This window comes from Tsuneonella sediminis (genome assembly GCF_051912845.1).
Classification (GTDB): Bacteria; Pseudomonadota; Alphaproteobacteria; order Sphingomonadales; family Sphingomonadaceae; genus Tsuneonella; species Tsuneonella sediminis.
The window spans coordinates 1,841,308-1,956,650 of the sequence record NZ_JBNCBU010000001.1 but is presented as its reverse complement, the minus strand read 5'-3'; the positions used below and the strand labels follow the sequence as shown (position 1 = coordinate 1,956,650).

At 66.2% G+C, this 115,343-nt stretch carries 96 protein-coding genes, 3 tRNA genes and 1 pseudogene (2 of these 100 only partly in view); 55 read left to right on the top strand and 45 right to left on the bottom strand.

The features are described 5' to 3' along the window. Positions 1–623, top strand: partial view of a lysophospholipid acyltransferase family protein gene (locus ACPV3N_RS09885; RefSeq protein ID WP_440117110.1) — the 3' portion only. It extends 58 nt beyond the left edge of the window; 623 of the gene's 681 nt are visible here — the last part of the coding sequence; its start codon lies off the left edge, out of view; its stop codon occupies positions 621–623. On the opposite strand, the gene ACPV3N_RS09880 is transcribed toward ACPV3N_RS09885, so the two are convergent. Further along, complete coding sequence (locus ACPV3N_RS09880; RefSeq protein ID WP_440117108.1) at positions 620–1,531, bottom strand: prephenate/arogenate dehydrogenase family protein; 912 nt, start codon at positions 1,529–1,531, stop codon at positions 620–622. The genes ACPV3N_RS09885 and ACPV3N_RS09880 overlap by 4 nt on opposite strands. Next, positions 1,528–2,628, bottom strand: coding sequence for a histidinol-phosphate transaminase (gene hisC / locus ACPV3N_RS09875; protein ID WP_440117106.1), 1,101 nt, complete (start codon positions 2,626–2,628; stop codon positions 1,528–1,530). Before hisC ends, ACPV3N_RS09880 begins: the two co-directional genes overlap by 4 nt. A 110-nt stretch (positions 2,629–2,738) precedes the next feature. Between hisC and metX the strand changes: the two genes are divergently transcribed. Genes metX through gltX form a run of 3 tightly spaced genes read left to right on the top strand, consistent with a single transcriptional unit; the run spans position 2,739 to position 5,787 of the window. Continuing rightward, positions 2,739–3,836 carry a homoserine O-acetyltransferase MetX gene (metX, locus tag ACPV3N_RS09870; RefSeq protein ID WP_440117522.1) on the top strand — a complete coding sequence of 366 codons (1,098 nt, stop codon included), beginning with the start codon at positions 2,739–2,741 and terminating at the stop codon, positions 3,834–3,836. Continuing rightward, a complete protein-coding gene (metW, locus tag ACPV3N_RS09865) occupies positions 3,833–4,435 on the top strand; it encodes a methionine biosynthesis protein MetW (RefSeq protein ID WP_440117104.1) in 603 nt (200 codons plus the stop codon). The genes metX and metW overlap by 4 nt, the downstream gene beginning before the upstream one ends. Further along, entirely contained in the window at positions 4,432–5,787 is a 1,356-nt protein-coding gene (gene gltX / locus ACPV3N_RS09860) for a glutamate--tRNA ligase (protein WP_440117102.1), read from the top strand. Before metW ends, gltX begins: the two co-directional genes overlap by 4 nt. Before the next feature lie 3 nt (positions 5,788–5,790). On the opposite strand, the gene ACPV3N_RS09855 is transcribed toward gltX, so the two are convergent. Further along, complete coding sequence (locus tag ACPV3N_RS09855; protein ID WP_440117100.1) at positions 5,791–6,402, bottom strand: LON peptidase substrate-binding domain-containing protein; 612 nt, start codon at positions 6,400–6,402, stop codon at positions 5,791–5,793. Positions 6,403–6,404: 2 nt separating this feature from the next. Next, complete coding sequence (locus ACPV3N_RS09850) at positions 6,405–7,310, bottom strand: tetratricopeptide repeat protein (protein ID WP_440117521.1); 906 nt, start codon at positions 7,308–7,310, stop codon at positions 6,405–6,407. A 196-nt stretch (positions 7,311–7,506) separates the two neighbouring features. Between ACPV3N_RS09850 and ACPV3N_RS09845 the strand changes: the two genes are divergently transcribed. After that, positions 7,507–7,581: transfer RNA gene (locus tag ACPV3N_RS09845), tRNA-Gly, on the top strand. Between the two features lie 106 nt (positions 7,582–7,687). Beyond that, a complete protein-coding gene (locus tag ACPV3N_RS09840) occupies positions 7,688–9,826 on the top strand; it encodes a TonB-dependent receptor (RefSeq protein ID WP_440117519.1) in 2,139 nt (712 codons plus the stop codon). On the opposite strand, the gene ACPV3N_RS09835 is transcribed toward ACPV3N_RS09840, so the two are convergent. From ACPV3N_RS09835 to ACPV3N_RS09820, 4 genes are all read right to left on the bottom strand, one after another. Beyond that, positions 9,823–10,329, bottom strand: a complete 507-nt coding sequence (locus tag ACPV3N_RS09835) for a DoxX family protein (protein WP_440117098.1) — start codon at positions 10,327–10,329, stop codon at positions 9,823–9,825. The genes ACPV3N_RS09840 and ACPV3N_RS09835 overlap by 4 nt on opposite strands. Before the next feature lie 65 nt (positions 10,330–10,394). Next, on the bottom strand, positions 10,395–11,570 hold the full coding sequence (locus ACPV3N_RS09830) for a saccharopine dehydrogenase family protein (protein ID WP_440117096.1): 1,176 nt from the start codon (positions 11,568–11,570) through the stop codon (positions 10,395–10,397). A gap of 73 nt (positions 11,571–11,643) precedes the next feature. Then, positions 11,644–12,198, bottom strand: a complete 555-nt coding sequence (gene dcd, locus ACPV3N_RS09825) for a dCTP deaminase (protein ID WP_440117094.1) — start codon at positions 12,196–12,198, stop codon at positions 11,644–11,646. An 81-nt stretch (positions 12,199–12,279) separates the two neighbouring features. Beyond that, positions 12,280–14,634, bottom strand: coding sequence for a TonB-dependent receptor (locus ACPV3N_RS09820; protein WP_440117092.1), 2,355 nt, complete (start codon positions 14,632–14,634; stop codon positions 12,280–12,282). A gap of 122 nt (positions 14,635–14,756) precedes the next feature. Between ACPV3N_RS09820 and ACPV3N_RS09815 the strand changes: the two genes are divergently transcribed. Further along, positions 14,757–15,383 (top strand): TetR/AcrR family transcriptional regulator, encoded by a 627-nt coding sequence (locus ACPV3N_RS09815; RefSeq protein ID WP_440117090.1) that lies wholly within the window; start codon positions 14,757–14,759, stop codon positions 15,381–15,383. Between the two features lie 11 nt (positions 15,384–15,394). Here ACPV3N_RS09815 and putA read toward each other — a convergent pair whose 3' ends face one another. From putA to ACPV3N_RS09800, 3 genes are read right to left on the bottom strand one after another with little or no spacing between them, the layout of a single operon-like run. Next, positions 15,395–18,517 carry a bifunctional proline dehydrogenase/L-glutamate gamma-semialdehyde dehydrogenase PutA gene (putA, locus tag ACPV3N_RS09810; RefSeq protein ID WP_440117088.1) on the bottom strand — a complete coding sequence of 1,041 codons (3,123 nt, stop codon included), beginning with the start codon at positions 18,515–18,517 and terminating at the stop codon, positions 15,395–15,397. Positions 18,518–18,572: 55 nt separating this feature from the next. Beyond that, the gene (locus ACPV3N_RS09805) at positions 18,573–20,189 is read right to left on the bottom strand and encodes a long-chain-fatty-acid--CoA ligase (protein WP_440117086.1); all 1,617 of its coding nucleotides are present in this window, start codon (positions 20,187–20,189) and stop codon (positions 18,573–18,575) included. A gap of 6 nt (positions 20,190–20,195) precedes the next feature. After that, entirely contained in the window at positions 20,196–21,404 is a 1,209-nt protein-coding gene (locus ACPV3N_RS09800; protein ID WP_440117084.1) for a M20 metallopeptidase family protein, read from the bottom strand. 89 nt (positions 21,405–21,493) lie between these two features. On the opposite strand from ACPV3N_RS09800, the gene ACPV3N_RS09795 reads away from it, so the two are divergent. Both ACPV3N_RS09795 and ACPV3N_RS09790 read left to right on the top strand, forming a co-directional pair. Then, positions 21,494–22,462 carry a diacylglycerol/lipid kinase family protein gene (locus ACPV3N_RS09795; RefSeq protein ID WP_440117082.1) on the top strand — a complete coding sequence of 323 codons (969 nt, stop codon included), beginning with the start codon at positions 21,494–21,496 and terminating at the stop codon, positions 22,460–22,462. Further along, positions 22,459–23,358, top strand: coding sequence for a hypothetical protein (locus tag ACPV3N_RS09790; protein ID WP_440117080.1), 900 nt, complete (start codon positions 22,459–22,461; stop codon positions 23,356–23,358). The genes ACPV3N_RS09795 and ACPV3N_RS09790 overlap by 4 nt, the downstream gene beginning before the upstream one ends. On the opposite strand, the gene ACPV3N_RS09785 is transcribed toward ACPV3N_RS09790, so the two are convergent. Further along, on the bottom strand, positions 23,349–23,849 hold the full coding sequence (locus ACPV3N_RS09785) for a DUF2141 domain-containing protein (RefSeq protein WP_440117078.1): 501 nt from the start codon (positions 23,847–23,849) through the stop codon (positions 23,349–23,351). The two genes, ACPV3N_RS09790 and ACPV3N_RS09785, sit on opposite strands and share 10 nt — an antisense overlap. Positions 23,850–24,090: 241 nt before the next feature. On the opposite strand from ACPV3N_RS09785, the gene rpe reads away from it, so the two are divergent. The 3 genes from rpe to purH all read left to right on the top strand — a co-directional run bounded on the left by rpe (position 24,091) and on the right by purH (position 28,296). After that, entirely contained in the window at positions 24,091–24,753 is a 663-nt protein-coding gene (rpe, locus tag ACPV3N_RS09780) for a ribulose-phosphate 3-epimerase (protein WP_440117076.1), read from the top strand. Continuing rightward, positions 24,753–26,600, top strand: coding sequence for a heparinase II/III family protein (locus ACPV3N_RS09775; protein ID WP_440117074.1), 1,848 nt, complete (start codon positions 24,753–24,755; stop codon positions 26,598–26,600). The genes rpe and ACPV3N_RS09775 overlap by 1 nt, the downstream gene beginning before the upstream one ends. A gap of 106 nt (positions 26,601–26,706) precedes the next feature. After that, positions 26,707–28,296, top strand: coding sequence for a bifunctional phosphoribosylaminoimidazolecarboxamide formyltransferase/IMP cyclohydrolase (gene purH / locus ACPV3N_RS09770; RefSeq protein ID WP_440117517.1), 1,590 nt, complete (start codon positions 26,707–26,709; stop codon positions 28,294–28,296). A gap of 19 nt (positions 28,297–28,315) precedes the next feature. On the opposite strand, the gene ACPV3N_RS09765 is transcribed toward purH, so the two are convergent. Then, complete coding sequence (locus ACPV3N_RS09765; protein ID WP_440117073.1) at positions 28,316–29,890, bottom strand: phytoene desaturase family protein; 1,575 nt, start codon at positions 29,888–29,890, stop codon at positions 28,316–28,318. Between the two features lie 102 nt (positions 29,891–29,992). Between ACPV3N_RS09765 and ACPV3N_RS09760 the strand changes: the two genes are divergently transcribed. Genes ACPV3N_RS09760 through ACPV3N_RS09750 form a run of 3 tightly spaced genes read left to right on the top strand, consistent with a single transcriptional unit; the run spans position 29,993 to position 31,320 of the window. Further along, complete coding sequence (locus tag ACPV3N_RS09760) at positions 29,993–30,142, top strand: hypothetical protein (RefSeq protein WP_440117071.1); 150 nt, start codon at positions 29,993–29,995, stop codon at positions 30,140–30,142. Further along, positions 30,139–30,816: a peptide-methionine (S)-S-oxide reductase MsrA gene (gene msrA / locus ACPV3N_RS09755; RefSeq protein ID WP_440117069.1), complete on the top strand. Its 678-nt coding sequence runs from the start codon at positions 30,139–30,141 to the stop codon at positions 30,814–30,816. Before ACPV3N_RS09760 ends, msrA begins: the two co-directional genes overlap by 4 nt. A 42-nt stretch (positions 30,817–30,858) precedes the next feature. Further along, positions 30,859–31,320, top strand: coding sequence for a Fur family transcriptional regulator (locus ACPV3N_RS09750; protein ID WP_440117067.1), 462 nt, complete (start codon positions 30,859–30,861; stop codon positions 31,318–31,320). Position 31,321: 1 nt separating this feature from the next. On the opposite strand, the gene ACPV3N_RS09745 is transcribed toward ACPV3N_RS09750, so the two are convergent. Next, positions 31,322–31,861 carry a GNAT family N-acetyltransferase gene (locus tag ACPV3N_RS09745; protein WP_440117065.1) on the bottom strand — a complete coding sequence of 180 codons (540 nt, stop codon included), beginning with the start codon at positions 31,859–31,861 and terminating at the stop codon, positions 31,322–31,324. Positions 31,862–31,997: 136 nt separating this feature from the next. Between ACPV3N_RS09745 and dxs the strand changes: the two genes are divergently transcribed. After that, positions 31,998–33,947, top strand: a complete 1,950-nt coding sequence (dxs, locus tag ACPV3N_RS09740; protein ID WP_440117063.1) for a 1-deoxy-D-xylulose-5-phosphate synthase — start codon at positions 31,998–32,000, stop codon at positions 33,945–33,947. Positions 33,948–33,974: 27 nt separating this feature from the next. Here dxs and ACPV3N_RS09735 read toward each other — a convergent pair whose 3' ends face one another. The 5 genes from ACPV3N_RS09735 to ACPV3N_RS09715 all read right to left on the bottom strand — a co-directional run bounded on the left by ACPV3N_RS09735 (position 33,975) and on the right by ACPV3N_RS09715 (position 39,612). Continuing rightward, positions 33,975–34,655: an NnrU family protein gene (locus tag ACPV3N_RS09735; RefSeq protein WP_440117061.1), complete on the bottom strand. Its 681-nt coding sequence runs from the start codon at positions 34,653–34,655 to the stop codon at positions 33,975–33,977. A 52-nt stretch (positions 34,656–34,707) separates the two neighbouring features. Next, positions 34,708–35,220, bottom strand: a complete 513-nt coding sequence (locus ACPV3N_RS09730; RefSeq protein WP_440117059.1) for an FKBP-type peptidyl-prolyl cis-trans isomerase — start codon at positions 35,218–35,220, stop codon at positions 34,708–34,710. After that, a complete protein-coding gene (locus tag ACPV3N_RS09725) occupies positions 35,217–36,593 on the bottom strand; it encodes an amidohydrolase family protein (RefSeq protein WP_440117057.1) in 1,377 nt (458 codons plus the stop codon). Before ACPV3N_RS09725 ends, ACPV3N_RS09730 begins: the two co-directional genes overlap by 4 nt. Then, positions 36,590–37,948, bottom strand: a complete 1,359-nt coding sequence (locus tag ACPV3N_RS09720) for an amidohydrolase (protein ID WP_440117055.1) — start codon at positions 37,946–37,948, stop codon at positions 36,590–36,592. The genes ACPV3N_RS09725 and ACPV3N_RS09720 overlap by 4 nt, the downstream gene beginning before the upstream one ends. A gap of 83 nt (positions 37,949–38,031) precedes the next feature. Beyond that, a complete protein-coding gene (locus ACPV3N_RS09715) occupies positions 38,032–39,612 on the bottom strand; it encodes a peptide MFS transporter (protein WP_440117053.1) in 1,581 nt (526 codons plus the stop codon). Positions 39,613–39,834: 222 nt separating this feature from the next. On the opposite strand from ACPV3N_RS09715, the gene ACPV3N_RS09710 reads away from it, so the two are divergent. The 11 genes from ACPV3N_RS09710 (at position 39,835) to ACPV3N_RS09660 (ending at position 52,113) form a co-directional block, all read left to right on the top strand. Next, a complete protein-coding gene (locus ACPV3N_RS09710) occupies positions 39,835–40,176 on the top strand; it encodes a GntR family transcriptional regulator (protein ID WP_440117051.1) in 342 nt (113 codons plus the stop codon). A gap of 115 nt (positions 40,177–40,291) precedes the next feature. Next, on the top strand, positions 40,292–40,573 hold the full coding sequence (locus tag ACPV3N_RS09705) for an integration host factor subunit beta (protein WP_440117049.1): 282 nt from the start codon (positions 40,292–40,294) through the stop codon (positions 40,571–40,573). 62 nt (positions 40,574–40,635) lie between these two features. Next, positions 40,636–40,720: transfer RNA gene (locus ACPV3N_RS09700), tRNA-Leu, on the top strand. Positions 40,721–40,899: 179 nt separating this feature from the next. Then, positions 40,900–41,526, top strand: a complete 627-nt coding sequence (locus ACPV3N_RS09695) for a PilZ domain-containing protein (protein ID WP_440117047.1) — start codon at positions 40,900–40,902, stop codon at positions 41,524–41,526. 73 nt (positions 41,527–41,599) lie between these two features. Beyond that, entirely contained in the window at positions 41,600–43,171 is a 1,572-nt protein-coding gene (locus tag ACPV3N_RS09690; protein WP_440117045.1) for an NAD(P)/FAD-dependent oxidoreductase, read from the top strand. A gap of 118 nt (positions 43,172–43,289) precedes the next feature. Continuing rightward, the gene (locus tag ACPV3N_RS09685) at positions 43,290–43,709 is read left to right on the top strand and encodes a GtrA family protein (protein WP_440117043.1); all 420 of its coding nucleotides are present in this window, start codon (positions 43,290–43,292) and stop codon (positions 43,707–43,709) included. Further along, on the top strand, positions 43,706–45,484 hold the full coding sequence (locus tag ACPV3N_RS09680) for a hypothetical protein (protein WP_440117041.1): 1,779 nt from the start codon (positions 43,706–43,708) through the stop codon (positions 45,482–45,484). The genes ACPV3N_RS09685 and ACPV3N_RS09680 overlap by 4 nt, the downstream gene beginning before the upstream one ends. 154 nt (positions 45,485–45,638) lie before the next feature. After that, positions 45,639–46,814, top strand: coding sequence for an efflux RND transporter periplasmic adaptor subunit (locus ACPV3N_RS09675; protein WP_440117039.1), 1,176 nt, complete (start codon positions 45,639–45,641; stop codon positions 46,812–46,814). A gap of 12 nt (positions 46,815–46,826) precedes the next feature. Continuing rightward, complete coding sequence (locus ACPV3N_RS09670) at positions 46,827–50,291, top strand: efflux RND transporter permease subunit (protein WP_440117037.1); 3,465 nt, start codon at positions 46,827–46,829, stop codon at positions 50,289–50,291. A 23-nt stretch (positions 50,292–50,314) separates the two neighbouring features. Then, on the top strand, positions 50,315–51,580 hold the full coding sequence (locus tag ACPV3N_RS09665; RefSeq protein ID WP_440117035.1) for a DUF445 domain-containing protein: 1,266 nt from the start codon (positions 50,315–50,317) through the stop codon (positions 51,578–51,580). Continuing rightward, complete coding sequence (locus ACPV3N_RS09660) at positions 51,577–52,113, top strand: GNAT family N-acetyltransferase (protein ID WP_440117033.1); 537 nt, start codon at positions 51,577–51,579, stop codon at positions 52,111–52,113. The genes ACPV3N_RS09665 and ACPV3N_RS09660 overlap by 4 nt, the downstream gene beginning before the upstream one ends. On the opposite strand, the gene ACPV3N_RS09655 is transcribed toward ACPV3N_RS09660, so the two are convergent. The 4 genes from ACPV3N_RS09655 to sucC all read right to left on the bottom strand — a co-directional run bounded on the left by ACPV3N_RS09655 (position 52,110) and on the right by sucC (position 56,064). After that, positions 52,110–52,997 (bottom strand): TonB family protein, encoded by an 888-nt coding sequence (locus ACPV3N_RS09655; RefSeq protein WP_440117031.1) that lies wholly within the window; start codon positions 52,995–52,997, stop codon positions 52,110–52,112. The two genes, ACPV3N_RS09660 and ACPV3N_RS09655, sit on opposite strands and share 4 nt — an antisense overlap. A gap of 88 nt (positions 52,998–53,085) precedes the next feature. Continuing rightward, positions 53,086–54,015 carry an electron transfer flavoprotein subunit alpha/FixB family protein gene (locus tag ACPV3N_RS09650; protein ID WP_440117029.1) on the bottom strand — a complete coding sequence of 310 codons (930 nt, stop codon included), beginning with the start codon at positions 54,013–54,015 and terminating at the stop codon, positions 53,086–53,088. 26 nt (positions 54,016–54,041) lie between these two features. Next, the gene (locus tag ACPV3N_RS09645; RefSeq protein ID WP_440117027.1) at positions 54,042–54,794 is read right to left on the bottom strand and encodes an electron transfer flavoprotein subunit beta/FixA family protein; all 753 of its coding nucleotides are present in this window, start codon (positions 54,792–54,794) and stop codon (positions 54,042–54,044) included. A gap of 70 nt (positions 54,795–54,864) precedes the next feature. Then, the gene (sucC, locus tag ACPV3N_RS09640; RefSeq protein WP_440117025.1) at positions 54,865–56,064 is read right to left on the bottom strand and encodes an ADP-forming succinate--CoA ligase subunit beta; all 1,200 of its coding nucleotides are present in this window, start codon (positions 56,062–56,064) and stop codon (positions 54,865–54,867) included. A gap of 116 nt (positions 56,065–56,180) precedes the next feature. Between sucC and ACPV3N_RS09635 the strand changes: the two genes are divergently transcribed. After that, entirely contained in the window at positions 56,181–56,960 is a 780-nt protein-coding gene (locus tag ACPV3N_RS09635) for a 3'(2'),5'-bisphosphate nucleotidase CysQ (protein WP_440117023.1), read from the top strand. Positions 56,961–57,409: 449 nt separating this feature from the next. Here ACPV3N_RS09635 and ACPV3N_RS09630 read toward each other — a convergent pair whose 3' ends face one another. Continuing rightward, complete coding sequence (locus tag ACPV3N_RS09630; RefSeq protein WP_440117021.1) at positions 57,410–58,096, bottom strand: YiaD family glycine zipper/OmpA-like lipoprotein; 687 nt, start codon at positions 58,094–58,096, stop codon at positions 57,410–57,412. Positions 58,097–58,250: 154 nt separating this feature from the next. Between ACPV3N_RS09630 and ACPV3N_RS09625 the strand changes: the two genes are divergently transcribed. The 3 genes from ACPV3N_RS09625 (at position 58,251) to ACPV3N_RS09615 (ending at position 62,275) form a co-directional block, all read left to right on the top strand. Further along, positions 58,251–59,543, top strand: coding sequence for a hemolysin family protein (locus ACPV3N_RS09625; protein ID WP_440117515.1), 1,293 nt, complete (start codon positions 58,251–58,253; stop codon positions 59,541–59,543). Positions 59,544–60,116: 573 nt separating this feature from the next. After that, positions 60,117–61,448: a site-specific DNA-methyltransferase gene (locus tag ACPV3N_RS09620; protein ID WP_440117019.1), complete on the top strand. Its 1,332-nt coding sequence runs from the start codon at positions 60,117–60,119 to the stop codon at positions 61,446–61,448. Then, positions 61,445–62,275, top strand: a complete 831-nt coding sequence (locus tag ACPV3N_RS09615) for a DUF5681 domain-containing protein (protein WP_440117017.1) — start codon at positions 61,445–61,447, stop codon at positions 62,273–62,275. The genes ACPV3N_RS09620 and ACPV3N_RS09615 overlap by 4 nt, the downstream gene beginning before the upstream one ends. A 553-nt stretch (positions 62,276–62,828) precedes the next feature. Here the strand turns inward: ACPV3N_RS09615 and ACPV3N_RS09610 are convergent. Continuing rightward, a complete protein-coding gene (locus ACPV3N_RS09610) occupies positions 62,829–63,485 on the bottom strand; it encodes an NAD(P)H-dependent oxidoreductase (RefSeq protein WP_440117015.1) in 657 nt (218 codons plus the stop codon). A gap of 405 nt (positions 63,486–63,890) precedes the next feature. Here ACPV3N_RS09610 and ACPV3N_RS09605 point away from each other — a divergent pair, with 405 nt between their 5' ends. Further along, positions 63,891–65,474 carry a tetratricopeptide repeat protein gene (locus ACPV3N_RS09605; RefSeq protein WP_440117013.1) on the top strand — a complete coding sequence of 528 codons (1,584 nt, stop codon included), beginning with the start codon at positions 63,891–63,893 and terminating at the stop codon, positions 65,472–65,474. A 33-nt stretch (positions 65,475–65,507) separates the two neighbouring features. On the opposite strand, the gene ACPV3N_RS09600 is transcribed toward ACPV3N_RS09605, so the two are convergent. Further along, positions 65,508–66,185, bottom strand: a complete 678-nt coding sequence (locus ACPV3N_RS09600) for a winged helix-turn-helix transcriptional regulator (protein WP_440117011.1) — start codon at positions 66,183–66,185, stop codon at positions 65,508–65,510. A gap of 144 nt (positions 66,186–66,329) precedes the next feature. On the opposite strand from ACPV3N_RS09600, the gene ACPV3N_RS09595 reads away from it, so the two are divergent. After that, entirely contained in the window at positions 66,330–66,545 is a 216-nt protein-coding gene (locus ACPV3N_RS09595) for a tautomerase family protein (RefSeq protein WP_440117009.1), read from the top strand. Positions 66,546–67,159: 614 nt separating this feature from the next. Beyond that, positions 67,160–67,627 (top strand): VanZ family protein, encoded by a 468-nt coding sequence (locus tag ACPV3N_RS09590; RefSeq protein WP_440117007.1) that lies wholly within the window; start codon positions 67,160–67,162, stop codon positions 67,625–67,627. A gap of 606 nt (positions 67,628–68,233) precedes the next feature. Here the strand turns inward: ACPV3N_RS09590 and ACPV3N_RS09585 are convergent. Further along, positions 68,234–68,746 carry a hypothetical protein gene (locus ACPV3N_RS09585; protein WP_440117005.1) on the bottom strand — a complete coding sequence of 171 codons (513 nt, stop codon included), beginning with the start codon at positions 68,744–68,746 and terminating at the stop codon, positions 68,234–68,236. A gap of 75 nt (positions 68,747–68,821) precedes the next feature. Between ACPV3N_RS09585 and ACPV3N_RS09580 the strand changes: the two genes are divergently transcribed. Both ACPV3N_RS09580 and ACPV3N_RS09575 read left to right on the top strand, forming a co-directional pair. Beyond that, a complete protein-coding gene (locus tag ACPV3N_RS09580; RefSeq protein ID WP_440117003.1) occupies positions 68,822–69,346 on the top strand; it encodes a sigma-70 family RNA polymerase sigma factor in 525 nt (174 codons plus the stop codon). After that, positions 69,343–69,969 carry an NrsF family protein gene (locus ACPV3N_RS09575; RefSeq protein WP_440117001.1) on the top strand — a complete coding sequence of 209 codons (627 nt, stop codon included), beginning with the start codon at positions 69,343–69,345 and terminating at the stop codon, positions 69,967–69,969. The genes ACPV3N_RS09580 and ACPV3N_RS09575 overlap by 4 nt, the downstream gene beginning before the upstream one ends. A 141-nt stretch (positions 69,970–70,110) precedes the next feature. Here ACPV3N_RS09575 and ACPV3N_RS09570 read toward each other — a convergent pair whose 3' ends face one another. Then, positions 70,111–70,995: a LysR family transcriptional regulator gene (locus ACPV3N_RS09570; RefSeq protein WP_440116999.1), complete on the bottom strand. Its 885-nt coding sequence runs from the start codon at positions 70,993–70,995 to the stop codon at positions 70,111–70,113. Positions 70,996–71,116: 121 nt separating this feature from the next. On the opposite strand from ACPV3N_RS09570, the gene ACPV3N_RS09565 reads away from it, so the two are divergent. Further along, complete coding sequence (locus tag ACPV3N_RS09565; protein WP_440116997.1) at positions 71,117–71,380, top strand: DUF4242 domain-containing protein; 264 nt, start codon at positions 71,117–71,119, stop codon at positions 71,378–71,380. Positions 71,381–71,581: 201 nt separating this feature from the next. On the opposite strand, the gene ACPV3N_RS09560 is transcribed toward ACPV3N_RS09565, so the two are convergent. Continuing rightward, on the bottom strand, positions 71,582–72,541 hold the full coding sequence (locus ACPV3N_RS09560; RefSeq protein WP_440116995.1) for a hypothetical protein: 960 nt from the start codon (positions 72,539–72,541) through the stop codon (positions 71,582–71,584). A 529-nt stretch (positions 72,542–73,070) separates the two neighbouring features. On the opposite strand from ACPV3N_RS09560, the gene ACPV3N_RS09555 reads away from it, so the two are divergent. Continuing rightward, positions 73,071–73,625: a hypothetical protein gene (locus tag ACPV3N_RS09555; RefSeq protein WP_440116993.1), complete on the top strand. Its 555-nt coding sequence runs from the start codon at positions 73,071–73,073 to the stop codon at positions 73,623–73,625. Positions 73,626–73,766: 141 nt separating this feature from the next. Here ACPV3N_RS09555 and ACPV3N_RS09550 read toward each other — a convergent pair whose 3' ends face one another. Continuing rightward, positions 73,767–74,846, bottom strand: coding sequence for a S41 family peptidase (locus ACPV3N_RS09550; RefSeq protein ID WP_440116991.1), 1,080 nt, complete (start codon positions 74,844–74,846; stop codon positions 73,767–73,769). A 236-nt stretch (positions 74,847–75,082) separates the two neighbouring features. Next, positions 75,083–75,716, bottom strand: a pseudogene (locus tag ACPV3N_RS09545) (tyrosine-type recombinase/integrase). 437 nt (positions 75,717–76,153) lie between these two features. Between ACPV3N_RS09545 and ACPV3N_RS09540 the strand changes: the two are divergent. The 5 genes from ACPV3N_RS09540 to ACPV3N_RS09520 all read left to right on the top strand — a co-directional run bounded on the left by ACPV3N_RS09540 (position 76,154) and on the right by ACPV3N_RS09520 (position 82,335). Next, positions 76,154–77,377 (top strand): MFS transporter, encoded by a 1,224-nt coding sequence (locus ACPV3N_RS09540; RefSeq protein ID WP_440116989.1) that lies wholly within the window; start codon positions 76,154–76,156, stop codon positions 77,375–77,377. A 64-nt stretch (positions 77,378–77,441) separates the two neighbouring features. After that, positions 77,442–78,455: a LacI family DNA-binding transcriptional regulator gene (locus tag ACPV3N_RS09535; RefSeq protein ID WP_440116987.1), complete on the top strand. Its 1,014-nt coding sequence runs from the start codon at positions 77,442–77,444 to the stop codon at positions 78,453–78,455. Between the two features lie 81 nt (positions 78,456–78,536). Next, the gene (locus ACPV3N_RS09530; protein ID WP_440116985.1) at positions 78,537–79,289 is read left to right on the top strand and encodes a carboxylesterase family protein; all 753 of its coding nucleotides are present in this window, start codon (positions 78,537–78,539) and stop codon (positions 79,287–79,289) included. 104 nt (positions 79,290–79,393) lie between these two features. After that, on the top strand, positions 79,394–80,170 hold the full coding sequence (locus tag ACPV3N_RS09525) for an endonuclease/exonuclease/phosphatase family protein (RefSeq protein ID WP_440116983.1): 777 nt from the start codon (positions 79,394–79,396) through the stop codon (positions 80,168–80,170). Further along, a complete protein-coding gene (locus ACPV3N_RS09520; protein ID WP_440116981.1) occupies positions 80,167–82,335 on the top strand; it encodes a glycoside hydrolase family 2 protein in 2,169 nt (722 codons plus the stop codon). The genes ACPV3N_RS09525 and ACPV3N_RS09520 overlap by 4 nt, the downstream gene beginning before the upstream one ends. 12 nt (positions 82,336–82,347) lie before the next feature. On the opposite strand, the gene ACPV3N_RS09515 is transcribed toward ACPV3N_RS09520, so the two are convergent. The 3 genes from ACPV3N_RS09515 to ACPV3N_RS09505 form a co-directional block, all read right to left on the bottom strand. After that, positions 82,348–83,061 (bottom strand): endonuclease/exonuclease/phosphatase family protein, encoded by a 714-nt coding sequence (locus tag ACPV3N_RS09515; protein WP_440116979.1) that lies wholly within the window; start codon positions 83,059–83,061, stop codon positions 82,348–82,350. Between the two features lie 107 nt (positions 83,062–83,168). After that, entirely contained in the window at positions 83,169–84,650 is a 1,482-nt protein-coding gene (locus tag ACPV3N_RS09510; RefSeq protein WP_440116977.1) for a glucoamylase family protein, read from the bottom strand. A gap of 73 nt (positions 84,651–84,723) precedes the next feature. Then, positions 84,724–87,813, bottom strand: a complete 3,090-nt coding sequence (locus tag ACPV3N_RS09505; RefSeq protein WP_440116975.1) for a TonB-dependent receptor — start codon at positions 87,811–87,813, stop codon at positions 84,724–84,726. A 204-nt stretch (positions 87,814–88,017) separates the two neighbouring features. On the opposite strand from ACPV3N_RS09505, the gene bglX reads away from it, so the two are divergent. Both bglX and ACPV3N_RS09495 read left to right on the top strand, forming a co-directional pair. Then, positions 88,018–90,360, top strand: a complete 2,343-nt coding sequence (gene bglX, locus ACPV3N_RS09500; RefSeq protein WP_440116973.1) for a beta-glucosidase BglX — start codon at positions 88,018–88,020, stop codon at positions 90,358–90,360. Positions 90,361–90,363: 3 nt separating this feature from the next. Continuing rightward, positions 90,364–92,043, top strand: a complete 1,680-nt coding sequence (locus ACPV3N_RS09495; protein WP_440116971.1) for a sulfatase family protein — start codon at positions 90,364–90,366, stop codon at positions 92,041–92,043. On the opposite strand, the gene ACPV3N_RS09490 is transcribed toward ACPV3N_RS09495, so the two are convergent. Next, positions 91,972–93,981, bottom strand: a complete 2,010-nt coding sequence (locus ACPV3N_RS09490; protein ID WP_440116969.1) for a glycoside hydrolase family 97 protein — start codon at positions 93,979–93,981, stop codon at positions 91,972–91,974. The two genes, ACPV3N_RS09495 and ACPV3N_RS09490, sit on opposite strands and share 72 nt — an antisense overlap. 728 nt (positions 93,982–94,709) lie before the next feature. Here ACPV3N_RS09490 and ACPV3N_RS09485 point away from each other — a divergent pair. The 3 genes from ACPV3N_RS09485 to ACPV3N_RS09475 are packed head-to-tail and all read left to right on the top strand — an operon-like array spanning position 94,710 to position 97,104. Further along, complete coding sequence (locus ACPV3N_RS09485; RefSeq protein WP_440116967.1) at positions 94,710–95,039, top strand: DUF3489 domain-containing protein; 330 nt, start codon at positions 94,710–94,712, stop codon at positions 95,037–95,039. Continuing rightward, positions 95,039–95,470, top strand: a complete 432-nt coding sequence (locus tag ACPV3N_RS09480) for a DUF2924 domain-containing protein (RefSeq protein ID WP_440116965.1) — start codon at positions 95,039–95,041, stop codon at positions 95,468–95,470. Before ACPV3N_RS09485 ends, ACPV3N_RS09480 begins: the two co-directional genes overlap by 1 nt. Next, entirely contained in the window at positions 95,467–97,104 is a 1,638-nt protein-coding gene (locus tag ACPV3N_RS09475; protein WP_440116963.1) for a recombinase family protein, read from the top strand. Before ACPV3N_RS09480 ends, ACPV3N_RS09475 begins: the two co-directional genes overlap by 4 nt. Before the next feature lie 202 nt (positions 97,105–97,306). On the opposite strand, the gene ACPV3N_RS09470 is transcribed toward ACPV3N_RS09475, so the two are convergent. From ACPV3N_RS09470 to ACPV3N_RS09460, 3 genes are all read right to left on the bottom strand, one after another. Continuing rightward, positions 97,307–97,393: transfer RNA gene (locus ACPV3N_RS09470), tRNA-Leu, on the bottom strand. An 82-nt stretch (positions 97,394–97,475) separates the two neighbouring features. Further along, the gene (locus ACPV3N_RS09465; RefSeq protein WP_440116961.1) at positions 97,476–97,895 is read right to left on the bottom strand and encodes an acyl-CoA thioesterase; all 420 of its coding nucleotides are present in this window, start codon (positions 97,893–97,895) and stop codon (positions 97,476–97,478) included. After that, complete coding sequence (locus ACPV3N_RS09460) at positions 97,877–99,943, bottom strand: S9 family peptidase (RefSeq protein WP_440116959.1); 2,067 nt, start codon at positions 99,941–99,943, stop codon at positions 97,877–97,879. The genes ACPV3N_RS09465 and ACPV3N_RS09460 overlap by 19 nt, the downstream gene beginning before the upstream one ends. A gap of 37 nt (positions 99,944–99,980) precedes the next feature. Here ACPV3N_RS09460 and ACPV3N_RS09455 point away from each other — a divergent pair, with 37 nt between their 5' ends. From ACPV3N_RS09455 to ACPV3N_RS09430, 6 genes are all read left to right on the top strand, one after another. Further along, entirely contained in the window at positions 99,981–101,789 is a 1,809-nt protein-coding gene (locus ACPV3N_RS09455) for an aminopeptidase P family protein (protein WP_440116957.1), read from the top strand. Positions 101,790–101,848: 59 nt separating this feature from the next. Beyond that, the gene (locus ACPV3N_RS09450) at positions 101,849–102,229 is read left to right on the top strand and encodes a VOC family protein (RefSeq protein WP_440116955.1); all 381 of its coding nucleotides are present in this window, start codon (positions 101,849–101,851) and stop codon (positions 102,227–102,229) included. A 143-nt stretch (positions 102,230–102,372) separates the two neighbouring features. Continuing rightward, positions 102,373–102,621, top strand: coding sequence for a cupin domain-containing protein (locus ACPV3N_RS09445; protein ID WP_440116953.1), 249 nt, complete (start codon positions 102,373–102,375; stop codon positions 102,619–102,621). A gap of 195 nt (positions 102,622–102,816) precedes the next feature. Next, positions 102,817–103,398 (top strand): EF-hand domain-containing protein, encoded by a 582-nt coding sequence (locus tag ACPV3N_RS09440; RefSeq protein ID WP_440116951.1) that lies wholly within the window; start codon positions 102,817–102,819, stop codon positions 103,396–103,398. 70 nt (positions 103,399–103,468) lie between these two features. After that, positions 103,469–104,206 carry a response regulator gene (locus tag ACPV3N_RS09435; protein WP_440116949.1) on the top strand — a complete coding sequence of 246 codons (738 nt, stop codon included), beginning with the start codon at positions 103,469–103,471 and terminating at the stop codon, positions 104,204–104,206. A gap of 7 nt (positions 104,207–104,213) precedes the next feature. Then, the gene (locus ACPV3N_RS09430; protein WP_440116947.1) at positions 104,214–105,614 is read left to right on the top strand and encodes a sensor histidine kinase; all 1,401 of its coding nucleotides are present in this window, start codon (positions 104,214–104,216) and stop codon (positions 105,612–105,614) included. Here the strand turns inward: ACPV3N_RS09430 and ACPV3N_RS09425 are convergent. Continuing rightward, on the bottom strand, positions 105,611–107,146 hold the full coding sequence (locus tag ACPV3N_RS09425; protein ID WP_440116945.1) for a peptide chain release factor 3: 1,536 nt from the start codon (positions 107,144–107,146) through the stop codon (positions 105,611–105,613). The two genes, ACPV3N_RS09430 and ACPV3N_RS09425, sit on opposite strands and share 4 nt — an antisense overlap. A 114-nt stretch (positions 107,147–107,260) precedes the next feature. On the opposite strand from ACPV3N_RS09425, the gene ACPV3N_RS09420 reads away from it, so the two are divergent. After that, positions 107,261–108,856: a carboxylesterase/lipase family protein gene (locus ACPV3N_RS09420; RefSeq protein WP_440116943.1), complete on the top strand. Its 1,596-nt coding sequence runs from the start codon at positions 107,261–107,263 to the stop codon at positions 108,854–108,856. Positions 108,857–108,865: 9 nt separating this feature from the next. Here ACPV3N_RS09420 and ACPV3N_RS09415 read toward each other — a convergent pair whose 3' ends face one another. The 6 genes from ACPV3N_RS09415 to rplT all read right to left on the bottom strand — a co-directional run. After that, positions 108,866–109,612, bottom strand: a complete 747-nt coding sequence (locus ACPV3N_RS09415; protein ID WP_440116941.1) for an SDR family NAD(P)-dependent oxidoreductase — start codon at positions 109,610–109,612, stop codon at positions 108,866–108,868. Next, a complete protein-coding gene (gene pheT, locus ACPV3N_RS09410; RefSeq protein ID WP_440116939.1) occupies positions 109,609–111,999 on the bottom strand; it encodes a phenylalanine--tRNA ligase subunit beta in 2,391 nt (796 codons plus the stop codon). The genes ACPV3N_RS09415 and pheT overlap by 4 nt, the downstream gene beginning before the upstream one ends. Further along, the gene (gene pheS, locus ACPV3N_RS09405) at positions 111,996–113,111 is read right to left on the bottom strand and encodes a phenylalanine--tRNA ligase subunit alpha (RefSeq protein WP_440116937.1); all 1,116 of its coding nucleotides are present in this window, start codon (positions 113,109–113,111) and stop codon (positions 111,996–111,998) included. Before pheS ends, pheT begins: the two co-directional genes overlap by 4 nt. 71 nt (positions 113,112–113,182) lie before the next feature. Continuing rightward, a complete protein-coding gene (locus ACPV3N_RS09400) occupies positions 113,183–114,079 on the bottom strand; it encodes a helix-turn-helix domain-containing protein (RefSeq protein WP_440116935.1) in 897 nt (298 codons plus the stop codon). A 128-nt stretch (positions 114,080–114,207) separates the two neighbouring features. Continuing rightward, positions 114,208–115,092, bottom strand: a complete 885-nt coding sequence (locus ACPV3N_RS09395; RefSeq protein WP_440116933.1) for an AraC family transcriptional regulator — start codon at positions 115,090–115,092, stop codon at positions 114,208–114,210. Positions 115,093–115,247: 155 nt separating this feature from the next. Continuing rightward, a protein-coding gene (rplT, locus tag ACPV3N_RS09390) for a 50S ribosomal protein L20 (RefSeq protein WP_440116931.1) crosses the window boundary here: on the bottom strand, positions 115,248–115,343 show its 3' portion. Its footprint extends 261 nt past the window's final position; the window shows 96 of its 357 coding nt (coding positions 262–357); the start codon falls outside the window, past its right edge; its stop codon occupies positions 115,248–115,250.

Here is a 115,343-nt window from a genome sequence, read left to right as displayed (position 1 = left end):
TCACTTCGTACTCGCTGGCCGTCTTCCGCTTCGACGAGCGACGGTTCCGGCGGACGGTACGCGACTGGGCGCGCTTCCAGCGGTGGTGCCTCGCCCGCATCCTCGGCATACGGATCCGCGAGGAGGGCGAGCGGCCCGGCTATCCGGCGCTCTACGCGATCAAGCACGAAAGTTTCTTCGAAGCGATCGATCTCCCCGCCCTGCTCGACACGCCCGCCGTGTTCGCCAAGGAGGAGCTGTTCGCCATCCCCCTGTGGGGAGCGTCGGCGCGAGCCTACGGCATCGTGCCGGTCGCGCGCGACCAGGGCGCCCGCGCGCTGCGGGCGATGCTCGCGGCAGCGAGGCACCACGCAGGAGCGGGTCGTCCGCTCGCCATCTTTCCCGAAGGAACCCGCGTGCCGCACGGCAGCCGGCCTTCGTTGCAGGCGGGCTTCGCGGGGCTTTACAAGGTGCTCGGCCTTCCGGTCGTCCCCGTCGCGGTCGACAGCGGGCCGCTTTATCACCGCGCAATCAAGCGCCGCGGTACGATTACCTACCGGTTCGGCGAACCGGTTCCGCCCGGTCTGCCCCGCGCGGAGGCCGAAGCGCGCGTCCACGCGGCGATGAACGCGCTCAATCGCTAGGTATCGTGGTCGGCGCGGCCGAAATCGGGCCGCGCATCGTCCTGGCCCTGCTCGACGATCGAGCGGCGAATGTCTCTAGTGCGGGTGAACAGATCGTGGAGCGCCGCGCCGTCGCCGCGCCGGATCGCGCGCTGGAGCGCGGTCAGGTCCTCGGTGAAGCGGCCGAGCATCTCGAGCACGGCATCGCGGTTGGAGAGGAATACGTCCCGCCACATAACGGGATCGCTCGCCGCGATCCGGGTGAAGTCGCGAAAGCCCCCCGCTGAGTACTTGATCACTTCGCTGCGCGTTACCTCCTCGAGGTCCGACGCTGTACCGACGATCGTGTAGGCGATGAGGTGCGGGATGTGGCTGGTAACGGCGAGCACCAGATCGTGGTGCGCCGCGTCCATGATCTCGACGTTCGCGCCAAGCGCTTCCCAGAATGCCGACAGCCTTGCGACCGCCGCCGGATCGGCATCGGCGGGCGGGGTCAGAATGCACCAGCGGTGGCGGAACAGGTGCGCAAATCCCGCGTCGGGACCGCTCCGCTCGGTCCCGGCGACGGGGTGTGCGGGAATCACGCTCGCGCCCGGCAGCGCGGCGCGCAACGCCTCGCTCACCGCCGCCTTCGACGAGCCCACGTCGCTGACGAGCGCGCCGCGGGGCAAGACGTCGGCAATCGCCGCCGCGGCAGCCCCCATCGCGCCGACCGGTACGCAGAACACGACCAGGTCCGCATCGGCAACCGCCTCGGCGGGGGTGTCGCACACCGTGCCGACAAGTCCGCGGATCGCGGCGCGCCGGCGCACGTCGGGATCGGCATCGTAGCCGGTCGTGATGCAATGGGGCAGACACTCCCCGACGGCGAGGCCGACCGACCCGCCGAGCAGGCCCAGCCCGATCACTGCTACGCGCGCGAAGGTCATCCGGCGCGCTCTGCCGCCCGGCGGATTGCCCCCGCGACCGCGTCCACGTCTTCCGAAGTGCCCACGGTGATGCGCAGGGCGTGGCCCAGTCCCTGGCCCGGCAGGTGTCGCACCGCATAGCCTGCATCGGCCAGGACGCCGAGCGCGGCCTCGGCTGTAAGTGCGCCTTCGAACAGCACGAGCACGAAATTGCCCGCGCTGGGCAAGGGACGGATACCGTGATTGCCGAGCGCCGCGAGGGCATCGGTCAGCCGCGCGCGGTTCGCCGCGTTCACGGCCCGGCTGCGTTCGACGAAGGCATCGTCGGCCAGCGCCGCGATCGCGGCGGCCTGCCCGGTGTTGGTGACGTTGAACGGGCCGCGAATGCGGTTGAGCGCCTCGATCAGATGCGGAGCCCCGGTCGCCCAGCCGATCCGCTCTCCGGCAAGGCCGTGGATCTTCGAGAACGTGCGGGTGACGAGCACGTTTTCGTGCGCCCCGGCCAGCGCAAGCCCGCGGTCGTCTTCTCTTGGGGGAAGGTACTCGGCGTAAGCCTGGTCGAGCACGAACAGCACGTCGCTCGGCAATCCGGCGTGCAGCCGCGCGATGTCCTTCGCGGGCAGGTAGCTGCCGGTGGGGTTGTTGGGATTGGCGAGGAAGACCACGCGGGTCCGGTCGGTCACGGCACTCAGGACCGCGTCGACGTCGCAGCCATAGTCGCGGTCCGACGTTTCGATCGGGACGGCCCCGGCGCGCCGCGCGGCGATATCGTAAACCATGAAGCTGTAACGCGGGAACAGCACCTCGTCGCCGGGGCCGGCAAATGCATTGGCGGCGAGTTGCAGCAATTCGTCCGAACCGGTTCCGCAGACGATGCGCGCGGGATCGAGCCCGAACTTCTCGCCTATAGCCTCGCGCAGGTCGGTGCTGGCAGGATCGGGATAATGGCTCGGCTCAGCGGCCGCGGACCGCGCGGCGAGCGCCGCCGGCGAGGTGCCCAGCGGATTCTCGTTCGCCGACAGCTTGACCAGCGGCCGGCCATCGGCCCCCGCGGCCTTGCCGGGAACGTAGACGTGAATGCCCTCGATCCAGGGCTTGAGTTGGGGTCGATCGGCCATCGCGAAGGCGCATAGCGGGCGCTGCTCGCCTTGCGAACAAAATCCTCCTTGGCCGGCGCGGCATGAGACTTGTTGACAGCGTGCGCCGGTTGCCGCCAAGCCGCCCCGCCATGCCTCCCGCCGCCCCCTCCCAACGCCTGACGCTTGCGGAACCGCTGCTGCTCGACGGCGGGCAGTCGCTGCCGGACGTGGAGGTCGCCTATGAGACCTACGGCGATCTGGCACCCGATGGCGGCAACGCGATCCTCGTCTGTCACGCGCTGACCGGCGACCAGTACGTGGCGAGCGAGCACCCGGTCACCGGCAAGCCCGGCTGGTGGGAGCGCATGGTCGGACCCGGCAGGCCGATCGATACCGACCGGTTCCACGTGATCTGCGCAAACGTGATCGGCGGTTGCATGGGATCGACCGGTCCAGCGAGCAATGCCCCGGACGGCAAGCCCTACGCCATGCGGTTTCCGGTCATCACGATCCGCGACATGGTCCGCGCCGAGGTGGCGCTCCTCGATGCGCTGGGCATCGCGCGGCTGCACGCGGTCGTCGGGGGATCGATGGGCGGGATGCAGGCCCTGAGCCTGGCGGCGAATTTCCCCGACCGCGCCGCGCGCGTGCTGGCGATCGCCACGACCGCGCGGCACTCGGCGCAGAACATCGCGTTTCACGAAGTCGGCCGGCAGGCGGTGATGGCGGACCCGGATTGGCAGGAGGGCGCTTACTACGGCTCGGGTCGCGCGCCGGGCAAGGGACTCAGCGTTGCGCGGATGGCGGCGCACATCACCTACCTCAGCGAAAACGGGCTGACCGAAAAGTTCGGTCGCAACCTGCAGGACCGCGACAGCAAGACCTTCGGTTTCGACGCGGATTTCCAGGTCGAGAGCTACCTGCGGTACCAGGGCAGCGGCTTCACCCAGCGGTTCGATGCCAACAGCTATCTCTACATCACCCGCGCGATGGACTACTTCGACCTCGCCGAAGAGCACGGGGGAACGCTGGCGGACGCCTTCGCCGGCACAGCGGCGCGGTTCTGCCTCGTCAGTTTCGATTCGGACTGGCTCTACCCGACCGCAGAGAGCCGCCACGTCGTCCACGCGCTCAACGCGGCGGGCGCGGCGGTGAGCTTCGTCGAGCTTTCAGCTCCACACGGCCACGACAGCTTCCTGCTCGACGTCCCCGCGCTGGACCGGGTGGTAAGGGGCTTCATTGGATGACCCGCCCCGCAATCCCGGCGCTGCGGCCCGACCTTGCGGTGATCGCGGCGAACGTCGCGGCGGGTTCGCGCGTGCTCGACATCGGCTGCGGCGACGGCGCGCTGATGGCGGCCCTGGGCGCACAGGGGTGCGACGCGCGCGGGATGGAGATCGACCCCGAGCTGGTCGAACGCTGCGTCTCGCGCGGGCTGTCGGTGGTGCAGGGCGATGCCGACCGCGATCTTGCCGACTATCCCGACAAGGCGTTCGACTATGCCATCCTCAGCCAGACGCTGCAAACCGCCGCGCGGCCCGACCGGATGCTCGACCAGCTGCTGCGGGTGGGCCGGCAGGCGTTCGTGTCGTTTCCCAACTTCGCCCACTGGCGCATGCGTGCCGCGCTGGCGTTCGGCGGGCGGATGCCGGTGACCCGGCACCTGCCGGTGAGCTGGTACGAGACGCAGAACATCCACCACGTTACCGTGGTCGACTTCCGCGAGCTGGTGCGAAGGATGGACATGCGGATCGAGCGCGAGTGGTTTTTCGCCGGTGATGGCCGCGTGGGCGCCGCGGGCGCGAACTGGCGCGCCGAGCATGCCGTGTTCGAGTTGACCCGATGACAGTCGTAACCCGCTTTGCCCCTTCCCCCACCGGATTGCTCCACGTCGGCAACATCCGCACAGCGCTCCACGCCTGGCTTCTCGCCCGGAAGCATGGCGGCCGCTTCCTGCTGCGGATCGACGATACCGACGCCGAGCGCAGCCGCGAGGAGTACGTCGAGGCCATCCACTGCGATCTCGCCTGGCTCGGCCTCGACCCCGATGGCGAGGAGCGCCAGTCGGCGCGGCTCGCGATCTACGCGGATGCCTTCGAGAAGCTGCGCGAGGCGGGTCGGGTCTATCGCTGCTACGAGACCGCGCAGGAACTCGAGCTCAAGCGCAAGGTGCTGCTGGGGCGCGGTCTGCCGCCGATCTACGACCGCGCTGGCCTCGCGCTGACCGATGCGGACCACGCGCGCCTCGCCGCCGACGGGATCGCGCCGCACTGGCGTTTCCGGCTCGACCACGAGGCGCCGATCGAGTGGGTGGACGGCATCCGCGGTGACCAGCACTTCGATCCCGCGCAGCTGTCCGACCCGGTCGTCCGGCGTGCCGACGGCTCGTGGCTCTACATGCTGCCGAGCGCGATCGACGACGCCGAAATGGGCGTCACTCACGTCCTGCGCGGCGAGGATCACGTGAGCAATACCGCCCTGCAAATACAGATGTTTACCGCGCTTTTTGCTGCAGGTTTCGGCGCAGCGAAAAAACTGCCCTGCTTCGCGCACGAGGCGCTGCTGGTGGGCCGCGAAGGCAAGCTGTCGAAGCGGCTGGGCTCGCTGTCGGCATCCTCTCTGCGCGATAGCGGCGTCGAACCCGAGGCGCTGGTCGCGCTGCTGGCGCGGCTGGGGACTTCGCTCCCGGTCGAGCCGGTCGCAGAGCGTGACGTGCTGGTCGCGACCTTCGACCTGGCCACGTTCGGACGGGCGCCCGCGCGGTTCGACGAGGCCGAGCTTGAACGGCTGAACCATGCCATCGTGCACCAGCTCGAGTACGCCCAGGTGGCGGATCGGCTGCCGGAGGGCATGGACGAAGCCGCGTGGCTGGCGATCCGGCCCAACCTTGAGAAAGTATCGGATGCCTCTGGCTGGTGGCGCGTGGTAAAGGGACCGGTCGAAACGCCTCCGTTCGACGGCGAGACGCGCGCCTATCTCGCTACGGCAGCGGCGATGCTCACGTGGAGCGATGATCCCTGGTCCGTTCTGACCGCCACGCTCAAGGAGACGACAGGCCGAAAGGGCAAGGCGCTGTTCCTTCCGCTCCGCCAGGCGCTGACGGGCCTGGATCACGGACCCGACATGCACGCCTTGCTGCCGTTGATCGGGGAAACCGCAGCGCGCGAACGCCTCGAGACGGCAGCGGCCGGAGCCTGACCCTTACTGGAGCGTGACCCGCTCCTCGTCGGGGTCAGACCGGCCGAAGAACTGCATGAGCTGGATCAGGAGCTCGCAGCGCTGCGACAAGGTGTCCGCCTCGAGCAGCGCCTGTTTGGCCGCCGGGTCGAACGGCGCGATCTGGCTGACGCCGTCGATCAGGGTGCGGTCGTCGAGCCTCGCGACCGAGTCCCAGTCGACGATGTAGCCCTGCGCATCGGCAAAGGCGCGCGCCTCCTGCTCGAAACCGGCACGCTCGACGCTGGCGAGCGCCGCCTCGCCGTCGTCCTGGATCAGGTCGGCCTCGACCTGACGGAACGGCGTGGTCACCTCGAGCTCGCGGCGCACGCGGAAGCGCGATTCGCCAGCGAGCACGATATTGTAACGCCCGTCGTCCAGCGCCTCGACCTCGTCGATCTTTCCGACGCAGCCGACCGCATAGAGCGGCGCCCCTTCCGCCGCCGACTGCGGCTGGATCATCGCGATCCTCCTGTCGCGCGCGAGCGCATTGCCGACGAGCGCCCGGTAACGCGGCTCGAAGATGTGGAGCGGCAGGTGCAGTCCCGGAAACAGGATCGCGCCAGGCAGCGGAAAGATAGACAGGCGGGTCGCCACGGCTATCCGAACAGCACGGTGGACAGCTTGCGGCGGGTGGCGACGGCCCAGGGGTCCTCCAGCCCGACCGCCTCGAACATCTTGACGAGCCGCGCGCGGGCCGCGCCGTCGTTCCATTCGCGGTCGGTGCGGATCATGCCGAGCAGCGTCTCGCCGGCCGCCTCGCGGTCGCCGTTCGCGAACGCGGCCTCGGCATAGGCCATCTGCGCTTCCATGTCGGTAGGCCGTTCCGCCGCGGCGGCGCGCAGCGCCTGCAATTCGCTGTCATCGACCCGCTCGCCGGCCAGTTCGAGCGCCGACAGCGCCGTGCCTACCGCGGGATCGGCGGCCAGTTTCTCGTCCAGCGTTGCAGCGTGCGCCTGCGCTTCGTCGGCGCGACCGGCCGCCACGAGGGCGCGGATGAGCCCGGCGTGCGCCGGAGCGCTCTCGGGCGCCATCTCGACCACCTGCGAGAAGATGCCCGCCGCGCGCTCGGCATCGCCTTCGGCAAGCACGCTCTCGCCCATCTCGACGAACTGCGCGACGTCGGTGCCGGCCTGCCGTTCGGTGTCGCCGCCGACAGGCAGCTGGCCGAGCAGCTGGTCGAGCATCGACTTCAGCTGCGTTTCGGTGCGGGCGTTGGTGAGGTCGGCGACCGGCTGCCCCTGAAACATCGCATAAACGGTGGGAATCGACCGCACCTGGAACTGCGCGGCGATGAACTGTTCCTCGTCGACGTTGATCTTCGCGAGCACGACGCCCTTGTCCGCATATTCGGCGCAGACCTTTTCAAGCACCGGCGTGAGCGCCTTGCACGGCCCGCACCACTCGGCCCAGAAATCGAGCACGACCAGGCTGGTCATCGACGGTTCGACGATGTCCTTGCGAAAGCGGTCGACCGCCTTCTGCTCCTCGAGGTTCAAACCCATGCTGGCCACGTGCCGGTCCCCTTGCGTGTCTAGGTCGAAATTGGATTTCGGGGCCAATGTGGGCCTTCGACCGCGTTTGTGAAGCGAAAAGCGGCACCTGCAGGCTGCGGCTATTTTGCGCTTGCGGCCCCTCGCACCTGTTGCTAATCGCGCGCCTCCCCGGCCCGGGACCACGGTTCCAGGCCAGCGCCAGTGAGCGGGCGTAGCTCAGGGGTAGAGCACAACCTTGCCAAGGTTGGGGTCGAGAGTTCGAATCTCTTCGCCCGCTCCATTCTTCCGGATTATCGCATCGCCGCGCGTTTCGCGCCGCTGGCCGCACTTGCGCAAAGAAATCCCTTGAAGAGCGCGGCGGAAGCGCTAACTGGCGCCGCGTGACAATGTATCATCCCATCGGTCTTCGCGCCGCCATCCTCGCCTCGTCCCTTCTCACCGTCCCGGCATGGGCGCAGAGTGCGTCCCAGCCGCCGGCTCCGACTCCGGCTCCTGACGATTATCACTCTCGCGCGTCCGACCCGATCGTCGTGACCGCGGGCGGGTTGACCCAGCTGGACACACTGGCGGGCACGTCGGTCGTCGAGGGCGTCGAACTGCAGCGCAACCTCGCGGGCCAGGTTGGTGAGGTGCTCGCGCGCGAACCGGGAGTGACCGCCTCGGGCTTCTCGCCCGGCGCCTCGCGGCCCGTCCTGCGCGGGTTCTCGGGCGAGCGGGTCAAGGTCCTTATCGACGGCATTGGGGCGATCGATGCGTCGAACACCTCCGCCGATCACGCGGTCTCGATCGACCCGCTGACGGCCGAGCGGATCGAGGTCCTGCGTGGCCCCGCGGTCCTGCTGTACGGCAGTCAGGCGATCGGCGGCGCGGTCAATGTCATCGACAAGCGCATCCCGCAGCGCCGGCTCGAGGAGGCGGTCCACCTCGACGCGACCGTCGCTGCGGACACCGCCTATGATCTTCGGGAAGGCGGCGCCTCGCTCGACGTGCAAGTGGGCGGCGGCTTCGTGATCCATGCCGACGGTTCGTGGCGCGATACCGACGATGTGCGGATCCCCGGCTTCGTCGTGTCCCGCCGCCTCCGGTCGGACCTGCTCGAGGAAGCCGACGAGGAAGAAGCCGAGGGTCATGCCGACGAGGCGGCCGAGCTGCGCGAGGCGGCGGCACGCAAGGGCGTGCTGCCCGACAGCTTCACCCGCACATGGAGCGCGAACGGCGGCTTCGCGTTCTTCGAGGGCGATAGTTCGCTGGGCGCCTCGGTCGGTGTCTACGATACCATGTACGGCGTGCCCGGGCGCCCCGGCGCGGGTCACGGGCACGGCGACGAAGGCGAAGCGGGTGAAGAAGAAGGCGACGTGCCGATTTCGATCGGCCTCAGGCAATACCGCGCCGACCTGCGCGGACGCCTGGCGCTGGGTGACGGAGCCTTCAAGGCTCTGACGACCCGAGTGGGCTATTCGGATTACGCGCACACCGAGTTCGAAGGCGACGAGACCGGCACCGTCTTCGATGTCGAGGGCGTCGAGGCGCGCGCCGAACTGATCCAGAACCGCCGGGGCACGTGGCAGGGATCGCTGGGACTTCAGTACACCTTCCGCGACTTTCGCGCGACGGGCGCGGAAGCCTACGTCCCGCCGAACCTGACCGACCAGATCGCGTTTTTCGCGCTGCAGGAAGCCAAGGCGGGTCCGGTCGAGATCGAGCTTGCCGGCCGCTACGAACGCTCGCACGTCCAGTCCAATTACCTCGGTTTCGCGCGCAGCTTCGACGCGTTTTCAGGTGCACTCGGAATCGCCCACGAGACAGCCGCGGGCCTGCGCCTTGGCGCAAACCTGAGCCGCGTGGCCCGCGCACCGAGCGCCGAGGAACTGCTCGCAGAGGGGCCTCACATCGCGACGCAGGCCTACGAGATCGGCAATCCGGGCCTCGGGATCGAGCGCGCGTGGGGCATCGAGGGCTTCGTGCGCGGCAGCATCGGCCCCGGCACGATCAGCCTGGCCGCGTTCCGCAACCGGTTTTCGGGATACATCTATCAAGAGCAGACGGGCGAGGAGATCGAGGGGCTTCCAGTCCTCGAGACCGTCCAGCGGGCCGCGATCTACTCCGGCCTCGAGGGCGAGGTGACCTACCCGGTAATCAGCAGCGATTCGTTCCGCCTCGTCGCCGACCTGCGCGGCGACTACGTGCGCGCGTCGCTAAAGGACGGCACCCCGTTGCCGCGCATCCCCGCGATGTCGCTTCTCGGCGCGCTCGAGGCGCAGGCCGGCCGGTTCGACCTGAGGGGCGAGGTCCAGCGGGTCTTCGCGCAGCACCGCGTCGCACCGGGCGAGACGCCAACCGGCGGCTTCACTTTCGTCAACGCGTCGCTGGCGTGGAAGCCCCTCACCGGCAGCGACACCGTCACCGTGCTGCTGCAGGCCGACAACATCTTCGACGTCGAAGGCCGGCGCCACGCAAGCTTCACCAAGGATTTCGTCCCGCTGGCGGGCCGGAACCTCAAGCTGAGCGTCCGCGCAAGCTTCTAGCCGACCCGGCCGTCCCCGTCGCGGTCGGCGCTGCCGAGAGCTTCGGCGCGGCCTTCTGCCCGGGCGGCCCGAAGCTCGGCGTCGTGGGCGCGCGCCTCGGCCTCGGCGGCGGCGCGCTCGCCCTTGCGTTGGGCGCGCATGCGATCGTAGCCCCAGTACATGTGGCCATAGGCAAACACCATCAGCAGGCCGCCCGCGATCGCGACGTTTTTCAGTGCCTGCGCGGCCTGCATCGGGTCACCGAACTGGTTGTGGAAGAAGAACACGGTCAGCAGGGTGAAGCCGAAGAGCAGGATCGACACCAGCCGGGTCATGAATCCCAGCGCGAGCAGGAGGCCCGCGACCACCTCGAACACGCCGGTCGGCATCGCCAAGCTTGCGGGCAGGTTGGCCGATTGCAGCATTGCCGCAGGACCCGACGGGTCGATGATCTTGGGGATCCCTGCCAGCACGAACAGCAGCGCGAGCAGCAGGCGGCCGACGAAGGCGGCGATGGCGGACATGACGCGGTTCCTTTCCCCTGTTTCGCCGATGCAACGCACGGACCGATGCAAAGTTGCAGCGCGGCCTAGTCCTCGGGCGCGAAGGTGATCTCCGCATGTTCGCGCAGCCGCTCGACCAGCGCCTCGCCGAGAAAGGCCCCGGGAGTGCCGATGCCGCCCGGACCCCGGGTCTCGAGAAGCGCCATCCCGGTTTCGGCCAGCATCCGGCTGGTCGATCCGTAGCCCGGATCGTAACGGCCCTTGACCGCGTAGCGCAGCGATCGCCCGTCCGGCATCTCCGCGATGAACACCACGTCGTAGAAGCCGTTTTCGCGTTCTTCCTTCGTGGGGCCTTCACCCGGTTTGGGCGGCTTTGCACCGAAAGGGTTCTTCATCATGCCGGCCAGCGCGTCCGCGGCGGCCTTGCCGGCCTCTCCGGGGCTGGTGAGCATCATCTCGTCGTAGCGGAAGTCCGCGCCCCACGGGTGGTCCAGGAGGAAGTTGGTGCGGTGCACGTTCTTGGTATTGATCGGCGCCATCACGAACGGCGCGGCCCACCTGCCGAGGTCGTCCTCGTAGCGGGGTATCATCCCCGACGGCTGGTCGGGTCCTTCGAAGCCGGGCGTGAGGCCGAAACTGGAACGCAGGATGCCGAGCAGTGAGGGCTTCTTCGCGACCGCCTTCATCGTCTCGGTCAGGCTCGCGACCGTTCCGCCCGATGCGCCGCCCGACATCCCGCGCACCCGCGCTCGCACGCGCGGCGCGGGCGAGCCGAAGCGCGCTCTCGCTTCCTTCTGGGTCATCAGCACGCCGAGGTCGAAGGGGATCGAATCAAATCCCGACGAAAAGCAGATGCGCGCCCCGCTCGCCTTCGCGGCGGCCTCGTGCCGGTCGATCATCTGGCGCATCCAGACCGGCTCGCCGCACAAGTCGGCATAATCGGTTCCCGCGCGCACGCAGGCGGCGACAAGTTCCTCGCCATACAACTGGTACGGCCCGACCGTGGTCAGGACCACGCGAGTGCGATGGCACATCGCGTCGAGCGTGCCGGGATCGTCTGCATCGGCGATAACCAGCGGTGTGCCCGCGGGCGCGCCGATCAGATCGCGCACGTCTTCAAGCTTGGACTTGCTCCGGCCCGCCATCGCCCACCGCGGCGCATCAGCCTTGCCGCCGTACTCGCGCACGAAATGCTCGGCCACGAGCCGCCCGGTGTAGCCGGTTGCCCCGTAGACGACGATATCGAATTCCCTGTCCGCCATGCTCGCTCTCCTCGCAGCGAGGAATGCGCCCTGGCCAGGACCGAGTCAAAGCCGCTACGTCAGCGCCGTCCGCTCAGAGCCTCGGCAGCGTGACGCCGCGCTGGCCCATGTACTTGCCCGCGCGGTCGCGATAGCTCGTCTCGCACCGTTCGTTACCCTGCAGGAACAGGAACTGGCACGCGCCCTCGTTGGCGTAGATCCGGGCGGGCAGCGGGGTCGTGTTGGAGAACTCGAGCGTGACGTGCCCTTCCCAGCCGGGTTCGAGCGGGGTGACGTTCACGATGATCCCGCAGCGGGCATAGGTGCTCTTGCCGAGGCAGATCACCAGCACGTCCTCGGGCACGCGGAAGTATTCGACCGTCCGGGCAAGCGCGAACGAATTGGGCGGGATCACGCAGACGTCGGTCTTGCGATCGACGAACGAGTTCGCGGCGAAGTCCTTCGGATCGACCACCGCCGAATCGACGTTGGTAAAGATCTTGAACTCGTCGGCGACGCGCGCGTCGTAGCCGTAGCTCGACAGGCCGTAGCTGATGCAGCCCTCGCGGCGTTGCGCCTCGACGAAGGGCTCGATCATTCCGCGGGTCGTCGCCGCCTCGCGGATCCACCTGTCGGAGAGAATCGCCATGCGGCGGTGATTCCCCACCGCGCAGCGCGGGGCAAGCGCGCGCCCGGACTTATCCGGAGCGCGGGCTTACCCCCGCTTGCATCAGAACCTGACCGTACCGGTGACGAACACCTGCCGCGGGTTGCCGTAGAACGCTGTCAGCGTCTTCTCGGTGCCGAGACCGCCGCCCGGCAGGCCGTTCGCGCCGAGGATGAGCGCGCCCGTGGTCGGATTGGTCGCGACGAAGGTGTAACCCGAGGTCTTGTATTCCTTGTCGGTCAGGTTGCGTCCGTGGAGGCCCAGGCTCCAGCGTTTATCGGGCGCGGTGTAGACAAGGTTCGCATCCAGCAGCGCGTAACCCGGCTGGTCGATGAACGGGTTGGGAATTTCGAACTGGTAGGTCCGCGACCGGTACGACAGAGTCGTGCTAAAATCGAGGTCGCCTTCGCCGACCGGCGTCGAATAGGCAAGCGTCCCGCTGGCGGTCCACTTGGGCGTGTTCTGCACCTTGCGGAACTGCGCGACATCGGTCGGCACGCTCGCGATATTGGTGATATACTCGTCGTATTGCGCGTCAATGTAGCCGAGCGTTCCGGCCAGGCTAAGCCGGTCGCCGGCAGCCATCAGGTCGCGGCCGATGCGCGCGGTGGTTTCAAATTCGAGACCCTTGAAGGTTGCCTTGCCGGCGTTCGAAACAACGCCGCAGAACGTTACCACCCCGCCCGCGGTGCAGGGCACCGATCCGGGAATCTGCACATCGGTGTAATCCGCGTAGAAGCCGGCGAGCGCGACATAGAGCGCGCCGTCCATCAGGCTGCCCTTGTAACCGACCTCATAGCTGTCGACCTGCTCGGGCGCGAAGCTCAGGAACTGGGCGATCTCTTCGTTCGAGCGCACGCCGTCGCGGTTGAGATCGGGTGCATTGATGCCCACGCCGCGCGGGTCGAAGCCGCCACCCTTGAAGCCCTGGCTAAAGCTTGCATAGACGTTGTGATCCGGGGTTGGCTTGAAGCTGAGCGAGGCGCGCGGGGTGAATTTCCTGAACTCGCGGCTGCCCTTGAAGTCGGTCGCCGGGGCACCGGCCCTGACCCCTGCGCCCCCGAACACCGGCGAACCTCCACCGACGTAGTTCTGGCGCAGGATCGCGGCGGTGCGCTCGTCCCAGGTGTAGCGCCCGCCGAGCGAAAGGCTGAGCTGCTCGCTGAGGTCGAACGTCAGGTCGGCGAAGACCGCGTAGGTTTCGGTATCGACGTCGGCCTCGGTGAACGCGGTGAAGCCGGGCGAGGTCGTGAACAGGCGCACGTCGAACAGTGTGTCGGCCTGCGCGTCGAGATAGTAGAATCCGACCAGCGCCGACAGCGGCCCGCGGTCGTAGAGCAGCTGGAATTCCTGGCTGATCTGTTCGTTGCGGTAGATGCCGGGCACGTCGAGATCGACCGCGGGTAGCGCGTCGAAATCGATCGGGGTCGCCGTGTCGTCCTTGCGCCAAGCGCTGATCGAGCGAAGCGTGAACGCATCGGACAGGTCCACGCTGACGTTCATCGCCAGCCCGTAAGCCTCGACCTCCTGCTCGGGATCGTTGAGCCCGCCGCGGCTGTCGAACACGTTCCTCAGCACCGGGGCGCCCGAGGCGAGTCCGGGGATCAGGCGGTGGCCGCCGCGCGGATTGCTGTCGTCCTTGGTGTAGTCGCCCGAAATGCGGATGAGGACCGGCTCGCCGTATCCTCCCATCTCGAAAGTGCCGCGCGCGGCCCAGACATCCTTGTTGTAGTTCTCGAGCCCGGTGGTCAGGTTCTCGCCGAAGCCGTCGCGCGTCAACCGGGCGACCGCGCCTCCCACCCTTACGAGGTCGCCGATCGGCGCCGAACCGCTCACGATGCCGTCGAGCTGATTATAGGTGCCGTACGTCGCCTTGATCTTCATCGAGGGGTCTTGCGGCAGGGCCTTCGTCACGTACTTGACCGCGCCGCCGATCGTGTTGCGACCATACAGCGTGCCCTGCGGACCGCGCAGCACCTCGATCCGGTCGACCTCGTAGATGTCCATTACCGCCGCCTGCGGACGGTTGAGGTAGACATCGTCGAGATAGATCCCGACGCCCTGCTCGAAGCCCGAGACGGGGTCCTGCTGGCCGACACCGCGGATGAACGCGGACAGCGTCGAGTTGGTGCCGCGGCTGGCCTCGAGCGTGGTGTTCGGCGTGGTGTTGGCGATGTCGGTGATGTCGATCGCGCCAGCCTGCTCGAGCGCGGCGGCGCTGTAGGCGGTGACCGCGATCGGCACCTCGATCAGCGTCTCCTCGCGCCGGCGGGCGGTGACCACGATTCCGCCTTCCTCGCCGGTGGGCGCCGAGGCCGCGGGCTCGTTGGGCAGGTCCTGCGCGAAGGCGGGGGCGGCAACCGCGGTGGACGCGAGGGCGAGCGCGATGTGACTGGCGCGGGCGGTCAAGCGGATCATCAAGAGGTCTCCCGGAACGTGCGCGGCTGTGGTTTCCGCGATCGCGCCGTCCATATTGAAAGATGAACCACCTTTCAACTTTATTCTTGCCGCCGCGCCGCTGCGGGCCTATCCGTGGCGCCGTGGCCACAGGTTCCCGTTCCGCGGCGAGCGCCGCCAGCCCCGGCAAGGAGCCGCGTACCGCGCGGGGCCGCGAGACCTTGCGCAAGCTGCTCGACGCCGCCGCGAAGGAATTCGGCGACCTGGGGTTCCACGCCGCTTCCATCAGTGGGATCACCCGGCGCGCCGGGACTGCGCTCGGCAGCTTCTACACCTACTTCGACAGCAAGGAGGCGATCTTCTCGGCGCTGGTACGCGATATGAGCCGGGCGGTCGCCCAGACCGTCGCCGCCGAGGTTCCGCAAGCATCGAGCGGCATCGAGCGCGAGGCAGAGGCTCTCGCCGCGTTCCTTCGCTTCGCGCGCGAGCACAAGGAAATCTACCGGATCATCGACGAAGCCGAGTTCGCCGATCCCGCCAGTTACCGCGCGCACTACGAGGGCACCGCGAAGCGCATCGAGGGCCGCCTGGCCGCCGCGCAGGAGTTAGGCCTGCTTACGCCCGGCGACAACGAGGTGCGCGCCTGGGCACTGATGGGCGCGAACGTGTTCCTCGGCATGCGCTTCGGCGTGTGGGACGATAGTCGGCCGGTCGAGGATATCACCGCCGCGGTGAGCGCGCTGCTCGAAGATGGCCTCGCCCGGCGCTGACCGCGCGCCGGCTACGACGCAAGCAGGCTGGCGTTCCCCCCGGCCGCGGTGGTGTCGATGCAGACCACCCGCTCGGTCGCGAACCGGAGGACGTAATGTGGCCCCCCGGCCTTGGGTCCGGTGCCGGACAGTCCTTCGCCACCGAACGGCTGGCTTTCGACGACCGCGCCGATCTGGTTGCGATTGACGTAGAGATTGCCCACTCTCGCGAGCCGCTCGACGGTCCGCCGCGTCTCGGCGATCCGGCTGTGGAGACCGAGCGTCAGGCCGAAGCCGACCGAATTGATGTCGCCGATCACCCGTTCAAGCTCGTGCGCCGGGTATCGCGCCACGTGGAGGACGGGCCCGAAGTTCTCGCGGCGCAGGTCCTTGATCGAGGCGATCTCGATGATCGTCGGGGCGACGAAACACCCCTTGCCCGTGCCCTTGGACAGCTTGCGGCGCCAGACCGGTCGCCCTTCCTTCTTGCGCCGGGCGACGTGGCGCTCGAGCGCGGCGCGGGCATCCTCGTCGATCACGGGGCCGACGTCGGTGTCGAGCTCGGCCGGGTCGCCGATCTCGAGAGCTTCGAACCCGCCCTTGATCATCCGCATCATCTCGTCGGCGACGTCGTCCTGCAGATAGAGCACGCGCAGCGCGCTGCACCGCTGGCCCGCGCTCTGGAAAGCGCTGTTGACCACGTCGCGGGTGACCTGTTCGGGCAGCGCCGAACTGTCGACGATCATCGCGTTCTGGCCGCCGGTCTCCGCGATGAGCGTGGCGATCGGCCCTTCGCGCGCGGCAAGGCTGCGGTTGATCGCCTGCGCGGTCTGGGTCGAGCCGGTGAAGGCGACGCCCGCGATGCGCGGGTCCGACGTGATGAGCTGGCCCACCTCGCTCCCGCCCGGAAGCAGCTGGAACACCTCTTCCGGAATGCCCGCCTCGTGACACAGCCGGACCGCAAGCGCCGCGATCAACGGGGTCTGCTCGGCAGGCTTGGCGACGACCGTGTTGCCCGCCGCCAGCGCGGCGGCGGCCGGGCCGATGAAGATCGCGAGCGGGAAGTTCCACGGAGAAATCGTCGCGAACACCCCGCGTCCCGCAAGGCTCAGGCGGTTCTCCTCGCCTGTGGGGCCAGGGAGCGGGATCGGGGTCGAAAACAGCCGCCGCGCCTCGCCCGCGTAGAACCGCAGGAAATCGACCGCCTCGCGCACCTCGAGCACGCCGTCGACGAGGGTCTTGCCCGCCTCGCGCTGGCAGAGCGAGAGAAATTCCGGCGTATGCGCCTCGAAGGCATCGGCCGCGGCTTCGAGCAGGAGCGCCCGCTTCTCGCCGCCAAGGGCGTTCCAGCCCGGCTGGATCGCCTCGGCCCGGCCGATCGCCGCGGCGATTTCCTCGGCGGTGGCGTCGCGGCGTGCGCCGACCTCGTGCGTCAGGTCCTGCGGCGAGGTGATCGGCGCGACTTCGCCCGATTGTTCGCCCTGGAAAGTCGGACCGGCATCCCAGTGTCGGTCCTCCAGGCGCGCGAGTTCCTCCAGCAGCGGCCCCCGCACCAGCGGGTCGGCAAGGTCGACGCCTGCGCTATTCGCGCGATTGCCAAAGATGTCGGGTGGCAACGGGATCGACGGGTTGCGCTTGGGCTCCAGAGCGGACAGCTCGGCTATCGGATCGCCGGTTAGCTCCGCGACGGGCACGCCGGCATCGGCCATCCGGTTGACGAAGCTGGAATTGGCACCGTTTTCCAGCAGCCGGCGCACGAGGTACGCAAGCAGGTCCTTGTGCACGCCGACCGGTGCATAGATGCGAACGGGCGTCTTGCGGTCGCCCTCCAGCTTCGCGAGTTCGTCGTACACGTCCTCGCCCATCCCATGCAGGCGCTGGAACTCGAAGCTGCGCCCCCTGGACAGCGCCTTCACGGCACCGATCGTGTAGGCGTTGTGAGTGGCGAAAGCCGGGTAGATCGCGTCGGCCGCCTCGAACAGCTTCGCCGCGCAAGCGAGGTAGCTGACGTCGGTTGCGACCTTGCGGGTGAATACCGGGTAGTCGGCATAGCCGCCGACTTGCGAAAGCTTGATCTCGCTGTCCCAGTAGGCGCCCTTGACCAGCCGGACGAACAGCCGCCGTCCGTGCCGCCGCGCCAGCTTGGCGATCCAGTCGCACAAGTGGACCGCTCGCTTCTGGTAGGCCTGCACGGCAAGACCGAACCCGGTCCAGCCAGTCCCGTCAGCACGGGCGAACAGGTCGTCGTCGGCGACCAGCGCCTCGATAATGTCCATCGACAGCTCGAGCCGCTCGGCTTCCTCGGCGTCGATCGTGAAATGCATGCCGGCGTCGCGCGCCTTGCCGGCCAGTTCCTTGAGCATCGGCACCAGTTCCGCCGTCGCTGCCTCGGCGTGAAGGAAGTCGTAGCGCGGGTAGAGCGCGGACAGTTTCACCGAGATTCCAGGCGAGGTTTCCCAGCCCCTCTTCGTCTCGCGCGCGAGCCGGTCGATCGCCCGCTCGTAGCTCGCGCGGTAGCGGTTCGCGTCCTCGAACGTCATCGCCGCCTCGCCAAGCATGTCGAAGCTGTGGGTGAGTCCGCGCGCCCGCTCGGGCACGGCCCGCTTCAGGGCCTCGTCGATCGTGCGGCCGAACACGAACTGCCCGCCCAGAATGCGCATCGCCTGGAGGGTCGCCTTGCGGATCACCGGCTCGCCGAGCCGGTTCATGGCCCCGCGCAGGGTGCGCCCCATGCCGCGCTGGTGCAGTTCGGGCCGCTCGAGCACTTCACCCGTCAGCATGAGCGAGAAAGTCGCCGCGTTGACGAAGGTCGAGCTCGATTCGCCGAGATGCTCGCCCCAGTCGATATGGCCGATCTTGTCCTTTATCAGCGCATCCGCAGTCGCCGCGTCGGGCACACGCAGCAGGGCCTCCGCCAGGCACATCAGCGCGATGCCCTCTTCGGTGTCGAGGCCATAGGTCTGCAGAAACGCGTCCAGGCCGCTCGCCTTGCGCGCACGGGCGCCCTCGATCAGCCTCGAAGCGATGCGCGCCGCTTCTTCATGCACGGCCTCAGCAGGCGCGGCCATGCGGATGCGCTCGGAAGCGCAGGCGTTCTCCTCCATCCTGTAGGCAAGACGCAGGGCGTGGCGATCGACGGGAACAAGGCGCGACATGGCCCGCGCCCCTGCACCCGGTTTCCGCCGCAATCAAGCGTAGTGAGACGGTGGCTCAGTTGACCTGCCGCTCGCGCTCCTCCCAATACGGCGTGCGCAACTCGCGGCGCAGGATCTTTCCGGACGGATTCCGGGGCAGGACGTCAAGGAAATCGACGGTCTTGGGACACTTGAACCCGGCGATCCTGTCCCGCGCCCAGGCGATAACGGAATCGGCGTCGATCGCGCTGCCGGGTCGCGGGACGACGACCGCCTTCACGGCCTCGCCCCAGCGTTCGTCGGGCACGCCGATGACCGCCACGTCCGCGACGTCGGGATGGGCGTAAAGGGCGTTCTCGACCTCCGCCGGATAGACGTTCTCGCCGCCGGTGATGATCATGTCCTTGATCCTGTCCTGGATGAACAGATAGCCCTCTTCATCGAGAATCCCCGCGTCTCCCGTCCTCATCCACCCGTCGGCGCTGAGCACCCGCGCAGTCTCCTCGGGCTTTTTCCAGTAACCCGCCATGTTGGTCGGACTGTGAATGGCGACCTCGCCGATTTCTCCCGGCGGAAGCGGGTTGCCGGCTTCGTCGAGAATGCGAATTTCGACCCCGGGCAGCGCCTTGCCGGCCGAGCGCATGACCCGTTCGCGGCCCGGCCGGTGGTCTTCGGGACCCAGATATACGACCGTGCCGTAGGTTTCGGTCATCCCGTACATCTGGGCAAAATCGCATCCCAGCCGCTCGACCCCGCGCTGCAGCAGGTCGAGCGGTATCGGGCTCGCGCCATATGCCATGCCCTCCAGATTGGAGAAATCGGCGTTCTTTGCGTCCGGGTGGTCGAGCAGCATCGCGAGCGCCGCTGGCACGAGGAACGCCTGCTTGGCGCCATAGCGCTGGATGTCGCGGATGATCAGCGCGGGATCGAACTCGGTATGGACAATCAGCTGCTGCCCCGCGCCGACCGCGGCCGTGACCGCGCCGGCCCCAGCGATGTGCCCGAAGGGCATCGCGTGGATCAGGGTGTCGCCGGGCTGCGAGCTGAACCAGCCCGGCAGTTCCTTCTCGACGATCGGACGCAGGACCGTCGCGTTGCGGTGTGTGAGCATCACGCCCTTGGGCATCCCGGTCGTGCCCGAGGTGTAGAGCTGCAGGAAAACGTCGGACCGGTCGACGACGGTGTCGACGGGACTGTCCGGCTGGCCGGCGACCCACTCGTCGAACCGTTCGTCCATCACGATCCGCGGGCCATCGAATGCCTGATCCTCGAACTGCGGCTCGACGAACAGCACGCCGGCTTCCGATTCGCCAAGGATGGTCGAGACTTCCGCCGCCGCCAGGCGCCAGATCGCCGGCACCAGCACCATCCCGGCACGCGCGGTGCCCATGAAAAGCTGGCAGACCCGCGCCGAGTTCTTGCCGAGATAGGCGACCCGCGCGCCGTTCTTCAGGCCGAGCGCGGCCAGCCCGTTTGCGATGCGCGTCGCGTTCCGGTCATAGGTACGCCAGTCGACAGTAAGGTCGTCGTGCCGCAGCGCCACTGCATCGGGCATGGTGGCGGCCCACCGCGCCACCGCCTCGCCCAGCGTGCGCGACTTGTCCTCGTATTGCATCGGCCTCTCCCGGTCCGCCGGGTCGCCCCGGCGATTGCCTGTGCGGAACAGGTTGCCGAGAGCAACCGAGCGGCGCAAGCGGCTTTACGCGAAACCCTTTTCGAGGAACCGCAAGGCGCATCCGGCGAGCAGCGCGGACCCGCGCGGCAGCACGCTCTCGTCGACCACCATGCGAGTGGAATGGATCGAGCAGCACGAGCGCCAGTCGTCGCCCTCGTGCGCAACGCCGAGGAAGAACATCGCGCCGGGCACCTTCTCGAGGAGGTAGGAGAAGTCCTCTGCCCCCATGATCGGCGCAGGCAACGGGGTCCATGCATCATTGCCGAAGAGGTCGCCCGTGACCGCGCGGCCCAGTGCGACCGCCCGCTCGTCGCAGACGGTAACGGGAAAACCGTGGCGGATCGTCACCACGGCCTCGACCCCGTAACCCGCCGCGACTCCCCGCGCGGTCTGTTCGACCAGTTCGTGCACGAGCGCGCGGTTGGCGGGCGAAAGCGTGCGCATGGTCCCCCGCAGCCTGACCCGGTCGGGGATGACGTTGTGCGCCGTCCCGCCCTCGATCACCGTGACGGTGACGACGACCGCGTCGGCGGCGTTGAAGCGGCGGGTGACGGCCGCCTGCAACGCCGACACCACCGCGCATGCCGCCGGCACCGGATCGCGCGTGTCGTGCGGCATCGACGCGTGCCCGCCGCGCCCCTCGATGGCGATGTCGAACTCGTCGGCCGCGGCCATCAGCGGCCCGGCGCGTCCGGCAACCGCGCCATGCCGCGCGTTGGGCATCACGTGCAGCGCGAACGCAGCGTCAGGCAGCGGGTCTATCAGCCCGTCGTCGAGCATGTGCCGGGCGCCGTGGTACCCCTCCTCGCCGGGCTGGAACATGAACTGGACCTCGCCCGCGATCTCGTCGCGGCGAGCGCAGAGCAGCTCGGCCGCGCCCGCCAGCATCGCGGTATGCGTGTCGTGCCCGCAGGCGTGCATGCGTCCCGGGATCGTCGAGGCGAAATCGAGGCCCGTCTCTTCAGGCATCGGCAGCGCGTCCATGTCGCCGCGCAGGAGCACCCTGCCGTGCGAGGGGGCGCCCGCGCACGCGCCCCTGAGCGTTGCGACGGCGCCGGTTGTGGTCCCGCCCTCGCGCCATTCGAGCGGTAGATGGGCCAGGGCCTGGCGGACCTTGGCAAGCGTCAGCGGGGTCTGGAGCCCGATTTCGGGCTCGGCGTGGATCGCGCGGCGCAGCGAGACGATACGGTCGGAAATCGCGCGCGCCGAATCGAGCAGGTCAGGATGCAGCATGTCCGGCACGATAGCGCGACTTGAGGCGACGGGCGGCAAAAACTTGTGGCCCGCCACCGCCCCCTCCATCTAAGGGCGAGGTGACTGACATGGCCTCCACCAGCATTTCCTTGAACGACCGCCCGGCGCCGTGCGTCGGGGTGATCTTCAACCCGCGCAGCCACCGCAACGCGAAACTGCGCGAATCGGTCGCGGCGCTGCCGGGCGTGCACGTCGCTGCCCCGGACCGGCGGGGCGACCTGCGCCCGGTGCTCGAGGAATTCGCGACCAAGGGCGTGGCGTGCGTCGTCGTGAGCGGAGGCGACGGGACCGTGCGCGACGTGCTGACGGCCGGACTGCCGGTCTTTCGCGGCGACTGGCCCGAGCTGGCGGTGATCCCGGCGGGCAAGACCAACGCGCTCAACGTCGACCTGGGAGCGCCGAAGGACTGGAACGTGCGCGGCGTGATCGAGGCGATGGCGCACGGCCGCCGGGTGGTGCGCCGCCCGCTGATCGTGCGCGACCGCGAGAGCGGGGGCGAGCTTGCCGGTTTCATTTTCGGCGCAGGGATATTCACTACCGCGATCGCCGCCGGACAGGATGCGCACCGGCTCGGCGCCTTCGACAGCCTGGCGGTTGGCGCGACGACGGCCTGGGGCGTGGTTCAGGCGCTGCTCGGCACCGACCGGAACCGCTGGCGGCGCGGGGTCGAAATGACCGTCCGCACCGGCAAGGAGCGCAGCGAACTGCCGCGCAGCCGGTGGGGCGATCCTGCAAGACGCACGATGTTGCTGGCCTCAACGCTCGACCGTTTCCCCGCGGGCGCCAGGCCGTTTCCCCGTCTTCGCGGGCTGAAGCTTGCGGTGATCGACCATCCCCGCCGCCGGGTCATGGCGATGGTCCCGGCGATCGCGGCGGGATGGGAAAGCGACTGGCTCGCCCCGAACGGAGTCCACCGCTGCGCCACCGACCGTTTGGAAATCGACCTCTCCGACCGCTTCATTCTTGATGGCGAGGCCTTTCCGGCCGGGCGCTACGAAATCGTCGAGGGGCCGGAGCTGTCGTTCGTGGTTCCATGACCGGCGAACTTCAGGCCCGCATTGCGGCCTCTCTCGGCGCGCCTGTCCACCCCGCCGTCGTCGCCATCGCGGGCGAACTGGGCCAGGAAAACGGGGCGCGGGCGGTGCTGTTCTACGGATCGAACCTCAGGACCGGCTCGCTCGACGGGGTGCTCGATTTCTACGTCCTTCTGCCGGGTCCGCAGGTGGAGCGGATCTGGCCGCGCGTGTCGTACCGCGAATGGACCCGCGATGGACGGGTATTACGGGCCAAGATTGCGACCATGGCGCTCGACACTTTCGCCCGGGCGGCAGCGGGTGAATCACGCGACACGACGATCTGGGCGCGCTTCGTGCAGCCGGCAGGGCTCGTCTGGGCGCGCGACGAAGCGGCCCGCGCCGATGCCGTCGAGGCGATCGCAGGTGCGGCACGGACCGCCGCCCGCCTCGCCGCTGCGCTCGGCCCGAAACGCGGCCATCCGGAGGAGTTCTGGCGTGCCCTGTTCCGCGCGACCTACGAGGCCGAGTTCCGGGTCGAGAAGACGGGGCGCGAAAGCGATATACTGTCGGTCAATGCCGATCACTTCGATGGGCTTCTCCCGCTCGCGTGGGAGGCGGCAGGGATCGCCTTCGATCGCGAGAAGGGGCTCCTGGCACCGCACCTGCGCCAGGCCGAACGGCGGCGCGTCCTTGCCTGGTGGCGCGCCCGCGCCCGGCTCGGCAAGCCGCTGAACCTTTTGCGGCTGGTCAAGGCAAGCGCCACGTTCGACGGCGCGGCTGCATATGCGGCGTGGAAAATCGAGCGCCACACCGGCGTCCGCGTGGAGGTCACCCCGTGGCGGGAAAGGCATCCATTGCTCGCGGCGCCCGGCGTCCTGTGGCGGGTCTGGCGGACCCGCCGCGAGGCTCACATGTAGCGCATCTGGATGCGGATCGACTTGACCCCGTTGCCGACCGTGAACGCGGTCTTCTTGTAGCTCGGCTTGCCGAGGTTGAAGATGTTGATCGACGGGTTGTTCGACATGCCCCCGCCGTCGCTCATCAGGTCTGTTTCGCCATCGCCGTCGAGGTCGTGGCGGACCGCGATGCCATAGGACCCTGCACCCGGGACCGGCACGCAGAAGGTCATCGTTCCGGCCCTTGCCGGCGCCTCGACGCGGGCGAGCCAGCGGCCCTTGGCGAGCCATTCGCCCTGAGTGGCGCGATAGCTCTGCACGCGGATCCGGCCCTTTCCGGCCTTGACCCCGTCGACGGTGACGAGAACCGCGGGGCCGCTGTCGCTGCGGCACTGGCTCATGTCGTTGGCGATCTTCTCGCGGTACTGCGCCTGGACCGGCACGGCAGCGCCGAGCGCGAGCGCACCGGTGGCGAGCAAGGCAGCGGGAAGGCGGAGGCGGGTCGAGATCATGGGAGTGTCCATATGGCGGGAAAGGCGACCGGCTCAAGCCGTGATCGCCGCGAGGCCCCGGTGGTCGGATGCGAAACTGGCGTTGGCGGGCTGAATTTGCCCTGAATTGCCGGCAATCGTGTCTCCGTCCGGCACATCGCGGGATTTTGACCCCGGGGCGTGTGGAAAAGCGGGCCCGCTCGCTTGTGCCCGCGCGCGGCCGATGATTAAGCGAAGGAGCAGGCATCTGGAGCCCGATTGCATGGCCGCCCCGCTCATCAGCCCCTCCATCCTTTCCGCCGACTTCGCGCGGCTGGGGGAGGAAGTGCGCGCGATCGACGCGGCCGGCTGCGACTGGATCCACGTGGACGTGATGGACGGGCATTATGTCCCCAATCTCACGATCGGACCCGGGGTGGTGAAGGCTCTGCGTCCTCACACCGACAAGCCATTCGACGTCCACCTGATGGTCAGCCCGGTCGACAACTGGCTGGAAGCATTCGCCGACGCGGGCGCGGACATCATCACCGTGCATCCCGAAGCCGGCCCGCACGTCCACCGCACCGTCCAGGCGATCAGGACGCTCGGCAAGAAGGCTGGGATCAGCCTTAACCCCGCGACCCCCGCCAAGATGCTGGACTATCTCATCGACGAGATCGACCTCGTCCTCGTCATGAGCGTCAATCCGGGTTTCGGCGGGCAAAGCTTCATCTCGAGCCAGCTCCGCAAGATCGAGGCGGTTCGCAAGATGATCGACAAGTCCGGCCGGGAGATCCACCTCGAAGTCGACGGCGGGGTCGACGCGGTGACCGCGCGCCAGTGCGTCGATGCCGGGGCTGATGTGCTCGTGGCGGGCTCGGCGACATTCAAGGGCGGGCCGGATCGATACGCGGCCAACATCGCCGCGCTGAAAGGCGCGCAGTAATGGCAGACGCCGCGCTCGAGCAGGTCCGCGAGCGCGCTCCGGACACGAGCGGCGCGGCGCGCGCGCTACCGCTCGGCCCTGGCACCGACCCACATGCTCTCTACGAGGGGCCCGGCGAGGTCATCGAGCCGGGACGCGCACTCGCCATCGCCGATTTCGGCCCGCCCTCCGTCGGGGCGGGAGAGGCCCTGATCCGGCTCGCCTATCGCCTCGGCGTGTCGGGCAGCACGCTGGCGCGCCCGTTCGGCAAGCCGGCCAGGCCCCGCCTGCTCGGCACCGTCGAAAGCCCGTTGAGAGGCGAGCGCGCGCAAGGGGTGGCGCTGCGCGCAGGACATTTCTTTGTGCACGGCGTGAAGGCGCCGATCGCCCAGATGGATTTCGCACCCGCCGCGCCGCTGACGCCGCCGTTTGCGCGGGCGGTCCACGGGTTCACCTGGTTGCGCGACCTCGCCGCCTGCGCTCCGCGCGAACAGTGTACCGCGACCGCCGAGCGCGTGCTTGCCGCCTGGCTCAACGCCAATCCCGCGCCGGGCAAAGGCACGCCGTGGCACGTCGAGAACGCCGGGCTCCGCCTGCTGGGCTGGCTGGTCCACGCCCCGCTGATCCTGTCGGGCGACGGCAAGCTGCGCGCCCGCGCGCTGGCGGCGATGGAAACGACCGCGCGCTGGCTCGACCGCAGCGTCACCAGGGCGCCTGACGGACTTGGCCAGGTGACCGGGTGGACCGCGATCGTCGCAGCTGGCCTGCTGCTGCCTGACGGCAAGCCGCGGCGGCTCTACGGCGAAGCGGGGCTGATCAGAGCGCTCGGCGAGTTCGTGGCTGAAGACGGAGGGGCGCTCTCGCGCAGCCCGCTGGCGCAGATCGACGCGATCGCCCTGCTGGTCGAGCTCAAGGCCTGCTACCGCGCGGTCCGGCGCGAACCGCCCGCCGCGATCGACGCGATGCTGAACCTGTTGGTCCCCCCGCTCCTCGCCCTTACGCACGGAGACGGCGGGATCGGCTCGTGGCAGGGCGCGGGCGCGGTATCGGCCGAACGCATTTCGACCCTCGTTGCCGCGAGCGGGGTGCGCACGCGGCCGCTCAAGGAAGCGCGTCAGTGGGGCTACCAGCGGGCGACCGGGGGCAAGGCCGTGCTCCAGTTCGATGCCGCCCCGCCGCCGCTTGCGAAGCACGCGCGTTCGGGCTGCGCCTCGACGCTGGCGTTCGAACTGAGCCATGGTCCGCAGCGGATCGTCGTCAACTGCGGCGGCGCGGCGTTCGCCGGCGGGCAGGTGCCCGTGCGCATCGAGCAGGGCCTGCGCGCCACCGCTGCGCATTCCACGCTCGTGCTCGACGACGCCAACTCGACCGCCGTCCTGCTTCACGGCAAGCTCGGGGCGGGCGTCACGGAGGTCGAGATCGACCGCCGGATGATGCCGCTGGAAAACGGCACCGCGACCCGGCTCGAAGCGAGCCACGACGGCTACACGGGGCGGCATGGCCTCGTTCACCGCCGGATCCTCATCCTGCGTGACGACGGAAGCGAGCTGCGCGGCGAAGACCTGCTGGTTCCAGCCGGAAAGTCCGCCAAGCGCGGGAAGATCGGTTTCGCCCTGCGGTTCCACGTGGGTCCCGGGATCGAGCTCGGTCTGTCGGAGGACGGGCGGGGCGCAGGGCTGGCGCTGCCCGACGGCAGCTACTGGCAGTTCCGGCTGGGTCAGGCGGGCGACGGCGTGGACCTGTCGATCGAGGAGAGCCTGTGGGTCGACGGTCAGGGTCGTCCGCAGCCGATCCAGCAGATCGTCGCGCAGGGAATGACCCCCCGGAGCGGTGGCAGCTTCGCCTGGCTGTTCAAGAAAATGGGTTGACGGCGCTTCGGCCCCGTTGCGAGGGCGCTGGCGCTACAAATCCGCAGTGAACCGGGCACCCGCGGCGGCGGAACCGGCGGCTCGCATGACGAAAGAGGACCTCGACGTGACTGACGTGACCATCAAGCGGGCGCTGCTCTCCGTGTCCGACAAGGACGGCCTCGCCGCGCTTGCCGCGACGCTTGCCGATGCCGGCGTCGAGCTCATCTCGACCGGCGGGACCGCGAAGGCGATCCGCGACCTCGGCCTCGACGTGCGCGACGTGTCGGACGTGACCGGCTTTCCCGAAATGATGGACGGGCGGGTGAAGACCTTGCACCCGATGATCCACGGCGGACTGCTGGCGGTGCGCGACAACCCCGAGCATGCCGCGTCGATGGACGCGCACGACATCAGCGCGATCGACCTCGTCGTGGTCAACCTCTACCCGTTCGAGGCCACCGTCATGCGCGGCGCCGAGCGGGACGAGGTGATCGAGAACATCGATATCGGCGGACCCAGCATGGTCCGCTCGGCGGCCAAGAACCACGAGTACGTGACGATCGTCACCGATCCCGCCGACTACGACGACCTACTTGCCGAACTGGGCGCGCACGATGGGGCGACGACCATCGAGTTCCGCAAACGGATGGCGGCCAAGGCATTTGCCGCCACCGCCGCGTACGACAGCATGATCAGCCAGTGGTTCGCGTTTGGCGACCAGCGGCAGAAGTTCCCCCCGTCGGTTTCGATGACCCGCGTCCTTGCCGGTCCCCTGCGCTATGGCGAGAACCCGCACCAGGAGGCGGCGCTGTACCTTCCCGGCGGCCCGCATACCCGGGGGCTTCCCCAGGCGAGCCAGGTCCAGGGCAAGGAACTGTCGTACAACAACTACAACGACGCCAACGCCGCGCTCGAACTGGCCGCCGAATTTCGCGGGCAGGACCCGGCGGTGGTGATCGTCAAGCACGCCAACCCGTGCGGCGTGGCGCAGGCGGCAAGCCTGCTCGAGGCGTGGCAGGGCGCGCTCGCGTGCGACGACGTCTCCGCGTTCGGCGGGATCGTCGCGACCAACGTTCCGCTCGACGGGCCGACCGCTGAGGCGATCTGCCAGATCTTCACCGAGGTCGTGGTGGCCCCCGGTGCCGACGATGCGGCGCGCGCGGCGTTTGCGAAGAAGAAGAACCTGCGCCTGCTGCTGGTCGACGAGCTTCCCGATCCGCGTCGTTCCGGACAGACGCTGGCGATCATCGCGGGCGGCATCCTGGTGCAGGACCGCGACAACGGCGCGATTACCGAGGCCGAATTGAAGGTCGTGACCAAGCGCGCGCCGACCGCGCAGGAGCTGAAGGACTGCCTGTTCGCCTGGACCGTCGCGCGCCACGTCAAGTCTAACGCCATCGTCTATGCCAAGGACGGGGTCACCGCGGGGATCGGGGCGGGTCAGATGAACCGGCGCGATTCCTCGCGCATCGCGGCGATGAAGGCGGCCGAGGCAGCGGCGAAGTTCGGCTGGCACCAGCCGCGCACCGCGGGGAGCGCGGTGGCCTCGGACGCGTTCTTCCCGTTCGCCGACGGGCTGCTCGCGGCTGCCGAGGCGGGCGCCACCGCGGTGATCCAGCCGGGCGGATCGATCCGCGACGAGGAGGTCATCCAGGCCGCCGACGAAGCGGGCCTCGCGATGGTGTTCACCGGGATGCGGCACTTCCGGCACTGAGCTTCGCGGCCGCAGGGCTTTAGCGACGCCAGGGCAATCTCGAGCCGGCGCGCAATATTGCATGAGCGCAATTGTGGCCGGGAGCTCCGGTGACGCCGCCACCGGGGTGGGTGCCGGATCCGCACAGCCACAGCCCCGGCACAGGGGTGCGATAGCTGCCCGCACCGAGTGCCGGGCGCGCCGCCCACAGCTGGTCGAGGCTCATCCGGCCGTGGAAGATGTCGCCGCGCCAGAGGCCGAACTTCGCCTCGAGCGCGCGCGGGGTGTGGACCTGTCTGTGGAGAACCTGTTCACGAAAGCCCGGCGCGTGCCGCTCGATCGTCGCCATGACCGCTTCGACCGCGGCATCCTCTTGATCCTCAGGCAAATCGGGATCGACATGCTGGCAGAACAGGCTCGCAACGTGCTGGCCGGGCGGGGCGAGGCTGTCGTCGACGAGGCTCGGGATCAGCATCTCGACGATCGGCGCCTTGCTGAACCCGAACTCGCTGGCGTCGCGCCACGCGCGGTCCATGTAGTCGAGGCTCGGCGCGATGACGATGCCTGCCTTGAGGTGTGCATCGCCCGGTGGTGCATGGCGGAAACGCGGAAGACCCGACAGCGCGACATTCATCCGCAGCGAGCCCGAGCCGCCCGCGTACATGGCCATCGCGCGCATGAAGTCTTCGGGCACCGCCTCGCGGGGAACCAGCCGGTCGAACAGCGGCTTGGGTCCCACGTTGGCGATGACGCGCCGGGCTCGTACCTCTTCTCCGCTCGCCAGCCGCAGGCCGACTGCGCTACCGCCTTCGACGAGAACACGCTCCACGGGCGCGCCGGTCACGATCTCCCCGCCCACCTCGCGCACCGCCTCGGCCATCGCCTGCGTGATCGTGCCCATCCCGCCCGGGACGTGCCCCCAGGCACCCTTCTTGCCGTTCACTTCGCCGAACACGTGGTGCAGCAGGACGTATGCGCTCCCGGGCGCATCGGGACTGGCATAGTTGCCAACGCAGGCGTCGAACCCGAAAGCGGCCTTGACCGGCTCGCTTTCGAACCACGCATCGAGCACCTCCCGAGCCGAGCGGGTGAACAGCGCGAGCACATCGCGCTTCGCTGCCAACGGCAGCTTCGCAACCTTTCGCGACTGCACGACGGTATCGAGCAGCGCCCGCGGACCCCCGGCGGCATCGGGCGGGATCCTGAGAGCGAGATCGCGGAGTACCCCCGCCACGCCCTCGAGCATCGCGTAATATCCGCGAAGCGCCGCGGCATCGGCGGGCGAGAACCGCGCGAACTCGGCCTGGGTCGCCTCGAGTCCCCCGCCGAGCACGAGGTGATCACCGTCCAGTGGCAGGTAGTTCGACACCGGGCGCTCGATCACCCGGTAGCCGCGCCGGACCAGGCCCATGTCGGCGATGACCCTGGGCTGCAGCAGGCTGACGGTGTAGCTCGCGGTCGAATTGCGGAAACCGGGCGCGAATTCCTCGGTCACCGCTGCCCCGCCGACCACATCGCGCGCTTCGTACAGCCGGACCTTCAGCCCTGCGCGGGCAAGGTAGAATGCACAGACCAGCCCATTGTGGCCCGCCCCGATGATCACCGCGTCGAGCATTTCTCTTCCGTTTCCTGAACGCCGCACAACCCGCGCATTAAGCGCGTTGCAACCCGACTTCCTCTAGCCCGGCGCGATACGCAAACGGAAGAAGACGACGCCATGGGCCTGTTCACACCCGAACTTTATCGCAACTTCGCCATCGGATTCGCGCTCGGCGCGGCGATCGTGGTATGGCAGATCGCACCGAACATGGCCGACACTCTCGTTCCCCAGGCGCACGCCGCAACCACGGATGCTTCCGCCGAATGAAGCATGCGGGGCTCTTGCTGGCGATCTGTACGCTGGCGCTGTCCGGGTGCCAGCAGCCGGCCGTAGCCGGCGAGGCAACCGTCGCTGCTCCCGCTCCCACCAGGATCGCGGCCGAGAGACCCGGCCTCAAGACGGCCATCTTCGCCGGCGGATGTTTCTGGGGCGTCGAGGCCGTGTTCAGTCACGTGAAAGGCGTAACCAGCGCGGTCAGCGGCTATCACGGCGGAACCGAGCGGTCCGCCAGATACGAGATCGTCTCGTCGGGCATTACCGAGCACGCCGAAGCCGTGAAGGTCACCTATGACCCGCGCCTCGTGCGGTACGACCAGCTCCTGCAGGTGTTTTTCTCGGTCGTGGCCGATCCCACGCTCAGGAACCGGCAGGGCCCCGACGTGGGACCGCAGTATCGCGCCGCGCTGATCCCGATGAGTGAGGAACAGCGCGCCGTGGCAAGCGCCTATCTCAGGCAGATGGCCGCGTCGGGCGCTTGGAAGAAACCCATCGTGACGGGGATCGAACGCGCGCAGGCATTCTACCCGGCGGAATCCCGTCACCAGGATTTCGCGCAGAAGAACCCGAAACATCCCTACATCGTGCGCTGGGATGCGCCCAAGGTGCGCGCGCTCAAGGCGATGTATCCGGCGCTCTACAAGGCGTCTTTCACCCCGAACTGAGGCTATCTGGCGCTACGCGGCGGCAGGCACTACATTGCCGCCATGGCGACCCTCCATCATCATCACGAGCACTCGGGGCACGACCTCGTCCATGCCGCCCAAGACGCGTTGACCCGCGCCGGCGAGCAGTGGACAGACCTGCGCGCGGACGTGTTCGGCGCGCTCGCCACTCACGCCAGCCCTGCCAGCGCCTACGACATCGCCGACGAGGTGTCCGCCAAGCGGGGCAAGCGTATCGCGCCCAATTCGATCTACCGAATCCTCGACCTGTTCGTGGCGAACAACCTGGCGATGCGGGTCGAATCGTCGAACGCCTATCTCGCCAACAGCCATCCGGGGTGCCTGCACGACTGCATCTTCCTCGTTTGCGACGAATGCGGCGAGGCGACCCACATCGACAACGATGCCGTCAGCAAGACCGTACGCGGATTGGCCGAGGCGGCCGACTTCAAGCCCGAGCGCCCGGTGATAGAGATTCGCGGGCTGTGCGCCCAATGCCGCTGACCTAGTCGAGATTCTTGGCCATGACCGCGCCGGGGACCGCCGTTCCTTCGGCGGCCATGCGCTCGACCCGCTCGACCACCTGGTAGCCGCACGCCGCGTAGAGCGGCTCGCCCGCGACCGTCGCCATCATCTCGAGCCTGCGGAAACCCGCCTGGCGCGCCGCGGTTTCGCAGGCCTCGAGGATCAACCGCCCCACGCCGCGCCGGGTAAAGGCGGGATCGGTATACATCGCGCGTACGCGCGCCGGCTCGCTGGCAGGGTCGAGCAGGCGGTCGTCGCGCGTCTCCGCGGAATGGTCGCCCCCGTAGAGCGTCGCCCGCTTGCTCCACCCGCCACAGCCGGCAAGTGCGCCGTCGATCTCGACGCAGAAATAGGTCCCGTCGGAGACGAGCTGCGTATCGAGGCCCATGCTCTTGCGACTTGCCGCGATCTGGTCGGGGCTGAGAAACGGTTTCTGCAGTTCGGCGATCGCGCGTTCCATCACCCCGGCAATCGCCGGGATGTCATGCATCGTCGCGTTGCGAATCCGCGGCTCACCCATGACTGGCGATTTGCGTTGCCGCATGCGCGTGCGTCAACGCCGAACCGGTTGCCCGCCGCCTGTTTCATCGATTGCTCATGGTTTCATCCGCAACCGTTCATCGACACGCCCGCTGCCCCGTTGTAGGGACATGGGCATGACGACCCGCCCGGAAACGCCTCTGCTCGACACCGTCGATACGCCCACCGACCTGCGCCGGCTCAGGCCCGAGCAGCTTCGCCAGCTGGCCGACGAACTGCGCGAGGAGATGATCAGCGCCGTAGGCAGCACTGGCGGCCACCTGGGATCGGGCCTCGGCGTGGTCGAGCTGACCGTGGCGATCCACTATGTCTTCGACACGCCGACCGACAAGCTGGTGTGGGACGTGGGGCACCAGGCCTACCCGCACAAGATCATAACCGGGCGCCGGGACCGCATCCGTACTTTGCGGCAGGGCGGCGGGCTCTCCGGCTTCACCAAGCGCAGCGAAAGCGAATACGACCCGTTCGGCGCGGCGCACTCGTCGACCTCGATCTCGGCGGCGCTGGGCTTCGCGATGGCGAACAAGCTGCAGGGCAGGCCGGGCCGGGGGATCGCGGTGATCGGCGACGGCGCGATGAGCGCCGGCATGGCGTACGAGGCGATGAACAATGCCGAACAGGCGGGCAACCGGCTGATCGTGATCCTGAACGATAACGACATGTCGATCGCCCCGCCGGTGGGCGGGCTGTCGGCGTACCTCGCGCGGATGGTCTCCTCGAGCGAGTATCTCGGCCTGCGCAGCCTCGCCAAGCGCATCTCCAAGAAGCTGTCGCGCAGGGTGTTCAGCGGTCTCGAGAAAGCCGAGGAATATGCCCGCGGCATGGTCACCGGCGGCACGATGTTCGAGGAGCTGGGATTCTACTATGTCGGCCCCATCGACGGTCACAACCTCGATCACCTGATCCCCGTGCTCGAGAACGTGCGCGACAGCGAGCAGGGGCCGATCCTGATCCATGTCGTGACCAAGAAGGGCAAGGGCTACGCCCCGGCCGAGAATTCCGCCGACAAGTACCATGGCGTCCAGAAGTTCGACGTGATCACCGGCGAACAGAAGAAGAGCGCAGGCGGACCGCCCGCCTACCAGAACGTGTTCGGCGACACGCTGGCGAAGCTGGCCGACAGCGACCCGCGCATCTGCGCGATCACTGCCGCCATGCCGAGCGGGACGGGAGTGGACCGCTTCGCGAAGGCGCATCCCGCCCGGGCGTTCGACGTCGGCATTGCCGAACAGCACGCCGTTACCTTTGCCGCCGGTCTCGCCGCCGAAGGCATGCGCCCGTTCGCGGCGATCTACTCGACCTTCCTCCAGCGTGCGTTCGACCAGGTGGTCCACGACGTCGCTATCCAGAACCTGCCGGTCCGCTTCGCGATCGACCGCGCCGGGCTGGTCGGCGCCGACGGCTGCACGCACGCCGGATCGTTCGACGTGACCTATCTTTCGACCCTGCCGAACATGGTCGTGATGGCCGCCGCCGACGAGGCCGAACTGGTCCACATGACCTACACCGCGGCGATGCACGACAGCGGCCCGATCGCGTTCCGCTACCCGCGCGGCGGGGGCACTGGCGTTCCCCTTCCCGAGACGCCGCAGCTGCTGGAAATCGGCAAGGGACGTATCGTGCGGGAAGGCACCAAGGTCGCGATCCTGTCGCTCGGCACCCGCCTGGCGGAAGCGGAAAAGGCAGCCGACGCGCTCGAGGCGAAGGGCCTGTCCACCACGGTCGCCGACCTGCGCTTCGCCAAGCCGCTAGACACCGCGCTCATCGACCGCCTCATGCGCGACCACGATGTCGTCGTCACGGTGGAGGAAGCCGCCATCGGCGGCCTCGGCGCGCACGTGCTCACGCATGCGAGCGACGAGGGGCTGCTTGACCCCGACGGAGCGGGGGGCGGCCTCAGGATCCGCACGATGCGCCTGCCCGACGTGTTCCAGGACCATGACGATCCCGCCAGGCAGTACGACGAGGCCGGCCTCAACGCGCCGCACATCGTCGATACCGTGCTGAAGGCGCTGCGCCACAACAGCGCGGGGACCGAAGAGCGGGCAGGGGAAGCAAGGGCCTAGACCGGCCCCTCACCCGACCCGCGCAAGCTAGCCCATCCAGCGCCAGAGGCCGGCCGGAACCCCTGCGGCATGGATGTGGGCCCAGGTCACCACGAGCCACGCCGCGATGGCGAGAGCCCACAGGCCCCATCCGGCGCGCAGCAGGTTCTGCCAGTGCGGCCAGTAGCTGGTCCGCGCCTCCCAGTCTGCCCAGGCCTCGCCCAGCAGCGCCTCTTTCTTGCGGTCCTGCATGTGCGCGCCGACGAGCGCGAGGAAGCCGATAGCCAGCGCCACGATCGTGGTTCGCCAGCTCCATGCAAGCAGAAGGTGCGCCAGCGCCCAGAGTGCGAAACCCCACATCATCGGGTGACGGGTGACCGCGAAGACCCCGGTCGGCGCCCGGTCGATGGGCTTGGCGGCGCCAGGATTGGGCAGCGCCGGATTGCTGCGCAACGAGCCGAAGAAGAGCACCAGCGCGGGGATCGTCAGCAGGCTGGCCGCGATCCACCCGGCATCGCCCACCGCGCCCGGTATGTCAGCCGCAGGCGCCGCACGGAACGCGATGACCATCCACACCAGCGCCGCCGCGGCGACAAGCGAGTAGAGACCCAGGAATGGTCCTTCACCGATCCGGCGAACGAGCGGCGCGCGCAAGGGATGCGACAACGCGAAATGCGTCCCCACGAACGTGATCGAGGCCGCAAGCAACTGGGTGAGGGCTGGATCCATCGACGAACTCCCTTGGGGACCCGGTTGACCACATTCAGTTCGTTATTGCAACTTACTTATCGCCCACAGCCAAGAGCCGGACGGTGAACAGCAGAGTCGCGCCTCCGGGAATGGGGCCCTTGCCCTTCATGCCGTAGGCGGCGGTGGCTGGCGCCGCGATCTCGATCGTGTCGCCGACCGCCATCTGGGGAATCGCCGCCTGCCAGGCCGGGATCAGCCGGCCGAGCGGGAACGTCGCGGACTCCCCGTTCTCCGAACTGTCGAACACGCCGCCGTCGACGAAACTTCCGGTGTAGTGCACGGTGACCACGTCATCGACCGTCGGCCGCGGTCCGCTGCCGGTGCCCGCCACGCGGCGCCACAGCACTCCGTCTTCGAGCGATTGCCAGCCCGGCTGCGCCGCGCGCTCGGCGAGAGCCGCCTGCTGGGCGCTGACCCACGCCATGTCCTGGCTGCGATCGGGCGGGCCGTTGCTGCCATCCTGCGCAAGCGCGGCGGCACCGGCGATGAGCGCGGCACCCAGCGCGAGCGTTGCTCCGCTATCGCCTGCAAGCCTCCACCTCACCAGTCGTACGCCTTGGGCAGGTCGCTCTCGTCGAGATCGCGATAGCGGTCGCGCAGACGCTTCTGGTGGCTCGTATGCGGCTGCTCGACGCCGTCGATGAACACGCGCTCGGCCGCGCTCGACACCTCGAGCGGATCGCCGTCCCAGATCACGACGTCTCCCGCCGCGCCGGGTCGCAACACGCCCAGTCGTCCGCCGAACCCGGAAATCTCGGCCGGAACCGACGAGATCGACGCGAAGGCTTCACCCCAGCTCAGCCCCGTGGCCCCCGGGACGCGGGTCAGCGCGACGAGGTTGCCGGCGAACTGCATGAGGTTACGCGGCTGTGCGCCGCCGGTATCGGTCACCCGACCAAGCGCCACCTTCACTCCCGCGCGGACCATCCGCCCGACGTTCGACTGCGTGGCGGCAAGCTGCTCGAAACTCGATGGCAGGTCGTCGAGCGGGTCGGCGATAACCGGGACGCCCGCGGCGGCGATGTCGCCGGCCACCCGCCATCCCTCGCTCGCTCCGACGAGGACGAGCCTGAGGCTGGGGAATTCCTGCCTGAGAGCGAGCACCGAGCGGATGTCGGACGCGCGCTCCACGATGACGTAGAGCGGCTGAGCCCCCGTAACCACCGGAACCAGCGCGCCCGCATCGAAACGGGTCAGCAGGACATCCTCGCGGTCCGCCCGGTTGTCGAGCAGACGCGTATCGATCGGGACGTCGTCGCCGGTCGATACGGTACGCCGGTCCCCTCCGCCGCGGATAAGCGCCCCCTCCTCGCCGTACTGGCGTGCTTCGCGCAAGGCGTTGCGAAGGACCGCGTGCGCGCTCGTACGGCTGCCGCCGGCAATCTGCGCGCCCTGCTCGCCCAGCGTCACCACCTGGAACGCGCGCGGACGGACGACCATCCGGGGATCGGCACCCAGGTCCACCACCGCGCCCTGGCCCGCGAAGATCGAACTTGTCGGCGAGGGAAACACGGTGGCGCGGGTCACCCCCGCCTCGCGCGAGACGGCAACGTCCTGTGCGCCCGGGTTGATCGCCGGGGCCACATCGAGCGCGGCGCCGAACGGCGAATTGCGGGCGCCGGTATCGTTGGAATCGGACACGCCCGATGCATCGACCAGGCCGAGATCGGTCATCGCGGCGAACACCCCGGGAGTCACCCACTTGCCGGTCCCGTCGACCGTTTCGATCCCCGCCGGCACGGCGACGCCCGACCCGACCGCGACGACCTTGCCTCCGCGTACGACGACCGTCGCACCGTCGACCGGCGCGCTGCCGTCGCCGGTCGCGACCGTCGCGTTCGTGATCGCGAAATCCTGCGCCGCGACGGGGGCGCACAGCGCGAAAAGTGCCAGTCCGGCAAGCAGGCGGCCCGTCATTTCACGTCTCCCTCGCCCGGCTGCCCGAGCTCGAAATCACTCACCGGGCGGCGCTTGCGGTCGGTCGCGTCGAACATCAGCGCGCCATCGATCCAGACTTTTTCGGGCCGAGAATAGACCGACAGCGGATCGCCGTTCCACAGCACGACGTCGGCCATCTTGCCCTTCTCGAGGCTGCCGGTCCAATCGGCGATCCCCATCGCGGTCGCGGGGTTCAGGGTAAGCCAGCGGATCACGGTGGCATCGTCGATGGCGATACCCGCGCGCCGGCCGGCGGCCTGCGCCTTGGCAGCTTCCTGGTTGAGGCGCTGAATGCCGTTCGCGTCGTCGGAGTGGATCACCACGCAGGCGCCGGCGTTCTGCAGGAACGCGGCGTTTTCAGGGATGCCGTCGTAGCTTTCCATCTTGAAGCCGTACCAGTCGGCCCAGATCGCGCTGCAGACGCCGTTCTGCTTCAGGAGATCGGCGATCTTGTAGCTTTCCACTGCGTGGTGGAAGGCCGCGACCTTGTAGCCCATCTCCCTCGCCATATCGAGCACGATGGCCATTTCGTCGGCACGGTAGCAGTGATTCTGGATCAGGATTTCCCCGTCGAGCACGCCCTTCAGCGTCTCCTTTGCCAGGTCGCGCTTCTTGCCGTCGTATTCCTTTGCCGCGAGCCAGGTCTGCCGGTTGACCGCGATGTTGCCCATGCGGGTCGACGGCATCCGGCCCTTCGCGCCGTAGACGCGCTTGGGATTCTCGCCGCACGCCATTTTCATGCTGTAGGGCGCCTGCGGAAACTTCATTCCCTGCATCGTGCGGGCGGGCACGTTCTTGAGCGTTACCGAGCGGCCGCCCATCAGGTTGGCGGACCCGGGCAGGATCTGCAGGCTGGTCACGCCGCCGTTCGCCAGCGCCCGGCTGAAGCCGGGGTCCTGCGGCCAGACCGAGTGTTCCGCCCACACTTCCGGCGTCGTCGGGCTGGTGGCTTCGTTACCGTCCGAGTGCGCTGCGACCGCGGGCGACGGGTAGTCGCCGAGGTGGGAGTGAATGTCGATGATACCCGGGGTCACGAACTTCCCGACACCCTCGATACGGGCATAGCCAGCCGGGATTGACAGGTCGGGACCGCCCACGCCCACGACCTTGCCGCCTTCGAACAGGACCGTGCCGTTGTCGATCCGGCCGCCCGCCCCATCGAAAACCGTCGCTCCGACGAGTGCAGTGGGAACGCCGGGGTAGGGCCGGTAGGTCGACGGGTACGGGTTCTTGTCGATCGCGGCGCTCGCGCTCTTCGGCGCGTCGTCGCGTGGCGCCGCGCACGCCGCAAGCGCCATCGCGGCGCCACCAGCGAGAAGTAGGCTTCTGATCATGGGTTGTTTATCCAGACTGGCTGCTGTCGCGCGGGCCACCGGGCCTTATGACCGGGGCGACCCGCGCGAAACTCGAACGTATCCTAGCGGGACCGGGTGGTCGGGTGCATGCCCGCGCCCTGCGGCTCGCCCGGACCCTCGGCCTGCCCCTCGAGGTCGTCGCCGACGTTGTCGTCGCGCAGCGTGTCGAGGTGCATCAGCTTCTTGATCAGCGGGCTGATCACCAGCACCCCGACGCCCACGCCGACCGCGACCCAGCCGACCGTGGAATAGACGTCGAGCACGACCTGCTTGCCCGCCTCCTCGCCGACGCCTTCGGCGCCGGTGGCCGATGCGATGAGGCCGGCGGCGAAGTTGCCGGTCGCCGATGCGAAGAACCACACGCCCATGATCAGCGAGGCCATGTGCGCCGGGGCCAGTCGGTTCATCGCCGAAAGGCCGACCGGGCTGAGGCACAGCTCGCCGGTGGTGTGGAGCAGGTAGATCAGGAAGATGAAGATCACCGGCGTCGGCACGTCGATCCCGACCGAGGCCGCGCCCCAGACGAGCACGAGGAATCCGAGCCCGACCTGGACCACCCCGAGCCCGAACTTGAACGGCGTTGACGGCTCGAGTCCCTTGCGCCCCAGAACGGTCCACAAGGTGGCGAACACCGGCGCGAGGAGGATGATGTAGATCGCGTTGATCGACTGGAACACCGACGCGGGCACCCCGCCCCGGTCGACGTGGCGATCGGTGAAGAGGTTGAGGCTCGATCCGGCCTGCTCGAACAGCGCCCAGAAGATGATCGAGGTGATGATGAGGAACAGCGCCGCGAAGATACGGTCACGCTCATCGGGATGCAGTTTCGTGACCGCCGTGCCGATCACGTAGAGGACGAGGATGCCGCCGAAGATGCCGAGCAACCAGCCGACCACGGCCTGGTTCTGCACGAGAACCCAGCAGATCGCGACGAGCACGAGCCCGACGCCATACATCGAGAATTCGCGCCCCCTGGCGAGCGGAACCGGCGGTTCGCCGCGGCCGAGCAGCAGGCCCTTGCCGGCGACGAATACTGCCAGGCCGGCAAGCATCCCGATGCCCGCGAGGCCGAAGCCATAGGCCCAGCCATAGGTTTCGCCGATGTAGCCACAGAGCAGCGAGCCGAGCGCCGCGCCGAGGTTAATCCCCATGTAGAAGATCGTGTAGGCGCCGTCGCGGCGCACGTCCGTGCGCGGGTAGAGCTGGCCGACGATCACCGAGATGTTCGCCTTGAGGAAGCCGGAACCGACGATGATCAGTGCCAGCGCCAGCCAGAACACGTTGATTATCGGGTTGTCGGCATGGCCGGCCGCGGCCTCGCCCTCGAACGCCATGAAGAAGTGACCGAAGGTCAACAGCACGGCACCGAACAGCACTGCCTTTCGCTGGCCGAGATACTTGTCGGCGAGGTATCCGCCGACCACGGGGGTGATGTAGACCAGCGCGGTGTAGGCGCCGTATATGATCCCCGCCTCGCTGTCCGAATACAGCCAGTGCTTGGTCAGGTAGAAGATCAGCAGCGCCCGCATGCCGTAGTAGGAGAAGCGCTCCCACATTTCGGCGAAGAAGAGCATGAACAGGCCCTTCGGGTGCCCCAGGAACGTGCCGGCGCTGTCGCCGTGCGGAAGCTGTCGTGACGCCATGCGTGCGAAACCCTCTAGTTCTCGTCGCGGCCCTCCCCGAGCCGGAATCGCGCGCACCCTAGCGTCAAGTTTCTGCATGTGAAGAGCTAGTTTCACCCGCAACTTGCCCGCCAGCACGGACCCGCCCGCTTGACGCGCACCGCTGTATTATGGCACTGATGCACCGCGGCGTACGGGTTCGGCAGACGCGGGCCGTCGCCCGATCGCGAAAGAGGACAGCGCATGATGCAGCAGAGCCAGCCCGTGTACCTGCGGCTGCGCGACCTGATCGCGGCCGCGATCATCGAAGGCCGATACCGGGAAGGCGAGATGCTGCCCTCGGTACGCGCCTTCGCCGCCGATCAGAGCGCGAACCCGCTAACGGTCGCGAAGGCCTACCAGCTGTTCCAGAGCGAGGGCCTCGTCGAGGTCCAGCGGGGAGTCGGCATGTACGTCGCGCAGGGCGCGGCCGAGCGGTTGCGCCGAGCCGAACGCAAGCGGTTCATCGACGAGGACTGGCCCGAGATCGCCGCGCGCATCGAGCGGCTGGGCATCGATCCGGCCGAACTTCTCGAACGGGCCTGAAACCATTGCTCTGAAAGCAAGATTGCACTTGCCCGCACTGTCTGGCACTCTTCCCGGAACAGGGCGAGCTGGTCGCGCTCGGCCATAACAATGGTCGCGATCGGAGGGTGGACACGTGATAAGATCTGAACTCTTGCAGGCTATCGCCCGGGAGAACCCCGAGCTGCGGACCGAAGAGGTGGAGCAGGTCGTCGACATCTTTTTCGACGAGATCGGCAAGCGCCTCGCGGAAGGCGGACGGGTCGAGTTGCGCGGCTTTGGGGCGTTTTCGACCCGCGATCGCAGCGCCCGCAAGGGCCGCAACCCCCGCACAGGCGAAGCGGTCGACGTGCCCGCCAAGAAGGTCCCCTACTTCAAGCCCGGCAAGGAAATGCGCCGCGTCCTCAACGAGGACTGAAGCCGCAGGCCGGAACCGGAAAATTGCCGCCGCACGTGCGCCGCGCTAGGGCCACCGGGCGAGCGGGTGTGGCGGAACGGTAGACGCCGGGGACTTAAAATCCCCTGACCTCTGGTCGTGTGGGTTCGAGTCCCACCACCCGCACCAGGAGCACCGACCCGCCCGAAAGGGGCCTTTGTCCGGGGCGGGTTAACCTTGCACCATAATACCGTAATTACCCCTACGCTCTAGGAAGGGGTGCCGAGACCGTTTTCTGTCAAAAAAGCGCTCCGCGGCGTGAATGCCGCTGCAATCAGGGTACGCGAATGGAGCAAGGACGTATCGAATTGCCGACCGCACCCGCGGGGGAGCCATGCGAGGATCGCGCGGCGCCCCGCTTCACGCTGCTTATCCGCGCCGCGAAGCTGATCGCACCGTCGGGCGAATTCATCGCGGTGATCCGCGACGTCTCGGAGAGCGGGATCTCCTTGCGCGGCTTTCATCCCCTGCCCGGCGGGGCGCTCGTGCTCGAGCTTCAGACCGGTGAGCAACACCGGCTCGAGCCGATCTGGGACCGTGGCAACGAGGCCGGATACCGGTTCCGCGACCAGGTCGACATCGTCCGCCTGATCGCCGAGGCGGGACGCTATCCCAAGCGCCAGTTGCGCCTCAACATTACCTTCCCGGTCGAGCTCGCCTTTCTCGGGCGGCGCGTTGCGGCCGAGGTCGTCAACATCTCGCAGCAGGGAGCGCGCATAGAATGCGGCGATCTTCTCGCGATCGACCAGCCGCTGCGGATCCTGTCCGGCATCCTGCCCGAGGTCCGCGCCCGGGTGCGCTGGCGAAAGAGCAACGTCCACGGTCTCGTGTTCGACGATACCTTCAGCCTGAGCCAGCTCGCGGTATTCGCGGCCAGAGCGCAGGATCCCCGGTTGATCGAGATGCCGCGCTGCGCGGCGACCCTCCGCCGCTAGGCGTCGCAGGGCGCGTTTACCGACCGGTAACCAATTTCCTTCACTCCCCGGTCAATCGAAGTGGGGGGCTGGAATGACGAATACGCCGAACGAGTTGACTGTCGATGTCGCGATCGTCGGTGCCGGGCCGGCCGGCCTGACCGCGGGGTACCTGCTGACCAGGGCAGGCAAGAGCGTCGCTATCATCGAACGGGACGAAACCTACGTGGGCGGCATCAGCCGCACCGTGGAGCACGGCGGCTATCGCTTCGACATCGGCGGGCACAGGTTCTTCTCGAAATCGCAGGCCGTGGTGGACCTGTGGGACGAGCTCCTGCCCGACGACTTCATCCAGCGCCCGCGGATGAGCCGCATCTACTACGAGGGCAAGTTCTACAGCTATCCGCTACGGGCATTCGAGGCGCTGTGGAACCTCGGGATTCTGCGCTCGGTCGCCTGCATGGCGAGCTACGCGTGGTCGAAGGTCTTCCCGATCCGCGAGGTCAGAAGTTTCGAGGACTGGACCAGCAACCAGTTCGGCAGGCGCCTCTATTCGATCTTCTTCAAAACCTACACCGAGAAGGTGTGGGGGATGCCGTGCGACGAGATGAGCGCCGACTGGGCGGCCCAGCGCATCAAGGGCCTTTCGCTCTGGGGCGCGGTGACCGACGGATTGAAGCGCAGCCTCGGCCTCAACAAGCGCCCGAATGACGGGCAGGCGGTAAAGACCCTGCTCGAGACCTTCCGCTACCCGCGCCAGGGTCCGGGCATGATGTGGGACGCGGCGCGCGACAAGATCGAGGCGACAGGCCGCGGCACCGTGATCATGGGCCATGCCCTCGAACAGCTCGCGGCCGACGGACACGGCGGCTGGCGCATGAGCGCGGTCGCGAAGGATGGCCGCAAGGTGGTAGTCAAGGCCGCCAGCGCGATCAGCAGCGCACCGATGCGCGAACTCGCCGCGCGTCTCCACCCACTGCCGGACACCACTCTCAACGCCTCGAACCTCAAGTACCGCGATTTCCTGACCGTGGCGCTGATGGTGGAGGGCGAGGACCTGTTCCCCGACAACTGGATCTACATCCACGACAGCAAGGTGAAGGTCGGCCGCGTGCAGAATTTCCGCTCGTGGAGCCCGGAAATGGTGCCGGATGAGAACATGGCCTGCGTTGGCCTCGAATATTTCTGCTTCGAAGGCGACGGACTGTGGTCGATGGCGGATGCGGACCTCGTCGCGCTGGCGACGAGAGAGATGGAAATTCTCGGCCTGCTCGATCCGAGCAAGGTCAAGGGCGGCGCAGTCGTGCGGCAGGAAAAGGCCTATCCGGTCTACGACGAGACCTACGCAGCCAACGTCGCAGCGATGCGCTTCGAGCTCGAAGAAAAACACCCCACGCTCCACCTGGTCGGCCGCAACGGAATGCACCGCTACAACAACCAGGATCACGCGATGATGACAGCGATGTTGACGGTGGAGAACATCCTCGCCGGGACGCGGGTCTACGACACCTGGTGCGTGAACGAGGATGCCGAGTACCACGAGGCGGGCGACGAGGGGGCGGAGAAGGCCCTCCCCCAGCGCGAGATCACCGACGACCAGGCCGCCGCGCTCGCCTCGGTCCGCGAGGTGCCGACCCGGATCGCCGACGGACGCAAGGTGGCCTGACCGTCCGGTCGCGCGGGGAGCGCATGCTGTGGATTGTCCAATCCTTAACCAAACCGGCCGACAATCGGCGCCGGCCCGCGCAGTCGCGCGCGCGCGGCCGGTTGCGGGAGCGGACCAGATGATCGCCAGACTCGTCAGCATCGTCGACCGGCGGCTCGTCCGCTACGGACTGGCGAGCGTGGGCGCGCTGGCAGTCGACATCGGCTGCTTTCTCGCGCTGCTGGCCCTCGCGGTGCCCGCAGCCATCGCCTCGGCGGTCGGCTACGCGCTCGGCATCGCGGCGCACTGGCTGCTGTCCAGCCGCACTGTCTTCACCGACAGCGTCGCCGAGCGGGGCCGGGGAAGGACCAGGCAGAAGGCCCTCTTCGTCGGCTCGGCGCTGATCGGCCTCGCGTTGACGACTTCCATCGTCGGGGTCGGCGATGTCGCCGGTCTCGACCCCCGCCTTGCCAAGCTGATCGCGATAGCGGCGAGCTTCACGGCGACCTGGATGCTGCGCAACCGGATCGTGTTCCGCCGCGACGGAGCGGCGGCGTGACGCTGTTCGTCGAAAGGCGGCGGCCGGCGTTCACGCCGGATCTGTTCGTACGCGTCGCGCTTGCCTGGCTGGTGATCTCGGCCTTGCTGATCGCCACGAACCTGTCTGCTATCCTCGCCTACCAGTTCCCGGATCCCGACGACACCTTGCGCCTCCTGCAGGTGCGCGACCTCATCGCGGGGCAAGCCTGGTTCGACGTGACGCAGCACCGGATCGACGCGGTCAACGGGGGCGTACCGATGCACTGGTCGCGCCTCGTCGATCTGCCCATTGCGGCGGTCGTGCTGGCGCTGCGCTGGCTCATCGGTCAGAGCGCTGCCGAAACCGCCGCGCTGATTATCGTGCCGCTTGCGACAATGGCCGTCGCGTTGCTCCTCGCGGGCCGGATCGCCTGGCGCCTGCTTGGCGAGGAAGCGGCGGGGTTTGCCTGCCTCGCGATGGCGCTTTCGGTGCCGGTGATCGAGCAGATGCGGCCGATGCGGATCGATCACCACGGATGGCAGATCGTCTGCGCCCTGGCGGTGATGAATGCGTTGATGGCGCGTCGCCCGTACGTGGGCGGATGGATCGCCGGGCTGGCGATGGCAACCTGGCTTTCGATCTCGATCGAGGGCTTGCCGCTCGCCGCTGCGATCTGCGGGGTCACGGCTCTGCGCTGGCTGCGCGATCGCCATGACAGGGACTGGTTCGTGGGCACGATGCAGGGCCTGGCGATCGGGTCGCTGGCGCTCTTCGCGGCGACGCGCGGGTTCGCCGATCTCGCCCAGCATTGCGACGCCATCAGCCCCGCGCATCTCGGCGCTTTTTCCCTCGGCGCGCTTGCGGCGACCGGCCTGGCACGCCTCGAGCCTTTGCCGCGCTTTGCGCAGGTGACCGGGTTTGCTCTGATCGCGGCGCTCGGCGCTGCGACGCTCGCTTCCTTTGCCCCCGGCTGCACGACCGGAGCCTTCTCTCAGCTCGACCCGCTGGTCGACGCCTTCTGGTATCGCGCTGTCGGCGAGGGCCTGCCGGTCTGGCGGCAGCCTGCAAACGACATTCTGCAGGTGGTCATACCGCCCCTGATCGCCCTTGCCGCCTGCATCCGGCTCGCCGGTCGCAGCTCGGGCTGGCTGCGGCGCTGGTGGCAGGACTACGCGCTGGTCCTGGGCGCTGCCTTTCTCGTCTCGGTCTTCGTGGTCCGTGCAGGCGCGGTCGCGGGAGCGCTGGCAGCCGCTCCCCTGGGCTGGCTGGTGCGTGAATGGCTGCGCTCGGCGCGAAACCTGCGCAAACCGGGACGACGGGTGCTGATGATGGCCGCGCTGGCGCTCGCGCTTCTGCCGGCCATGCCGCTGACTCTGTTTGCCATCGCCCTCCCGGCTCGCGCGGCGAGCGGCGAGATCGGACCGCGGGTTTCCGAGTGCCGGATCGACCGAGGCGCGACGGTCTTTCGCCATCTTCCGACCGGCGAGATCCTCGCCCCGATCGACGTCGGTCCGCAACTCCTGTTTGCGACCGATCGAACGGTCGTCGCCACCGGCCACCATCGGGGTGCTGCGGCCATGCGAACGACGATCGCCACGTTCATCGGCCCGGCGGACGCGGCGCACGCCACGCTGGCCGCGCGGGGCACCCGCTACGTGGCAATCTGCCCTGACCTGAGCGAACCCGCGACTTATTCCGCCGCCGCGCCGCACGGATTCATGGCCGAGCTGCTCGGGGGGAGTTCGCCCGCCTGGCTCGAACCGGTCGCCACTCCCGGGGACAGCGGCTTGCTGGTCTGGCGCGTCCGGGACTGATCCGCCACCGCTGGACGCTCGTCGGCCCCGACAGACCGCCCGTCGAGCGCCCGATTGCCCCCGCAGCCCCTCAGGCCTATGGGTCCATGGCCACGCTTGCGCGTGGTGCCCTACCGGTGTAACACACCTCATGGGCTCGGCAGGGCAGGATCAGATGAACTACGAAACTACCGTCGTACCGGGCGAGGATCTCGCGCAACCGCTGGACGATTCCGGCGAAGGCGCGAAGCGCCGCAGGCGGCTGGCAATCGTCGCCATCGCCGCGACCTTCGGCCTGATCCTCGCGCTCTACCTCTACGCCAAGACGTCGGGCGAGGGCGCAGCCGCGGAAGACGAATCGATCGTGCCGGTGGTGACTGTCATCGCGCCGGGTAAGGCCACCATCGCGGGAACCATCAGCACGTCGGGCACGCTGGCGGCGCGGCGCGAACTGCCGGTCGGTTCCGTCGGTGAAGGCGGCCGGGTGGTTTCGGTCGCGGCCGACGAGGGCGACTGGGTGCGCAAGGGCCAGGTGCTGGTGTCGATCGACCGCTCGGTGCAAAACCAGCAGATCGAGGGCGCGCGGGCCCAGATCGGGGTCGCGCAGTCGGACCTGAATCTCGCGCAGGCCAATCTCGAGCGCGCGCTCAAGCTGGTCGACCGGGGTTTCATCTCGACCGCCGACGTCGACCGGCTGACCGCGACCCGCGACGCGGCCCGCGCGCGTCTGGGAGTTTCCCGCGCGACGCTGGCTGAACTTCAAGCGCGCACCGCGCGGCTCGCCATCTATGCGCCGGCTTCGGGCCTCGTGCTCACCCGCGCGGTGGAACCGGGCCAGACCGTCGGCGCGGGCGGCCCGCCGTTGTTCACCATCGCGCAGGGCGGCGAGATGGAACTGCTGGCCCGCGTTAACGAATCGCAGCTGTCGCGGCTTTCGACGGGCAACATTGCCACAGTCGTGCCGGTTGGCAGCGAGCGGAGCTTCACCGGCCAGATCTGGCAGGTTTCGCCGACGATCGATCCGCAAACGCGCCAGGGCACCGTGCGCGTGGCGCTCGCGTACGACCCGGCGCTTCGTCCTGGCGGGTTCGCCTCGGCCTCGCTCAACAGCGGCACGATCGTCGCTCCGCTCCTGCCGGAAAGCGCGGTGCTTGCCGATTCGACCGGATCGTTCGTGTATATCGTCGGCAAGGACAACAAGGCGGTGCGACGGCCGGTGAAGACCGGCACCGTCACCGACCAGGGCATCGCCATCGTCGAAGGCCTCTCTGGCAACGAACGCGTGGTGTTGCGCGCAGGCGGTTTCCTTACCGAGGGCGAGACGATTTCCCCGCGCCTCCAGCGCAAGTAGCGGCCGGTCGCGATGAACTTCCGCAACATCTCCGCGTGGTCGATCCGCAACCCGGTCATTCCGCTGGTGCTGTTCACGGCGCTGCTGTTCGCCGGTCTGCTCAGCTTCGCGCGCATGGACGTGGTCAACAACCCGGACATCGAATTCCCGGGCGTGCAGGTCAGCATATCCCAGCCGGGCGCCGCGCCTACCGAGATCGAGAACCAGATCACCCAGCGGGTCGAATCCGCGATCCGTTCGCTTCAGGGTGTGCGCAACATCTCGTCCACGGCGAGCGAGGGCAATTCGAGCACGTTCGTCGAGTTCGAAGTCGGAACCGACGTCAACGCAGCGGTGTCCGAGGTCAAGAACGCCATCGATTCGACCCGCGGCAGTCTTCCCGACGGCATTCTCGAGCCGCGGATCAGCAAGGCGCAGATCGCCGGCGGGTTCCTCGGCATCTTCGCCGCCGAGGCCGACGACATGACGATCGAGCAGCTGAGCTGGTTCATCGACGACACGGTCGCCAAGCAGCTGCTCGCTATCGAGGGCATGGCCGAAGTCAACCGCTTCGCCGGGGTGAACCGCGAAATCGAGGTCATCCTCGATCCCGCCCGGATGCAGGCGCTCGGCGTCACCGCGGGGCAGATCAACGGGCTGCTGCGGCAGACCAACCTCGATGCGGCCGGCGGCATGGCCGAGGTCGGCGGAACCCGCCAGTCGGTCCGCGTGCTCGGCAGCACGGACACCGCGTACGAGCTCTCGCAGCAACAAATCCGCACATCGAGCGGCGGTACGGTCAAGCTCGCCGACGTCGCCACCGTGCGCGACGGCTATTCCGAGCGGACCTCGATCAGCAAGGTGCGCAACAAGGAGGTGGTTAACTTCGCCATGTCGCGCGCGCGCGGCGCTTCGGACGTGACCGTCTACAACGAGGCGAAGGAGGTCATTGCCGAGATCGAGGCGGAAAATCCGGGGGTCCGTTTCATCCCCCTGTTCAACACCGTCAAGTACACCGAGGACCAGTACGAAAGCTCGCTCGCGGCGATGATCGAGGGCGCGATCCTCGCGGTCGTGGTCGTGTTCTTCTTCCTGCGCGACTGGCGCGCTACCGTCATCAGCGCGATTGCCATACCGCTGTCGGCAATCCCGACGTTCTGGTTCATGGATCTGCTGGGGTTCAACCTCAACCAGATGTCGCTGCTGGCGCTCGGACTCGTCGCGGGCGTGCTGGTCGACGATGCGATCGTCGAGATCGAGAACATCGTCCGCCACATGCGGATGGGCAAGTCCGCCTACCAGGCGTCGATCGACGCGGCCGACGAGATCGGCCTTGCGGTCGTCGCCACCAGCTTCTGCATCGTCGCGGTGTTCCTGCCCGTGGGCCTGATGCCGGGCGTGACCGGGCAGTTCTTCCAGAACTTCGGCCTCACCGTGGTTGCCGCGGTGCTGATGAGCCTTGCCGTCGCGCGGATGATCACCCCGATGCTCGCCGCCTACTTTCTCGAGGCGAAGGGGCATGCCGAGCACGGCGAAGGTCCGTGGATGGACCGGTACATGCGGGTTCTCGAATGGTCGCTCGATCGCTCGAAGATGGTCGCGGCCCGCACGGGCCTCGCCGGCCCGCGGCGGCGTTTCCTTTACGTGACCGGGTTCTTCCTCGTTCTCGTGCTGCTGCTCGTTGTCGGCGGCGTGGGCGTGATGGGATCCTACCAGGCTCTTTCCGGCCTCAAGATCCCCGAAACGGTCGCCGACGTAATGACTTCGGACCGCAACTCGGTGCTGTGGACCGCGGTCAACCGGCCGATCGCGTTCCTCCAGCTGATGGTCGCGGTGCTGGCGGGCTTCGTCGGGATCGTCCTCGTCCTGCGTCTCCTGGGTTTCATCGTCCGGCGCTTCGGCAGCGCCATGCGCGACAACTGGGCCTACCTGTCGGCACGCTTTCTCGACCACCGGGTCTGGATGCTCGGCATCGGCTATTTCTCGTTCCTGCTGACCGTGCTGCTGATCAGCAACACGCCGTTCCAGTTCGAGCCCGAAACCGACCAGGACAACAGCCGCGTCGAGATCGAGATGGTCCCCGGCACGACACTCGAATCGACCGAAAAGGTCGCCGACGAGGTCGCAGCCCTTCTCTATCGCCAGCCCGAGGTCCTCCGCGCGCTCGAGCGGGTCCGCGAAGGTCAGGCAACGATCTACATTACGCTCAAGCCCGATCGCGAGCGCAAGTCGTTCGAGTTCGAGCGTGCGCTGGCGCCCGAACTTGCCCGATTCGCGGACGCTCGGGTGCGGTTCCAGTCGCAGGGCGGCCCCGGTGGTCCCGACAGCGGCCGCGACCTGACGATCATGCTCGCCGGGTCCAATCCCGAACTGCTGACCTCGACCGCGGCCAAGCTGGTCGAGGAGATGAAGGGCCTCAACTCCGTCGTCGCCCCCCGCATCTCGGCCGACATTCCCCGGCCCGAGATCATTATCCGGCCCCGCGCTAATCTTGCCGCCGATCTGGGTGTGACCACGGTCGCGCTCAGCCAGGCGATCCGCATCGCCACGATGGGCGAGATCGAGCAGAACGCTGCGAAGTTCTCGCTCAGCGACCGGCAGGTCCCGATCCGGGTGAAGCTGCCCAAGAATTCGCGCCAGGATATCGACACCATCGCCAACCTGCCGGTTCCGACCGCCACCGGGGCGTCGGTTCCGCTAGGGCGGATCGCCGACATTAGCTTCGGCGCCGGCCCGACGAGCATCCAGCGCTACAACCAGAACCGGCGGGTCTTCATAGGCGCGGACCTGGCCGAGGGGGTCCTGCGCGGCAATGCCATGGAACAGGTCAACGCGCTGCCCACGCTCAAGAACCTGCCGCAGGGCGTGATCCGCGACGCGGTCGGCCAGGACGAGCTGCAGAACGAACTGCTGACCAATTTCCAGATCGCGCTGGTATCCGGCATCCTGCTGGTATTCGCCACGCTCGTGCTGCTCTACAAGCGGTTGATGAGCCCGCTGGTCAACATGGGCTCGCTGCTTCTCGCTCCGCTCGGGGGCGCGTTCCTCGTCTACATCTTCGGCCAGCCGCTTTCGTTCCCGGTGCTGATCGGCATTCTCCTGCTGCTCGGCATCGTGTCCAAGAACTCGATCCTGCTGATCGATTTCGCGATCGAATCGATGGAGCACGGCAAGCGCAAGTTCGAGGCGATCATGGACGCCGGACACAAGCGAGCCCAGCCGATCGTGATGACCACCGTCGCAATGACCGCGGGCATGGTGCCCACAGCGCTGTCGCTGTCGGGCGACGGGGCCTGGCGCGCCCCGATGGGCACGGTGGTGATCGGCGGCCTGATCCTGTCGACGCTGCTGACGCTGCTCATCGTGCCCGCTGGCTTCAGTCTTGCGGACAGCCTCGAGAAGCGGATGGGTCCATGGATGCGCCGCAAGTTCCTGACCTACGAACCCGGCGACGCGGACGGTGAGCCCGACCGGCCGGTGGCGCTGCCCGCCGAGTGAGCGGCGAAACCCCGCGCGCCGTCATGCGTTGGCAGCGCATGGGGGGCACCCGTATCGATCCCGACCGCGCGCGTACGATGCGCCGCACCGCGACGGGCCTGCTCGTAGCGATGGCGGGGCTCTACGTGCTCACCGGCCAGTACCTCGGCCTGCATCCCACGGTCGGGTACGTTCGCGCATTTGCGGAGGCTGCAATGGTCGGCGGGCTGGCCGACTGGTTCGCGGTGACCGCGCTGTTTCGCCGCCCGCTAGGCCTGCCGATCCCGCACACTGCGATCATCCCGGAAAACAAGGACCGCATCGCCGACACCATGGCGGCTTTCCTGCAGGACAATTTCCTGACCCCGGCGGTCGTCGCCCGGCGGATGAGCGACATGAACCTTGCCAAGGCGGTGGGCGACTATCTCGCGGCACCATCGCAGGGCGGCACCGGGGCGCGGCTGCGCGCCGGGGCGGGAGAGCTTGTCGCCGAGTTTCTCGAATCGCTCGATCCCGAACGGCTGGGCACGCAGGTGCGCGGCGGCCTCAAGGCACTCGCCGCGCGGGTCGAGGTTGCGCCGCTGCTCGGCCAGATGCTCACCGCCGCGATCGCCGACAAGCGCCACTTGCCGCTGATCGATTCGGCTATCCGCTGGACGGGCCTTACCATCGAGGCGAACGAGACCCTCATCCGCGACATGATCCACGAGAAAGCCAACGGACTCGTCCGCTGGACCGGTCTCGACGAAAAGCTCGCGAACTCGGTGCTCGACGGGCTCTACAAACTGCTCGCCGAGGTGCTTATCGATCCCCAGCATCCCTTGCGCGGCAAGCTCAACGAAGGGCTGGACAAGCTCGCGCACGACCTGCGTCACGATCCCGAACTGCGCGCCAAGGTCGAGAAGGCGAAGAACGACCTGCTCGACAATCCCGCCGTGGCGACCTGGTGGCTCGGCGTCTGGGAACGGCTGCGCGCCGGTTTCATCAGGAGCGCGCGGGAGCCGGGCAATGGCCTGCCGGGCCTCGTCACCGAAAGCCTGACCGAACTTGGAACCTCGCTGGCGAGCGATCCGCGGCTGCAGCTTCAGGTCAATCGTCTCGCGCGGCGCACTGCGGTCGGCGTGGCGCAGCGCTACGGAGGGCAGATCGTCCGGCTGGTGTCTGAAACCGTGCGCAGGTGGGACGCACGCACGGTGACCGACCGGATCGAGAGCGCGGTCGGCCGCGACCTCCAGTTCATCCGCATGAACGGCACGCTCGTCGGCGGTCTTGTCGGGATGACGATCCACGCGCTGGACGCCGTCCTGTGAGCGGTCCGTTGCTGACGACCCCCCGACTCGAGCTGTGGCAGCCGCAGGCGGATGACGAGAGCCAGATGTACGCCATCGTCGCGAACCCGGCGACCCACCGCTATCTGGGAGGGATGGCCGATCGCGCCGATCACTTCGCGCGTTTCCAGCGCGGTGCAGGCAGCTGGTTCCTCAAGGGCTACGGCCCGTTCATGGTCCGCATCAGGGGCGAGGCACCCGTCATCGGCAATTGCGGCGTATTCCATTCATATCGCGGGTTGGGGCCGGACTTCGACGACAAGCCCGAGGGCGGATGGATCATCGCCGCCGAGCATGTCGGAAGGGGCTTTGCGCGCGAGGCAATGGATGCCGTGCTGGGCTGGTTCGATGCCGCCCACGGTCCGCGCGAGATCGTCTGCATGATCGACCCCGACAACGGGCCATCGATCGCGCTGGCGGGCGCGCTCGGGTTCGCGTTCACCCGTGACACCGCCTTGCCCGATGGCGCGCCGATCCGGCTATTCAGCCGCGCGGGGACGAAAGCGGCCGGCTAGTTACCGGGCAGCCATTTCACCGAGCTCCGCCAATAGGCCGCGACCGGGTTTCCCTGGGCATCCAGCGCCGGATCGAAACGGGCCTTCTCCATCAGGATTTTGCAGGCGGCCTCCTCAAACGCGGGATCGGTGAAGGCGGCCTGCACGACGCACCGCGCCGGCTTCCCTTGGTCGTCGACATCGAGCCGGAATCGCACGATGCCGCCCACCCCCTGCCGCGATAACCCTTGCGGGTAATCGGCGGGATTCATCCAGCTTCCAGGGTTGGTCTTCGGCTCCGGGCCGCGCGTGAGCGATTGCACCTGCACAGGATCATACCCCCACGAGCCGACGAGATCGTCGATACAGGTGTCGAGCGCCGCGAAGGCCTCGTCGAGGGCGCCCGTTTGAAGGACAAAGGACCGCTTCATGCCCGAGTGCATCTCGAAGCCGGTTATCGCCTTGCTCCGCGCGACTTCGGCCTGGCGGAACGCGGCCGATTTCGCCCTGCCGGCAAGCTTCTCAAGGGTCCGCGCCTCGACATCCGGTACGAGGCTACCCCCGAACTGCCAGGCCGTCGACCCGTCCGGTCTGCTCCCGTAGAAAGGCTTCTCCTCGACCTCGAAATCCGCCCCGGGCAGAAACCGATAGCGCAGCCGCGCCCCTCGCGGGTTCAGGTCCTTGCCGGCGAGAATGAGTTCGAATCCCGAACTCGGCCCGTACCTCGAAAGCGTGAACGTGACCGCCTCGTCACCCGTCCCGAACACCCTGACCAGGCGGCATGCCTGCTCGTCGTAGCGCAGGTTCCACGGTTTCGAGGGGGCCAACGCCGCCGATTCGGCGCCCAGCGCCGGGGCGCAGCACCCCGTCAGAGCCGCTGCAAGAAAGAACGATCTTCGCGCCATCGCGTCCCCCCCACCTGCGAGCATTATCCCGCAGACGCGATTTAAGCGCATCCCCGGGCACGCCACAAGGCGCGTCCCGGGCCCGGGATCAGAGCTTTTCGGTTAGTTCCGGCACCGCCTTGAAGAGGTCGGCGACGAGGCCGATGTCGGCGACCTGGAAGATCGGCGCATCCTCGTCCTTGTTGATGGCGATGATGGTCTTGGAATCCTTCATGCCGGCAAGGTGCTGGATCGCGCCCGAAATGCCGATCGCGACGTAGACTTCCGGAGCGACGATCTTGCCGGTCTGCCCGACCTGGTAGTCGTTGGGCACATAGCCGGCGTCGACCGCCGCGCGGCTCGCGCCGACGCCCGCGCCGAGCTTGTCGGCAAGCGGAAGGATGACCTCCTTGAAGGTGTCAGCGTCCTTCAGTGCGCGGCCGCCCGAGACGATCACCTTGGCGCTGGTCAGTTCGGGGCGCTCGCTCTTGGCAAGCTCGCTGCCGACGAAACTCGAGGTGCCGGCGTCGCCGGGGCCGGAGACGGCCTCGATGGTGCCCGAACCGCCTTCGGTCGCGGCCTTGTCGAACGCGGTGCCGCGCACGGTGATAACGAGCTTGGGATCGGACGATTCGACGGTGGCGATCGCGTTGCCGGCGTAGATCGGCCGGGTGAAGGTCCGCTCGCCCTCGATCCCGATGATCTCGGACACCTGCATCACGTCGAGCAGCGCGGCGACCCGCGGGGCGATGTTCTTGCCGGTGGTCGTGGCCGGCGCGAGGAACGCGTCGTGGCTGTCCATCAGGCTCGCCACGAGCGGGGCGACGTTCTCGGGCAGCTGGTGCTCGTAGGCGGCATCGTCGGCCACGTGCACCTTGCCCACGCCGGCGATCTTCGCCGCCGCGTCGGCGACCGCGCCGCAGCCCTTGCCCGCGACGAGAAGGTGCACTTCGCCCAGCTTCGCCGCGGCGGTGACCACGGCCAGCGTGGCATCCTTTACCGAGGCGTTGTCGTGTTCGACGAGAACGAGAGTCTTCATGTGTCTAAACCTTCCTCGGGAAATGCTCAGGCGATGCCCAGCGCCTTCAGCTTGGCGACCAGTTCGTCGACGTCGGCGACCTTCACGCCCGCTTGGCGCACCGGCGGCTCGGCGACCTTCACCGTCTTCAGGCGCGGCGCAATGTCCACGCCGTAGTCGGCGGGCGACTTGGTATCGAGCGGCTTCGACTTCGCCTTCATAATGTTGGGCAGGCTGGCGTAGCGCGGCTCGTTCAGGCGCAGGTCGGTGGTGACGATCGCGGGCAGCGACAGCTTCACGGTTTCGAGGCCGCCGTCAATCTCGCGTTTCACGGTGACCGAATCGCCTTCGACCTCGACCGTATTGGCGAAGGTGCCCTGGGGCCGGTCCATCAACGCGGCGAGCATCTGCCCGGTCTGGTTCGAATCGTCGTCGATTGCCTGCTTGCCGAGGATCACGAGACCCGGCTGCTCCTCGTCGGCAATGCCCTTAAGTATCTTTGCAACCGCCAGCGGCTCGACCTCGGCGCCTTCGTCGACGGCGACGTGGATCGCGCGGTCCGCGCCCATGGCGAGGCCCGTGCGCAGCGTCTCGGTCGCCTTTGCGGGACCGATCGACACGACCACGACCTCGGTCGCCGCGCCCTTTTCCTTCAGCCGCAGCGCTTCCTCGACCGCGATCTCGTCGAACGGGTTCATGCTCATCTTGACGTTGGCGAGATCGACCCCGGAACCGTCGGCCTTGACCCGCGGCTTCACGTTGTAATCGATCACCCGCTTGACCGGGACGAGGATCTTCATGGCATCCATTCCTTCGTTTCAGCGCTGCTGCCGCGCCGTCTAAATGACCTTTACGTAAGCGTCAACCGACTCACGCCACCTGCCTGACTTCGGCGACGATCTTGCGCGCCGCATCGCCAAGATCGTCCGCGGGCACGATCGGGAGGCCCGAGGTGGCGAGGATGTCCTTGCCCTTTTCGACGTTGGTTCCTTCCAGCCTGACGACCAGAGGAACCGACAGGTTCACGTCCTTCGCAGCGGCGACGATGCCTTCGGCGATGACGTCGCATTTCATGATCCCGCCGAAGATGTTGACGAGAATCCCCTCGACCGCCGGGTCCTTGAGGATGATCTTGAACGCGGCGGTCACCTTTTCCTTCGAAGCGCCGCCGCCGACGTCGAGGAAGTTGGCCGGAAACGCGCCGTTCAGCTTGATGATGTCCATCGTCGCCATCGCCAGGCCGGCGCCGTTGACCATGCAGCCGATGTTGCCGTCGAGCTTGATGTAGGCGAGGTCGTGCTCGCTCGCCTCGACTTCGGCCGGGTCTTCCTCGGTCTCGTCGCGCAACGCCTCGATGTCCGGGTGGCGGTAGAGCGCGTTCGAATCGAAACTCATCTTGGCATCGAGCACCACCAGCTTTCCGTCTTCGGTTTCCACCAGCGGATTGATCTCGAGCATCGAGCAGTCGGTCGCCATGAACGCGTCGTACAGTTGCCTGGCAAGTTTCTGCGCCTGCTTGTTCAGGTCGCCCTTGAGCTTCAGCGCGAAGGCCACCGCGCGGCCGTGGTGCGGCTGGAAGCCTTGCGCCGGATCGATCGTGAAGGTGGTGATCTTCTCGGGCGTGTCGTGGGCGACCCCCTCGATGTCCATCCCGCCCTCGGTCGAGACAACGAAGGCGACGCGGCCCGTCGCCCGGTCGACCAGCAGCGAGAGATAGTACTCCCTGGCGATGTCGACCCCGTCGGTCACGTATAGACGATTGACCTGCTTGCCCGCCGCGCCGGTCTGGACCGTCACCAGCGTGTGGCCGAGCATCTCCTTCGCGTTCGCCTCGACCTCCTCGATGCTCTTGGCCAGACGCACGCCGCCCTTGGAGCCGGCGGGCAGTTCGGCGAAAGAGCCCTTGCCCCTACCGCCGGCATGGATCTGCGCCTTGACGACATACAGCGGCCCGGGAAGCTTCCGCGCCGCTTCCACCGCTTCCTCTACAGAAAGGGCCGCATGTCCAGCGGGGACCGGGATGCCGTGCTTGGCGAGGAGTTCCTTGGCCTGATATTCGTGGATGTTCATCGGTGGGTTCGCGTGCCTTGCGTGAAAAAGGGGGATTCGCGCGCGGCCTAAGCATGGATCGGCGTGCTTGAAAAGGCCGACTGCCCCGGCCAATGCGGCAAGATGGTCCACGCCGCATGATCGACGCCGCACGCCTTGAGGGTATCGTCCGCGAAGCGGGCCGGATTGCCCACGCGATGTGGCCCGGCGGCGGCCACGTGCTCAATGCGTGGGAGAAGACCCCGGGCAACCCGGTGTGCGAAGCGGATCTGGCGGTCGACGGCTTCCTGAAGCGAGAGTTGGGCACCCTGCTGCCCGCCGCCGGCTGGCTTAGCGAGGAAACCGTCGACGACCCGTCCCGTCTCGACCGGGACCTTATCTGGCTGGTCGATCCGGTTGACGGGACGCGCGATTTCATCCGCGGCCGCACCGGTTGGGCGGTGTCGGTCGCGCTGATCAGCGGAGGGCGGCCGCTCGTCGGCTTCCTCGCGGCCCCGGCGCGTAATGAGTTCTGGCACGCGATCGCGGGCCAGGGATCGTGGCGAAACGGGCAGCCGCTCGCCGCCTCGCAGCGCAAGACCTTTCCCGGATCGCGGGTGCCGACCGACACACTGCCGAAGGAAGACCGCGACCTGGTGGCGGTCGAGAAACCGAACTCGATCGCGCTGCGCGCCGCGATGGTGGCTGCCGACGAGGCGGATCTGCTCGCCACGCTGCGCTGGGGATGGGAATGGGATATCGGCGCCGCCGCGCTGATCGCGCGCGAGGCCGGGGCCGAGACCACCGACGCCTTCGGTCGTCCCCTCGCCTACAACAAGCGCGACCCGCGGGCCTTCGGCCTGCTGATCAGCGCACCAGGCATACACGCGGCGGCGGTGGACCGGCTTGCCGACCGTGCGGCCGCGATCGCAGGGTAGTCCGGACGCCGCGCTTGCATTTTTCGGCAAGATGCGCACCCTTGTGTCCGAGTGTGCTCCTGTAGCGGAGAGCGAGTCGTACAGCACCGGTCCGGTTCCGGACGCCCTGCAAAGGAGTGGCGCTCATGACTTTCGCTCGCACAATCGCCTTTGGCCTTGCCGCCCTGCCACTCCTGCTGGCGCAGGCGGGTCAGCCGCCGACGGACGAACCCCAACCGCCCAGCCCGCGCGATCCCGACATGCAGCGAGCCGAGCAGGTCGATCATTCCAGTCCCGAAATGACGCCGGTTCCCAGGTCGAGCGAGCCGACAGCGCGCCCGAATTCGGGGCCGTGCCGTTTTAACGAACGGCGTACGGACGATTGCCCCCCATAAGGCACCTTGCAGAAAAAGGCCGGCCTCCTTGTGGAGACCGGCCCTTCGTGTGCGACCCCAAGAGGGGCTCGGATCCTAGCCTTGCGCGGCGCGGATTTCTGCTTCCGAGAGGGGGACGATCTTGATTTCCACCCGGCGGTTCATCGGTTCGTTGACGTTGTCACCGGTCGCCACCTTCAGGTTGGTCTCGCCGAAGCCCATCCAGCGAATGCGCGCCGAACTCACGCCGCGACTGATCAGGTAGTTGGCGACTGCCTGCGCGCGCTGTTCGGACAGCCGCTGGTTCGATGCCGCGGAGCCGACGGTATCGGTATAGCCGTACACGTCGACGAGGCTGTTCGGATATTGGGTCAGGCTGTTCGCCACCCGGTCGAGCAGGGTCTGGAAACCCGGGCTGATCGCGTAGCTTCCGGTTGCGAAGGTCACGCCGTCGGGCAGGTTCACGAGGATCGCGTTGCCGCCGTCGACGGCGCTCACGTCCACCCCGGACCCAGCGGTCTGGTCCTTCAGTTCCTTGATCTGCTGATCCATCTTGTAGCCGACCACGCCGCCGATCGCGCCGCCGCCGACAGCGCCGACGATCCGGCCGGTCTTGCCGCCGATCAAGCCGCCGAGCAGCGCGCCAGCGGCGGCGCCGCCCACGCCGCCGATGGCGGTGCGCGAAATCTTCTTCTCTCCGGTATTCGGATCGGTGACGCAGGCCGACACGGTCAGCAGCGACAGAGCGGCGAAACCGGCGGTTATCTTGCGCGAAATCTGCATGGGTATGTCCCTTTTCCTGTTCTCGTTCAGCACGTGCATCGTTCGAACGCACGACGAAGGCGCACGCCCAACCCGCGCCTCGGCTCATGAAACGTCGCTCGCGGCGCGCCGTTCCCGCTGGCGCGGCAGCGCAAATGTGCTAGCGCTCGCCCGCGTGACCCCGTTTCCCTGGACCGACCTTCTGATCATCGCCGGGCTGATCGTGCTGAACGGCCTGTTCGCGATGAGCGAGCTGGCGATCGTCTCTGCCAAGCCAGCGCGACTGAAGAGCGCCGCCGAGCGCGGGAGCCGTGCAGCGCGCACCGCGCTCAGCCTCGCCGCGGACCCCGGAAAATTCCTCTCGACAGTACAGATCGGGATCACGCTGGTCGGGATCATCGCCGGCGCGTACTCGGGTGCCAGCCTTGGGGCACCGGTGGGCGAGCGGCTGGCGCTGCTCGGTGTTCCCTCCGCATACGCCGAGGAGATCGGCTTCGCCGTGGTAATCGGGTTGACGACCTACGCCACGCTTGTCGTCGGCGAGCTGGTGCCCAAGCAGATCGCCCTGCGCGCCGCGCTGCCGATCGCGCTCCTCGCCAGCAGACCGATGGCGATGCTTGCGCGGGTCGCTGCCCCGCTCGTCTGGCTGCTCGACAAGTCGTCGTCGTTGATCATCCGGGTGCTGGGGGTGAGGCCGAGTTCGCACGGCGCGGTAACCGCGGAGGAGCTTCACATGATCTTCGCCGAGGCGACCCATTCGGGTGTCATCGAGGCGGGACAGAGCGAGATCCTCGCAGGCGTGGTCAGGCTGGCCGACCGTCCGGTGCGCGCACTGATGACCCCGCGCACCGAACTCGACTGGCTCGATCTCAATGCCCCCGAGATCGAGCTGCGCGCGCGTATCGACGCCAGCCCGCATTCGCTGCTGCCGGTCGCAGAAGGGTCGCCCGACAAGGTGCTGGGCGTGGTGAAGGTTCGCGAGGTGCTCGGCCGGCTGCTCGCGGGCAGGCCGATCGACCTTGCCGCGATGATGAAGAAGCCCGAGGTCATTCCCGACCAGCTCGACGCGATGGACGCGCTGCGCACGTTGCAGCAGGCCGAGATCGCGATGGCCATGGTTCACGACGAATACGGCCATCTCGAGGGAATCGTCACCCCGGTGGACCTGCTCACCGCGATCGTCGGCAACTTCGCGTCCGACAGCGACCTCGGCGAAGCGCCCGCGATCGTCGAGCGCGAGGACGGCTCGCTCCTGATCTCGGGCGCGATGCCGGTGGACGAGATGGCCGAGCGGCTCGACATCGATCTGCCCGAAGATCACGAGTTCGCCACCGCCGCGGGCTACGTCCTGTGGCACCTGAAGAAGCTGCCCGATGAAGGCGAAAGCTTCACGGACCAGGGCTGGCGGATCGAGGTGGTCGACATGGACGGGCGCAAGATCGACAAGCTTCTTGCCACCGCCGGCTAGAACCGGGCCGAGCGGCGCAAAGCGACCATCCGCGACCCAAGTGGATCGGGGGCGAGCCATGCAGTAGCCGATCGAAGGGATATGCCGCATCCCGCCTCGACTGGCGCAGACGGCAGGCCGCCTTTCGAACCCGTCCCGGTTCGGCCTGGCCAGTCTGGTGCGCGACGCAGTCCCGAGCGAACCAGTCTACGCTGATCTCGCTCATTTTACAGGGAATCTACAGGGAAAGCACAATCTTTGGGCCACCCTCGGGGATTCTGGGCCGATCGAAACCCGCAGAGATCCGCCGTTTTCTGAGCCGAATTCCCTGCACGCCGAACAGGGAATATGATTTCCGGGATCAGGGAGCGGAATACGGCGAACAGGGAGTTTTGTCCGGCGAAACAGCGACCCCGAAGTGTAGCAGGGACGCCGCGCTCCAATCGCGAACACTGGCGCAGACAATCGCCCGCCGACCCTCGCATTTAACCATCGATAAGTGGCTTGTTCCCGTTTTGTCTTGACTTCTCGACCCTGTTGTGGTAAGGGGTTCGCCTTAACCATCGCCGCGACGGCTGACGGGAGGATACGAGTATGAACTTTCCTGCGACGCAGGTGGTCGATCTGTCGGTCGACATCTTGAAGCCCTACGCGCGCAATGCGCGCACACACTCCAGAAAACAGATCAAACAGATTGCAGCCTCGATCGAACGATTCGGGTTTACCAACCCGGTGCTCGTCTCGGACGCGGGCGAGATCATCGCCGGTCATGGCCGCGTCGAGGCAGCCAGGCTGCTCGGTCGCAAGACCGTTCCAACGCTGACGCTTTCGCACCTCTCTGAGATCGAGCGGCGAGCATACGTTTTGGCCGACAACAAGCTCGCGATGAATGCCGGGTGGGATAAGGAGATCCTCGCGATCGAGTTGCAGGCGCTGGTCGACCTCGAGTTTGACGTCGAGCTTACCGGGTTCAGCCTGGCGGAGGTGGACTTGGCGATTGATGAAGCCTGTGAGGCGAGCACCGAAGGGCCTCTGACTCCGGAGGACGCGGTGCCAGCGGTTCTGTGCGATCCCGTCAGTCGCATGGGCGATCTGTGGCAGCTCGGCCGGCACCGACTTCTCTGCGGGGACACCCGAGATCCCGCGGGCATGGACCGGGTGATGGAGGGCGGGCGCGCCGATCTCGTGTTCACCGATCCGCCCTACAACGTCGCGATCGACGGCAATGTCTGCGGCCTGGGATCGGTCAAGCACCGCGAGTTCGCGTTCGCGTCGGGCGAGATGAGCGAGAGCCAGTTCACCGCGTTCCTCACCGAAACCCTAGGTAACATGAGTCGGGTCCTGCGCGACGGCGCGATCGCGTTCGTGTGCATGGACTGGCGCCACATGGGCGAGCTGCTCGCGGCCGGCAGCCAAAGCTTCACCGAGCTCAAGAACCTCGTGGTCTGGAACAAGACCAACGGCGGGATGGGCGCGTTCTATCGCTCGAAGCACGAGCTAGTGTTCGTGTTCAAGCAGGGCACCGCAACCCACACCAATACCTTCGGACTCGGCGAGACAGGTCGGTACCGGACCAACGTGTGGGACTACGCTGGGATCAGTTCGATCAGCGCCAGTCGGTCTGACGAGCTGGCGATGCATCCCACCGTTAAGCCCGTCGCGCTCATTGCCGATGCCATCCGCGACTGCTCAAGGCGGGGGGAGATCATCCTCGACGGGTTCGGTGGATCGGGCAGCACGCTGATTGCGGCCGAGAAGACCGGGCGTTCTGCTCGGCTCATCGAATACGATCCAATTTACTGCGACACCATCATCCGCCGCTGGCAGGACTACACTGGTAAGCGCGCCCGTCTTATTGGCAGCAACGGCTGCTACGAGGATGTCGCTGACCTCCGGCTTGGCTATGGGCGGGAGGCTGCGGAATGAGCGCAGCCGAAGACAAGCACGAGGAGGGCGCTCTGCCGGTGCCATACAAGGTCGGGTACGGCCGCCCGCCGGTCGAGCATCGGTTCCGCAAGGGAAGGTCAGGCAACCCGCGCGGCCGCCCCCGCGGGGCGCGCAACAAGCCCAAGATCGACACCGGCATCGGCATGCGCGGCGCCGAGGCCTACTTGCGCGAGGAAGCCTACCGCCCGGTGACCTTGCGCGAAGGCGAGAAGGTGATCGAGCTTCCTGCGATCCAGGCGGTGTTCCGCGCCATGGGCGTGTCAGCGCTCAAGGGCAACCGGTTCGCCCAGAAGACGCTGACCGAGATGGTGACCAAGCTCGAGCGCGATGACTTCAACTCCAGGCTCGAGGCATTTGGCACCTGGGTCAACTACAAGCACGAGTGGACCGAAGCGATCGAGCGCGCGCAGAGAGCAGGCGTCGAACCTCCGCGCCCCATTCCTCACCCCAGCGATGTCATCCTGGACCCAAGTACAGGTGAGATCTCGTTCAGGGGTCCGACAACCCGGGAGGCACGCGACAGGCTGGACCAAGCGCTGAAGCGACGAGACGAGGCCCGGGAGATCGTCAGCGATATGGCCCAGCAGTACCAGCAGACCGACGATCCCAGGATGAAAGAAGTGTACCTAGACGAATGGCACTGGGAGCAGCGCATGTTCGACATCATCAATGATGCGGTGTCAGAGCGTTACAAGGTCAAGCTCAAGCACCGGTCCTATCGCGAGGGTGCCTCTCGCGAAGGTACGGCGCTTCAGGAGTTGCGCGACAAGCGGGAGCTCAGAGAGGAGTTTATCGAGCGGGAGTGACCATAGGAGCCTGTGGTACGGCAGCTTCGCGCCCTGGACGCTGACGCTCGAAGAGGCTCCGTGAATCTTCAAAAGCTGCCATTGAACCTGCGGTCGCGAGAGCAGTAAGACCGTCGATCACCCAAACCCGTCAGAGAGGTCAACCCGGTTTCGCACGATGGAGACGACACTCACGACATGTAAACCTGGCGCAGAACCTTCTTACAGTGGCAGGCACGTCTCTCGTGTCGTGATCAAACGATCGTGATCCCGGCCAATTCCAAGGCTTGATCCGTACCGGAACGATGGGCCGGTTGGCGGCCGAGCGACTCGCCTTCATACGACTGTTAAGGGACCCCCAGCGCTCGAGTTCAATGCGACGACGAACCGTCTCCTCGTCCAGTGCGCAACATTCCAGAACACGCAAATCAAGCTGTAGGCTGGTATCGACGGTTTCCGGAACGGCTGCCGTAACGCCCCTGCCGTTCAAGCGGTCTGCCTGCTCCTTGCTCGCTGGCAGCCTTCGCCCAATTGTCCGAGTTCATTTACGTTGCGAGCAGGGGGGGTCACATCATCACGGCGGCCCGCCATCTCTAAGATGGCGATACGGGTCGATTTCCGGAGGCCCGTTCGCCAGACGTTTGATAACCTCGCCCGCTGCCGCCTCGACAGCCGCAAGGTGTTCCCGGATTTCTTCGGGTGGAGTGGTTTCGGTTATCCCATCGAAATGATGGCGGCGAGACTCGGAGAAGCCCAGGACTTCGGATTGATAGCGGTCGAAAATCGTCCTGAGCGACGCCGGCACTCCCTTCTCCTTCAGCCAGGCGTATAATTGTCCTGATGAAGTAAGGGAAACTAGGTGTCTCCCGGCCAATCTGTCTTTTTGTTCCTCGCCGGGTGGCCGGCCCAACTGTCTGCCAGCTCCGAAAACACGTTCGACGTAACCCTTAAGCATCGCAGGCGGAGCCCCATACCAGATTGGGTAGACGAGCACGAAAACCTCGGGCTCTCCAAGCACCGCCCACTCTTCCTCGACATCACGACCGGGCACACCATGTCGCTCTGCGTCTGTGAGCACCGGGTCAAAGCCGCACCGGTAGAGATCGCGCAAGATGGCAGTATGACCCTGACGCTTGACGGCATCGGCATAACGCGCGGCCATCGACATCGTGAAGCTTTCCTGCGCCGGATGACAGGCGATGATTGCGTGAGTAGCTGGCTTTGGCCTCATCGAGTTGGTCCTCCGGTATTAAGTTGTGCTTTTCCGGCACCCGGTCGTCCCGGCGAATTTGCTTCGGCATCGGTCGCGATCGAGATGTCAAACTGGTCCTGCTCCCCGGTCATGGCTGGCTTGAGGTCAGTCTAGCACATACTGGGCGAGGGACTACTCACGGGATCGTCCCACAAGAAGGGCGGCGGACGCGGTCTGCGCCTCTGGCTTGGATAACCCCGCGATTTGTGTCCCGCGCTCGCGCGCAATGCCAGTATCTCAGCGGGGGAGCGCCCGCTTGCCCTGATCGGAAAGCCAATTCCGGGCCGAATAGCCCTTGGTTTAACTTCCCTGTACCCGAAAGGCCTTGGCAACATCACGACCAAAGCGATAAATTGGCTCGATCACTCTCGAAGGGTTCAAGACATGGCCCGAGTCATTTTTGCATTGGCGACCGCTGCTCTACTTGCGTCACCAGCTGCGGCCCAGCATCACGGAGATCACGCCAGCGAGGAGGTGCCGAAAGCGACTTATGGCAGCGTGACAATGAAAACGGAAGGAAACGCGGCTGCGAACGCGGCGTTTCTCACCGGCCTCGCCCTTCTTCACAACTTCGAATACGGCCCCGCGCGGCGCGCCTTTCTCAATGCCCAGAAAGCCGATCCCGGTTTCGTCATGGCGTACTGGGGCGAGGCCATGACCTTCAATCACACACTTTGGGCGACACAAGACCGTGATGCCGCTCATCGGGCACTGGCAAAGCTCGAAAACAGTCCGGAAGCTCGCAAGCGACTGGCGCGCAGCCCCCGCGAAGCCGAGTGGCTCGATGCCGTCGAGACGCTGTATGGACCGGGAGAAAAGGCCGATCGAGACGCGCGATATAGCGCCAAGATGCGCAAGATCTTCGAAGCCTCGCCAGAGGACATCGACGCACGAGCGTTCTACGCGTTGTCCATACTGGGACGCGCGGGAGCAGGGCGGGATACCGCGCTATACATGCAGGCCGCCGCCGTCCTCGAGGAGGCGTTTCCCGCAAATCCGCAGCATCCCGGGGTGCTTCATTACCTGATCCACAGCTATGACGACCCGCAACACGCCCCATTGGGGCTGCGGGCAGCACGTCTTTACGGCGCGATTGCGCGCGATGCGGGGCACGCCCTGCACATGACCTCGCACATCTATCTAGCCCTTGGCATGTGGCCAGAATCGATCGAAGCGAATGCTGCGGCAATGGCAGCGGCCGACCGGACGAGATCGGTCATTGGTCAGGGACCAACGTATTGCGGCCACTATCCGGAATGGCGCGCATATTCCCTTCTTCAGGCAAGTCGTGTTGACGAAGCAGAAGATATCTTGCGGAGATGCGAAGTCGAGGCACGGGCCGAAGTCGAGAGCAGAGCCGATACCACCCGGGCCGGAGGAGTTCGTTCCCTCTACAACATATGGGCCATCAAGCTTGTGCGGCACGGGATCGATACTGGCGAATGGCCAGACTTCGCTACGCTTCCACAATCCGATCGCCATACCTTGGGACGCTTTTGGCTCGCTTACGGCCGGGCGCACTCCGCGGGTGGTAATGATAATGAGTTCGCCCGGGCGCATTCCGATGCGATATCGCTGGGCAACGATGCCTTGGCGGCGCTTCAGACAGAGCGCCCATTCGACCAGCAGGTCCCCCGCTGGGTTAAAAGAGCTCTCGCACAGGTCGAAATTCTCGCGCTCTATCGGGCTGGCGAGACAGGCAAAGCGTTAGAGGAGCTTCGCGCGGCCGCCCTTCTCGAGGAGGGCCTGCCCGTTGAATTTGGGCCACCTGCCCTGCCTAAGCCCAGCTGGGAATTGCTAGGTGATCTGCTCCGCTTGTCAGGGCGAACCGAGGAGGCTGCAGTGGCGTACCAAGAGATGCTCAAAGCTGCACCTGGTCGACGACGTTCTCTGGAGGGTTTGGTCGCGAGTGGAGCGGAAGATATCGCTTTTCGTTCGCAAGAGGCGGTCACTGCACCGGTACGATAGGCCGGAGACGCCATGGACCACCGGCCGAACGCTTCAGGCCACCCTGGCGAAACTGCTGGGCCTGAGCCAGCTTGTGAGCGTTCTGACCAGATCGGGGTCGCCCACTAGCGTGATCCGCTCAGCGACAATCTCGTCGGACATGTCGGACATGCCCATCCAGGCGGAGGTCATCGCCTTGAGATCAGCGGTTACGTAAAGATCCACATCGAAGCCGGGATCGATCGAGCATAGGTCCACCCCATTCGCGGGCGAGACGATAAGCCAGTATCGCCGCTGATCTCTTGGCAGTTCAGGGTAGGAGAATTCAACCACCACCCGGCGAGGAGGCAGAGGGCGCGGATCTATCTTCCTGCGCATGTTCCACATGAGCAGCTGTGCGTCGAGGTTGGCGAGAGTGCATTCGTTATCGATCCACCGCATCGACCATTCGCCCAAGGCACGAATGATCGGCGCAAGATCATGCCCCGCCTCGGTAAGCCGATATTCGGTTCCGTGCCTCCCGGTGGTTCGGCGCACCACACCCTGCCTTTCCAGGTCCTTGAGGCGCTTTGATAGCAGGGCCGGCGACATACGGGGGACGCCCCGGCGGATCTCGTTGAAGCGCGTCGAGCCCGCCTGCATCTCGCTGAGGAGAACCAAAGTCCATCTCGAGGCGACGACCTCGGCTGCCATCGCTACCGGGCAGAACTGCCCATATCCCTGTGTAGACATTGGCAACGGCTCCTCTAGCCCGGCGTACGCGTCAACTACAGAAACTATACCGGCGACGCTTCAACTGATGAACTAGTCTCGCACTGCCCCGATGGATCACAAGGATTTGGCCGGAACATTCCGGATGACTATCGGAGAACCACTATGCCTTTGATTGACATCCAGGTGATCAAGAACGTCTTCTCGCCCCAGCAAAAGGGCGAGCTCATCGACAAAGTGACCGAAGCCGTGGTCGCGGTGGAAGGCGAAGCTATGCGAGGAGTAACTTGGGTTAGAGTGATCGAGGTCGACGAGGGAAACTGGGCGATCGGAGGCACTCGCCTCAGTGCCGCCGACATTCACCGAATGCAAACGAGCTAAGTTCCCGAGTCAATCTACTGACTTGAACCTGTTCTTGCCGCATGATCGCGCAGGTTACCAGATCGGTGGTGGGCCTTTTGGCGGCTGCTGAGAGACAAGATATTCGACGAAGTGCAGCTCGAAGCCCGCGTTGCGAAGCGGCTCAAAAGCTTTGCGCGATGTGCCGCACGCCGACGACCCAGCATCGCACCCAGACCCCGACCCACAACCAGACCTGTCGTGCCATCGCTTCGACTGCAGTAGACTAGCCCCTCGCGACCGCGCCACACATGCCTATCGCGGTAGACCTGTTCGTCGTAGCGATGATCGCGACCGTATGACTGCCGTTCGCCTCCGTGACGACGGCGATCCTAGCGAACGTCATCATCGTCATCGTTCGCGGAGCGCACCGAAATCTGACCTAATGTGGGGTCGGCCGCTCGCTTCGGCCGACCGCTTTCAGAAAAACGACAAGGCTGGGCGATGAGCCGCAATGGGGTGGGGAACGATCATTCATCCGCATGTCTCTAGAGAGCGCTGAGTGATAGCAACTCCTCATGGCTGTCTTTTCGTCTCGTCGAGAACGGCGTCTTTGGCTCTGGGTGCTTGCCGCTTTCACCGGGATCTTGGCGAGCATGACCTACTCACCAAGGTTGGCACGGATTCTGCGAGAACACGGCATCCTAGAGGTCACGTTCATCGCCGGCGCATTATCAGTATTTGTCTTCGTAATATGGGATGCGCTCAATGCTCGGTGGGGCAAGCGCGACTTCGCCGTCGCCCTAGGGATAGTAGCAGTTTATTCGATCGCACTTTCTAGAATTGCGTTGCCGGAAGAGCGTACTCACATGATCGAATACGGCGTTGTTGGAGTACTGATCTACAAGGCGCTTCTTGAGAGGTTGAAAAATGAATGGCCCGTGTGGTCTCCAACCCTGTTAGCGATGCTAATCGTGGGAACTTTGGGGAGCATCGATGAGGTTTTGCAGTTTTGGCATCCGACCAGAACATTTGACTGGAGAGATATTGGGTTCAATTGGCTCGCGGGCATACTCTCTATAACCGCTTACAAAGCCATCCTACGGGCTAGGGCGCACATCTAGTCCGCAGCAGAAGTTGAACGTTAAACGCATCGTGACTAGACAGCAGCACCGACCGAAAGAATGTGTCCGCAATCGGGTCACCACCGGCTTGTCCAATGTCAGGCGGGCGGCAGGGACAATTGACCCACGTTTTTAAAGGCCATGTTCGGTATAGGTCCGATCTTTCGTCGCAATGTCTTTACAGCACGCGCAGCCTTCGCCCTTGGCCATCTTTTCGCAGCACGCCATTTTCCTCTCAGCAGATGAAGTGGGCGCGTCAACAGGTTGGGATGTTGGCGCGGGCTGTGCCGCAACTGCGGCAGCAAGTAGGGTCGAAACAATCATCAAATTTACTCCTCTTCAACCACAGTCTCACAGACGGCAAATGTCCGCAATAAAGTCGTTACCGGCACGACCGCTTTGGTGAAATTTTCGCGAAGCCTGCCTGTCGGCTTCTGGCGAGCTCCGCACCCTGCTTTAGCATCCGATCATGGGGTGGAAAATCGACAGGCAGCTTACGAGGGCTGCCTCGAGCTCTCTTGAAGGCCCAAAGACCCCGATAACGATCGCATTTAGGGAGCCCCGCGCATTAATCGGATCCCCTACTGAGGGGTGGGCACGACGTCATCAGCCTTCCTGATGACTCTGACGCCTTCCTAGCCACCAAGCCAGCACGGCGCCGAACACGAGATGAGAGACAATCGTTATCCAGTTGCGCGCCATCTCGAACCACGGAAAAATGGTGGTGAATCCGTAGAAGTTCACGAGGTAAACGGCCAAGCCGAACAGCGCCCCGAGTCCCACCAATGCGCCCGTCGACACGGTCATCCGTCGAGCAATGAACCCAAAAATGACCCCGAGCACGGCGGACAGCGCGAAATGCACGAGCATGCCTACAGTAAAAATCCCGGCGTCAAAGGTGGCGGGGGGAGGCAGAACACTCGTTCCGAGCACAATCGCGCCCATCATGCGAGGGGGGCCCCACGGACTCCCACCGCCGACCGTGCCGACGAGGATCATTTCCATGGAGACGAACACGAGACCCGCCAATAGGCCGGCGACGGCGGCCTGGCGAAGTGAACGTTGAGACATTTTCGGCTCTCCCGTTTTCTGCTGTGTGACACCCATAACTTCGCGCACGGGGGCAATCCGGTTACATTGCGTCGACTACGCATGTGTAACCGCAGGGCTACGCAGGGCGAATGAGGGGAGGAAATGACACTCAGGCCGGACCGGCTCGACACGCTTGCGGCGGCTGCCTTCGTCGGTGACCGCAAAGCATATCGCGCCTTCCTGGAGGAGGCAGCAATTCGGCTGCGCATCTACGTGCGGCGTCGAATGGGCCTCCAAACGGACGTGGAGGACGTTGTGCAGGAATGTCTGATTGCCCTTCACGAGAAAGGCGGAACGTTTGATCCGGGTAGGCCCGTTGCCCCATGGATGTTCGCGATTGCGCGTTACAAAATGGCAGATCATTGGCGCCGCGAGGGGCGTCGACCTCAAATGACCAGCGAGTTGCCCGAAGTGCCTGTCCAGCCTGATGATTTTGCAAGCCACGATGTTGCAACCTTGCTGGCCCAGTTGCCCGAAACACAAGCAGAAGCGGTCAAGCTCACGCGTTTGGAAGGGATGACCAATCGGGAGGCTAGCCAGGCGGCCGGCATCCGTCTTTCGGCGATGAAGCTCAGGGTGCACCGGGGGATTATCGCTTTGACCAGAATGGTTGCTCGAAGCGAATGATCACAACCGACGACCTTATCACTCGGCTTGCTCGGCAAGGTCCTCCGATCTCGCCTCAGGGACCCAGACAATTCGCAGCACTGATTGCGGTGGCGGGAATGCTGTGCTTGGCACTCCTTGCCGCGACTTTGGGCGCACCCTTGGCCGCGTTGCCTCAAATCGGCACAGCCCCTTACGCGATGAAATTGGGTTTCGCCGGCTCTATCGCAGTGATCAGCGCAGCTGCAGCATATCGCGCAGCTCTACCGGGCCGCCGAGTAGGGCGATCAATGGCGCTTCTCGCGCTTTGCTTTGTCGCCATAGCGGTCCTCGCGATGCTTGAAGTAGTCTCTGTCGGTCCATTATGGCCCGGCTCGACGTGGGCACGGTGCGTCTCGGCGATCGTCATTCTGGGATCGGGTATCTTCGCGGCCCTGGTATTCGCGATGCGCCGGCTTGCACCGACTCGGCCTCCCATCGCGGGCGGGCTCGCCGGGCTTGCAGCAGGTGGTCTAGCTGCCACCGTCTACGGTCTCTGGTGCCCTGAGACTTCGGCTCTCTTCCTGGCCAGCTGGTATGCCCTGCCGATCTTGGCGCTAGGGCTGCTGGGTGCAGGTGCAGGCACCAGCCTGTTGCGTTGGTAATTCGGTGAGGGGAGCATCGGGCGGCCTCGCCTAGCTCCTCTCATAGAGTGCAAACTCCTGAAATGTCAGTTAATTAGTCCCCCGATGTCCGCCTTTGCGGTGGGAAGCGGACAAAGGCGCGTCATCAAGTATAAAGCATTCTCAGGCCTCCGCTGGCCATTTGAAGCCTTGGGTCATCCTCACCATGGCGGCAGTCGACTGGGTGAAAGGTCGTCCGGGCACACTGACCAGCGCGATAGTGCGATTGATCGCCGGCTCGACGATAGGGCGCTGAATAAGTTCAGGAACGGTCACAGAGTACTCTGGCATGACCGCGATGCCGATCCCGGCAAGCACCATCGCCTGGACCCAATCTTCACGCTCCGAACGAAAGCGTGCATAGAGCTGCACCTCGTGGTCCTTGCACAAGGCCGCGAACATCTCGCGCATCTCGCACGAAAGCCGGTCCACATATGGCTGTCCGGACAAATCCTTCAGGCGAATGGGATTGCAGTCGCCAAGCGGATGGCCGGGCGGCAACACCGCAACGTATCTCTCGGTGTAGAGCGCGTGCACGCGAAAGCTTTCGGGAACGCCTTCAAAAGGGTTGGCGATCGCAAGGTCCAACTCGCCGTCCCCAAGGCGATCCAGAAGCTGCGGCAGCGGCGCCTCGCTCACCTCCACCTCGACTGATTCGAAGGCTGACTGGAAGGCTGCGAGGTAGCGCGCAATCCGAACTGAGCCGATTGAGCCAAGCACGCCCAGCCGCACGGGCACCTTTTCAAGCAGCCGATACTCCTGCGCGATAGTTCTGGCTCGCTCCGCTTGATCCTGCATCTGGCGAAGAGTCGGCAGGATCGAGCGACCAAACTCACTCAGACCGATGCGCTTGCCGTCGCGGGTGAAGATCGCAGAGCCAAGCTCAAGCTCGAGCTTCTTGACTGCTTTGGTCAGCGCGGGCTGGGACACATTGCAGCGTTCCGCGGCCCGGGTGAAGTTCAGCGCTTCGGCTGCCGCTAGGACATAGCGAATCTGGAATAGCTCCATTTGCCGGCCTCTTCTTCGACTCGCATTGATAAACGGTGGTTATGCAACAATGCCCATCTTCTGCTGTGCTCGCATCCCCGCAGCGCTTAGCTTCGAGGCAGCAACACAAGGGAGAGTAGCAATGTCTGTCTTCATGGTTGAGCGCGACCTAAAAGGGATCGCAATAGATGATCTTGCCGCCGCTCAGGGTGCGGCCATAGGCAAGGCAGAGCAGATGCGCGGGGAAGGCACCGACATCCGCTATATCCGCACGACCTTCGCGCCAGACGATGGCAGATGCATGTGCCTGTTCGAAGCCCCGTCGGAAGAGGAAGTGAAAAGGCTTAACGATGAGGCGGGTCTGCCCTACAGCCGGGTCGTTCAGGCGATGGACCTTACCCCGTAAAAGTGCTGATCACGCTCTAGATCGCAGCGATCCCGCGGATGAGAGTCGGATGTCCATAATGGGGTCGGTAGCGGCTGGTCCGTGTTTGGCTGCCAGAGCTGCGCACCAGCCGGCCAGCCTCGTGCGTTTCTATCGCGTCGCGAACGTCGCAAGGGTAGGAAGCTAACTGATCCGGCAAGGAAGTTTTGGCGTTTCGAGGAACTAAAAAGACTGATCCTCCAGCAACTTCCTTACAGTCGTTTCCACAAGTTGGGGCATCCGATGTTCCGGCACGCGTGCCAATTCAGCGAACGTGAAGCCGTCTGCGAGGAGTTGCCCAATAACGAGCCAACCCGCGAGATAAGCTTCACGTTCGAACCCTTGGGACCCGGTGCCCATGGTGTATTTGAAGACGGTTTCTTGGTCAGCCGTGGAAAGGTGCGGCATGAGGTCGGTCAGAATAGGGTGACGTTTTTCCATCGCCTTAGCGAACCAACCCGGGGAGTGCTCAATATAGTCTTCGACAGCTGCCCGCGGCCCGACCGCCTTGGCGACATGCATCGCAAGCCCCTCTTCGAAAATGACCCGGGCCAAGGTGCGCTCATACCCTCGTGAGAGGAAGGCTAACTGCGCATGAACAGCGTGAGTAAACTCGTGCGGCATTATGCGGGCCCGGTCGTCTGGGCTCATCTCGACAGGGATCGATACGACTGGCGTTCCGTCCGTCTTGAAAGCTGTGAAGGCGTTACCTTCGAACCCACCCACATACACATTGAACTGCAAAGAGCTCGGCGCATCGGATTGAAGCAGCTGCAAAACGCGCTCCAACGCCTGAGCGGGTTTCGGCTGCATACCGCGATAACCCTCTCGGATAGTCGGCAGTGCGTTCTCGTATTTGGGCCAAGCTGAATCAATCAATTCGCGGGCTATCGCGTCGCCCTCAGGCGTGGGCGGAATTGCAGCAAAACCGTACCTGCTTTTCCATTCGGCGAAGCGCTGTTCCGGGGGCAGTTCGCTGGCAGCGGCGTAAAAATCAAGGAACCGGGGCGTCAGATCGACGATGTTTAACCGAACTTGGCCGACCACCTCTTCCTGAGTTGTGAGCGGTAACTTCTGAGAGAGTGCGGGCGTCGTGACCGTCAAGAGTAGAGATGCGATCAGGATGCGAAGGTGATTTTGCATGCTCGCTGATTATCGGCGCCGCCATACTAATCAAGGCTATCCGTTGAACGGCTCAGGACTAACGCCGCACGCACCGGGAGTCGTCGCTCCGTTTAATTGGTGCTGCTGGATAAACGGCCGCATTGGGGTTGTTAGCCCACAGGCCGCTTCGGCTAAGTCGATCGCCGAGAGCGGACAGTCCACACACGGCCCAGAACAGGTCGCAAGCGCCGCGCGTTCACCAATCAGGCTGGTTATCCTGCTCGATAGTTCAACAGCCGTCGCTGAACGACAGTCCGGTCGCAGTCCCTGCGGAAAAGCCTTCCAACGCGATCATGCTCGAACTCCCGGAATTCCAAGATCTCGAGCTTGAGGCCATTGACCGGCAGAACCTTGCGCCTCAGGTCGTCATGGCGCTTTCGTTGCTCACCTCGGGACATTCCTGAGACAGTCAGCCGCCGGTCGAAGAAGGCAACCTGCTCGGAGTGCTGGCGCTCGTGATATTCTACCACCAGTCCGAGTTCCGGATACCAGGCATCAACGGGCAATATTGCACGCCGACCAGACGGCCCAGGATCACCCCGCAGAAATGGAAATTAGTGCTGCCGAACCGCCGCGCGACCTGCCGGCGAAGACCCCGCTGTGCCTGGTGCTCGATCGCTCTCTTCGCGCGCCGTTGGCAGCGGCGTGGAGCGATACTCCGTCTCGGCCGCTCGAGAAACAGCTTGCCCAGATCGCAGCAGACGCGATCGTCGCGGGCGAGGCGTCGTTTCGGCAGGGGCTTGTCGAGGCCCGCGAGCGCAAAGAGGCACACTTGCGCTGGGAGCAGGAGCGGCGCCTTGCGCGCTTGGCAGAACTTGAAAGCAAGCGCCTCGCAGATCTCAGGACGAGCGGCGAACTGCTGCGGCAAGCTGAGGAAATACGGGCCCTCGTGGCACGGGTGGAATCGGCGCTGGCGCGTGGAAACTCGCCCGAACTCACTCCTGAACAGGTGTCCCACTGGAAATCGTGGGCGCTAGCTCAGGCGGACAGAATTGACCCGGTTCAATCAGGCCAGGTTTTGGCGCACCTGCATGTCCCCCAGATCGATGACCAAGAAAGATGATCTAGTCCCTGTTGAAGATATCTGCGAATTGGCGATGGCAACATCTGGGCCGCTTCCGGACCGTCCGCTCTCGGCGATCGACCTAGCCTAATCGGCCTGTCGGCAAACGACCCTGTTTCCGATAAAGCCTCGCCTCGAACGCTAAGTCTTACGCCGTCGTCCCTGAATTTCAGCGCGGGCCGCAGCATGAGCGACGTTGAGAGCCTCTTCACCAGACGTTGAGACATCCGGAGCGACGCCGGTACCCTCCCACCCCGGTCCATCTACGGTGCGGAACTGGGGAAGAAAAAAGGAAATATTCGAGCCGACCGGGACCATGTTTCCACCATTGCCTGCGCCAGCGCTCGTTTCACCCACGACGGTCCCGAGCTTGTGACGTTGTACGACATACGAGAGCATTTCGGCTGCCGAGGCAGTCTTCCGGTCCTGCAGAATGTAGAGAGGAACACCGGCGAGGCGACCGCCGTCGATGTTGGGCACCGTCCATAGTTCTTCCGTCTGGTCCAGGCTTCGGTTGTACGTCGTCATCAGCCGGACAGGTTCCGCTTTCGCAAAATGGCTGACGATTTGGGCCACTAGGTCCGGGGAACCGCCCGGCACGCCCCGCAGGTCGATGATTGCTGCGTCCGAACCCTGCAGCGCGGCCATTGCCGCCGAAGTTACCTCTTGTGACAAGGCGAGCGGCACCAACCGGGTGAGCTTGAGATAGCCCACATTCCCGTCGAGCCGCTCGACTTTGCCAAAGCCGAAATTGGTCGCCGCAATCTCCGCATCGCTCCGCCGGTCGATTCGGGCATACGGTGCTGGGCCGCTGCCGCCGACCGGAACCATCCTCTGGATCTGGCCTCGCTCGGCGCGATTGGGCTCGTAGACCGCCCGCAGATGCACGTCCGGCACCGCTTCCAGCAGATCCCGGCTAAGCGCCTTCGCCATCTCGTCTGCTTTGACGATCTCATCGTAAGCGCCTGCCGAATGCCGCTGTCGCAGCTTGTCCGCGATCTTCGCTCCTCCGGCGGCGTCTATGTAACGTTGCTCCGCAGCACGCGCCATCGTTTCTACGATCTCGGCCTTTCCGGCCTTGTCGAGGACGTCAGTCGTGGGGGCTGCTGGGGCTACCACAGCGGCCTCTCTGGAAGCCGACCCGCCTTCGCCGGTAAACTGGGCAGATTGAACCGGCGCGTGAATCATAATGGAAAGAAGGACGATGCATTTGTTGCGCATCAAGAACTCCTGCACAATGCTTTACCGACGCAGCTTCGGATGACTTAGACGCCAGCCCCGTTGGCGTTGCCGGGACGAATAAGGCGTGGACACCAGTAATCGACGAAAGTGGATCCTCCGTAGACAAAGGAAAGGAGCATCGTCGTTCCGCTTCCCATCCCAATTGTGGTCCATCGTCAGCAGTGTCGTAAGCCTGAAAGCGGTCGACCGAAGTGTGCGGCCGACCGCAGCTTAGGTTAGATTTCGGTGCGCTCCGCCAGCAGCAGAGCGTCTTCGACGTCGACCCTTAGATAACGAACGGTATTATCGATCTTGGTGTGACCCAACAGTATCTGGATCGCGCGGATGTTGCCCGTGGCGCGATAGATCATCGCGGCTTTCGTCCAGCGGAGCGAGTGGGTCCCGTACTCGGACTTCCGCAGGCCGATCGCTGTGACCCACTCATCTACCAAACGAGCGTACTGGCGCGTGCTCATGTGACCGGCGTGATCAATCCTGCTTGGAAAGAGATAGTCGGTTGTCGAACCGCAACGACGCTCCAGCCACGAAAGCAGCGTTGCACGAAGATCAGAGGTCAATTCAAACTGGACCGGGCGACTGGTCTTTTGCTGAATGACGATTGCCCGGGTGCGGACGTCGGTCCCAGCTACGACGTCACCAATCTTGATCCTGAACACGTCGCAGCCGCGCAGCTTGCTGCCTAGCGCGAGATCGAACAATGCCCTATCTCGCAGTCGGCCCTCTCGATCGAGGTGGAAGCGGATCGCCCAAAATCTGCTTCTGCGTGAGGGGTCGCTTCGTGCCAACTGTCTTGCCAGCATTCTATGCTGAACGGGCTTGGACGGCGGGGTCAAATCTTGAGTGACCCATTGTCGTTCTCCTCGGCCTTGATTGGCCATGAGGAGAACGGTCGCGGATAAGCGGCAAGTGGGCCGATACCTGACTGTCGGCTTTGCGCGTCCGCGAACCCAGAAGCGGACAGTCCGGGTGCAGCCCGGATGCGAACAGTTTGCTTCAGGATAAGAGGTGCGGAAAGCTTGCAATGGAGCAGGAACCCAGGCGACGCGACGCCCAGTTAAAAATGCGCTGGCAAATCTGATTATTCAGGAAGCGCCATGCAAACCTGTTGAATGAGACTGGTGCTGAGCTGCTGAGCGATGTAGCCCGCAAGGCGCATCATGTCTCCTTTCTCCTCGCGTGCAACCGTATTGGGAAGGTGGGGATGATGGTCAGCAGGCTGGCCTCTGCCGCCTCACGACGAAACTTCGTGAGCGCCGACATTGGTCTTCGACCGAAGCCAAAAATATATGCGAAGACCAGAGCCCTCTCCCAGCCATCGGCAATCGACCCGGTTCCTGGCGCTTTATGCGCTTGCGGTGGGCGGTGGGTCGGCATCATATGCCCCGTTCCTGACGCTGTTCCTGCCGGCGCGACTGCTCGAGCTGTTCGGGGATCAGGCCGTCCAGGTGATGTCCTACAGCGCCTTTGCCGGGGCCATCGCCGCGAGCGTGTCCAATATCTTCTTCGGCTGGGCAAGCGACCGCACGGGACACCGGCGCGGATGGATATTCGGCGGTATGGTACTGTCCTGCCTGCTGCTCGTGTCGATGCGCGGGGTCGAGACGATCTTCCAATTGCTCGCGATGGTGGTGGCGTGGCAGATTTCCCTCAACATGATGCTGGCGCCGCTCGCGGCCTGGGCGGGCGACTGCGTTCCTGACGAACAGAAAGGACTGCTCGGCGGCCTCCTCTCGCTTGCACCGGGCATCGGAGCCCTGGTCGGAGCCGCGATCACGCTGCCCCTGATTGCCGCGGGCGAGGTGAGACTGGTCATCAATGCCGCCCTGGTGGCCGCGATGGTGCTGCCCGTGCTGGTCTTGGGACGGCCGCGACCCATGCCGCATCTCCAGCGGTCGTCCGGTGGCGGCGACAAGGCAACGGTCGAGGGCCCGGCACCCGATCCATCGTCGGTGCCCGTCTGGCAAATGTGGCTCGCACGTCTGCTGGTCCAGATATCCGAGGCATCGCTGTTCGCCTTCCTGTTGATGTGGCTGACCCGGTTCGATGGGACGGTGCGGGACAACGATGTCGCGCGTGTCTTTGCGTTCGTGCTGTTTGCCGCCGTACCCGTTGCCATCGTTGCGGGACGATGGTCGGACCGGGCGAGACGGCCGATGGCGCCGCTCGTCGTCGCAGTGGCCATCGCATCCATGGGCCTTGCCGGAATGTCACTCGCCCCGAACGTCCTTTGGGGCGTGGCGGGCTACATGACCTTCGGCATTGCAGCGGCGGTCTTCCTCGCGCTTCATTCCAGCCAGACCCTGCGCGTGCTTCCGCGGCCGGAACACCGCGGCCGGGATCTCGGCCTGTTCAATCTGACCAACACGATCCCGTCGCTGGTCATGCCCGGAATCGCGCTGGCGCTGATCCCCGTGTTCGGCTTTCAGGCCCTGTTCGCGGTCCTCGCTGGATTGACGTTCCTCGCGCTTCCGCTGCTGACCACGAGAAAGGGAACGAGGAGCCCGGCATGAGGACCGGGTGCCCCCCGTTGGCGTCGCGCCCCCGATCGGCTAGTCGAATGGAGATGGGGCGGCCATGGTAACGATGCGCGAAGTGGCGAAGGCCGCCGGGGTCTCGGTTGCAACAGCCTCGCGCGCCCTGAACGGGCTGTCGAACGTCACCCCCGAAACCCGCGAGAGGATAGAGGCCGCTGCGGCGGAACTCGACTATATTCCCCACACGGGCGCGCGCAGCCTGACGCGCCAGCGCACCGACACGATCGGGGTGATCCTGCCAGACCTTTTCGGCGAATTCTTCTCCGAGATCATCCGGGGAATCGACATCATCGTCCACGGCGTCGGCAAGAACATGCTGCTCGGCAACATGCACGGCAGCCCCGAGGAAGCGGCCAACGCCATCCGCTCGATGCGCGGGAGGGTGGACGGCCTCCTGGTCATGCCGCCCAATTCCAGCGCCGACACCATCGGCAACGCGCTCCATCGCAGTATCCCGACAGTCCTTCTCAATGCGCGGCCGAAAGATGCGACCACACCGTTCGTGACCGTCGACAACTATGCCGGCGCACTGCTCGTAACCGAACACCTGATCGCACAGGGTGCCCGCCGCATCGTCCATATCGCGGGACCAGCCAGCAACAGGGACGCGACCGAGCGCAAGCGGGGCTACCTCGATGCGCTGGCGCGTCATCTGCCGCGAGTGACCCCCATAGTGTTGCCGGGGGACTTCCGCGAGGATGCGGGCCGCGAGGCCGCCCGGCTCCTGCTCGCCGGGCAGATGGCCTTCGATGCCGTTTTCGCCGGCAACGATCTCATGGCGGTCGAATTGATGTCAGAGTTGCGCGAAGCCGGGCTGGTCATCGGCAAGGACGTACTGGTCGCCGGTTTCGACGACATCCCGCTTGCGCGCTACGTCACGCCCCAGCTCACCACGGTCCATTCGGACATCACCCGACTCGGCTCGACTGGCGCACTGATGGTCCTGCGGATGCTGAGCGGCGAGGAACTGGGCAGCGACAACGGGGTGACGATCGCCCCGACCCTTGCGGTCCGCGGATCCACGCGTGGCCCGCTCGCGTCGATCGCCAAGTAGAAAGCGGGATGATTTTCCCTTGCCAGTCAGACCGCGCGATGTAACCGGTTACGCAACAAGTCGGCCGATTGGGAGAAGACGATGAGACTGGCGGCCAAGGCTCTCGCGGCGATGCTGCTGCTAGCCGGATGCACCAATCTTCCGCAGGCGGCTTCGGCGCAGCAGGCGCTTGCCGGCCAGCATCCCCAGGAAGCGATCGCGGACGGCGGTTATCGATATCAACTGTTCGTTCCCACAGCCCTGTCATCCGCGCCAGCCGAGCAGGATACGCGCTGGCCTTTGATGATCTTCCTGCACGGTTCGGGCGAGCGAGGGGACGACATCGCCCGCGTGAAGGTCCACGGACCGCCCAAGGTCGCCGACGCCGACCCGGATTTTCCCTTCGTGCTCGTCTCTCCGCTCCTGCCAACCGACGAGGACTGGGATGTCGCGAAACTGGATGCGATCGTCGACCGCGTCACCGCGACGCTGCCGATCGATCAGGATCGCGTATACCTGACCGGGCTCAGCCGCGGCGGCCATGCCACGTGGAGGTGGGCCGCGATGGAACCCTCGCGGTTTGCCGCAATCGCGCCGGTCGCCGGACGGGGTGACCCGGCGACCGCGTGCGCGCTCAAGGATCTGCCGGTCTGGGCGCTCCACGGCGACCGCGACGACGTGGTGGTCCCGGAGGGAAGCTTCGCCATGGCCCGCGCGATCCGCGCCTGCGGCGGCCGCAAGAGCCGCCTGACAATCTATCCCGACCTGGGCCACAACGCGTGGGATCCGGCCTATGCCGATCCTGAGCTCTATCTCTGGCTGCTGTCGCAGCGCCGGGCATCACGCGGAAAATAGACGTGCGCGCTTTGGCCTTGCTCGCGACTGTGCTTTTGCTGGGGCTTGCCGGATGCGCGCACGGTTTCTCGCGCGCGGGATCCGGCCCCGATGACCTTCGGGCGATGACCTACAACATCCGGCTCGACCTCGCATCGGACAGGGGGAATGCATGGCCCATGCGTAGGGATCTGGTGTTCGCTCTCCTTCGACACGAGGATCCCGACGTCGTGGGCTTGCAGGAAGTCCTGCTCGGCCAGAAATCCGACCTCGAAGCCGCTCTGCCCGGCTATGCAATTGCGGGCGTCGGGCGCGACGACGGCGGCGTGAAAGGCGAATTCTCGCCTGTCGCCTGGCGCCGCGCAAGGTTCGAGGCGCTCGAGACCGGCACCTTCTGGCTTTCCCCGACCCCCGCGATTCCCGGCAAGGGATGGGACGCCGCGTTGCCCCGGATCGCGTCCTGGGCCCTGCTGCGCGATCGCCGGACCCGCCGGACCGTCCGCGTTCTCAATACCCATTTCGATCATGTCGGTGTGGAGGCGCGGGCGCGCAGCGGGGCGCTGCTGGCCGAGTGGGCTGCCGAGAAGGTAGCCGCCGGCGAGCGCGTGATCGTGCTGGGCGACTTCAATTCCACCCCGGACATGGCGGCCATCGTGGCGCTTGCCGACCCGCATCGCAGCGGACTTCGCAACGCGCGGGCGATCAGCCGAACACCCCCTTACGGCCCCCTGGGCACATTCAACGCCTTTCGCATCGATCGGGACGACCCGGCGCCTATCGATCATATTTTCGTTTCCGGCACCTTCGCGGTCCGGCGTCACGCGACAGTAACCCAGCACTGGGGCGGCCGCTTGCCATCGGACCATTACCCCGTGATCGCCGATCTCAAGGTGCTCAATTGAGCCGCTTTTGGCTCTGGCCTTGGCTCTTGCCGCTGCTGCTCGTTCTCGCGGGCTGCATGACTGCGACGCCGGTGCCGGTGCCCGCCGCCGATCGAGACACGATCGACCTGAGCGCGGGATGGCAATTCCGGTTTCAGGACGGCTGGACGGTTGAACAGGCTTCGACCGCGCCCGACCCGCAGTGGCAGCCGGTCAGCCTGCCCCACACCTGGAACCGGCTCGGCGAATACCGGCTGGACCGGACCGAAGTGACCGACAACCGGCAGGGCACGGGGTGGTACCGGCGGACGATCGACGGCCGTGCGCTCGATCCGGCCAAGAGGCATTACATCGAATTCGACGCGGTGGGGAACGTCGCCGACGTCTGGCTCAACGGTCGACCGCTGGGCCGGCACGCAGGGGCGTTCACCCGCTTTCGCGTCGAGTTCGGCGATGCGCTAAACAACGACGGGCCGAACCTCCTGATCGTCCGCGCGGACAACAGCGATCCCCGGCCCGGCAGCGCGACCGCCGACGTCATTCCCCTGCTCGGCGATTTCTTCGTTCACGGCGGCATCTATCGCCCGGCGCGCATCGTGTCGGTGCCTGCCAGCCATATCGCGCTCGACGATTTCGGAGGTCCGGGTCTCTATGCGACAACTTCGGTCGCAGGTGGTGACAGCGCTTCGGTGGCGGTCGTGGTCCGCCTTTCCGGCGCGCGCGAGGGACAGGAACTGGTCGTCGCCATCGCCGACGCCGATGGCCGCGCGGTCGCGCGTTCCAGCGTCAGGCTCGCGGAAGGTCAGCGGACGGTCGAAACTACTCTCGCGGTCTCCGGCCCCCGACTGTGGGACGGTCGCTCCGATCCCCACCTCTATGCCGTGACAGCGACGTTGATGCGAGACGGCGCGCCTCTCGACACGGTGCGCCAGCCGCTCGGGATACGCACTGCCCGCTTCGATCCCGACGAAGGCTTCTTCCTCAACGGCGAGCGGCTGGAATTGCGGGGCGTTTCGCGCCACCAGGACCGCCTCGGCCACGGATGGGCGCTGTCACCTGCCGACGAGGAGCAGGACATGGCGCTTATCGCGGAGATGGGCGCGAACAGTGTGCGCGTGGCGCATTACCCCCAGTCGGATTACTGGTTCGACCTTGCCGACCGCGCCGGAATGGTCGTCTGGGCAGAGGTCCCCTTCGTCAACAAGGTGAGCTTCGCAGACGCACCGGCCTCTGACGCCCTGCGCGAGAACGCGCGGGTCCAGATGACCGAGATGATCCGCCAGAACTTCAACCACCCGTCGATCGTGACCTGGGGGATCGGCAACGAAGTCGATATCGACCTCGCGTTCAAGCGCCTGGGGCCGCAGGCCGACGCGCGGCCGTTGCTGCGCGAACTGAATGCGCTGTCGCACGCCGAGGACCCCTCGCGTCCGACGGTCCTGGCCGACTGCTGCGAGGCCACCCCTGGAGACAAGGCCGATTACCTGCCCGTTCTCACTGGCGAGGCCGACCTGATGGGCTACAACCGCTATTTCGGCTGGTACTACGGCAAGACAGCCGATCTTGGTCCGCATCTCGACCTGCTGCACGCGCGCCATCCCGCGATCCCCCTGTCGGTCAGCGAATACGGCGCGGGCGGCGCGTTGACGCAGCACAGCGATCATCCCGAAGGCCGGCCAACCAACGTGACCGGTCGCCCCCAGCCGGAGGAATTCCAGGCCTGGTGGCACGAACAGAGCTGGCCGCAGATCCGGAAACGCAAATATCTCTGGGGCAGCTGGATCTGGAACATGTTCGACTTTTCCAGCCGGATCCGGCGTGAAGGCGACGCCATCGACATCAATACCAAGGGCCTGGTCAGCTACGATCGCACGGTGAAGAAGGACACCTTCTACTACTACAAGGCACAGTGGAGCGGTGAACCAGTGGTGCACATCACGTCGCGCCGCTTCGATCGGCGCACCGAGCCCGGGACGCGAATCAAGATCTACAGCAACGCCCCCAGCGTGGCGGTCACGCTCAACGACAGGCCGCTCGGCGAGGCGCCGTGCATCGACCGCGTCTGCGTGATGACAGGGATCGAACTGAGCCCGGGCATCAATGCGATCGGTGCGCGCGCCACGTTCGGGGACGTCGCGGTGGCCGACAGGGTGGAGTGGCGTTTGGTCGACGCCGGGGGGGAGTAGCGCCGCTTCCCGTCAGTTCATTTTCAGGGTCGCCGCGACACCGAAATGATCCGACGGGTATTCGCCATCGGTCGCGCCATCGCCGATCCCTCGCGCGGTCACCGCCTCGAAGCAGCATCGCTCCGCAAACACATGATCGATCACCCGCTCCGAATGCCCCTTCGCGGGGTTGAGGGTGGTCGAGATCGCGCCGGGCGCAAGCGCGCTCGCAAAGCGGGGTGGCCCGAGGAGCGAAAGCTCGGGTGCCGTCAGCGGGGCATTGAAATCGCCCATGATCACCAGCGCAACTCCGTCTTGCGGGAGCCAGGCCATCATGTCGGCGATCTGCCGCCCGCGCACAGGACCCTCGCTCGCCTGCCACGCCAGGTGCGTCACGACCACGTCGATCGGGAGGCCCTGCAGCAACACGCGCGTGCGCAGGGCGGTTCGATGATCGCTTACCGGTTCGAGGACCCTCGCCGCTTCCTCGACCACGGGCAGGCGGGAGAGAATGGCATTCCCATATCGCTTGGCCGAGCCCGGAGGCTCCGACGCGGCGAAATGCACCGAGTAGCCACCCAGCATGGTGGCGATGGTCGCTGCCTGATTGGGAAGCGCCTTGGCGGAATCTTCGAGGATCTCCTGAAGCCCGATGACGTCCGCCTCGGACTCCCGCAGCGCCTGAACGATGAGTGGCAGCCGTGCGGCCCGGTTTCCCGCGTCGTGCCAGATGTTGAAGGTCGCCACCCGGAGGTTCGGGCGTTGCGAGCCGGCAACACTTGCGCACGACGCCAACGGCACAGCCGCAGCGGCGGACAGGAATCGACGACGATCAAGGGCGAAGCGATCCCCTCTCACCGATCTTCTGCCAGCCAGCCCCCGGTGAATCCGAGCCGTTCGAGCCCGCGGCGGATGTGCGGGTTCTTGCGCATGACGTTCCAGACCAGGCCGGTTCGGTGGTTCTCCATCATCGCCAGGATCGGTCCCTGGTCGATCCCGAGATAATCGTGCGCCACCCAGCCCTTGACCGGATCGATCGAGCCGCTCCGGCTTCCAGTATCGACAAAGGTGTAGCTCGGGTTGAAAGCATCCTTGAAGCCGTACTGCGCGTAGAGCGCATCGCCATAGGCGTCCCGCATCGACATGAGCGCGGGGATGGCCACCTCGGGCGCGAACGGGACCGATCCCCCAGCCGCGGTGGGCACGATCGTGCCGTCGTCGACCACGCGGTGGCTGCTTGCCCCGCGGGCCGAATACCCCATGAACGTGCGCGGCTTGCCGTTCACCCGCCGCCCGTTCGCGGCTGCGGTTGGACCGTCGGACGCGGTCCAGCCCCACAGATCCCCCGAATAGCCGATCCAGTCGTTCGGATTGTCGATGCCATAGGCGCGCTGGCTCAAGGTGGCGCGGCGGCTGTTTTCGAAATAGTCGATGCCCTTGCGCGCCATGAACGCATCGCGGATGCCGCGAAAGTCGACCCAGACGTGGCTGTACTGGTGCCCGAACAAGGGCTCGAACTGGAGGTGTTCATAGCCGTAGAAGCTGCCCCAGTCCTTTTCCAGGTCGGCGGCCCAGCCCGTGTCCCAGGCGTCCTTGCCGACGGGATGCGTCGGCGATCCTGCGGCGAGGACATAGACCAGCATGCCTTCGTTGTAGCCGACCCAGTCGTGCGTGCCGAAGTCGCCGCCGTTCCCGCGTTCCGGGTACCAGCCCATCGCGATCGCCTTGCCGCTGCCGCCGTTGCCCGACGGGATCGTGCTGTTCTCGCGCTGGACGAACGTCCAGTCGACCCGGCGATAGATCTTCTCGGCCAGGTCGCGAATTTCGCGTTCGACCGGGTTGTCGCGGTCGAAATAGCTCTGCGCGAAAAGCACTCCGCCGAGCAGGAGGCTGGTGTCGACCGTCGAAAGCTCGGTGTTTCCGCGGCGCGTGCCATCATCGTTCTTGAGGAAATGGTAGAAGAAGCCCTTGTGCCCCGTCACGCCTTCGGCTTGCGGCCCCTGGGGTGCGGTCCAGTAGAACCGGAGGCAGTCGCGCGTGCGCGCCGCAGCGTCCGGGCGCGAAACATAGCCGCGTTCGGCGCCGACCCCGTAAGCGGTCAGCGCGAACCCGGTTGCCGCGATCGAGGAGAACGGATTGCTGGGCCAGCGGTCCGGCGCAAGGCACCGCTCGGTGTCGGTGGTTTCCCAGAAATAGCGGAAAGTCCGCCGGGTCAGGTCTTCGGAAAAGACCTCCGTCTTAGGACCCGCACCAACCGCTGCGCCGCTCTCCGGCGGCGTCAGCGGTGTGCACGAGGCAAGGAACAGAAGCGGTGCGAACCGAAGGGTCTTGTGCATATCCTGCCTGTAATGTGTTGCCATCCGGCGCACGATCCCGGGGAGGTCGGGACCCGCGCCGGATGGCGTCCGGTCAGAATTCGAAGCCGACCGAAAGCTTGAGCGTGCGCGGCGGATTTCCGCCGATCGAGAAGTTCGACACGTCGCCGAAACCCCCGTTCCCGTCGGTCGGGTTATTGTCGTTCGGATTGCCGTTGTAGCTGGTGTAGTTCCGCCAGTTGAACACGTTGAAGAGGTCGGCACGAACCCAGAGCTTCGACGCATTGGTCAGGAACGGCAGCGCGAAATTCTTCTTCAGCGCCATGTCAAACTGCCGCAACGCCCACTTGTCGAAAATAAGGAAAGGCGCCGGGTTGGTGTTGTTCCCGAAGGTACCGATGATGATCCGCTTGCCGGTCGGATCGTTGGCGAAGCCCGAGACGAACGGCGGCGAAGCGAGTGTCATCTTGGCGGAGATCACGAAATCGAGCGGCAGGTCGGCACTGCCAGCAGTGACGAAACGATGCTTCGACACCCCGCGTGAGAACAGGAAGGGATAGTCCTCGGTGGACGGGAAATCGAGCGCGAAGGTTTCGCCGAAGTTCCGGTTCTCCTCTGCCTCGGTATAGGTATAGGTCGCCGTGATGTTCCACGGCGACGACGCCGTGTAGCGCTTGACGAGCTTGAGGTAGGCGGAATCGGCGTTAGTCTCGAGACCGTTGGTCCCGATGATGATGCTGCCGCGGCCCGGAGGCGCGAAACCGAACGGCGAGTTCTGGTTGCCGGTGGGGGCGAAGAACGAGCCGTCCGGACGGCGATTGCCCAGAAGGTAGGCGAACCCGTCCCTGCTCTCGATGTGGGTGAAGCCGACTTCGGCGTTGAGCAGACCGAAATTACGACGCACACCGATGCTGAACTGGTCGGAGTAAGGCACCTTCAGGTCGTTGTCGATGAACCGCAACTCCTCGCCCGCGGTCGGCCCGACCGAATTGACGAGTTGCGCAAGGCCGGCGGGCGTCAGGTAGACGGGGTCCCACGCCACGCAGGTTGGCGATGGATTGCAGTTGTTGCGCGCGTCGCCGGGCACCCGGAAGCGGAAGGTTCGGGTGGTGAAGCCGCCCCGACTTACCTCTTGCTGGAGGAAATCGAACTGGTTGCGATCGTACGAACGGCCGAACCCGCCGAAGAGGGTGAAGTCCGTTTCAGGGTCGAGGAGGTAGCTGAATCCGATGCGCGGCTGAAACGCGCCCGTGAATGTCTTGCGCTCGGTCCCGGTCGAGATGAAATCGTTGATGTCGTAATCAGCGTTCACGAGATTGGGATAATTCGTCGGCGACACCGCCGCGAGCGAGGCGGGCGACGTGACGAAGTTCACGTACGAGGGCGTGCGGTCGTAATCCCAGCGGACACCTAGGTTGAGTGTAAGCCGGTCGTTCACTTCCCAGTCGTCCTGAATGAACAGTCCAAGCTGGAAGTTGTCCGAGGTCACGATCGGGTTCGCGCCCAGTCCCGCGTCGAACCCGAACTGCACCTGATACGGCACAGCACTGTTGAACGTGCCGGTGTTGTTCATTGCAGCCGGATTATACTGCGTGTTGAACGTGTAGAGCGGGTTGAACAGATTGAGCTGAAGCGAATTCAGCTTCACCCACTTCGCCTTCACGCCGGCCTTGATCGTGTGCCCGGGCAGCCCGATCCAGGTGAAGTCGTTCTGGATACCGTAACCCTTCTGGCCCTTGTCCTGATAGTTCGAGGCGCCGCCCGTCTGGAACAGTTGTACGCCGTTCGCATCCTGGAACCGGAAGCCGTTCTCGAACGTGCGCGGGGTCGGAAACCACGACGCGTCCTCGAAGGTCAGCTTGAGGTCGTTGATCCAGTTGTCTGCGGTGTGCTCCCAGCGAAGCAGCCCGCGCCACTCCTTGACGTTCTGATCGACCGTAGTGCTGCGCAGGCTCGAACCCGAATTGATTCCGTCACCCGTCTCGCGGCGATACTTCAGCGAAGCCTGGATCAAGTCGGCGTCGTTCGGCGCGAAGTCGAGCTTGCCGAAATAGAGATCCTCGTTGAATCGCTTTGAGAACGACCCGAACTCGTTTGCGAAAGCGCTCGGGATGTTGCCGACGTTGTTCCCGCTGCCGGGATTGATGTCGAGCGGCTGGTCGATCCTCTTGCCCTCGTAGGTGCCGAAGAAGAACAGCTTGTCCCGGATGATCGGCCCGGCGAGCGAGACGCCGTACTGGATGTCCTGCTGCGGCGTCTTGGGACCGGTGAAGTCGCCGGTAACGCGCCCCGGCCGGCCGAGGAAGCGTTCGCTGGGAGTGCGCGAACGGAATCCCTCGTCGGTGTATTCGAAGAACGCCTCGCCGTGGAACTCATTGGTGCCCGAGCGGGTGACGGCGGTGATCGCCACCGAGCTGACCTGGTCGAACTCGGCCTTGTAGTTCGAGGTGAGCACCCGGTATTCCCCGATGGCCGACTGGGGGAACGGGTTGCCGGCGGTCGAATCCTGGCCGGTGATGCCGTTCTTGAGGACGTAGTCCTTCTGGCCGACCCCATCGATGAATACGTTGGTCGTGCGGCTATCTTGCGCCCCGCCCTGCAGCCGGGACTGGCCCGCGCCGTTGGTGACGAACTGCACGCCTGGCGCCAGGTCGGCAAATGCCAGGAAGTTGCGGTTGATCTGCGGCAGAGTTTCGACTTCGCGGCGGGTGATGTTTAGGCCGACCTCGCCGCCCTCCATGCTGCGGAATCGCGCGCCCGATACGACGATCTCGTTGGCCTCGTTGGTCACGCCAGCCACGGTGCGGCTGCCGGCTCCGGCAGCGGAAAGGTCGAAATCGATCACCGCGTCCTGCGCGACGAGCAGGGTGAATTCCTCGGTGGACTTGACCCCGTCGGCAGTCTGCAGCTCGAGCCGATAGGTCGAGGGGCGAAGCGACGCGAAGTTATAAGAGCCATCGGAGGCAACCGTGACCGTCCGGCGAACGCCCGTCGCAACTTCGACCGCGCTGACCTGGCTCACCTGACTGTCGGCGGAAATGCGCCCGCGCAGCGACGCGTTGGCTTCCTGCGCGTACGCCGGCACGGCAAGGGCCACCGCCATGACGCCGGCGGCACTCGTGACCGCGAGCGCGGCCGCGAGGCGGCGCGCGGTGAGCGAGCGATTCTGATTTGCGCTGTGCACCTTCCCATTCCTCCCCTTGGTACGGACCATGTTATGGCTCCGACATGTCGAATCGCCGGAAAAAGGACCGGTCGAATCAAGTTCTCGATTGCCCTTGTAACCGGTTTCATAACGGCTGTATAGAGTGCACGAAGAGCGGGCGAATCCGTGAAACCGCAAAAACTACGGTGCCGACGTCACCGGACAAAGGGCAGGAGGATCAGAATGGCATCAGTGGCACGATCAATCGGGATCACGAGCGCGTTGCTTGCGGTCGCCGCTTGCGCGACCACCTCTGCCGAGCCAGGCCAGGGCGTGACGACCGCCCCCGCGCAGGCCCGCGCGGGCACCGTTTCCGCCGTTCCGGCAGAGCCGTCCTGGGCGCGGCGCGACCCGGCGATGGACCGCTTTCTGGACGACCTGATGGCGCGCATGACGCTGCAGGAAAAGATCGGTCAGCTGAACCTGCTCACGAGCGACTGGGAATCGACCGGCCCGACAATGCGCAGCGGCTACCAGCAGGATATCAAGGCCGGTCGGGTCGGCGCGATCTTCAACGCGTACACCGCGAAATACACCCGCGACCTGCAGCGCCTTGCGGTCGAGGACACCCGGCTCAAGATCCCCCTGCTCTTCGGCTATGACGTCATCCACGGTCATCGCACGATCTTCCCGATCTCGCTGGGCGAGGCGGCGAGCTGGGACTTGGCCGCCATCGAGAAGTCGGCCCGCGTATCCGCGGAGGAAGCGTCGGCCGAAGGCATCCACTGGACCTTTTCCCCGATGGTCGACATCGCGCGCGATGCCCGCTGGGGCCGGGTATCGGAAGGCGCCGGGGAAGATGTCTTTCTCGGCAGCCGGATCGCGGAAGCGCGCGTGCGCGGGTACCAGGGCCAGGATCTCTCGCGGACCGACACGATCCTTGCCACCGCGAAGCATTTCGCGGCTTATGGCGCGGCGCAGGCGGGCCGCGATTACCACACCGTAGACATCTCGGACCGTACGCTGCGCGACACCTACCTGCCCCCCTTCAAGGCGGCGGTCGATGCGGGCGTTGCGACCTTCATGACGAGCTTCAACGAGGTCGACGGCATCCCAGCCAGCGGGAGCCCGTACCTCCTAACCGATGTCCTGCGCGACAAGTGGGGTTTCGACGGCTTCGTGGTCACCGATTACACCTCGATTGCCGAAATGGTCCCACACGGTTTCTCGAAGGACAAGGCGCAGGCCGGTGAACAGGCGATCAACGCCGGGGTCGACATGGATATGCAGAGCGCGATCTTCATGGACGACCTCGCGCAGTCGGTGGCAAATGGCCGCGTCCCGGTCGCCGCCGTCGACCGTTCGGTTCGCCGCATCCTCGAGGCGAAATATCGCCTCGGCCTGTTCGACGATCCGTATCGCTACGCCGACGAGGCACGCGAAAAGGCAACGCTCTACAAGCCTGAGTATCTCGAAGCCGCGCGCGATGTGGCGCGCAAGTCGATGGTTCTGCTCAAGAACGAGGGCAACGCGCTGCCCCTCCCCGCCTCGGCAAAGTCGATCGCGCTGATCGGTCCGCTGGGCGACAGCAAGGCCGACATGATCGGCAGCTGGGCCGCCGCCGGCGATCGCCGGACCCGGCCCGTTTCGGTGCTTGAGGGACTGAAGGCGCGCGCGCCGAGCGGGACCAGCGTGACCTACGCCAAGGGGGCCAGCTACGAGTTCGACGCCGCCGGCAAGACCGACGGGTTCGCCGAGGCCCTCGCCCTAGCCCGCAAATCGGATGTCGTCGTCGCCGCCATGGGCGAGAAGTGGGACATGACCGGCGAAGCCGCCAGCCGCACCTCGCTCGACCTTCCCGGCAACCAGGAGGCGCTGCTCAGGCAGCTCGTAGCGACGGGCAAGCCGGTAGTGCTGCTGTTGATGAGCGGGCGCCCCAATTCGATCGGCTGGGCCCAGGATCACGTCGCGGCGATCCTGCACGCCTGGTATCCCGGCACGATGGGCGGCCATGCGGTGGCTGACGTAGTGTTCGGCGACTACAATCCTTCGGGCAAGCTGCCGATCACCTTCCCGCGCAACGTCGGCCAGGAGCCGATCCACTACGACATGAAGAACACCGGCCGCCCCATCGAACTCGGTGCGCCGGGGGCCAAGTACGTGTCCCGCTATCTCGATGTGCCCAACAGCCCCCTGTACCCGTTCGGATACGGCCTCAGCTACACGACCTTCGGCTATTCGCCCGTGTCGCTCAGCGCATCGTCGATCGGTCCGGGGGGAGCGATCGTCGCGAGCGCCACCATCACCAACACCGGCACCCGCGCGGGCGAGGAAGTGGTGCAACTCTATGTCCAGGACATGGTGGGTTCAGTGACCCGGCCGGTCCAGGAACTGAAAGGGTTCGAAAAGATCGCCCTCGCGCCCGGCGAAAGCCGCAGCGTCCGGTTCACCATCCGGCCGGAGGACCTCGCCTTCACCCGCGCGGACATGACTTACGGTTGGGAGCCGGGCGATTACCGCCTGTGGATCGCCCCGTCGTCGGGCGCGAAGGCGAGCACGCCGGTCGAGTTCACCATAACGGAATAGTCCATGAAGCAGGTCGTCCTTCTCGCTCCGCTCGCGTTCCTGGCGCTGGGGGCCTGCGCCACTCTGCCTGCCGCCTCGGAGCCGGCGCCGGTCGCGGCCGCTCCGGTCGAGCAGAAGCGCCCGAACATCATCTTCATAATGTCGGACGATCACGCTCAGACGGCCATTTCCGCCTACGGAACCCAGATCGGCAAGATCGCCCCCACACCGAACATCGACCGCATCGCAAAGAACGGTGCGTTGTTCGAGAACAGCTACGTCACAAACTCGCTGTGCGGGCCGAGCCGAGCGACGATGCTGACCGGCCTTTTCAGCCACCTGCACGGGTTCACGAAGAACGGACAGAAGTTCGACAATGCGTCGTGGAACTGGGTGCGCGCACTCGGCCAGTCGGGCTACCAGACCGCGCTGTTCGGGAAGTGGCACCTGAATTACTCGCCCGAGGGGTCCGGCATCGATACCTGGGCGGTGCTTGACGACCAGGGCAAGTACTACAACCCGGACATCATAACGCCCGAAGGCAGGAAGGTGGTCGAAGGTTACGCTACCGACATCACTACCGACCTGACCCTGCGCTGGCTCACCGTGCAGCGCAGACCTGACCAGCCGTTCGTCCTGATGATGCACCACAAGGCACCGCACCGGAACTTCATGCCGGCGATCCGCCACGTCCAGAAGTACATCGGCACCGAATTCCCCGTGCCGACCAACTACTTCGACCACTACGATGGGCGGCCCGCAGCCGCAGCGCAGGAGATGACGATCGCCCGCGACATGTACGAAGGTCACGACCTCAAGATGACGACGAAGGCGGGTTCGCGGGAACTGCGCTTCAACCCCTGGACCGACGATTTCAACCGCATGACCGAGGCCCAGCGCGAAGCCTATTTCGGCGCGCTCCAGCCCGGCAACGACGCGATGAACCGCGCGAATCTGGACGAGCGCGATATGGCGATCTGGAAGTACCAGCGCTACATGGACGAATATATCGGCACCGTTGCCGCGGTCGACGAAAGCGTGGGCCGGGTGCTCGACTGGCTCGAAGCATCGGGGGAAATGGACAACACGATCGTCGTCTACACTTCGGACCAGGGCTTCTACCTAGGCGAGCACGGCTGGTTCGACAAGCGGTTCATGTACGAAGAATCGCTGCGCACCCCGTTCCTGATGCAGTACCCGGGCCATGTCCCGGCGGGTATCCGGGTCGCAGCCCCGATCCAGAACATCGACTATGCGGCCACCTTCCTCGACTATGCCGGGCTACCCGCGCGCGAGGAGATCCAGGGCCGTTCGCTGCGTGACATAGCCGACGGCACGCCGCCCGCCGATTGGCGCGACGCGATCTACTATCACTACTACGAGTACGTCCGGGGTCCGGGCAATCACGCGGTGAGCGCACACTACGGGATCAAGTCGGATCGCTTTAAGCTGATCCGCTTCTATGGTCACGTGAACGCGTGGGAGTTCTACGATCTCAGCAGCGATCCCAAGGAGATGCATAACCGGATCGACGATCCCGCCATGCAGCGACAGATCGCCGCAATGAAGCGCCGGCTCGCCACCCTTCGCCAGAAGTACCGCGACGACGGTGGGCCGGCGGTCGCCGAAGCGTTAGCGTCGCCTGCGGCCATCGCGCGGGGTCAGCGCGATGCCGAAGCCGCCGCCGGGCTCCATCGTCACTGACATCGTGTCGGCGGCAGTGACCGTCCGTTTTTCGCGGACCATCGCGAACCGATTGCCCCCGATGCCCCCGCCGGGGCCGTCGCGCCAGATCTCCGCCGTATAGCGCCTGCCGGCCGGAAGGAACGACAGGTCGACCCGGACAGTGCGCTGCGCGGCATCGGTAACCCCGCCGAGCCACCAGTCCTCCCCGCCTCGCCTCTGGCGCGCGACGACTGCGTATTCGCCGATCTTCCCGTCAAGCACGCGCGTCCGCTCCCAGTCCACCGGCACCTGCTCGATGAACGCCAGCGCGTCGGGTGCCTTCGCGTAATTCTCCGGCAGGTCCGCGGCCATCTGGAGCGGCGAATAAAGCACGACGTAATCGGCGAGCTGGCGGGCGAGCGTATTGGGAAACGGACGACCGTTCCGGCCCTCGAGACTGACGATTCCCGGGGTGTAGTCGAACGGTCCGGAGAGCATCCGGGTGAACAGCAGGGTCGGCTCGTGGCTGGGCGGGTTGGACGGTTCGCCCCAGGCCATGTACTCGGTGCCTCGCGCACCTTCGCGGGTCATCAGGTTGGGCCACGTGCGGCGCATCCCGGTGTCCTTGATCGGCTCGTGCGCGTTGATCGCAATGCGGCGCTTGGCGGCCTCCTTAGCAACGAGCACGTGATGGCGGGCCATGAACTGGCCGTCGTGCCATTCCCACTGCTCGGTGCCATCGGGATCCTCCCGCAGCACACCGCCCGCATCGGCGACGTAGCCGGTCTTGACCGAATGTATTCCGTGCTTGTGGTAATAGTCGAACGCCTCGTCGAGGTGACGTTCGTAAAGGCCCGCATTACCGGCGGTCTCGTGATGCCCCATCAACTCGACGCCCCGCGCCTTCGCGTAGGCGCTTACTTTGTCCATGTCGAAATCCGGATATGCGGTAGCGAACTTGAAGTTCCGGCCGCTCTCGCTCCACCAGCCCTCGTTCCAGCCTTCGACGAGCACCGAGCCGAACCCGTGCCTGGCCGCGAAGTCGATGTAGCGAAGCGCGTGTTCGGTGGTCGCACCATGTTTCGGGCCCGCGTTCCAGCTCCACTTGTCGAGGTGCATGGCCCACCAGATGCCGACATACTTGTGCGGGCGAATCCAGCTGGCGTCGGCGATGCGGCTGGGCTCGTTGAGGTTGAGAATGATGTCGGCGGCCGCGTAAAGCCGCGGCGCGTCCTCTGCCACGAGGACCACTCGCCAGGGCGTTTCGAAGGGCGCGGGGCGGCGGACCTTCCACGGCCGCGACGACGGCGCAAGCCGGGTGCGGAACCGCTGGTCCTCGATCCGCTGCAGCCAGAACCCGCTGTAGTCGTCCAGCGCCGCCTCGTGGATCGCGATATGCAAATCGTCGGGGCGGCGAAAGGTGATCGGTGTGTGGGCGGTCGTAACCGCGTCGGCGGCGGTGTTCCTGTACAGGTATTCGTAGCGGTTCCATTCGCCGCCGGGAATCCACCATGCGTCCGCCTCACCGGCAAGGTTGAACTCGGTGAGTTCCTCGTCGATCCGAACGTCGGCAAGCTGGGGCTGGTCCGGAAAGGCGAACCGGAACCCGATCCCGCCGTCGAAGACCCGCGCGACGAGCACCACGGTACGCTTCGTCCTGCCCTGCTCGGTGATCGGCACCGCCATCTCGCGGTGGTCGTCGGTGACGAAGCGACTTTCCCCCCAAGGCTGTTCCCAGGTTGTCGTGCGGCTCGCGAAGCTCGGTTCGCCCAGGCTCATCCCGTGTTCCCACTTGCCGGCTCCGCGCAGGAGGAATCCGACCCGCGATGGGGAAACGACAGCGGCTCCATCGCGCTCGAGCGACCAGTGGGCGATGCCTTGGTCGGTCGTGAGGACAAAGCACAGGCGACCATTAGGCGAACACTGCCGGTGGAGCGGTTCGCCGTCCCCCGCCCAAGCGGCCGAACTGCAAGACATACCCACGCCGGCGATAGCCAGCAGACCTCCCGCTATCCCCGAACGTAAGTTCGCCGCGAAGGTTCGCTCGGGGTAGTACGACATCGCTTTCTCCAATCCGCGAAAAATCAGAATAGCCGACTGTCCGCACTGTGCAACCGGTTACACTTTCGGGCGCGCCTCGCCTCAGTCCGCTCGCACCATTCTCGCATTGTAGGTTGGCCAATGAGATGGCCTCGCCTCCGCACTCTTCGTAGACGCTGTCGAGACTTGCGCCGTGAGACCCGCGAAACTGGCGGGGGTTCGGTCACACTTGCTTGCTTGTCTTCAACCGCACGGCGGCGCGCTTCCGTCATCGGTGTTGCGCCATTCGCAAGATCAGTCTGCGGGTTGGGGATCAATGCCGATGCATCAGGGCCAGAGTCAGCTTTTGGCAGAATGCAGCGACCTCTCGAATGACCAAGATCAGGGCACAAAGCGGCCGCTATGGCGTTCCTGAGCGAACGACTGCTTTAGGGCATTTATCGTTCTGGGCGTAATGACCGATTAAGGGGCGCGAAGCTGCCGTTAGTCGAATGTCGCAAGACTTCCGAACCGCGACATTCCATTGGACTTCCACCGCACCGGAAGCATTGGTGTCGTCAGTCAATGGCGGCCCTGAACCAAGGTCGCAGCCCTGACCGGCTCGTCCGTCAGGGCCTTGGGTGGTGGGAGCAGCGAGGTGTTGCTCCACCAAGGAGTACCACCCAATGATCAATACCAATGAGAGCGAGCCCAACACAAAGCGCCCTCGCCGGATGGCACACGAGCCGAAACCAGCGGGCGGAGTGGCAACTCCTTCTTCCACACCCACCACAGAGGTCGAAGCAGAGACGGCCAAGCCCGTCAGCAAGTCCAGCCTCGTTCTGGCCATGCTTCAGCGACCGGAGGGCGCCACGATCGCCCAGCTTGTTAATGCCGCCAGCTGGTTGCCGCACACCACGCGGGCGGCGCTGACTGGCCTGAAGAAGAAGGGGCACCAGGTCACGAGCGAAAAGGCAGAAGGCGAGGAGCGCGTATACCGCGTTGCGGCAGACTGATGGTACGACGCGTCTACATTACCCTCGGCCAGCTCGCGGACATGTCAATTGACGAACTGAAAGCCGAGTGGGCGCGGCGCTATGCCGCGCCCACTCCCGACCTTTCGCCCGAGCTGCTGCGACTGGGAATCGCCTACCGGCTGCAGGAGCAAAGGCTTGGCGGCGTGAGCCGCTCGACCAAATCGTTGCTGCGCCAGCTGGCTGCGCAGCCCCAGGAAAGAAAACGGAAGGGTCCGTCACCTCGCAAGCTTACCATCGGAACACGGCTTGTCCGCGACTGGCACGGCGTCGGCCACACCGTGACCGTTCTGGAGGATGGCTTTGAGTACGATGGCAAGCCATGGCGATCACTCACCGCGATCGCTAAGGCCATCAGCGGCTCGCACTGTAGTGGACCGAAGTTCTTCGGCCTGACCGATTTTAAGCGATGAAGCCGCTGCGCTGCGCAGTCTACACCCGCAAGTCGACCGAAGGCGGGCTGGAGCAGGAGTTCAACAGTCTCGACGCCCAGCGAGAGGCCTGCGAGGCATACATCCTGAGCCAGCGGCACGAAGGCTGGACGCTCGTACCGAACCGTTACGACGATGGCGGGTTCTCCGGCGGGAGTATGCTCCGTCCGGGACTCGAGGCGCTGCTGGCCGACATCGAGGCCGGCCGGGTCGACGTGATCGTCGTCTACAAGGTCGATCGTCTGACCCGCAGCCTCGCCGACTTCGCCAAGATTGTCGAACAGCTGGACGCAAAGCATGCAAGCTTCGTCTCGGTCACTCAGGCGTTCAACACCACCACCAGTATGGGCCGGCTGACGCTCAACGTCCTCCTCTCGTTCGCCCAGTTCGAGCGCGAGGTCACCGGCGAGCGGATCCGCGACAAGATCGCGGCGTCCAAGAGGAAGGGCATATGGATGGGAGGCCCGGTTCCGCTGGGATACAAAGTGGTCGATCGCAAACTGGTCCCGGTGCCCGAAGAGGCCGAGCGGGTGCGCAGAATCATGAAGCGCTATCTCGAGATCCGATCGGTCCCGGCCCTGATCGAGGTTTTGCAGCGGGAAGGGTTGGTCACCAAGGTCCAGCAACGGACAAGCGGCCCCCATCGTGGCGGCATTCCCTTTCGACGCGGGAGCCTGTTCCACCTTCTCAAGAACCCGATCTACCGAGGCAAGATCGCCCACAAGGGCCAGGTTTACGAAGGCGAGCACGAATCGGTCGTGGACGAGGATCTGTGGGATGCGGTGCAGGCACAGCTGAATGAGAAAGCGCCGCCAAGAAAGCGCCCGACCAATGATCCTCAGCAGGCGTTGCTGCGCGGCCTTCTAACCGATCCACACGGCCGACCGATGGTCCCGACCTATGTCACCAAGCGTGGCCGACGCTACGCCTACTACGAGACCCGCAAGGACCTCGCTCGGCCTGCCGATCCACCAGCTACCCGTTTCGCGCGAGGGCAACTTGAGCGGCACGTTGTCGTGCATCTTACCCAGCTGTTGGAGGATGAGCATGCGCTGCGCCGCCTGTCGGGGATCGAAGAAGCCGTGCAACTGCGGACCATGTTCGAGACTGGTCGATCGCTTGCCTGCAGGCTTGGGTTCGATGGTTCGCGCGAAGCAACCTTGCAGGAACTGATCGCCGCCTTGCAGGTTCGCGCCGAGCGGATCGAGGTCGTGTTGAACTCAGATGCGCTGGCGGCCGGGACGGGTGGCGGGCTCGCTTGGAGCGTCCCGCTTCCGGCTCGAAAGCCATTCCGCGAAGAAAGACTCAGGATTGACGCCGAGGACAGGGGAAGCACGCTGGATAACAAGCTGGTCCAGCTGATTGCCGACGCCCTCGCGGCTCGGCAACTAGTCATCAGCAACCCCGGACTCAGCATCAACCAGGTGGCAAACAAGGAGGGCCGCTGCCGCAAGCAGTTGACCAAGCTCCTGAGCGTTAGCTGGCTGAGCCCACGCATTGTTGAGTCCATTGCGGCAGGCACCCAGCCGAAGGCGATCAATCGTACCTTGCTGCTCGAGACAACGCTGTCGGCCGATTGGACCGAACAGGAGGCCTTGTTCGGCTATCAAGACTGAGCGCGATCCATCGCATCTTCATGCCTCTTGGGTGGGGAACTTCCAGACAGAGAATTTGGCCGATGTTGGCAGCCGTCAGGTGTGGGCGGCGGGCTCTCTCGCCCACGGCTCAGAAAATCATCGCGCCAAAGCCCGCATAACTGCGCCACTTCCAAAGCGCAGCGCGCCCGAAGGCGGAATTATGTCTGCTTGGCTGACTGTTTGGTGCGGTCGAGAAGACTCGAACTTCCACGGGCTTTCGCCCACAACGACCTCAACGTTGCGCGTCTACCAATTCCGCCACGACCGCACATCGAATGGGATTGGACCGCCGAGCGGTCCGGGTAGGCGCGCGCCTCTAGCAACGGGTTTGCTGCCCCGCAAGCGGTGAATCAGCCTTGCGTTCCGGGTAGGAATGGCGCCGCGACTTCGCGCGGCACGCGGACGAGCCGCCCCGTGCCCCTGTCGAGCATCGCCCACGTGCTGCGCGCCGTGACGATCCGCCTGCCGCCGGCGTTCCGGAACTCGACGCAGCGGTCGAATTGCGCGCCGCGCGGACTTTCGGGAATGAAGGTCTCGGCGGTCACGCTCTCGCCCGCGCCGATGTTGCCCCGGTAGTCGATCTCGTGCCGGGTCACGACCCAGACGTACCGCTCGACGTGCGCGGGATCTGCGACGGCCGACCAGTGCGCGGTGGCCACGTCCTGAATCCATGTCACCCAGACCGCGTTGTTGACGTGGCCGAGCGCGTCGATGTGCTCGGGTCCCGCGGTGAAGGTGATCGCGAACCGGCTCAAAGCCCCATCTGCCACAGGATGAAGCCGTACTCCTCTGCGGTTTCGCGCAAAGATTCGAAGCGCCCGGACTTGCCGCCATGCCCCGCGCCCATGTTGGTCTTCAACAGGAGCACGTTGTCGTCGGTCTTCTTCTCGCGCAGGCGCGCCACCCACTTGGCCGGTTCCCAGTAGGTCACTCGCGGATCGTTGAGGCCGGCGGTCACCAGCATCGGCGGATAGGCCTGCTCGCGAACGTTGTCGTAGGGGCTGTAGGACCGGATCAGCTCGAACGCCGCGCGGTCCTCGATCGGGTTGCCCCATTCGGGCCATTCGCCGGGGGTGAGCGGCAGGCTGGCGTCCAGCATCGTGGAAAGCACGTCGACGAACGGAACGTGGGCCACGACCGCGCCCCACAGCCCCGGGTCCGAATTGACTACCGCCCCCATTAGCTCGCCGCCCGCCGAGCCGCCCGAGATGCTGATGCGGCCTTCCTCGGTGTAGCCGCGCGCGATCAAACCTTTCGCCACGTCGACGAAGTCGGTGAAGGTGTTGACCCGGCGTTCGAGCTTGCCACCCTTGTACCACGCCCGCCCGAGGTCGTCGCCGCCGCGAATGTGCGCGATCGCATAGGCGAAGCCTCGATCGACAAGGCTGAGCCGTGTGGTCGAGAACCCCGGCGGGATCGCGATCCCGTAGGCGCCATAGCCGTAAAGGTGCAGCGGCCCGGGCGACTGACGGTCCTTCCGGTACATGATCGAGACCGGGATTTGTGTGCCGTCACGCGCGTCGACGTGCAGCCGCTCGGTGGCATAGAGGCCGGCGTCGTAGCCCGAGGGGATTTCCTGGACCTTGAGCACTTCGAGCCGGCGTTCCGCCACGTGGTAGTCGTAGGTCGTCGCCGGACTGACCATCGACTGGTAGCCGACGCGGAGCTTTTCCATCGCCCATTCGGGGTTGTCGCCGAGGCCCGCCGAATAGCTCGCTTCGGGGAACGCGATCGGCTCGACCCGGGCGGGATCGTCGTAATACCGCACCTCGATCGTATCGAGCCCCGCCTGTCTGCCCTCTACCACGTAGAAGTCGCGGAACAGGTCGAACCCGGTGAGGTAGAATTCGTCCGATCCCTCGATCAGCGTGGTCCAGTCGCCGGGCGATGCCAGCCGCGCGGTGGCAAGCCGGAAGTTCTCGTGCGTGTCGTTGGCGAGCACGAAGAGCGTGCCTTCGCGCTCGTCGACTTCGTACTCGACCCCTTTGGATCGCCGCTTCACGAGCAGCGGATCGGCCAGCGGATCGGCAGCGGGGATCAGGCGCACCTCGCTCGTCTCGTGGTCGCTGGTCGAGACGATCAGCCACTTCTCGTTCGCCGACAGCGTGGTGCCGACGCGGAAGCCCTCGTCGTCCTCGTGGTAGAGTTCGACATCGTCGGCCAGCGGGGTGCCGAGGCGGTGCAGCCGCGCATTGTCGGTCCGCCACTGTTCGTTGGCGAGGCTGTAGACCAGCGCGGTGTCGCCCGCCGCCCAGACGAGCGAGGACAAGGTGCCGCGGATCTCGTCGGGCAGGTGCTCGCCGGTGGCAAGGTCCTTCACCCGCGCGGTGAACCGTTCCGATCCGTTGTCGTCGATCGAATAGGCGAGCAGCCTGCCATCGTTCGAGACACTGATTGCGCCGAGACGGAAATAGTCCTTGCTCTCGGCCAGCGCCACCTCGTCGAGGATCAGTTCGTCAGCGCCGCCTGCGACCGGCCTGCGCCACCATTTCTTGTACTCGGCGCCGTCCTCGAACTCGATCCAGTAGAGATAGTCCCCGTCCTTCTGCGGAACCGACGAGTCGGCTTCCTTGATCCGCGCGCGCATTTCCGTGAACAGCGCGTCGATGCGATCCTTCTGGCCCGCGATCGCGGCCTCGAACCACGCGTTCTCGGCTTCTAGGTGGGCAAGGATTTCCGGGTCGTCGACCGTCGGGTATTTCGGGTCGCGCAGCCAGGCGTAGTCGTCGGCGACAGTGATCCCGTGATGGATGACGCTGGAGGGCTTTTTCGCCGCGCTGGGGGGTGTTTTCGGCGGGTTGACGGTGGCATCGTTCATGGCGCGGCCCTATGTGGGATGCGAAAGGACCGCAACAATGCTCATGCAGACACACGAAGCCCGCCTCTCCGCCCTGCGCGAGGAACTGAAGAGGCGCGGACTTGACGGCTTCGTCGTCCCGATCAGCGACGAGCACATGAGCGAATACATCGGCGGTTATGCCCAGCGGCTTCACTGGCTGACCGGGTTCGGCGGGTCGGCGGGCATGGCCGCGGTCCTGAAGGACAAGGCGGCGATCTTCGTCGACGGCCGTTACACCGTGCAGGTCCGCGAGCAGGTCGACGGCAAGCTGTTCGAATACGTCAGCGTCCCGGCGTCCAGCCCGGCAAAGTGGCTGGCCGCGAATGCCCCCGAAGGGGCGAAGATCGGATATGATGCCTGGCTTCATTCGAAGGGCTGGGCCGAGGAGGTCGCCCAGGCGCTCGAAAAGAGAAACGCCGAACTGGTCCCGGTGGATTCGAACCCGATCGACGCGGTCTGGGCCGACCGGCCGGAGCCGTCGACCGCCCCCGCGCTGGTGCACGACGAAACGCGCGCGGGCCGGTCGAGCGCCGACAAGCGCGCAGAGGTGGCCGACTGGCTCAAGGAAGAAGGCTACGACGCGGCGGTCGTCAGCGCGCTCGATTCGGTCGCCTGGCTGCTCAACATGCGCGGCAGCGACGTCGAACGGACCCCGGTGGCGCTTGCCTACGTGATCGCCCATGCCGACGGCACGGCCGAGCTGTTCATCGGCGAGGAAAAGGTCACGCCGGAACTTGCCAAGCACCTCGGCAACGCGGTGACGATCCGTCCGCGCCTCGCGTTCGAGGATGCCTTGCGCGGCATGACGGGCAAGACGATCGCGGTCGACCCCAGCTACGGCGTCGCGGCGATCTTCCACGCGCTCGAGGGCACGGGCGCAAAGCCTGTCGCGGTGCGCGATCCCACGATCCTGCCGCGAGCGATCAAGAATGCGGTCGAGCAACAGGGCCACCGGGACGCACAGGCCCGCGACGGCGCGGCGATCGCCAAGTATCTCCACTGGCTGAGCGTCGAGGGGCCGAAGGGCGGGATCGACGAGTTGTCGGCCGCCGCGCAGCTGCGCCGCTTCCGCGACGAAGCGTCGGACATGCTCCGCGACCTCTCTTTCGACACGATCAGCGCCGCCGGCCCCCACGCCGCGCTGCCGCACTACCGGGTCGACGAGGACAGCAACATCCCTATCAACCCGTCGAGCATCTACCTGTGCGATTCGGGCGGCCAGTACCTCGACGGGACGACCGACATAACCCGCACCGTCTGGATCGGCCCCGGCAAGCCGTCGCCCGAGCAGCGGGATCGCAATACCCGCGTCCTCAAGGGCCATATCGCGATCGCCCGCGCGGTCTTCCCGGCGGGCACCGTCGGCGGCCAACTCGATGCCTTCGCGCGGCAGTTCCTGTGGCAGGCGGGGGTCGACTACGCGCACGGCACGGGGCACGGCGTCGGCAGCTTCCTGTCGGTGCACGAGGGCCCCCAGCGCATCGCCAAGATCACCGGCGCGCAGGCCGGCGGCGACCAGGCGCTGATGGAGGGCATGATCCTGTCCAACGAGCCGGGCTATTACAAGGAGGGCGCTTACGGCATCCGGATCGAGAACCTGGTGCTGGTGGAAAGGCGCGAGATCGAGGGGGCCGAAGGCGACTACCTCGGCTTCGAGACTCTGACTTTTGCACCGATCGACAAGGCGCTGATCGAACCCGCGATGCTTACCGACGACGAACGCGCGTGGGTCGACGACTACCACGAGCAGGTGAGGCGGGTACTGGCGCCGCAACTTTCGGGCGAGGTTCTGGCGTGGCTCGAAGAGGCCTGCGCCCCGTTGTAAGGCGCCCTGTGTTCCTGTAATGTTCCACGCCGGGTCGAGTCGCGGCAAGGAGCAGTCACATGATCGGATACGTCACCCTCGGGACCAACGACCGCGACCGGGGCGCGAAGTTCTACGATGCATTGTGCGGCGAACTCGGCGTTGGGCGCATGATGGAGAACGAGCAGTTCATCGCCTGGGGCAAGCCCGACGGCGGCGCGGGCATCGGCCTTACCGCACCTTTTGATGGCAACCGCGCGACCGTGGGCAACGGAGTGATGGTGGCATTGCAGGCGAAGGACGAAGCGCAGGTTCGCCGGCTCTACGACATCGCGCTCGCCAACGGCGGCACCGACGAAGGCGCGCCGGGCGATCGCGGCGGTGGTTTCTACGCCGGATACTTTCGCGATCCCGACGGCAACAAGCTCAACGCATTCGTGATGGCGGCGCCCGAAGGATGAGCGGCATCCCGCTCGAGGAGCGCCCGATCCACCTCGGCCTCGGCGCGACCGCGGTGCCGCAGCCGCCCTTCACGGGGCTCGACTGATATGAAGGTTACGGCGAGCGTCACGGCGGCGACGGGACGGAAGGTCGCCTCGTCAGCATGCACACTTTCACTGCAAGCTGGAACTCTTGGGAAGTCCATCCGCACGGAGAGGAGGTCGTACTCTGCCTCGAAGGCGCGATGACGCTGCATCAGGAGCACGCCGACGGTTCAACCGACACGGTGACCATTTCCGCAGGCGAATACGCGATCAACCCGCCAGGCACGTGGCATACAGCCGATGTCGAGCAGACGACGAAGGCACTGTTCATCACCGCCGGTGTCGGGACCGAGCACCGCCCCCGGTAAGAGCGCTTGCGCCCACGTAAACCGCCGGCGCGCACTGCGACAATCTGCGACAATTCTCCCGCGATCGGCGATACGGGTGCGACAAGTCCGAATTATAACGGCCAATGTGAGTTGCGGCGACGCGGGCAGGTCCCCCCTCCCTTCCCTATCCCGCGCGCTGCGGCTCTTCCTGTTCACTGGAAAGAGATCGACAACATGCGCAAATTGACCCTTTCAATCGCCGCCGCGACGCTGGCGACCGCCGGCGTTGCCCTTGCCGCCCCGGGCATGGGCGGCCACGGAATGCCGCAAGGCGACATGACCCGTGCCCAGGCCCAGGCGAGGGCCGCCGAACACTTCGCGAAGATGGACGCCAATGGCGACAGCAAGCTCGACAAGGCCGACCGCGAGGCGATGCGCGCGAAGATGTTCGACCGGATGGATACGAACAAAGACGGCGCGATCAGCCGGAGCGAATTCGAAGCCATGCACCGCGGCCATGCAGACGGCGCGCGCCAAGGCAAGCGCGGGGATCCCGCTGCAATGGCCGGCCACCGGACGGGTGGCAAGCGCGGCCACGGCGGCCGGGGGATGATGGCCAGGATGGCAGACACCGACGGCGACGGCGCGATCAGCAAGGCTGAATTCACCGCTGCCGCGATGAAGCGTTTCGACCGGGTCGATACCGACGGTAACGGCGTGGTTACACAGGCAGAGCGCACGGCGGCCCGTGAAGCGATGAAGGCGAAGTGGCAGGAGCGCAAGGCCGCGCGCCAGGCCGCGCAGCCCGCGAGCTGAGGCCCGCTTCCCGGAGCGGCGGGACGCGCTTGACCGGCGCGTCCCGCTGCGGGCACGGGTGCAGCGCGCCATGACCGATCCCGAGCCCATCCGCCTTTTGCTCGTCGATGACGAGCCGACCCTGCGCGAACCGCTCGCCGCCTATCTGGCGCGCCAGGGTTTTGCCGTGCGCGAGGCGGAAGGCGCCGCCGCGGCCCGGCAGGCGATCGTCGAGGAAACTCCCGACCTCGTCCTGGTCGACATCATGATGCCCGGCGAGGACGGCCTGTCGCTCTGCCGCCACTTGGTCGAGGCGAGGGCCATCCCCACCATTTTGCTAACGGCGAAGGGCGAACCCACCGATCGCATCGTCGGGCTGGAGATCGGCGCCGACGACTACGTCGTGAAACCATTCGAGCCGCGCGAGCTGGTCGCGCGCATACGATCGGTGCTGCGCCGGGCGAGCAGGCCCGCGGCGATCGCCGAGGAGGACGCGCTCTACGAGTTCGAAGGCTGGCGGCTCGATCCGCTCAAGCGGCGGCTGACCGATCCCGAAGGGACCACGGTGCCAATATCGACTGCCGAGTTCCGCCTGCTGACGGCATTTCTCGACCGGCCAAGGCAGGTCATCGACCGCGACCGCCTGCTCGATCTTGTCCAGGGCCGCGAGGCGCACATTTTCGACCGCGCGGTCGACAACCAGGTAAGTCGCCTGCGGCGCAAGATCGAGGAAGACAGCCGCAACCCCCATTTCATCCAGACTGTGCGCGGCGGCGGCTACCGCTTCGCAGCCGACGTGCGCCGGATCGGGTCCGGCGGAAACGGATAGAACACCTTTGAGACGGCTCTGGCCCCGCAGCCTGCTCGGACAGGTCCTCCTCGCGGTGGCGGGCGCCTTGCTCGTCGCGCAGGCCATCTCGGCGGTCCTGCTGTTTCGCGCGGCCGAAGACCGGCGGGTGCAACATCTCGTCGGCTCGCTGGCCATCCAGTTGAGCGCAGCGTCCAACGCGAGCGTGAACGGATTTCCCGCCGACCGGTTCGCCAGGGCCGGCATGCCCCCCGCGCAAGCACGTTTCGGCCCGCGCCGCTGGCGGATCGAGCGGAGCGGGGAACCGCCCTCGCTGCCACAAGACCGAGTCGAACCCGCGATCGAGCGGTCGTTGCGCACCGTCCTTGCCGAACAGGGCCTGAGCGGCGCCGACCGGTTGCGCGTCGTCAGCCGCAGCGCCCTGTCCGATCCGCGCGTTGTCCGGCGCATCGAGATGGGACGCCCGCTCGCGCCCGGCACCCGGCTCGATCGCGCGCGGATCGTCCTCGCCAGCATGCCGGATGGCGGGGGAGGCTGGATTACCGCTCGAGCGCTCAGCCCGCACAGGGACCGCCAGGCCCTGCGCGGGCTCGTCGCACAGACGTTTGTCCTGTTTGCCGTGCTGATGCTGGCGATAGCGTCGCTGCTGCGCCGAATCACGCGTCCGCTTGCCGCACTCACCCGGCGGGTGGAGGCGTTCGCCCGGACGCAGGAGGCCGCCGCTCCGCTTGCGCCGCAGGGCCCCGACGACGTGCGGCGGCTGATCGAGGCGCACGGACGCATGGAGGCCCGGATCGGTGCCATGCTCGACGAAAAGGACGTCATGCTCGGCGCGATCGGGCACGACCTCAAGACGCCGCTGGCCGCGCTGCGGGTGCGGATTGAAAGCGTCGAGGATGACGCGGAGCGCGCCCGGATGGCGGCCGGGATCGAGGACATCGTGCGCACGCTCGACGACATCCTGTCGCTCGCCCGCGTGGGCCGCGCGAGCGAGCCGCCCGAACGCACCGACCTCGGGGCGCTCGCTGCCTCGGTGGTCGAGGAATTCGAGGACATTGGCCAGCCCGCGAGCCTTGCCGACGGACCGCGCGTCGTCGCGCCGGTCCACGTAACCTGGGCCAAGCGAGCGCTTCGCAACCTCGTCGCCAACGCAATCCGCTATGGCGGGGCGGCGAACGTGGCGGTGCTGCGCGATGGCGACCGGGCCGTGATGCGCGTCACCGACACCGGTCCGGGCATCCCGGCCGATCGGCTTTCGACGATCACCGATCCCTTCGTGCGGGGCGAGGCGAGCCGGAACCGCGAAACCGGTGGCGCGGGCCTTGGTCTCACGCTCGCACGGGCCATTGCCGAAGCGCACGGCGGCGCGCTGGTGCTGGCGAACCGGCCTGATGGCGGGCTGCTCGCCGAACTGCGGCTGCCGCTCTAGCGTTCCTTCGTGGCCGAGAAGGTGAGGTCGGGGTTCTTCTCGGCCTGGTAGTTCACGTCCCACGCGCTCTTGGCCATGAACACCGGGTCGCCGTCCCGGTCGGTGGCGAGGTTCGCGCGGTTGAAATCGGCGAACTGCTTCAGTGCCGCCTCGCTGCCCTTGATCCAGCGCGCGGTGGCGAAGGGCGCGGGCTCGAGGCTGGCGCCGACCTTGTATTCGGCCTCGAGCCGACTGACGAGCACGTCGAGCTGGAGCTGGCCGACCACGCCGACGATCCACTGCGCGCCGAATTCGGGGTAGAACACCTGGATCACGCCCTCTTCGCTGAGATCGTCGAGCGCCTTTCTCAGCTGCTTGGTCTTGGTGGGATCCTTCAGAACGACCCGGCGCAGGATTTCCGGCGCGAAGTTGGGCAGGCCGGTAAAGCGCACCGTGTTGGATTCGGACAGCGTGTCGCCCACCCGCAAGGTGCCATGGTTCGGGATGCCGATGATATCGCCCGCCTGCGCAGTGTCGGCGATCTCGCGGTCCTGCGCGAAGAACAGGATCGGCGAATGCACCGCGATCGGCTTGCCGAGCCCGCTGGGGGTAAGCTTCATGCCGCGCCGGAAAGTGCCCGACACCTGCCGCATGAACGCGATACGGTCGCGGTGGTTGGGGTCCATGTTTGCCTGGACCTTGAACACGAAACCGGTGACCTCGTCGCGGGTCGGTTCGACAGTCCCGTCTTCCGACGGCTGCGGTCGCGGGGGCGGCGCCCAGCGGTCGATCGCCGCGATCAGTTCCTCGACGCCGAAGTTCTTGAGCGCGCTGCCGAAGAACACCGGCGTCAGGTCGCCGTTGCGATATGCCTCGAGGTCGAATTCGGGATAACCCACCCGCACCAGCTCGATCTCCTCCGCAAGCTCGTCGGGCAGTTCGCCGAGCGGTTCGCGCGTGCCGAGGTATTCCTTGCTGCCACCTTCGGGCCTGGCGACGGTGTCGTTGGCAAAATCGAGCACGCCGGTGAACAGCCCGCCCATGCCCAGCGGGGCCGACTGCGGGGATACGTCCAGCGCCAGCGCATCGGCCACCTCGTCGAGGATCTCGAACAGCGAGCGGCCCTCGCGGTCGACCTTGTTGACGAAGGTGATGATCGGCACCGAACGCAGGCGGCAGACCTCGAACAGCTTGCGGGTCTGCGGCTCGATGCCCTTCGCGGCGTCGATCACCATGACCGCCGAATCGACCGCGGTCAGCGTGCGGTAGGTGTCCTCGGAGAAATCCTCGTGGCCCGGGGTGTCGAGGAGATTGAAGACCGTTCCGTCCTTCTCGAACGTCATCACGCTCGAAGTGACCGAGATGCCGCGCTGCTGCTCGATCTTCATCCAGTCCGACCGCGCGCGCCGGGCCTGCCCCCGCGCCTTGACCTCGCCTGCAAGGTGGATTGCGCCGCCGGTCAGCAGGAGCTTTTCGGTCAGGGTGGTCTTGCCTGCGTCGGGGTGCGAGATGATCGCGAACGTGCGGCGGTTGCCGGATGGGGTCGATGTCATGGGAGGCGCGCCTTAGCCGGGGGCGCGCCGCTACGCCAGCCTTGCGCCATTCGACATTGCCCGGCGCCATACCCGAGCTTAGAATGCCACCGACCTGATGTGGGGGAGAGGAAGATGCTGGGCAAACCGTTCCTTGCAATCGGCGCTGCCATTGCGGCACTGACGGGTCCCGCCCAAGCCGGGACGCCGGTGCCGACCCCAATCGTCGAAACCGCGCAAGGCAAGGTCCAGGGCCTCAAGGACGAGGGAGTCGATGCGTTTCTGGGGCTGCGCTACGCCGCCCCGCCGGTAGGACCGCTGCGCTTCCGCGCCCCGCAGCCCGCAGCAGACTGGGATGGCATCTGGGACGCCACCTCGCTGGGCGCGCCGTGCATGCAGATGTACACCCCGAGCGGCCCGAACACGTCGGACACGACCCGCCAGTTCCAGTCGATCTTCCCGACCGCGGGGGAAGCCAAGATCGACAACGAGGACTGCCTGTTCCTCAACGTCTGGACGCCGGCCGCGGACAGGGGGAAGCGGCCGGTGATGGTCTGGTTCCACGGCGGGGGTTACGCCTACGGCTCGGGCGGATGGCCGGTCTACGACGGGCGCAACCTCGCCGCCAAGGGCGACGTCGTGGTGGTGACCGTCAACCATCGGCTGAACGCCTTCGGCTACGCCTACCTCGGCGACAAGGACCCAGCCTTCGCGGACAGCGGCAATGCAGGCAACCTCGATCTCGTCGCCTCGCTCGAATGGGTCCGCGACAACATCGCGGCCTTCGGCGGCGATCCGGACAACGTGACGATCATGGGCGAATCGGGGGGCGGATCGAAAGTCAGCCACCTGCTCGCGACCCCGGCGGCAGACGGGCTGTTCGACAAGGCGATCATCCAGTCGGGACCGGGCGTCACCAGTGGAAAGAAGGACGAAGCGGCCAGGCTTGCCGGGGACCTGATGGCAAAGCTGGGAGCGGCGACCGTCGCGGACCTGCAGGCGGTTCCGGCCGAGACCCTCCTCGAAGCGGCGCGGGCGGTTCTGCCCGCGCGCGGCTTTGGCGGGGGCGCGAATTTCGGTCCCATCGTCGATGGCGTGGTGGTCGCCCGCGATCCGTTCGTGCCGGACGCGCCCGCGCAGTCGCGGACCGTCCCGGTCATGATCGGCTACAACAAGGACGAGATGACCATTTTCAATGCCGCGCAACCGTGGTTCGGCCGGCTCGATTCGGCCATGCTCGACGGCATGGCGGCGATGATGGGTCCCGAGGCGGCGAAGGTCGTCGGCTACCTCAAGGCGCAGAACCCCGACGAGAGCCCCACGTACATCGCCAACAGCGCGATGACCTGGCGCTTCGCACAAGGGTCCTACGTCATCGCCGACCAGATCGCGCGAGCGGGCGGCGCGCCCGTCTACTTCTACAAGCTGACTTGGGAAACGCCCGTCGCGGGCGGCATATTCCGCAGCCCGCACACGCTCGACATGCCGCTCATGTTCGCGAATGCGCGAGAAAGCGCAGCGCTTGTCGGCGAAGGCGATGCGCCGCTCAGGATGGAGACAATGATGAGCGACGCATGGCTGTCGTTCGCCCGGACGGGCATTCCGGCGAGCCCGCTCCTGCCGGATTGGCCGGCCTATACAGGGCGGAACCGCGAGGTGATGCTGCTCGACCTGACGCCGAGAGTGGTCGCCGATCCCGACAGGGGCCTGCGCGAGCTGACCGCCAGATAAGCGAGGCGGTCAGGCCTCGCGCGCGACCCGGAAGCCCGCGAAATCCTGGCTGACCGGCATCAGCTCGATGCGGTTTACGTTGAGGTGCGGGGGGAGCCCGGCGATCCAGAGGATCGTGTCGGCGATGTCCTGCGCAGTCATCGGGTTTGCCCCTGCGTAGAGCCTGTCCGACGCTTCCTGGCTGCCGGTTCGCACGAGAGTGAACTCGGTCTCGACCATCCCCGGCTCAATGCTGGTGACCCGCACCCCGGTGCCGTGCAGGTCGGCGCGCAGTGCCAGTGTGAAGTGGTTGGCGAAGGCCTTCGACCCGGCATAGACGTTGCCGCCCGGATAGATGTAGCTGCCCGCGACCGAGCCGACCGTGACGATCGCGCCCTTGCGCTCGATCAGGCCCGGAAGCAGCAGCCGGGTAAGCGTGACCATCGCCGTGACGTTGGTGTCGATCATGGCCCGCCAGTCGTCGAGGCTGGCCTCCTGAGCGGCGGCAAGCCCCCGGGCGAGTCCCGCATTGTTCACGAGGAGATCGATGTTCGCGAAGTCGGACGGCAGGTCCCTCAGGGCCAGCTCGGTCGCGGCCGCGTCGCGCACGTCGAATACCGCGGCGTGAACCCTGGCCCCCCCCAGTTCAGCGACGAGCGCGTCGAGCCGCTCGGCCCGCCTTCCGGTCGCGACACAGCGCCATCCAGCGGCGACGAGGGCGCGGACCGTTGCCTCGCCGATGCCCGCAGTGGCGCCGGTGACGAAGGCGGTCTTCATCCCCGCAATTCGCCCCCGAGCTTGGCGGCAGCAGCCACGACCTTGTCCGACAGCGCCTTGAGATCGGCATCGGTATAGGTCTTGTCCGCAGGCTGGAACCTTACCTCGATCGCCAGCGATTTCCGGCCCGCCGGAACGCCCGTGCCCCGGAAATCGTCGAACACTTCGGCAGCGACGATGTGGGCCTTGTCCGCCCCGCGAATAGCGCGGACGAGATCGTTCGCAGGAAGCGCCGCCTCGACGAGAAACGCGAAGTCCCGGGTTACCGGCTGGAGCGCGGGCGGTTCGTATGGCGCGCGCGCGAAGGTCGCGTTCTTCCGTGCGGGAATGGCGTCGAGATAGATTTCAGCGGCCATCGCCGGGCCTTCCACGTCGAATGCCTTGAGGGTCGAGGGATGCAGCGCGCCGAAACGGGCGAGCACCGTCTTTGGACCGAGCCGCAGGGTGCCCGACTGTCCGGGGTGGAATTGCGGCCCCGCGTCACCCGACACCTGGAGGTTTGCAACCGGCGCGCCCGCCGCCTCGAGCAGCGCGAGCGCATCGGCCTTGGCGTCGTACGCATCGAACGCGGTCGCCTTGCCGCTCTTCCAGCCACGCGGCGTCTTCTCGCCCGTCAGCAGCACGCCGACGGTCGGGCGCTCGTCGCTCGCGCCGCCAGACCCGCGCAGGTAGCGGCGCCCGACTTCGAACAACCGGATGGAATCCGCTCCGCGATCGGCGTTGCGCCGCGCCGCAGCGAGGAGGCCGGGGATGAGCGAGGGTCGCATGGCCTTCATGTCCTCGCTGATCGGGTTGTCGAGCACCCACAGGCCGCCGTTCCCTTCTGCGAAGTGTTCGGCGTCGTCGCGGGGAAGGAACGACCAGGTGATCGCCTCGGACAGACCCCGCGCCGCTGCGGCGCGGCGGACCTTGCGTTCGCGCGCCTGCTCGGGTGTCGCGGTCGGCCGCGCCACTCCCTCCGCCCGGGGGAGCGGGGTCGAGGGTACCGCGTCGAGCCCGTGGATCCGCACGACTTCCTCGACGATGTCGGCCGGGCCCTCGATGTCGTGGCGCCGCAGCGGGACCGTGACCTGCCATTCGGACGAGACTTCGAAACCGAGACGTTCGAGCGTGGCGCGCTGCTCGGTCTCCGGGATCGCGACCCCGCCAAGCCGTTCGGCGAGGGCAGGATCGTAGGCCACGACCTGCGGCTCGCACGGAGGCGATCCGGCGCGCACGACCTCGCTCGGCTCTCCGCCGCAGACCCTGAGGATCAGGTCTGTCAGCAGGTCGAGCCCCTCGTCGAGGAAGGCCGGGTCCACGCCGCGCTCGAACCGCGTGCGCGCATCGCTCGCGATGCCGAGCTTGCGCCCGGTCGCGCCGATCCGGGCAGGATCGAAATAGGCGATCTCGAGAAGGACGTCGGTGGTCTCCTGCGTCACGCCCGAATGCTCGCCGCCCATGATCCCGCCGATATCGTGCACGCCCGCGTCGTCGGCGATCACGGTCATGGTGGCGTCGAGGGTATAGGTCTTCTCGTTGAGCGCCTCGACCGTCTCCCCGTTCCGCGCGCGCCGGGCGACCACGGCGCCCGAAAGCCTGGCGAGGTCGTAGACGTGCGCGGGGCGCCCGAAGGCGAGCGACAGATAGTTGGTGAAATCGACAAGCGCGCTGATCGGCCGCTGGCCCGCGGCGATCAGCCGGGCCTGCATCCACTCGGGACTCGCGCCATTCTGCACCCCGCGGATGACACGGCCGTAGAACGCCGGACATCCTTCCGGGTCATCGGTGCGAATTTCTACGGGGCAGGGGAAGCTGCCTTCGATGTGGCTTGCGCGCCACGGTCTGAACACCCCCATTCCGGCGGCCGCGAGGTCGCGGGCAATCCCCTCGACCCCCATGCAGTCGGGCCGATTGGGAGTGATCGCGACATCGAACACCGGGGAGGCGCCGTGGTAATCGGCAAAGGCCTCGCCGACGGGGGCATCGGCCGGCAGTTCGATGATGCCGTCGTGTTCCTCGCCGAGTTCGAGTTCGCGCACCGAGCACATCATGCCGTTCGATTCGACGCCGCGGATCGCACTCTTGCGCAGTTCCATCCCGTTGGCGGGGACGACCGCGCCCGGCAGGCCGAGTACGCCCTTCATGCCGGCGCGCGCGTTCGGCGCACCGCAGACGACCTGCAGCGGATCGCCAGCCCCCATGTCGACCGTGAGGACCTGGAGCTTGTCGGCATCGGGATGCGGGTTCGCGGTCAGCACCTGGGCCACACGGAAACCGGCAAGCCGTTCGGCCGGGTCCTCGAGAGCCTCGACCTCGATGCCGATCGCGTTGAGTTTCGCGGCGATCTCGGGGGCGCTGGCCTCGGTCTCGAGGAACGCCTTCAGCCATTCGAGCGAAAACTTCACGACCGCGCCCCCACACCGGCCGAGAGCGTCGGCACGTCGAGCGGGTCGAACCCGTAATGCGCGAGCCAGCGCCCGTCGCCGTCGAAGAAGGCGCGCAGATCGTCCATTCCGTATTTCAGCATGGCGAGCCGGTCGACGCCGACACCGAAGGCGAAGCCCTGCCACGTGTCGGGGTCGAGACCCGCGAATTCGAGTACGCGGCGGTTGACCATTCCCGATCCGAGGAGTTCCATCCAGCCATGGCCGGGCGCATCGCCGTCGCCGCCCAGCACGCGGCGCCCGCCGACGTCCTGCCAGCCCACGTCGACCTCGACGCTCGGCTCGGTGAACGGGAAATAGCTCGGCCGTAGCCGCAGGACGATGTCGTCGCGCTCGAAGAATGCCTTCAGGAAGGTCTCGAGCGTCCACTTGAGGTGGCCGAGGTGGATGCCCTCGTCGATCACCAGCCCTTCGACCTGGTGAAACATCGGAGTGTGCGTGGCGTCGCTGTCCGAACGGTAGACACGGCCCGGCGCAATGACCCGCAGCGGCGCGCCCTGCCCGACCATTGCGCGAATCTGGACCGGCGAGGTGTGGGTGCGAAGGACCATCCGGGTCTTGCCGCCTGCCACCTCGGGACCTTCGTCCGGGAAGTAGAAGGTGTCATGCATAGCGCGCGCGGGATGGCTTTCGGGCATGTTGAGCGCGGTGAAGTTGTGCCAGTCGTCCTCGATCTCGGGTCCGGTGGCGACCGAGAAACCCAGGTCGGCGAATATCTCGGCCAGCTCGTCCATGACCTGGCTGACGGGATGGATCGAACCGCGAGGCGCCTGCGGCGCGGGCAGGGTCAGGTCGAGCACCTCGCTCGCCAGCTGCGCCTCGAGCGCGGCGGACTCGAGCACGGCCTTGCGTGCCTCGATCGCCTCGGCCACCCGCGCGCGCAAACCCTGGATGCGCGGCCCCTCGACCTGGCGCTGATCGGGAGTCATCTGGCCCAGCGTCTTGAGGAGCGCACTCACCCAGCCGGACTTGCCCAGCGCGGCAACGCGATGCGCCTCGAGCGCCTCGCTCGTTTCGGCCCCGGCGATGGCGGCCAGCGCCTCGTCGAGGCGGGTCTGATCGGTCGTATCCATTGCGCCCCGGCCCCTAGGGGCGCTCGCGCTTCATCGCAATGCCCTGCGCGCGGCAAGCGGACTCGCGGCCGCTATCCGGGCGGGCGGTCGAGCGTCTGCGCGGGCGAGCCCCAGCTTTTCGCCCGCTGCTCCATGAACTCCGCCAGGATCGGATGGGGCAGCGCCGCGTATTCGCTCGGCGACATGCCCATGAACTCGTGGAACTCGTGATTGAAGTGCGCCTGGTCGGTGTAGAGTTCGTCGATCGCCCCGGTCCACTTGCCCATTCCCCCCAGCATCCAGGCGGCGATGCTGCGCACGAACCGCTGGCGCCGCAGCAGCAGCTTGGGCGGGAACCCGAAATGGCGGCGGCACACGCGCTCGAGAGCGCGCACCGAAAGACCCGCCCGCTGGGCGAAGTCGTCTACCTTGGCCAGCCCGAGCTGGATCATCGCCTGGTGGACGGCGACGATCCTCGTCTCGTCGGCAAGGGGGCGCGAAGCCCGGCGCAGGACCGCGATGATCCGCTCGAGCTCGATGTCGTCGTCAGGGGTTCCTGCGAATATACCGGGAAGGTCGGCGAAGCGCGCGAAATCGGGATGGCGCTCCGCGTCGGCGAGCATGTTGGCATAGCCGGCCGCCGGACGCCCGACCAGACGCGCCCAGCCGAGCGGCAGCAGGCCGATCCCCCACATCCGCGTGGTCCCCAGCTCGAACCGCGTGCCGCGCGAACTCGGCCCGGTGACGGTGAACCGGGCGTCGTCCACGACCCGGCCCTCGCCGACCTGTGCCCAGGGACGCGCGCCGGAAAAGACCCGCAGGTTGGCCCATTCGGGCTGGAGCCAGTCGGTGACCACGCCGGGTCCGGCAACCGACAGTTCGAGCCGATAAATGCTCGTCAGACAACCTTCGAGTCCCTCGGGCGGCGCAAAGAACCGCGCCGACACAGTGCACTCGAGGGGCGGCGCGGACACCGTCTGATCGGGCATGGACTCGACGCTTACTCCGGGTTGGAGGGATAGAGCGACGCGAAAGCGGGCAGGGTCTGTGCACGCTCGTGTTGTAAGAATGCGACGCTACCAAGGCCCGGGCGCGGCGGCAAGTAGAGGTCGGTCTCCTATCGGAACCGCGCGATCGTCGGCAGGTCGAGGGGTTCCGCCGCTCCCTGGTCGACCATGCGCTGACGCATGATCGGCTGAACGATCGGGTGCGGCGTCCTCGCGTATTCGCTCGGCAGCATGCCCATGAATTCGCGGAACTCGCGGACGAACTGGGCCTGGTCGTGATACTGGCCGTCGAGCGCGTCGATCCAGCTCAGCGATGGATCCAGCATGAACTGGGCGAGGCTGCGGGCGAACCGCTGGCGGCGCAGCAGCATCTTGGGGGGAAAGCCGAAGTACCGGCGGCAGAACCGCTCGAGCGTCTTCACCGTCATGCCGAGCCGGTCCTGCAAGGCGCCGACCTCGCCCAGTTCGGGGTCACGCAAGGCATCCTGGCAGGCGAAGATCGCGTCCTCGCGGGGATCGGCCCGGCCGCCATGACCGCGCAGGTGCTCGTCGACCATCGCGGCCTTGGCATCGTCGCCGTCCTCGCAAGCGAGAATCCGCGGCAGGATAGCCGCGAACGCCGCGAACGAGGGGTGGGTTGTTCCATCGACCGTCCGGTTGGCAAGGGCGGCAGCCGAACCCTGGGCGAATCGCGCCCAGCCCGCGGGCTGGAGGCCAAGACCCCAGATCCGGCTGGTTCGCACCCCGAAGTTGGTCGCCTTGCTGGTCGGCCCGCTGGCAACGAAAGGCCACTGTGGCACGAGCTCCCCCGGGCCGATGCAGGCGATCGGCGGGGGTCCCTCGGTGAACCGCATCGCGGCCCATTCCGGATGGAGGTGATCTCTGACCAGCGCTTCGCCGGCGTCGATGACCGTCAGGTAAAGGGCGGTGAAGTAGGGCTGCAACTCCTCCGACAGGCGGAAGAAGCGCACGGTAATCCGTGGCATGTCCGTCATGGCTGTCCTGTCTTGGGTGGAGGGCGACCCGCAGGGCTATGCCTTGTATTTTTTCGACACTAGTCGCGTGCGCCTCCGCGTCAAGCGCGCAAACGGCGAGGGCGCCGCTAGCCAAATGCTCGCGACGCCCCCGTGAACCCGGCGAAACGGGTTGCCTAGTTCAGGGCGGCCTTCGCCTGGGCGATGATCGCGCTGAACGCGGGGCTCTCGTTCATCGCAACGTCGGCCATGACCTTGCGGTCGAGCTCGAT

Bases quoted from the DNA above. Each gene is read 5' to 3' on its own strand.
- ACPV3N_RS09880 (WP_440117108.1), bottom strand. From the start codon at position 1,531: ATGACCTTCGCGCGCGTAGCAGTGATCGGGCTGGGCCTGCTCGGCGGG.
- hisC (WP_440117106.1), bottom strand. From the start codon at position 2,628: ATGGCCGATCGACCCCAACTCAAGCCCTGGATCGAGGGCATTCACGTC.
- metX (WP_440117522.1), top strand. From the start codon at position 2,739: ATGCCTCCCGCCGCCCCCTCCCAACGCCTGACGCTTGCGGAACCGCTG.
- metW (WP_440117104.1), top strand. From the start codon at position 3,833: ATGACCCGCCCCGCAATCCCGGCGCTGCGGCCCGACCTTGCGGTGATC.
- gltX (WP_440117102.1), top strand. From the start codon at position 4,432: ATGACAGTCGTAACCCGCTTTGCCCCTTCCCCCACCGGATTGCTCCAC.
- ACPV3N_RS09850 (WP_440117521.1), bottom strand. From the start codon at position 7,310: ATGGGTTTGAACCTCGAGGAGCAGAAGGCGGTCGACCGCTTTCGCAAG.
- ACPV3N_RS09840 (WP_440117519.1), top strand. From the start codon at position 7,688: ATGTATCATCCCATCGGTCTTCGCGCCGCCATCCTCGCCTCGTCCCTT.
- ACPV3N_RS09835 (WP_440117098.1), bottom strand. From the start codon at position 10,329: ATGTCCGCCATCGCCGCCTTCGTCGGCCGCCTGCTGCTCGCGCTGCTG.
- ACPV3N_RS09830 (WP_440117096.1), bottom strand. From the start codon at position 11,570: ATGGCGGACAGGGAATTCGATATCGTCGTCTACGGGGCAACCGGCTAC.
- dcd (WP_440117094.1), bottom strand. From the start codon at position 12,198: ATGGCGATTCTCTCCGACAGGTGGATCCGCGAGGCGGCGACGACCCGC.
- ACPV3N_RS09820 (WP_440117092.1), bottom strand. From the start codon at position 14,634: ATGATCCGCTTGACCGCCCGCGCCAGTCACATCGCGCTCGCCCTCGCG.
- putA (WP_440117088.1), bottom strand. From the start codon at position 18,517: ATGTCGCGCCTTGTTCCCGTCGATCGCCACGCCCTGCGTCTTGCCTAC.
- ACPV3N_RS09800 (WP_440117084.1), bottom strand. From the start codon at position 21,404: ATGCTGCATCCTGACCTGCTCGATTCGGCGCGCGCGATTTCCGACCGT.
- ACPV3N_RS09795 (WP_440117082.1), top strand. From the start codon at position 21,494: ATGGCCTCCACCAGCATTTCCTTGAACGACCGCCCGGCGCCGTGCGTC.
- ACPV3N_RS09790 (WP_440117080.1), top strand. From the start codon at position 22,459: ATGACCGGCGAACTTCAGGCCCGCATTGCGGCCTCTCTCGGCGCGCCT.
- ACPV3N_RS09785 (WP_440117078.1), bottom strand. From the start codon at position 23,849: ATGATCTCGACCCGCCTCCGCCTTCCCGCTGCCTTGCTCGCCACCGGT.
- rpe (WP_440117076.1), top strand. From the start codon at position 24,091: ATGGCCGCCCCGCTCATCAGCCCCTCCATCCTTTCCGCCGACTTCGCG.
- ACPV3N_RS09775 (WP_440117074.1), top strand. From the start codon at position 24,753: ATGGCAGACGCCGCGCTCGAGCAGGTCCGCGAGCGCGCTCCGGACACG.
- ACPV3N_RS09765 (WP_440117073.1), bottom strand. From the start codon at position 29,890: ATGCTCGACGCGGTGATCATCGGGGCGGGCCACAATGGGCTGGTCTGT.
- ACPV3N_RS09760 (WP_440117071.1), top strand. From the start codon at position 29,993: ATGGGCCTGTTCACACCCGAACTTTATCGCAACTTCGCCATCGGATTC.
- msrA (WP_440117069.1), top strand. From the start codon at position 30,139: ATGAAGCATGCGGGGCTCTTGCTGGCGATCTGTACGCTGGCGCTGTCC.
- ACPV3N_RS09750 (WP_440117067.1), top strand. From the start codon at position 30,859: ATGGCGACCCTCCATCATCATCACGAGCACTCGGGGCACGACCTCGTC.
- ACPV3N_RS09745 (WP_440117065.1), bottom strand. From the start codon at position 31,861: ATGGGTGAGCCGCGGATTCGCAACGCGACGATGCATGACATCCCGGCG.
- dxs (WP_440117063.1), top strand. From the start codon at position 31,998: ATGACGACCCGCCCGGAAACGCCTCTGCTCGACACCGTCGATACGCCC.
- ACPV3N_RS09735 (WP_440117061.1), bottom strand. From the start codon at position 34,655: ATGGATCCAGCCCTCACCCAGTTGCTTGCGGCCTCGATCACGTTCGTG.
- ACPV3N_RS09725 (WP_440117057.1), bottom strand. From the start codon at position 36,593: ATGACGGGCCGCCTGCTTGCCGGACTGGCACTTTTCGCGCTGTGCGCC.
- ACPV3N_RS09720 (WP_440117055.1), bottom strand. From the start codon at position 37,948: ATGATCAGAAGCCTACTTCTCGCTGGTGGCGCCGCGATGGCGCTTGCG.
- ACPV3N_RS09715 (WP_440117053.1), bottom strand. From the start codon at position 39,612: ATGGCGTCACGACAGCTTCCGCACGGCGACAGCGCCGGCACGTTCCTG.
- ACPV3N_RS09710 (WP_440117051.1), top strand. From the start codon at position 39,835: ATGATGCAGCAGAGCCAGCCCGTGTACCTGCGGCTGCGCGACCTGATC.
- ACPV3N_RS09690 (WP_440117045.1), top strand. From the start codon at position 41,600: ATGACGAATACGCCGAACGAGTTGACTGTCGATGTCGCGATCGTCGGT.
- ACPV3N_RS09685 (WP_440117043.1), top strand. From the start codon at position 43,290: ATGATCGCCAGACTCGTCAGCATCGTCGACCGGCGGCTCGTCCGCTAC.
- ACPV3N_RS09675 (WP_440117039.1), top strand. From the start codon at position 45,639: ATGAACTACGAAACTACCGTCGTACCGGGCGAGGATCTCGCGCAACCG.
- ACPV3N_RS09670 (WP_440117037.1), top strand. From the start codon at position 46,827: ATGAACTTCCGCAACATCTCCGCGTGGTCGATCCGCAACCCGGTCATT.
- ACPV3N_RS09665 (WP_440117035.1), top strand. From the start codon at position 50,315: ATGCGTTGGCAGCGCATGGGGGGCACCCGTATCGATCCCGACCGCGCG.
- ACPV3N_RS09655 (WP_440117031.1), bottom strand. From the start codon at position 52,997: ATGGCGCGAAGATCGTTCTTTCTTGCAGCGGCTCTGACGGGGTGCTGC.
- ACPV3N_RS09650 (WP_440117029.1), bottom strand. From the start codon at position 54,015: ATGAAGACTCTCGTTCTCGTCGAACACGACAACGCCTCGGTAAAGGAT.
- ACPV3N_RS09645 (WP_440117027.1), bottom strand. From the start codon at position 54,794: ATGAAGATCCTCGTCCCGGTCAAGCGGGTGATCGATTACAACGTGAAG.
- sucC (WP_440117025.1), bottom strand. From the start codon at position 56,064: ATGAACATCCACGAATATCAGGCCAAGGAACTCCTCGCCAAGCACGGC.
- ACPV3N_RS09635 (WP_440117023.1), top strand. From the start codon at position 56,181: ATGATCGACGCCGCACGCCTTGAGGGTATCGTCCGCGAAGCGGGCCGG.
- ACPV3N_RS09630 (WP_440117021.1), bottom strand. From the start codon at position 58,096: ATGCAGATTTCGCGCAAGATAACCGCCGGTTTCGCCGCTCTGTCGCTG.
- ACPV3N_RS09620 (WP_440117019.1), top strand. From the start codon at position 60,117: ATGAACTTTCCTGCGACGCAGGTGGTCGATCTGTCGGTCGACATCTTG.
- ACPV3N_RS09615 (WP_440117017.1), top strand. From the start codon at position 61,445: ATGAGCGCAGCCGAAGACAAGCACGAGGAGGGCGCTCTGCCGGTGCCA.
- ACPV3N_RS09610 (WP_440117015.1), bottom strand. From the start codon at position 63,485: ATGAGGCCAAAGCCAGCTACTCACGCAATCATCGCCTGTCATCCGGCG.
- ACPV3N_RS09605 (WP_440117013.1), top strand. From the start codon at position 63,891: ATGGCCCGAGTCATTTTTGCATTGGCGACCGCTGCTCTACTTGCGTCA.
- ACPV3N_RS09600 (WP_440117011.1), bottom strand. From the start codon at position 66,185: ATGTCTACACAGGGATATGGGCAGTTCTGCCCGGTAGCGATGGCAGCC.
- ACPV3N_RS09595 (WP_440117009.1), top strand. From the start codon at position 66,330: ATGCCTTTGATTGACATCCAGGTGATCAAGAACGTCTTCTCGCCCCAG.
- ACPV3N_RS09590 (WP_440117007.1), top strand. From the start codon at position 67,160: ATGACCTACTCACCAAGGTTGGCACGGATTCTGCGAGAACACGGCATC.
- ACPV3N_RS09580 (WP_440117003.1), top strand. From the start codon at position 68,822: ATGACACTCAGGCCGGACCGGCTCGACACGCTTGCGGCGGCTGCCTTC.
- ACPV3N_RS09575 (WP_440117001.1), top strand. From the start codon at position 69,343: ATGATCACAACCGACGACCTTATCACTCGGCTTGCTCGGCAAGGTCCT.
- ACPV3N_RS09570 (WP_440116999.1), bottom strand. From the start codon at position 70,995: ATGGAGCTATTCCAGATTCGCTATGTCCTAGCGGCAGCCGAAGCGCTG.
- ACPV3N_RS09565 (WP_440116997.1), top strand. From the start codon at position 71,117: ATGTCTGTCTTCATGGTTGAGCGCGACCTAAAAGGGATCGCAATAGAT.
- ACPV3N_RS09560 (WP_440116995.1), bottom strand. From the start codon at position 72,541: ATGCAAAATCACCTTCGCATCCTGATCGCATCTCTACTCTTGACGGTC.
- ACPV3N_RS09550 (WP_440116991.1), bottom strand. From the start codon at position 74,846: ATGCGCAACAAATGCATCGTCCTTCTTTCCATTATGATTCACGCGCCG.
- ACPV3N_RS09540 (WP_440116989.1), top strand. From the start codon at position 76,154: ATGCGAAGACCAGAGCCCTCTCCCAGCCATCGGCAATCGACCCGGTTC.
- ACPV3N_RS09535 (WP_440116987.1), top strand. From the start codon at position 77,442: ATGGTAACGATGCGCGAAGTGGCGAAGGCCGCCGGGGTCTCGGTTGCA.
- ACPV3N_RS09530 (WP_440116985.1), top strand. From the start codon at position 78,537: ATGAGACTGGCGGCCAAGGCTCTCGCGGCGATGCTGCTGCTAGCCGGA.
- ACPV3N_RS09525 (WP_440116983.1), top strand. From the start codon at position 79,394: ATGACCTACAACATCCGGCTCGACCTCGCATCGGACAGGGGGAATGCA.
- ACPV3N_RS09510 (WP_440116977.1), bottom strand. From the start codon at position 84,650: ATGCACAAGACCCTTCGGTTCGCACCGCTTCTGTTCCTTGCCTCGTGC.
- bglX (WP_440116973.1), top strand. From the start codon at position 88,018: ATGGCATCAGTGGCACGATCAATCGGGATCACGAGCGCGTTGCTTGCG.
- ACPV3N_RS09495 (WP_440116971.1), top strand. From the start codon at position 90,364: ATGAAGCAGGTCGTCCTTCTCGCTCCGCTCGCGTTCCTGGCGCTGGGG.
- ACPV3N_RS09490 (WP_440116969.1), bottom strand. From the start codon at position 93,981: ATGTCTTGCAGTTCGGCCGCTTGGGCGGGGGACGGCGAACCGCTCCAC.
- ACPV3N_RS09485 (WP_440116967.1), top strand. From the start codon at position 94,710: ATGATCAATACCAATGAGAGCGAGCCCAACACAAAGCGCCCTCGCCGG.
- ACPV3N_RS09480 (WP_440116965.1), top strand. From the start codon at position 95,039: ATGGTACGACGCGTCTACATTACCCTCGGCCAGCTCGCGGACATGTCA.
- ACPV3N_RS09475 (WP_440116963.1), top strand. From the start codon at position 95,467: ATGAAGCCGCTGCGCTGCGCAGTCTACACCCGCAAGTCGACCGAAGGC.
- ACPV3N_RS09460 (WP_440116959.1), bottom strand. From the start codon at position 99,943: ATGAACGATGCCACCGTCAACCCGCCGAAAACACCCCCCAGCGCGGCG.
- ACPV3N_RS09455 (WP_440116957.1), top strand. From the start codon at position 99,981: ATGCTCATGCAGACACACGAAGCCCGCCTCTCCGCCCTGCGCGAGGAA.
- ACPV3N_RS09450 (WP_440116955.1), top strand. From the start codon at position 101,849: ATGATCGGATACGTCACCCTCGGGACCAACGACCGCGACCGGGGCGCG.
- ACPV3N_RS09445 (WP_440116953.1), top strand. From the start codon at position 102,373: ATGCACACTTTCACTGCAAGCTGGAACTCTTGGGAAGTCCATCCGCAC.
- ACPV3N_RS09440 (WP_440116951.1), top strand. From the start codon at position 102,817: ATGCGCAAATTGACCCTTTCAATCGCCGCCGCGACGCTGGCGACCGCC.
- ACPV3N_RS09435 (WP_440116949.1), top strand. From the start codon at position 103,469: ATGACCGATCCCGAGCCCATCCGCCTTTTGCTCGTCGATGACGAGCCG.
- ACPV3N_RS09425 (WP_440116945.1), bottom strand. From the start codon at position 107,146: ATGACATCGACCCCATCCGGCAACCGCCGCACGTTCGCGATCATCTCG.
- ACPV3N_RS09420 (WP_440116943.1), top strand. From the start codon at position 107,261: ATGCTGGGCAAACCGTTCCTTGCAATCGGCGCTGCCATTGCGGCACTG.
- ACPV3N_RS09415 (WP_440116941.1), bottom strand. From the start codon at position 109,612: ATGAAGACCGCCTTCGTCACCGGCGCCACTGCGGGCATCGGCGAGGCA.
- pheS (WP_440116937.1), bottom strand. From the start codon at position 113,111: ATGGATACGACCGATCAGACCCGCCTCGACGAGGCGCTGGCCGCCATC.
- ACPV3N_RS09400 (WP_440116935.1), bottom strand. From the start codon at position 114,079: ATGCCCGATCAGACGGTGTCCGCGCCGCCCCTCGAGTGCACTGTGTCG.
- ACPV3N_RS09395 (WP_440116933.1), bottom strand. From the start codon at position 115,092: ATGACGGACATGCCACGGATTACCGTGCGCTTCTTCCGCCTGTCGGAG.